The following is a 112,004-nucleotide window of genomic DNA, read 5'->3' as shown; positions in this document are numbered from 1 at the left end:
CAGCGATATGCGATCCTGCTCGTCGCGCTGCTGTTGGCGGTCGCGGTCGGTTGGGGGACGGGCACCGCGGTCGAACAAAGCGCACGTGCGCGGCTGGCGACGTCGGTCGCGGCCGATGCGCGCTTGCGCGCGGCGCTGCTGGCGAGCGAGATCGCCCGGTTCCGGCTCCTTCCGCTGGCACTGGCCGATGACCGCGACGTGGTCGCCGCGCTGGCCGGGGGGGCGGGGGCGACCGATGCGCTGAATCGCAAGCTCGAACGGCTGGCGGCGCTCACCGGGGCGGCCGCCATGTATGTCATCGCCCCCGATGGCCACGCGATCGCCGCCAGCAATTTCCGCAGCAGCCACAGCTTCGTCGCCAGCGACTATCGCTTCCGCCCGTATTTCCAGGATGCTCGACGCCGGGGGGAAGGCCGACAGTTCGCGCTGGGGACGGTCAGCAACCGCCCGGGGCTGTACCTCGCGCGGCGCACCGCGGCGGGCGGGGTGGTGGTGGTCAAGCTCGATTTCGCCGCGATCGAGCGACAATGGGCGGCCGCCGGGGGCGTGACCTATGTCACCGATCCCGCCGGATTGATCCTGATCGCGAGCCGCCCGGCGTGGCGGTTCGCGACGACCCGGCCGCTGTCCCCAGCATTGCGACAGCGTGCGCTGCGCGAGAGCGGTGCGGCGGCGCTGCGGGGCGTGCCGTTCCAGCGTGACGGCGCCGGGCTGATCCGCATCGCCGGCATCCCCGGCGCGTTGCTGGTCGAGCAGACCGCACCCGATTTCGCGGGCTGGCGGGTGACGCTGGCGCAATCGACGCGTCTCGCGGTCGATGACGTCGCGCGCGCGGTGGCGGCCGCGGCGGGCGTGCTGGCACTGGCGCTGATCGGTCTGGCCTATGGCGCCTGGTCGCGCGCGCGCCGCCGCGCCGAGCGCACCAGCCTGCTCGAAAGCGCGGTCGCCGACCGGACCGCCGCGCTCAGCCGCGAGATCGAGGAGCGCGCCGCGCTCGAAACGCGGGCGGGCGCGCTGCGCGAGGCGTTGCGCCAGGCCAACCGGCTCGCGACGCTCGGACAGGTCACCGCCAGCGTTGCGCACGAGACCGCGCAACCGGTCGCCGCGATCCGCACCTATGCCGCGACCGGCGAGACCCTGCTAGACCGCGGTGCGACCGAGCAGGTCCGCGGCAACCTCCGGGCGATCGCCCGGCTGACCGAGCGGATCGGCGCAGTGACCGCCCAATTGCGCGGATTCGCGCGCAAGGCGAGCGGCGAGATCGGTCCGGTCGCGCTCACCGACGTCATCGAGGGGGCGCAACTGATCCTGCGCGACCGCCTGTCGCGCGTGGCGGTGGACTGGCCGACGTTTCCGGCGGGCCTCGATGTCGTCGCAGGACGGATCCGGCTCGAGCAGGTCCTGGTCAACGTGCTGCAAAACGCGACCGAAGCGGTCGCGACGGTGGACGCGCCGCGGATCGTGGTGACGCTCGACCGACGCGCGGACACGGTCGTGCTCCAGATCCGCGACAACGGGCCTGGCATCGCGCCTGACATCGCGGATCGGCTCTTCACGCCGTTCGCCACCAGTCGGGCGGCGGGACTCGGGCTCGGGCTGGTGATCGCCAAGGACATCATGGAGGATCTCGGCGGGCATCTCCGCCTGGTGCCGGGGGGCGGGGGCGCCTGTTTCGAGATCCTGCTGCGGCGCGCGCCATGACAAGCACGCCGCCCCGCGTCGCGCTGATCGAGGATGACGAGGACCTGCGCGTCTCGACCACGCAGTTGCTGGCGCTCGCCGGGTTCGCGGTCGATGCCTATCCCGCCGCCGCGCCCGCGCTCGCGGCGATCACGCCGGATTTTGCGGGCGTGGTCGTCACCGACGTCCGGTTGCCGCTGCTGTCGGGGACCGAGCTGTTCCATCTGCTGCGCACGCGCGACCCGACGTTGCCGGTGATCCTGATCACCGCGCACGGCGATGTCGCGATGGCGGTCGACTCGCTGAAGGCGGGGGCATGGGATTTCCTGACCAAGCCGTTCGACCCCGACGTGCTGGTCGCCGCCGTCACCCGCGCGGCAACGGCGCGGGCGCTCGAACTCGAGAACCGGACGCTGCGTGCCGCCGCACTCGCGGAGGCCGACGATGGGCTGATCGGTCAGTCGCCCGCGATCGAACGGCTGCGCGCGATGATCCCGACGCTCGCGGACGCCGACATCGACCTGCTGATCGAGGGCGAGACGGGGACCGGCAAGGCGCTGCTCGCGCGAAGGATCCACGCGGCGGGCAAGCGGCGGCGGCATCGCCTGCTCGGGGTGGCGTGCGCGGCCTATCCCGATGCGCTGCTCGACGGCGACCTGTTCGCGCGGGTCGGCAGCGGCAGCGTCGTCGCGGCGAGCCGGGGGACGCTGCTGCTCGACGATCTCGACCAGGCGTCGCGCGCGTTGCAGGCGCGGCTGACCGCGCTGGTCGAGGCACGCGCGCTGGTTACGCCCGGCGCGCGCGACACGATCCCGATCGACCTGCGCGTGATCGCGACCGCGGCGGAGGAAGGCGCCCGTCGCGAGGATGCGATCGCCCCCGCGCTGCTCTACCGGATCGCGGCGGTGCGGCTGCGGATCCCGCCGCTGCGCGAACGGCGCGAGGATATCGTGCCGCTGTTCGCGCATTTCGTCGGCGAATCCGCCGCACGGCTGGGCCAGCCGGTGCCGGCGATGAGCGGCGCGGCGCAACATCATCTCGCGACGCACGACTGGCCCGGCAATGTCCGCGAACTCGCGCATTTCGCGGAACGCTTCGTGCTTGGGCTCGATGCGGCGGTGGCCGCGCCGGACGACCGGCCGCAGAGCCTGCCCACGCGGCTCGATGCGTTCGAACGCGCCGCGATCATTGCGGCCATGGGGGCTGCGAACGGCGAGGTCGGCGCCGCGATCGAACAGCTCGGTATCCCGCGCAAGACCTTCTATTACCGCGTGAAACGGCTGGGAATCGCGCTCGGTCCGTTGAAGCGGGCGGGGTAACGGGACGGGCGTGCGTCAGCCGACGCTGCGTTCGCCATGTTCGAGCATCGCCGGGATCACCAGATCCTCTTCATCCGCCAGATGCCGCGCGAGCAACGCCATCAGCCGGTTGGTGGAGTCGGCATAGTCGTCGCTCGCGCTCCGCACCGAATCCGCGCCGCGGGGTAGCGCCGCGACGACCAGCCGGGCATGCTCGAGCGCGGAGAGCAGCGCCCCGTGGATCAGCTGATGGTCGTTCTCCAGCAAGTCGAAACCGGTCTGCATTCGCGGATCGAGCGCCCGGAACTTGGGGAAATAGGCCGAGTCCTCGATCTGGTGATGCCCTTCGAGATGCCGCAGGAAATGGTTGAAGCGCGGGACGAACGTCCGCTGGAACGTGGTCGCGTCGAGGGTGCCCTCGCGAAACGCCTCGGTGATCTTCTGCAACTGCCCGCCCTGTTCGCGCAGACTTGCGTGGACCCGCAGCCAGAAGTCGGCAAGCTCCCCGAAATTATGATGCTCCCGCCACGTCGGCGCGGGGTAGGTTTCGCGCAGATACGCGATCGTGTCGGGGATTCCGAGCCTGTTGGCGAGCAACCAGGCGTCTAGATCTTCTGCCATGCCCGGAGCCTTGGCGACGCGGTATGCACAACGCAACACCTGATCGCCCTTTCCATTGCTGCAGGTGGCTGCTCTACTTGCGCAATGACCCTGCTCCGCACCCTCGCCGCGCTCACCGTTTCCTCCGCGATCGCGCTCACGCCGCTCGCCGCGCAATCGACCTATGACTCGGTCGACCCGATGATCGGCACGGGCGGCGAGGGACATACCTTCCCCGGCGCGGTCGCGCCGTTCGGGATGGTGCAGCTCAGCCCGGATACCGACACCGGTCACGTCATCCGCGATGCGTACAAATGGGCGGCGGGCTATCGCTATTCGGACCCGACGATCGAAGGCTTCTCGCACACGCACTTTTCGGGCGCGGGACATTCCGACCTTGGCGATTTCCTCGTCATGCCGGTCGCCGGCGACACGGTCCCGCTCGAACCGGGCGATGCGGCGAAACCGGGGTCGGGCTATCGTTCGCGCTTCGACCATCGCAGCGAAGTGGCGTCCCCCGGCTATTATGCGGTAACGCTGACCGATCCCGGCGTCCGCGCGGAAATGACCGCGGGGACTCGCGTCGGGGTGCACCGCTACGCTTTCCCGGCGGGCAGGGCGGCGCATCTGGTGATCGACCTGCGTTCGTCGCTGTACAATTATCCGGGCAAGATCCTGTGGTCGTCGCTCCGCCTGCTGCCCGACGGAACGCTCGTCGGTGCGCGGCAGACCCGCGGCTGGGCGCCCGACCGGCAGCTGTTCTTCGCGATGCGCTTCTCGGCGCCGCTGACCGGCCACGGCTTCGTCAGTACCGAGCAGAACGTGCCGTACAAGGGCTTCCAGGGCCCCGGCCGCGACAGCGACGCGGTGGCCGAGCGGCTCGGCCGCGCGCTGGTCGCCAGGCTGGATTTCGGCCGGCTCGCGCGCCCGCTGGAGGTGCGCGTGGCCATCTCCTCGGTCGATGAAGCGGGCGCGATCGCCAATCTCGCCAGCGAGACGGGTGGTTTCGACGCGATCCGCGCGAAGACGGTCGCGGCGTGGCACAAGGCGCTCGACGTGCTGACACTGGAAGCACCCGCGCCGATGCGCCGCAACGTCGCGACCGCGCTGTACCACAGCCTGCTGGCGCCGTCGGTCGCAGGGGATGTCGACGGGCGCTATCGCGGGCCCGACAATCAGGTGCATCTCGCGAAAGGCTACACCTTCCGCTCGACCTTCTCGCTGTGGGATACGTTCCGCGCCGAGCATCCGCTGCTGACGCTGGTCCAGCCGCCCGCGACGACGAGCGAGATCGTCCGCTCGCTGATCGCGAGCCGCGAGGACAGCCCGTACGGCATCCTGCCTGTCTGGCAGTTCCAGGGGCGCGAGACCTGGACGATGATCGGTTATCACGCCGCCCCGGTGATCGCCGACGCCTATCTCAAGGGGATCCGCGGGTTCGACCCCAAGGCCGCGCTCGACGCGATGGTCGCGAGCGCGACCTATGCGCCGTACGGCGGGCTCGGCGATTACATGAAGCTCGGCTACGTCCCGATCGATCGCGAGCCAGAGGCCGCCTCCAAAACGGTCGAATATGCGTATGACGACTGGACCGTCGCGCGCATGGCGGCGGCGATGGGGCGGTCGGACGTCGCCGTAACGTTCGGCAAGCGCGCCACCAATTGGCGCAACAGCTTCGACCCCAGGACCGGCTTCGTCCGCGCGCGCAAGAGCGACGGCGCGTTCCGCGTGCCCTTCGACCCGACCGCGATCAATTACGGGTCGGACTATACCGAGGGCAATGCGTGGCAATACAGCTGGTTCGTGCCGCAGGACCAGGCAGCGCTGACGGTCGCGCTGGGGGGCGACCAGGCGACCGTCGCCAAGCTCGACGCAATGTTCGATTACGACAATTCCAAGCTCGACTATAGCCATGCCGAGGATATCGCCGGGCTGATCGGCCAGTACATCCATGGCAACGAGCCGAGCCATCACGTCGCCTATCTCTACAGCTATGCCGGCGCGCCGTGGCGGACGCAGGCGCGGCTGAAGCAGATCGTGGAAAGCCAGTATCATCCCACGCCCGACGGCCTCGCGGGGAATGACGACCTCGGGCAGATGTCGGCGTGGCTCGTCTTTACCGCGCTGGGCTTCTACCCGGTGACGCCGGGGAGCCTCGAATATGTCATCGGCCGCCCGTTCGTCGATCGCGCGGTGCTCGCGCTTCCCAATGGCCAGCGGTTGACGATCAGCACCGAAGGGCTGGATGCGGCGCATCCGTACGTCGGTGGCGTCACGCTGAACGGCGTAGCGGTGACCAAGGCGTATTTGCGCCACGACCAGATCGTGGCGGGCGGCACGCTGCATTTCCGGATGCAGGCCACGCCCGACAAGGCCTGGGCCACCGGCGCGGCGGACCGACCGTTCTCGACGAGCACGCCGCGCTAACCGATACTCCCGAGCGCCCTGACCCTTGCGCGTGCGTGAATCTCGTTCTGGGAGAGGACGACGGTTGCCGGTCGCACGCGCTCGATCACCGATCGGACGAACGGGCGGATCGACGGATTGGTCAGCAGGCAGGGGATCTCGCCTTCGCCCGCCAGCCGGTCGAACGTCTCGCGCACCGCCGCGATGAACCCCTGCAGCGCCGAAGGCGCCATCGCCAGCTGGCGGTCGTCCCCCTGGCCGACGATGCTTTCGGCAAAGGCGGTGTCCCAATCGGCCGACAGGGTGACGATCGGGATCGCACCGTCCAGCGCCTGTTGCGCGGAGATTTGCCGGGCGAGCCGGGCGCGGACGTGTTCGGTCATCTGCGTCAGGTTGGCGGTGATCGGCGCGGCCTCGGCAATGCCTTCGAGGATGGTCGGGATGTCGCGGATCGACACGCCTTCCGACAGCAGGTTCTGCAGGATCCGCTGGACGCCTGATACGGAGATTCGCGCGGGGACGATCTCGGCGACCAGCTTGGCCGAATCCGGATGGATTTCGCCGAGCAGCTTCTGCACTTCGGTATAGCTCAGCAGGTCGGCGATGCTGCCCTTGACCAGTTCGGTCAGATGCGTGGTGATGATCGTCCCCGCATCCACCACGGTCAGCCCGCGGAACCCCGCCTCCTCGCGCAGGTCGCGGTCGATCCACAGGGCGGGGAGATTGAAGACCGGTTCGCGCGTCGCTTCGCCGGGAATCCCGACCTGCCCCCCGCCCGGGTTGATGACCAGCAAGCGGTCGAGCCGGATTTCACCGCGCGCCGCCTCGGTTTCCTTGATGGTGACGAGATATTCGTCGGGCTTGAGCGCGAGATTGTCGATGATCCGGACCGCCGGGAGGACGAAGCCGAATTCGGTCGCCATCTGCCGCCGCAGCGCCCGGACCTGGTCGTCCAGCCGTGGTTCGCGCGTCGCATCGTTGATGATCGGGAGCAGGCCATAGCCGATCTCGATCCGAACCGCGTCGATCGCCAGGGTGCGCGAGATCGGCTCCTCCGCGCTCGCGGCGGCGTCGGCTTCGGCCGCGGCATGCGCGGCAGCGGCGCGGGCGGCCTTGGTGGCGGCGCTGCGCGACAGGGCCCAGGCGGCGTACCCCGAGGCCGCGGCGAACAGCGCAAACGGCAGGAACGGCAGGCCGGGCAGCAGCGCCAGCGCGCCCATCAGCGCCGAAACCATCCCGAATGCCTTGGGATAACGCCCGAGCTGCTCGCCCAGGGCGGCGCCGGTCTTTCCCGCCACTCCCCCTTTCGAGACGAGCAACCCCGCCGCCATCGACACGATCAGCGCCGGGATCTGGCTGACCAGCCCATCGCCTATCGTCAGCAGCGTATAAGTGTGGAACGCCTCGCTGAAGGGCACGCCGTGGATCGCGACCCCCATCACCAGCCCGACCAGCACGTTGATCGCAGTGATCAGCAACGCGGCCATCGCATCGCCCTTCACGAACTTCGACGCACCGTCCATCGCGCCATAGAAGCCGCTCTCGGCCTCGACCTCGGCACGGCGTTCGCGCGCCTGTTGCTCGGTGATCATGCCCGCCGACAGGTCGGCGTCGATCGCCATCTGCTTGCCGGGCATCGCATCCAGGCTGAACCGCGCGGCGACTTCGGCGATCCGCCCGGCACCCTTGGTGATGACGACGAAGTTGATGACGACGAGGATCGCGAAGATCGTCAGCCCGATCACGGTCTCCCCGCCGATCAGGAATTCACCGAACGCGCCGATCACGCCACCCGCGGCTTGCGCGCCCTCATGCCCGTGCGCGAGGATCAGCCGGGTCGAGGCGAGATTGAGCCCCAGCCGCAGCATCGTCGCGATCAGCAGGATCGTCGGGAAGGCGGACAGCTGGAGCGGTTTCTCGATGAACAAGGCGGTCATCAGGATCATCACCGACAGTGTGATCGACAGGGCCAGGCCCAGGTCGAGCATCCACGCGGGCATCGGCAGGATGAGCATCGCGATGATCGCGACCACGCCGATCGCGAGTGCCATGTCGCGATTGGCCCCGATCTGGCCGAGCAGGCGGTTGAGCAAGGGCATCGCCTATAGCGCCGGGGTCACGGCGATCCCCGCCTCGACGAACGCCTTCAACTTGTTGCGCATCGTCCGTACCGAGATCCCGAGGATCTGCGACGCCGAGGTGCGATTGCCGCGACACCGCTCGAGCGTCAGGAGGATCAGGTCGCGCTCGACATCCTCGACCGTGCGACCGACCAGCGCATCCATCTCGGCTGGCCCGGTCGAAAGGCTGCAGGTCGCGGCGATGCACGCTCCGTCCGCCAGCACCAGCATGTTCGGCGCGATATCGGGACCTGCGCTGAGCAGCACGGCGCGGTGCATCACCTCCTGCAGTTCGGCGACGTTGCCCGGCCAATCGTAGCCCGCAAGCAGGCGGCAGGTTTCGTCGGTCAGGCGTGGCGCAACACGACCTTCGGTGGCGGCGAAGCTCGTCGCGAAATTGCGCGCAAGATGCACGATATCGGTGCCCCGCGCACGCAGCGGGGGCAACACGATCGTCGCCAGCGCGAAACGCGCGAGCAGATCCGAGCGGAACCGCCCGGCATCGACCAGCGGATCGAGGGCACGGCGCGCGCTGGCGATCAGGCGGGGCGCGCCCGGGTCGTCGAGCACGGTCAGCAGGCGTGTCTGCAACGGAGCGGGCAGCACCTCGATATCGCGCAGGAAAACCATTCCGCCGCGGGCGGTGGTCATCGCGCCGCGCCGCTGCGCGCGCGCTTCGGGGAAGGCAGTGCCGTCATGGCCGAACAGTTCGTATTCGAGGATATCGGGCGCTACGCCCGCGCATTCGATCGTGACGAAGCTGCCCGCGCCGCGCCCGCCTTGATGGATCGCCTGCGCAACCCGTTCCTTGCCGGTGCCGCGCTCCCCGGTCAGCAGGATCGGCGCGTGACTCGCGCCCATCGCGCGGGCGAACTCGGGCGCGCGCGTGAAGGCAGGATGCTCGCCGATCAGCGGTCCGGCCGGCAACGCAGCGATCTCGCGGATCGCAGCGGCAATCAGGTCGCGATCGGGCGGCAGCGGGACGTAATCGCGCGCGCCAGCCCGGATCGCGGCAACGGCGCGGGCTGCCGACGCATCGATCCCGCACGCAATCACCGGGACGGCGAAGCGCTCCGCGGCGAGGTCCGCGAGAAACCCGCAAACATCCGCCGCCACGTCGATCATGACCAGCGCGGCACCCTGTTCGCGCAAACAGGCGAGCGCCGCGCCGACGGTCCCCGCCGTCGCGACTTCTGCGCCCGCATCGCGTGCCATGCCCGCGGCGACATGAAACGCGCCGTCGGGCGGACCGACGAGCAGCATCCGGACGATCGATCCCGCCACCGGCTCAGCGCCCCGCCCGGACGATTTCGGTCAGCGTCACGCCGAGCGAATGATCGACCAGCACGACTTCGCCGCGCGCGACGAGACGGTCGTTGACGAACACGTCGACCGGCTCGCCGACGCGCCGGTCGAGCTCGAACACCATCCCGGTGCACAGGCCGAGCAGGTCACCGACCGGCATCTGCGCCCGGCCGAGGACGGCCTGCACCTTGACCGGCACCTCATGGACCGCTTCCAGCCCGGTTGGGGTGGCCTGTGCCCGCGCGGGGGGAAGGTCGTCGAACGGCTGATAGACGGGGCTCGCCGCGTCTTCGGGGGTATCCGCCAGCATCGGCAGATCGTGCGCGTCCACGCCTGCTGCGGGGAAAGGGGTGTCAGTCATGGTCTGCTCCATCACGCGTTCATCCACTGGCGCAACACCGCCGCTGCCTCGGGCGGGCTCGACGCCACGCTGTCCCCGATCTTCTTGAGGACCGAGGCCTTCACCCGGCCGTCGACCTGCGCGACGGTGATTTCATGGTCGAGCAACGGCTGGTCGCTCTGCGCCGCCTGCAACGCCTCGAGCCGGCGCAGCGCGTCGGGGTCGCCGCCCGCTGCCTGTTCCGCGATCGCGAGCATCTCGGCCTGCTGATCGGCGAGCGCGGCCTGGGAATCCTCGACCTCCGGCGCTGGCAGCGGCTCCCGTCGGGCCCGGATCATGCGCAGCGCGATCAATCCGACCCCGGCAATCACCAGCAGCTTGACCAGCCCGACCAGCTGATCGGAGGTCAGGACCGCCCACCATGCCGATTTGGCGTCCGCGGCCGCCTGGTCGGCGGCAAAGGCCATGCTTTCGACCACGACGCTGTCGCCGCGTTGCGCGTCCAGACCGACCGTGTTTTCGACCAGGCGGGTCAAGCGCTGGATTTGTGCCGCCGGCAGTCCCTTCGTGCCGCCGTCCACCATCACGGCGACGGTCAGTCGGTTGACCTTGCCGGGGGCGCGGACGACGACGCTGTGCGTCGCGCTATTGGCATAGGTGGTGTCCTCGGACGCCTCCTTGCGCGCGGTCTGGCGCGTATCGTTGCCGCCGTTCGCCGCTGGCTGACCTTGCGCTTCGGGCAATTGCGTCGCGACGCTCGCTGCACCGGTACCCTGGAGCTCGCGGTTCTGGTCGTCATTGTCGACGGTCGTCTGGTGCGCGATGACCTGCTTGTCGGGATCGAAGACGGTCGAATCCTCGCGCGTCTGGTCGCGGTCGATCTGCGCGGACACTTCGGCGCGCACCTTGCCCTGGCCGACGATCGGCTCGAGCAATGCCTCGATCTGGTCGCGCAGCTTGGCTTCGACCTGGGTCTGGCGCGCGTCGGCGTCCGCGGCACCGGCGGCATCCGCCTGGCCCGCCCGCGCCAACAGGGCTCCGGTCTGATCGACGATCGACACCGCCTCGGGCGACAGGTCGGGCACGGCAGAGGCCACGAGGTAGCGGATCGCCTGGATCGTCTCGGCGGGTAACCGTCCGCGCGTCTTGACCGTGACGGCGGCGGAGGCCCGGCGCGCTTCGGCGGCGAACATCTGGCGCTCGGGCATCACCAGATGGACGCGGGCATGCGTCACTGCCTCGATGCTCTGGATCGAACGGGCGAGTTCGCCTTCGATGGCGCGCGTCTCGTCGAGCTTTGCGCGCGCGGCCGACACGCCGAACGGCTGTTCGGCGTCGAGCACGTCATAGCCGATCTTGCCGCCGAGCCGGTCGCCCGCCAGCGTCATGCGCAGGGCGGCGACCTTGTCCTGCGGCGCCATGACCGCGCTGCCATCGGCCGAAAGCTGGAACGGAATGTTCTGCGCGCGCAGCTTCTCGCCGATCGCCGCGGCCGCGGTCGGGTCGAGATCGGTAAAGAGGAACGCCATGGTGCGATCCTCGCCGCGCAGCGCGACCAGGCCGAGCACGGCGAGCAACGCCGCGGCGACGAGCCCCATGATGATCAGGCGCTTGGGCCCCAATTGGGCGATCAGATTGCGGAACTGCTCCAAGCGCGACCCCGTGGCGTTGCGGGGCGGCGTGGCCCCTTTGCCGAATTATAGGGAGGGGGCGGGGCGGCAGGTGTTGCCGGGCGGAAAAAGTTGCCGGGTCGGCGGGCGGGGTCAGGACGCGAGCAGCGCCGCCGCCTGGCTGGCGAGCGCCGGACGGCCGAAGTGATACCCCTGTCCGAGTTCGCAGCCCAAGTCGATCAGCAGCTGCGCCTGGGCAGGAGTCTCGATCCCTTCCGCGACGATCGTCATGCCGATGGTGTGCGCCAGCGCGACGATCGCCCGGACAATGCCGTCGCCCTTGCCATGCCCGTCCATCGCCGTGATGAAGCTGCGATCGATCTTGAGCACGTCGAACGGCAGCCGATGCAGCGATGACAAAGACGAGAAGCCGGTCCCGAAGTCGTCGAGACTAGTCTGCACGCCCCATTTGCGGATTTCCTGGATCACCTGACACGTATGATCGATGTCGACGATCGCGGTGCTTTCGGTCAGTTCCAGGCGAATCCGTGTCGGATCCACGCCTGTTTCCAGCACGATCTGGCGGACGCGAGCGGCGAAACCGGGCTGGGCGAACTGGCGCGCCGAGATGTTGATGCTGATGAACGGAGGGCGGTTCCCGACACTGGGCCAGGTTGCCGCGGTGGCGCACGCCTGCCGCAAGACCCAATCGCCCAGGAAGAGGATCAGGCCGCTGTTTTCCGCGACGTCGATGAACTCGGCGGGCAGCAGGCGACCACGGATCGGGTGGTTCCAGCGGACCAGCGCCTCGAACCCGCACACCGCCTTGGCCGAATCGAGCGTCACGATCGGTTGGTAGTCGAGTTCGAATTCCTCTCGCTCGATCGCGTCGCGCAGCTCGTTGGTCAGCCGGGCACGATCATGCAGCGCTTCGCTGAGCGCCTCGCTGAACCCGACGGTCCGGCCGCGCCCGCCCGCCTTGGCTTCGTACATCGCCAGATCGGCATCGCGCAGCAGCTGATCGACCGTGGCGTGAGCGACATGTCCGGTGGCGTAGCCGATCGAGGCGCCGACGTGACCGGACTCGTTCGATAGCGCCAGGTTCTCGTGCAGCCTCGTCGCGATCCGTTCGATCGTGGCGTCTCCCGCCAGATCCTCCCCCGCGAGATGCTCGATCAGAACCGTGAACTCGTCACCCCCCATGCGCGCGGCCGAGGTGCGGTAGGCGCAGCCTTCGGCGTCGCGCTGCGCCTCCAGTTCCGCAAGCGTGTCGCGCAATACGTCCGCAACGCGGATCAGGACGCGGTCGCCGGCGTGATGGCCAAGCGTGTCGTTGACGAGCTTGAACCCGTCGAGATCGAGAACCATCACGGCAAGCGCATGCCGCCGGATCGGCGCCAGCCGATCGAAGCTGGCCTGTAGCCGGTCGTTGAACAACGCGCGGTTGGGCAGCCCCGTCAGCGGGTCGTGCAGCGCATCGTGGATCAGCGCGCGCTGGGCACGGTCGCGTTCGAAGACACGGCCCAGCTGGACTCCGGCCTGTTCGAGGATCCCGATCATCTCGGGATCCGACGGGATCGCCTGGCGCATGTAGAATTCGAGCACGGCAACGACCTCGTCCCCCGCCAGCACCGGAAAGGCACAACCTGTTCCGAGACCACAGCGTTCGGCGATCGCCGCGCGCACGAAGAGCGAGGAATGTCCGAGATCGGCGATCCATTCCGATCGCGCGCTGTCGAACACCCGACCGGGAAGGCCCTCGTCACGCTGGAAGCGCGTTCGGCGGGAGGCTTCGACAAACGCCATCGCACCGGTCGCATCGGTCGCTCGCCAGATATCGCAGCCCTCGACGTGCGTACGGTCGTCCGACACCATGAGGACATTGCCGATGGTCCAGTTCATGCGCTGGCAAATGGCCTCGAGCGCCGCCCCCAGCGCCTCGGGAATGCTGCGCGCCCGATTGGCGAGATCGGTGATGTGCTGCAGCAATTGCAGTCGCTGCTGACTTTCGTACAGCGTGCGCAAGCCATGCTCGGCGATACGTTCCGCCTCGAGCCGTGCCTTGCGCTCGCGTTGCGCCATACGCTCGGCGCGGGCAAGGCGTTGCTCTGCCGTGGGAGGTGCCGCCACTAGGGCATGTTTCATCCGTCCCACCGCACGCGGATGCGACACAGCGGGCTATCCTCCAGCATGCAGGCGAGATGCGAGATCGTCACCCGTTCGCCGTAAAACGACGCTGCGCCGCGGATGAAACCCTCCGCCAGCGCGCACAGGCGACGGGGTGACTGATAGCCTATGATCAGGTCGCCATCGGTGGCGGTGCTGAACTGGAAATGCGGGCAGCCGGCCCCTGAATAGAGTTTTCGGACTTCGGGATGGATGATCTCGTTGACGCTGAGGATAAAGCTCCGTGCGCCGCGATGGCCCTCGAAGAACACGCCATAGCGCTCGGCCAGCAACGGCATCGCCGCTTCGCCGAACCACCGCAGCACGTTCGCGGGTGTCTCGCCGGTCGCGGCGGCGGCGGTGTCGACCAGCGCCAGCATGGTTTCGTCGGGATAGCTTCCGAGCGAGGTGAACGCGCCATCGATATTCGCGGCGTCGATCAGGTCGGTCCATGTGTCGGGTCCGTGCTCGATCGAGACGGCCTCTTCCAGGAGGTTGAAGATAACACCTTTCATTGGACCGAGCACTCTCCTGGAACAGCGTGATGGTGCGCCAATAAGGTTTCGAATTCGTTGCCGACCACTGCCTCGCGCGCGGCGCGGTCGAGGTACAGGCCGCCCTCGTCCCAGTCGATCCGTGCGTCGCCCGGGGCCAAGGAGGCGTCGGCCTCGACATGCAGATTCAGCCGCCGCCGGTCCTGCGCCTGGCGCAGCGTGATGCGGTCGGTGACATCCGACAACAGGTCGGGATGGACGCGGACCACGAGCTCGGTGCCGCGCGACACCTGGGCCAGCGCGCGGCCGATGGCTGCATCGATCGGCGCGGTCGGCGCCAGCGCGAGGGTGTGCGCCGCAAGCTGCGTCGCCGCGACCCGCGCGAGCTCCGCGGCGTCGCGCGCCAGATGCGCGCGCGTCTCGCCGAGATCGTCGGTCATCGCTTCGACCCCGGCATTCAGCGCATCGATCGCCGCGAGCAAGGCGGTTTCGCGATCCGCGCGAGCGTGGACGAGCCCCGCTTCGAACCCGTCGCAGCGCGCACGCGCCAATTCGGCGCGATGCGCGTCGTCGCGGCGCGCCATGTCGGCTTGCAACAGCTCCAACTCGATCGCCAGCGAGGTCGCGTCGCGATCGGGATTGGTATCGTGCGTCGGCACGGTCTTGAACACCCGGTCGAAGGCGAACGGGCGCGCTTGAAACGACAGGTCCATGAAGTGCGTCTCCGATTACAGGATCATCGTATCGTCGCTCTTCGGGTCGACCAGCACGATCTCCCCGCGTTCGACGAGTGACTTGGCGAGCCGCACCAGCGTATTCTGCGCTTCCTCGCAATCGCGGGCGCGGATCGGCCCCATGCCCGCCATGTCCTCGCGCAGCAGCTTGGCCGAGCGTTCGGTCATGGTCGAGAAGAACAGCTGGCGAATGACCTCCGGCGCACCCTTCAGCGCCAGCGCCATCTGACGCTTGTCGGCCTGCCGGACGATGACCGCGATCGCGGCGGGCAGGAGATTGGCCAGATCCTCGAACGTGAACATCAGCGCGCGGATCCGCTCGGCCGAGTCCGGTGCCTTGGCGTCGAGCGCCTCGAGCATCGCTTCCTCGGTCGCGCGGTCCATCGCGTTGAACAGCTCCGCCATCGCCTCATGCGGATCGCGCCTTTGCGAGCGGGCGAAGTTGGCCATGAATTCGTTCTTGAGCGTCGCCTCGACCTGCGCGAGCACCTCCTTCTGCACGGTATCCATCCGCAGCATCCGCTGGACGACGTCTACCGCAAGATCGCGCGGCAGGGTGGCGAGCACGCGCGCCGCATGGTCCGACTTGAGCTTCGACAGGATCACCGCAATCGTCTGCGGGTATTCGTTCTTCAGATACCCCGCGAGCACGCCCTCGCTGACGTTCGACAACTTGTCCCACATCGTCCGGCCCGAAGGACCGCGGATGTCTTCCATGATGTCCTTTACCCGCTCGGGCGTCATGATGCCGTTGAGCAGTCGCTCGGTGGACTCGAACGACCCGTGGCAGGAGGCGAGGGTGGAGATCTCCGTCGTAAACTGCAGGAGGAGATGTTCGACGACCTGCGCCGGAACGCGGCCGAGCTGCGCCATCGCCGCCGACAGTTCCTTCATTTCCTCGACCGACAATTGCTCCCAGATCGGCGCGCCATAATCCTGCCCCAGGGCAAGCATCAGGGCGGCGGCGCGTTCGCGCTGCGAGAACCGTTTGAGCTCGGGGGGTTCGGCGACGGGGGCCATCAGCATGGCGGGACTGCTCCAGCAACATCGTTAACGCGGCCGGACGGCGCGCGGCATGTCTATTATAGAGCGACGCCGCAGCCGTCCGGGCTCCGTGGTCAGCAATACACTTTTGATGGAATGCCATGATCATGACGGACCTGATCGCCGGTGCCGCCCGCCAGATGCATTATCTGGCCGACCGCCAGCGCGTCGTCGCGCAGAACATCGCTAATAGCGAGACACCGGGGTTCAAGGCGCAGGACGTTGCCGCGCCGGATTTCACCGATCTGGTCAGCGCTGCCGGGGGGGCGCGTATCGCGTCCCCCCGGGTCGCGCCGACCGCAGCGATGATCGCCCTGGGCGCGCGGCCCGGGGCGGGGGCCGGTATCGTGGCCGATCCCGACACGTTCGAGACCAAGGCCGATGGCAACAACGTGACGCTCGAGGACCAGTTGCTCAAGATGGGCCAGATCCAGGCGGACTTCGCCGCGGTCACGAACATCTATCGCAAGCAGCAGGCGTTGCTGCAGACGGCGCTCGGGAAGCGCGGGGGTTAGAACGCGCCGGAACGCCGATCTGCGCTCGACCGTCGAATTTCCCAACCCGTCCCCATGGGGTGAACGTCGGCGGTCGCTGCTGCGACGCCGCCAGCGGCGTTCCGAACCCGGCCGCTACAGGCTGGTATTGATCGCGATCGGCGCGGCCTGTTCGGTGCTCCACAACAGCCCGCCCGCGCCATAAGCGGTCGCGGTGGCGCCCGTCCGCCGCTGCGCTTCCTGCGCGATCGCGGCGAGCAGCTCGTCGGACAGGGCGATCTGCCGCGCGAGCACGGCGCCATTGGCCCGCGCGGCATGCATCAGCGTCTCGGACGCGTCGGCCAGCCCGGCGCGGACAGCGGGCTCGAGCGTTTCCACCCAATCCGGTGTCTCGCGCGCGAGCTGCGCCAGGCGCGTCTCGATCAGGGCGACGACCCGTGCCTTGGCGGTCGCCAGGGCGCCGATGCGGCGGTAGCCGCCGGGTTGCCCAAGCAACGCGGTTTCTTCCCCGATCAATTGGGTAAGCGACTGTACGAGATCGAGCAGGTCAGCTGGCATCGGGAGTTCCTTGCTTGAGGCGCATGATCTGGTCGAGCACCGCCGGCGCGAGCCCCAAGCCACCGCGCGCGGCCATCGCCGTGCCGAGCTTTTCCGCCAGCACGCCGCGAAACACCTCCTCGCCATGCCCGCCCGAAAAACTGCCGGTGTCGACGCTGTCCATCATCAATTGCGTCATCTGGCCAAGGAACACCGCCTCGAACGATTGCGCGGTGGCGCGATCCTTCGGCGTGGGCACGGCAGGTGCGACGGCGGCGGCGATGGAGGGACGGATCGGGGTCATCACTGGACCTGGATGTCGGCCTGGAGCGCGCCTGCGCTTTTCACGGCCTGCAGAATGGTGATCAGGTCGCGCGGGCTGACCCCGAGCGTGTTGAGCCCGGACACCAGCGCAGCCAGCGTGGGTTCGCCACCCACCAGACCGAGCGACGCCTTGCTGCCATCGTCCACGGAAATCGCGGTGCGCGGGACGGTCGTGGTCTGCCCGTTCGACAGCGGCGCTGGCTGGGACACGACCGGGCTCTCGGTAACGCTGATCGTCAGCCCTCCTTGCGCGATCGCCACCGGGCTGATCCGCACGTCGGCACCCATGACGACGGTCCCCGACGCCTCGTTGATGACGACGCGCGCGGGCTGGTCGACCTTGACCGGAAGGTTCTCGATCGCGCCGACCAGGTCGACCACCGAGCCGGGGAACCCGCTGCTGGACCGAAGCTCGACCGTCGCCGGATCGAGCACCGTCGCCGTTCCCGCGAACCGCCCGTTGACCGCCGCGGCGATGGTATTGGCGGTGGTGAAATCGGGGTTCTTAAGCGCAAGCTTGAGCGTCGTGGCCGACCGCAATGCGTATGGCACTTCGCGTTCGATGATCGCCCCATCGGCGATCCGCGCGGACGTGGCGACGCCGCGGCTGACGCTGGCACCAGCCCCTTGCGCCTTGAACCCCGAAACCGCGAGCGGTCCCTGGGCGACTGCATAGATTTCGCCATCGAGCGCGCGGAGCGAGGAGACGATCAGCGTGCCACCCTGCAGACTGGTCGCATCGCCGATCGCCGAGACGGTGACGTCGATCCGTGACCCGGCGCGCGCGAACGGGGGCATGGTCGCAGTGATCGATACCGCCGCGACGTTCTGCGTCTTGAGCGGGGAACCGCGGACGTTGACGCCCATCCGTTCGAGCATCGCCTGGAGCGATTCCTCGGTAAAGGGCGCGTTGCGGGTACGGTCGCCCGTGCCTGCCAGCCCGACGACGATGCCATAGCCGACCAGTTGGTTGGGCCGGACGTTCTCGACATCGACGACGTCCTTGATCCGGCCATTGGCGATTGCCGGGCCGGGCAGCAGCAGCGCGAGCGCTCCGATCAATGGCAAAAGAAGCCTAATGGGGTTTCTCGCGGCGCTGCGCATATTTCGCTTCCCTCCGGCCACCGAACGCCGTTCGCTTCTCTTATAGAAAGACAAGGCGATGTCGGTTCGTCGTGGAGAAGAGGTTTTGCGGGTCGAAGGGGTTTCGTTGCCGGTACAGGCATTGCTCGGGGCGCTCTCGCGCGTCAGCGGTGCATTCCGCGCGACCGATGCCGTGGCGCCCGCGATCGATCTTCCCCCGCCGCCGCGCCCCTTGCAGGCCGCCACCTCGGTCCAGATGCTGGTCGCGCTCGCCGCGACCGAACCCCCGCGCGAGCGCCGCGGTCGAGCGGTCGTCGCGGTCGACCGCGGGGTTAGCCTGCTCGAACGGCTGCATGCAGCGACGCTGGCGGGTCCGGTTCCGTCCGCGCTCTTGGCCGATCTGGCCGAATGGGCCGACCACTTCGTTCCCCCGGACGATCCCCAGGCGGCAGCGATCGCCCGCGATGTCGAGGTGCGCGTTCGGGTCGAACTCGCCCGGCACGAACGGATCGCTTGAGACGCCGCCAACCGTATGGCCGCCATGCCGGCGTGACGAACGATCGGCCTGGCGCAATCCCCGAGATCGTTGCCAACCCGTCGCGCACCCGGCGCGGTCCCGGCGCATACGCGCTGCGGATCGCCTGGCTATCGGCCAGGCAGGGCCGGGAACCCCGTCTTACCCTTTGAGGCGCGCGCGCAAGCTCGGGACTTGCTGCAACGCTGTCCGATTCATGTGAACTTGGCCGGCGCATCCGTCCTGCGGCGGATGGGGTGCGGATCGCTACCCTCCATGCGACACAACACCCCGCCGTGGCCGGCGGGGTGTTGCTGATTTGCGCTGTGCGCGACTTTAGAACTCGTCCCAATCGTCGTGGTCGCGGACCAAGGCCGGGATCGCGGCAACAGGGAGGGGCTTGGGCGTTGCCAGATAGGCCGGCGGTGCCGATGCGGCCTTGCGCGGTTTTGTGGGCGCGCGGGGGGGCGCCGCGGCGATCCGCTTCGGCGATGGCGCGCCACTATTGCCGCCAAGCGTGAAGACCACCGCCTTCTCGCTGAGCACGGCGACCTCGCCGTTGAGGTTGCGCGCCGCGGCCGAGGCTTCCTCGACCATCGCCGCATTCTGCTGCGTGCCTTCATCCAGGCTCTGGATCGCGCTGGCGATCTGCTGGATGGCGGATGCCTGGGCGGCATTGTCGATCGACATGGCCGCGAGCAGTTCGTGGACCACGCCGACGTCGTCCGAAATCGCGACCAGCGCATGGTCGACCTTATGGACTGCATCGACCGCGAGCACGACGTCGTTCTGGGTCGTCGTCAGCTGTTCGCGGGCGCGCTTGGCCTCTTCCTCGGACCGCATCGCAAGCTGACCGACGAGATCGGCGACGACGGCGAAGCCGCGTCCGGATTCCCCGGCCCGACCCGCTTCGACCGCGGCGTTCATTGCCAGGACGCGGGTCTGGAAGGCGATCTTGTCGAGCCCCTCGATGACGCTGTCGATGCCCTTTGCGCTGTCCGACACCCGGTGCATCGCCTGGACGGCTTCGCCCGCGGTGCCGCGACCGGTGCCGACCGTGGCGATTGCCTGGTCGGCGCGTTCGACCGTGCGATGCGCGTTCTCCGCGCCGGTGCGTAGCCGATCGTTGATCTGGGTCACCGCCGCCGACGTTTCCTCGAGCGAGGCTGCGTTCGCTTCGGTCCGACGGGCGAGGTCGTCCGACGCCTGCTCGATCTCGCTCGAGCCGTTGCGGATCGTCCGCGAGCTTTCCGACACCGCTCCGATCAGGTCGCGCAGGCTGGTGAGCGCCGCATTGTAATGAGTTTTGAGCGCAATGTAGCTCGCTGGAAAATCCTGCGTGATCGGGCGTCCGAGATCGCCCCTGGCGAGCAGTTCCAGCTGCCCCGAAACGGTCTCGATCACCATGCTCTGGTCTGCGTCCGCTTGGCGCTTCAGCTCTGCGGCGCGCGCCTGTTCTACCGCGTTATCGCGGAATACCAGTAGCGCGCGCGCCATCGCACCGACCTCGTCCCGCCGCTCAGTGCCGGGAACGTCGATGGTGTTAGTGCCGTCGGCAAGGGCGCGCATGCCCTTTTCGAGCGTGCCGAGCGGCCCGGTGATCGCACGCTGCGTCACTAGGACGCTCGCGCCGATCGCGCCAACGACGCCAATCAGCCCGATCATGAGGAGGTTGCGCTGCGTTGCCGCGGCCTTAGCTGCAAGACCGTTCGATTGCGTGTCGGAGGCCGTCTGTCGCGCAGTGATCAACCCGCTCAACTGCGTCTGGAAGCGCATAATCCGCTGATCGGCGTCAGCCAACGCACGCCGCGCAGCGTCGTTGTCGTTGCGCAGGCCCATCGCGACCGCTCGTGCGATGACGCCATCGATCTCCACAAGCTGGCGATCGAGCATCTGGATCGCTGCGGCGGCTGCGGGCTCGACCCGAGCGGCCTTCCGCAGCAGGGCATGCGCGTCGCCCGAGGCGCGCTGCTCGTGCACAGCGGCGGCGCGAGCCTCGGCACTGGAACCGTCATAGCCCATTGTCTTATAGCCGTCGTACACCATCGCCCCGACCCGGTCGCCGGCGGCAGTCAGGCGATTGTTGTTGGGCAAGGTTATGTTTGCCAACGCGCCATAGCCTTGGCTGACCGCCGCGAGCTGGCTGGAACCGTTGAAAACGACGAACAGCGTGACAAGGCCAAGCGCAATCATCAGCGCGGCAATCTTGATCGCTATTTTGAGGTTGGTGAAGAAAGTCATCGACGCTCCTTTGCGTAAATGGTCCACCTCGCAAGATGCGCACGGATGGAACGATCCCGGATATTATAGAAGGGCAACCACAGCTTCGTTCGCAGCGGGCAGCAATGATGTCAGCGCAGATAGCTGACCAGGCTGAGGCTGCTCAACTGACTGAAGACCGAGTAACTCGCCTGGAGCATCGTCTTCTGTTGCGACAGGTCCATCGCAATCTGTCCGAGATCGGCATCCTCGTTGGTGCTGATCATGCCCTCGAACAGGGTTGCGCGGTCGTCGGCGCGGGTTGCCAGCGTCGCGGCCTGGGCCTGGCGCTGGCCGTTCTGCGCGTTGATGGCGCGCACGCCGGTCAGCGCGCCGTCGAGCGCGGTCCCCGCCGCCTGCAGCGCATCGTGCTGCGCGCTCGTCAACGGTCCCGTGAACGGGCCTGCGTCGGCAAGGGCACGGAACACCTTCGCCAGTTTCCCGCCGAGGTCGCTCGCGGTGACGCCATAGACCATGTCGAGATTGTCGCCGACCCGTGCGCTGGCGTGGACGGTGCCATTGCTGAAGTCCGTGCCGGGATCCGCCGCCAGGTCTTTGAGCGTCGCCGGTGCGAACGGCGCGCCGCTCTGGCCGCCGCCGAACAGCGGCACGCCCCCTTCGTCGGTGTTCATCAAGGCGGAGAATTGCGAGAAGGCGCTTTCGATCGAATTCTGAAGTCCGGCGGTCTCGCCGGTACCGGTGGCGGTCAGCAGCGTCTGTTGCAGGGTCGTGCCGAGCGTATCGACCCCGCTGATCGCCGTGTCGTAGAGCGACAGGGTGGTGCCGAGCTGTTTGGCGACGGTCGATTGCGCCCGCGCGCGTGCCAGCAGCGAATGCGTGGTCAACGTCTGCACCGCGTCGCTGCCGAGCGCGGAGAGGTCGTTTGCTTTCTTCCCCGACGCCAGTTGTGCCTGCGTCGCGACGAGCCGCTCCTGATTGCGCTGGATCGCGTCGGCGGTGATCCGTTGCTGGGGAATGGTGGCGATCCGGGTCATGCGGTGTCCTTTCAGCGGACCATGGTCAGCAGCGTGTCGTACATCGTGTTCACCGTGGTGATCACCCGCGCGGCGGCCGAATAGCTGTTCTGCAACACCACCATCTGCGACAGTTCCTCGTCGATATTGACGCCGGAAAAGCTGTCGCGACGGTTGACGGCATCGTCGCGGCGCGCGGTCGCATCGGCGAGGCGGGTCTTGGCCAGCGCGCTGCTGCTGCCCGCGCCACCCAGCACCCGGGCGGCAAGGGTCCGCGTCGACAGCGTGCCGGCGACGCCGAGATCGAGCGTCTTGGTCTGCGCATCGGCATAGCCCGCCGCGCCGCTGGTGTCGGTGCTGTTCAGCGCGATGCCACCGGGGATGGCAAGCGTATCGAGCCGCGCCAGCGGCAGCCGCCCGCCATTGCCCTGGATGTCGGGACGGATCTCTGCCGTGGCGAGGCCGCTCGCGCCGCCCGTCAACCCGGCGATCATCGTGAACGAACAGCCGGTGCCGGCACGGTCGGTCGAGTCCCCCGGGATCGACAGGGTCGCTCCCCCTACCGTCGCGCCCGCCGTGAACCGGACCCGCCCGCTGGGGTCGATCGCGAAGCTGCCGAAATGGCCGAGCGGACTGGCGTTGAGGTCGCTGATGATTTCCCCGAACGTGCCCCCCGCCCTGGGCGTCAGCGTATATTGGCCAAGCAGCCGCCCCGAGCCATCGCGCAGCGCCAGCTGCGCGGTCCCGCCCGGTGCGAAACCGTGCGGGTCGCTCGCGCAAAAGCCGCTGGGGATGGTGGCGCCGTTGGACCGGATCAGGTCGTTCATCCCGAACACCTGCGACAGGCCGCTTCCGGCGCGGAGCGCCGGGGTGGTCGGGTCCTGGCCGATCGCAACGCCATTGCCCGCGGCCGTGGCCGACAGCGTCAGCCGCCCATCGGAAAAGCTTGCGGTCGCCGCGCCCGCCAGCCCCGTGTTGATCGCCGCAACCATGTCGCCGACCGTCGCCTGCGGACCCATCGCGGTGAAGTCGAGCGTGGTGCTCGCAACCAGTTTGCCAGCGGCGCTCGTCACGGCGATGGTTGCCTTGCCGGTAAAGCCGAGCCGATCGCTCGCGGCGAGTGGCGTGTTCGCGCCGACCAGTTGTGCCGGTGGCGGCACCGCGGTCGCGGCGTTGGACGCTGCATTGAGCGATTGGCTCAGGCCTCCGAACAGACTGCCGAGCTGGTCCCGGAAGCCGGGGATCGTGCGATCGCGCAGGTCGAGCAGTGCGCCGAGCTTGCCGCCGACGCCAGCATTGTCGATCCGGTCGCCGGTCGCCACGCCGGGCAGCCCGGCGGAATCGGCGAAGCGGATATCGATCCCGGGATAGCTGGGTTGCGCCGCGCCGGCGGCCCCGCCGCCATTGGGATAGGACAGCAGCCGCAGCCGTTGATCGAGCAGCGGCGCACCACCCGCCGTCTCGATCGTGACCCGGCCGTCGGGCTGGTCCCGCACCGTGACGCCGATCAGCCCGCTGAGGTCCTGGATGGCCAGCATGCGCTGGTCGGCGACCCCCGCCGAGCTTCGCCCGAGTCCGTCGAGCCGCGATACGGCGTCGTTGAGGACGCTGATCTGCGACAGCAGGGCATTCGCGCGCGAGACGGTGTCGCCGATCGCGGCGTCCGCGTCCGCCGAAAGTGCGGCGGCGTCGCGGTCGACCTGCTGGAGCGAACCGATCGCATCCGCGGTCTTGGCGATGAACGCATCGGCATTTTGCGGCGTGGCGAGCGACCCGGTCAACGTCACGCCCGCAGAGGAAATGGCGTCGAGCTGCGTGGTCAGGCTCGATTCTGCACCGGGCGCGCCAAGCAACGCCTGCAGCCGGTCGAGATACGTCGATGTCGTCGTCGCGGAGCCGACATCCCCGGCGCGGCTGTAGCTCGCAGCTTCGAGAAAACGATCGGCGACGCGCGTCGACTCCCCGACCAGCACGCCGGCGACCCTGCCCCCCACGACATTGGTCGAGATGTTGAGCTGTTCGCGCGCATAGCCGGTGGTGCCGACGTTGGCGATGTTGGTCGAGACCACGCGCAACCCCGCCTGCGCGGCGTTGAGCCCCGACATCGCCGATCCAAGAATATCGCTCAGCGCCATGCCCTGTCCTTTCCGCCGCCGCGTGCCCCGCCCGGGATCAGCGCTTCAGGTTGCTGACTTCCTGCAGCATGTCGTCGACCGTGGTGATGATCTTGGACGACGCGCTATAGGCCCGCTGGAAGCGGATCATGTTGCTGAACTCCTGTGCCAAATCGACCGTGGAGGCCTCCAGCATGCTCGAGCGGATCGACCCCGCGCCCAGCGTGCCGGGCGTGTTGATCGCGTAATTTCCCGAGGAGTTGGACATCAGGAAACCGTTGCCGGACATGCGGGTCAGGCCGTCGGGGTTGGGAAAGGTCGCCACCGGCAGCTGGAACACCTTGCGGGCGATACCATTTTCGAAAACCGCGCTGACCGTGCCGGTATCGGAGACCTGCACCGATGCGATATTGCCGAGCATCCCGCCATTGACGCTCGAGGTGATCAGCGCGGAATCGGAGCCGAACTGGGTCAGTCCGCTGAGGCTGCCGTTGGTGCCGATCCCGAGCGTGATCGGGTCCGATCCGGCGCCGTTGGTCCAGCTGATCTTCAGCGGGCTGAACATTTCGGACGTGTACACCGACGGGTCGTTGACGATGCTGCCGTCCGCGTTGAAGCGGATCTCGCCGCTCGCCAGCACGCCGTTCGGCGCGGTGACTTCGGACGGATTCGCGTAGATCTCGCCGTGCCACGTATTGGCGGCGGTCTTGACGAAGCCCATCGTGACCTGGTGCGATCCACCCTGCGCGTCATAGACGGTCAGCGCGCGCGTGAATTGCGGCGTGACGGTTCCATTGGCGAGGTCGCCGCGATTGACCGGGCCGGTCACGGCCGCCGCACTGGATTGCAGATTGGCGCGCAGGTCGATGCTGTTGGTGGCCATCGCGGTGCCGGTCAGGTCACTCACGCGCACGGGTTCGAGCGCCGCGACGTTGCCGGTGTTGTTGAATTTGCCGCTGCTGTCGAGCCGCCAGCCCTGGAGATAGAAGCCCGCCGTGTTGCGCAGGAAAGCGGCGGCATCGGGCGTGAAGGACCCGGCGCGGGTGAAGGCGACCGCACCACCGCTGCCAAGTCCGGTGCGCGTCACGAAGAAGCCGCCGCCCTCGATCCCGAGGTCGGTCGCGCTGCTCGAGGCCTGCAACAGCCCCTGCTTCGAAATCAGCGCCTGTGGCATCGCCGATACGCCGCCGGCGGAGTAGGTCGTGGTCGCCCTTCCGTCGGTGACTAGCGTGCTGAACTGCGTATCCGTGCCCTTATACCCCACCGTGTTGATGTTGGTGATGTTGTCGGCAACGGCGGCCATGGCGGCGGACTCGGCGCTGAGGCCCGAAACACCAGCGTACAGGGCAGAATAAAGGCTCAACCGGGGTCTCCCACGTCTAACGCGCCGGACCGTGTCCGGGCATATCGCAAGCATCATAGAGGATCGCCGCGCGCGCGGACGCCGCTGCACCAAAAGGGGGATGGCACCGGCAAATCTTGCCGCATGCGCCCGGCAGCCCGCGCGCACGCCTATAAGATCGGGACCTCTCAGGAAGGATCGCGCGATGCGCTGCTTTGCCTTGCACGACGGCGAGACGATGATCGTCAATGGCGCGATCCTGCGCGTGCCGGTGGCCGCCCAGGTCATCGTCGACAACGAGGCCACGATCCTGCGGGGTGCGGCGATCATGCCTGCCGAGCTGGCAGTCACCCCCGCCCGGCGCCTGTATTACGCGTGCCTGCAGGCCTATGTCGGCCAGGACGTCGAGGGCAATCGGGCGCAGATCCTTGTGGATCTCGGCGCGTTGCTCGCCAGCCGGCCGCACGATGCCGCGCGTGCCGCCGGCGTCCGCTTCGCCAACGCCGTCGCGGTGTGCGACTATGTCGGTGCCCTTGCCGAATGCCGCGGGCTGATCCGGCAGGAAGGCGTGCCCGTCCGCGCGGATGCCGCGATGCTCGCGGCCTGACGGGACATGCATTCGCTTGCCTCTTCCGCCCGCACGCTGGCTGCGGTGTCGCCCTATCGGCGCTACGGCCGCGTCGTGTCGGTGCAGGGCGCATTGATCGAGATCGACGGCCTTTCGGGAGCAGCGCAGATCGGATCGCGGATCGCGATCGAGACGACGAGCGGTCCGGTCGCTGCGGAAGTCACCGGGATCAATGCGGGACGGGCGCAATGTCTGCCGTTCAGCGATCCGCACGGGTTGATGTCCGGGACGCCGGCGTGGCTCGAGGACGGGGCGTTCGCGGTCCGTCCGTCGCTGCGCTGGCTCGGGCGAATGGTGGACGGGCTCGGCCGGCCGATCGATGCGCTCGGCACCTTGCCCAACGGTCCCGACCCGCAGGCGATCAAGACGCCGCCGCCGCCCGCGGCGGCACGGGCGCGGGTCGGCGCACGGATCGATACCGGGGTCCGCGCGCTCGATCTGTTCGTACCGCTCTGCAGCGGGCAGCGGCTCGGGCTGTTCGCGGGATCGGGGGTCGGCAAGTCGGTGCTGCTGTCGATGCTCGCGCGCTGGACCGCGTGCGATGTCGCGGTCATCGGGCTGATCGGCGAACGCGGCCGCGAGGTCCAGGAATTCGTGACAGACGATCTCGGTGCCGAGGGCCTGGCGCGCAGCGTGGTGGTCGTCGCGACGTCCGACGAACCGGCGCTGATCCGGCGGCAGGCGGCGTGGACGACGCTCGCGATCGCCGAGCATTTCCGGGACCGCGGGCTGAACGTCCTGTGCCTGATGGATTCGGTGACGCGCTTTGCCATGGCGCAGCGCGAGATCGGCCTGGCCAATGGCGAGCCGCCCGCCACGCGCGGCTATACCCCGACCGTCTTCGCCGAATTGCCAAGGTTGCTGGAGCGCGCCGGGCCGGGGCTGCCGGGGCAGGGGACCATTACCGGGGTGTTCACCGTGCTGGTCGATGGCGACGATCACAACGAGCCGGTTGCCGATGCCGTCCGGGGAATCCTCGACGGACACGTGGTGATCACGCGAAAGATCGCCGAACGGGGCCGCTATCCGGCGATCGACCTGCTCAAGTCGGTATCGCGCATGCTGCCGCAGTGCCTTTCGGACGACCATAATCGGATCCGGATCGCCGCGCGCCAACTGTTGGCGACGCACGGCGACATGGAAGAGATCGTGCGGCTGGGCGCCTATGCCACGGGCGCCAATCCCGAGGTGGATCGCGCGATCCGCATCGCGCCGCAGATCGAGGCCCTGCTGACCCAGACGAAGCAGGATCGCGGGGACGCGGCGGAGGCGTTCGCGGCCATCGCGCAGTTGTTGGAGGGATGAGATGCAAACGCCGTATGATGCCGCGCTGCGCGCGCTCGACCGGGAAATGGACGCGCTGACGCAAGTGATTGCGGCGTCTTCGTCGCGGTTGGCGGAGGCGCGCCTGCTCCATCTCGCGCTGAGCAAGAAGATCGCCGTGGAAGCGCGGCTTGCGGCTGGCGACTGCCTGCTGCTGTCCGATTCCTATCTGGCGCGCGCGCGCGACGAGCGGGAACGGCGCGCGGCGGAGGCTGACGCAGCCGAAGTCGAGCTCGACCTGCTCCGCCACCGGGCTGCGCGCCAATATGCCACGATCCGGGCGGTGGAGTCGGCGGCCGATGTGTTTCGCAGCGAAGTGCGGCTGGCCGAGGACCGGGAGCAGCAGGCGCTGGTCGACGACATATCGGCCGCGCGTTTTGTCCGATTGCACAGCGCGAAGCGCCCGCAAGAGCGATGACGCCCGTCAGCGATGCGGCGCGCCTGACGCCGACCCAGCGTGCCAACTTGATCGAAGCGGCAGCCCATGCGCAGGTGTCCGACCAATTGTGGCGCGCGGCGCTCGGTACCGGCGGTTCCCCGTCCCCCTCCACCGCCGATACGCTGTCGGGTCCGGCGGCGCCGACTGCGGTCGATCCGATGTCCGGCTATGCGGACCGGATCGACCTGACGCATCTGATCGCGCTGTTCGATGCGCGGCACGGCAACACGCCACAGGCATCGCTCGACGATCTGGCCGTCGGTGATGGCGCGGTCTGCCCGCCGGGATCGGTGGATGGCGCGATGCATAATCTCGGCCCCAATGTCGTTCATGCGACAACGCTGCGCGCCGCGGCGGCGCGTTCCGGTATCCCTGACACGGCGCTCGCGGCGATCGTTCAGGCCGAGGCGGCGAAGGATTCGAGTGGGCGGTGGAATTGCTTCTCGCGCAATCCGCGGTCGAGCGCGGCCGGACTGGGGCAATTTCTCGGTCGTACCTGGCAATCGATCGCCGAAAAGCCCGGGTCATGGCTCAACGGCGTCGCGCGCGCGCGTGGCTGGCTCGATGAACGGGGGCGGGTTCGCCAGGAGTCGCGCGCGCCATTGCTCGCGCTGCGATACGACGCTCCGGCGGCGATCCAGACGATCGCGGATTACGCGCGCAGCAACCTCGACACGCTGCATCGCGCCGGTGTGCCCGTCGGGAATGATTCCGCAGCCATCGCGCGATCGGCCTATCTCGGGCATCACCTGGGACCGGGGGATCTCGTGCGTTTCCTGAAGGGCGGCCTGGCCGAGTCCCACGCACATGCGCTGCTAACGGCACAGATCGGCAGCAGCAGTGCCAACCGCGCGATCGCGGCGAGCGGGGACGCCAGCGCGGCGCACCGCGCCTGGCTGACCGCGTATGTGACCCGCAACGTGCAGCCGCAGCGCTTCGCCTGAGGGGCGAAGCTGCATTCATCCTATAGAATGGTTAACGACCCGGTACCCATTGTAAACCGCTTAACTACATGAGTTTAGCGGTCGACGGACAGTTCGACCTCGGGGTTTTACGTATAGGATAGTTATAATCCCATTTAACCCCGGCGGGCATGGTTGGCGCAACGGGAACAGCAACGGTGCTGCTCCCGACAGCCCCTGGGGGAGCTCATGTCGAAGACCACCATTGCCCTGGAAGCCGCCGTCGCCGACGTCATCGCCAACCGCCCGGCGCCTGGCGCGACGCCGACGACGCGGCAGCGGATCCTCGCCGATCGCGCCTTCGCCGCGGTCCTCAAGATCATCGCGCCGCGGATCCGGCATTTCATTCGCCAATATGGCCTGACCGCCCATTGGGACGATGCCGAACAATGCTGTGCGATCGGCGTGCACCGCGCCATCGAGGCGTATGACCCGACCCGCGCGCAATTCACCACTTTCGTCAACTGGCAGCTGCGCGGCGAACTGCAGAGCTTGCGCTTCCGGCTGATGACGGACCAGCGTCAGTCCGCGCGCCGGGTCGAGGCGACCACGGTGTCGCTGCACGCCGCCACGATCGGGCCCGATGGCGAACCCACTTCGCTCGAGGCGATGATCGAGGACGAAGCCGCGCTCGACCGTACCGAAGCGGGGGTCGATGGCATGATGGCGGACGACCTGCGGACCGCGCTGCTCGACGCTTATGTCGCGCAATTGCGCCAGGTTGGCGTCGACCAGCTGAAGCGCAAGGCGCGCAGCGTCCGTTCGGTCCAGTCCGAGACGACGTCACTGCCGCGGTTCCGCGCGAAGCCGGTAACGCCGGATGCGAGCGACCTTGCCGAACTGGAGTCGCGGATCGCAACCCAGCGCGCGTTGGTCGAGCGCCGCCTGCGCGACGATCCGATGCCGGCCGAGGATGTCGACACATGCCCGATCGAGCGCGAACGCGCCCGCCAGGTGGCCAAGCGCGCCGCTCGCGTGGTTGCCGAGATCGCGACGTCGGACCCGCGCTTCGCGGGCTTTGCCGACCGTCGCAAACCGCACCCGCGCCGGCGCAAGACCGACCACGGTGCGGCCGACACCACGATCCTGCCCGATACGCATGCGCCCCATAATGCATTGGCACGCGTGATCGTGCTCGACCCGGCAGCGGTCGAGGCGATCGACGGAACCGATGCGATCGACCGGACCCTGGATGGCCTGCGTGGCGAACCCCTGCGGTACGGTTTTGGCGCGATCAGCAGCGATCGGCTGCAGTGATGCGCGCTGCGTCGCTCTCCAGCCCTACCGCGCGTGCCGACGAGCCGCTCGATCCCTTGGCCGCCACGCTCGTCCCGTTCAGCGATACGCTGTTGGATACCGTCGCCACCAACTTCTGCTGCGCGATCGGGTCGCTGCTGGAGCGCGACGATCCGGCGCACGGCACGGTGTTGATCGCTTCGGCCGCGGAATTCGGCAGCGCCGGGATCCACCTGCGGTGTTGGGACCGGAAGTTATGCGCGACGGACGTCGTGCTCGATACCAACCGTCGCCGGGATCGCCAGATCGTACGGACGTCGAAGCTCTTGTTCGATCTGCTGCGCGCGCGCTGGCCGGAACGCGCCCGGCCAGCGCGGATCGGGATCCTGAGCGATGGTACGGGGATTGCGATCACGCCGGAGGACCTGTGGCCGATGGAGCCGGGCTGGATCGACCGACGCCTGGCCGACCCGCGGGGCCTGATTGCGCTGAAACGGTTCTCGCCGGACGGTGGGCTCGCCCTGCTGCGAGCGCCACGCCGAGCGCCCCAACGATGCCATTGACCCCCGGAATGGAGGATTTACCCTCCCCCGGTGCCAGCCTATGCTCTGGATGGGGTATGTCCGGTCGACAGGCCCGGGAACAAGGTAGATGAGCTTGGTCGACGCCGACGATATTCCGCCTTTGCCTAATGCTCTGACCGTCGACCCGTTCCGCGCCGTGGTATTCCCGAACCGAGTACGCGAAGCGCGACAGCGCGCCGGTTTTTCCCGGCTGCTGCCCTTCTCGAGCCGTATCCCGGACATCCCTTACATCCGGCTATCGAAGATCGAGCGCGGCGAGGTCGTCCCGCGCGCGCATGAGCTGGGCAGAATTGCCGACACGCTTGGAATTCAGGCGGAAGACCTGCTGCTGGACCTCGATGCGCCGCAGTTCTCGATCGATCGCTGGGCCGCTCCCTTTGCCGATCGGCGGGCGGTGGATGTTCCCGAAGAAGTCTTCGCGCTGTCGCTGGCGGCGGCGATCCGGTTGCGGCGCCAGGCCGATCGCACGCTGACGATCGCCGCGATCGAGCGGACTTACGGCATCGCCCCGGTTACGCTGTCACGCATCGAGAATGCGCAGCGACCGTTCGCCCGCTGGAACGCAACGACTCAGGCCGCAATCTGCCAGATGCTCGAGGTGCCGGACGAAGCTGCACTGCGCCAAAAGCTTTCGATACAGGCCGCGGACGGCACGCTGCACGCGATGGTGGTGGCGATGCAGAACCCGGCGTTGCGGGGCCAGCGCATGCGCGAGCGGATGGTGGCGCTGCGCGCCGAGATCGCCAACCTGCGTAGCGGAACGGTCAGTGCGGTGGCGCCGGACGGGCAGGGCGGACGGCGTCTCCCGGTCTTCGGCACGCCGCTCGGCAACGGGCTGATCGCGCGAACCCCTACCGGGATCATGATCCTGGAAATCGGCGACGCGGGATCGCGGGCGTTCGGGTTGCGCGCCTGTCGCCCGACGCTGGGCGGCGGATTGCCCGGCAATGCGATCGTTATCGTCGACCCCGATCGGTACCCGGTCGCGGGAGGGCTCGCGGTCGTGGACGAAACCGCCACGCTCGGGCAGGACGATGCTGCGGAGGAAACGCAAGTGACGGCGCTCCGGATCGTTGCGGTGACGGTCGATCGCGACGGACGCATGTTCGGCTACAGTACGTCCCCGCCGGTCGAGATCGCGTTCGACCAGCGACCGTCGGATCACCTCGGCGCCATCGTCGCCGCGACCTTCATGTAGCACAGTCTTAACCATCGGCGGATACGGTGGGTGTGGCGGCTCTTGCGTTTCGCGGTCCGTCGTCGCTTATTGTCGCAAATGGTAACTCTGTTGTTGCAGGAGGAAAGTGCCGAAGTCAGCGGAAGTGCGCCCTGCAACAGACCCGGTCCGCCGAACGAGCCGTATCGCCTGCTTGGTGGTCTGCATCGCCAGTACTGTTACCGTTCTTCTGGGTTGGGCGCTTCGCATCCCTGACTTGCTCGATTTTGGCCATGGCGGGATGGTGGCCCGGCCGGCCGACGCCGTTGGTCTTTTGCTCGTCTGCGCCGCATTGACCGCAACCCATCGGCCCGCGCCGGTCTGGATCATCGCCAGTCTGCTGACGGGTCCCGCGCTGATTGTCACCGTGACTCTCGTGCGCGGTCCCGCGCATCCCGGTATTCTCGATAGCGCCGGGGGGATGCCGGTGATCCTGGGCCTGCTCTTGGTCAGCGTGGCGTTGCTGCGGGTTCGCCGCGTCGACTTTACGCGGATCGCGGCGTTGACGGCCGCGCTGGCAACCAGCCTGGTCATGATCGCGCTCGACGTGACCTTGCGCGCGAGCCCTTCGCCCGCCTCGTTGCAGAATACGGCCGTCGCGGTGCCTGTCGCGATCCCGGCGATGGTGCTCGCGATCGCCGTGCTGATCGAAGCGTGCGATGCCGCCCTGGTGGCGCTCGCGCAGCAGGAGATCAGGGGCTGGCGCAACCTGCATCTGGTCCTTCCGGCCATTCTCGTCACCCCGGCGCTGATCGAGGTGCTGCAGGGACTGATCCTTCCCGCGCCGCCCGATCCGACCCAGTTCATGGCGGTCGTGCCGCTGGAGACGATTGTCCTGGGCGCGGTCATCTGGTGGCTGATCACGGGGTTGGTCGCCGAACGCATGGCGACACGCAATTTCGCGAACGCGCTCGACTGCGCACCGATCGTGATGATCGATTCCTCGGGAACGATCGCACACTGGTCGCGCGGTTGCGAGGATCTCTACGGCTGGCCGGCGGCGCATGCGGTCGGCAAAAACAAATATGCGTTGCTGCAGTCTCGAACGCTGGAGGGGGGGCCGCCGCCGCTCTCGCGATCGAACGACCAGCGCGAGGGGATCGAATTGATCGAACGGCATCGCGACGGCCACGCGCTCCGCCTGCTCGAGGTCGCGCGCAGCGCCGGCAGCGCCAGCCGACTTTCCATATTGTCGATGAGCGACATCACCGCGCGCGCCGCCGCCGAACGCGCGCTGGGCGATAGCGAGGCGCGCTTGCTGCTCGCGGCGCAGGCCCATTCGATCGGTGTGTTCGAGTGGAACGTGGAGAGCAATGCGATCCATTGGGTTGCGAATACAGAGACGTTGCTGGGCATTCCGGCGGGCTCCGTCCGCGATTATGCGAGCTGGGCAGCGGATGTCTTTCCCGAGGACCGGGTGATCATCGAAAAGCGGATGGCCGCCGCCGTCTGGGCGAAGGCGGACCGCTTCTCCTTTCGCTATCGCATGCGGCGCGCCGACGGCGAGGTCCGCACGATCGAAGGTTCCTCGCGGTGTTTCTACGACGGCACGGGCCAGCTCACGCGCGCGATCGGGGTCAACATCGACGTAACCGACCGGGTAGCGAACGAAATACAGCTCGCCGCGCGCGAGGCACAGCTGCGCTCCGTGCTCGAGACCGTGCCGGATGCGATGATTGTCATCGACGAAACGGGCATCATCCTCACCTTCAGCCCGGCCGCCGAACGGTTGTTCGGCTATGCCGCGCGACAAGTGGTGGGGGCGAACGTGTCGATGCTGATGCCCGACGACCATCGCGTCCGGCACGATGGCTACCTGCTGCATTATCTCCGAACGGGTACGAAACGCGTGATCGATCGAACGCGCTTCCTGACCGCGCGTCGGATCGACGGGCGCGAAGTGCCGATCGAACTGCGGGTGGGTGAAGCGCGCTATGCCGGTGTCCGGGTCTTCACCGGGTTCGTTCGCGATATTTCCGAACGGATCGAGACCGAGGAACGGCTCGGTTCGCTGCGCAGCGAGTTGACCCATGTCGGAAGGTTGAACGCGATGGGTGAACTGGCCGCTGGCCTGGCGCATGAGATCAACCAGCCGCTGACCGCCATTTCCAATTATCTTGCGGCGGCCCGGCGCGGGCTCGCGCAGGCGGATCGCAACGAGGACGCCCTGCGCGACCAGATCATCGCCGCGGGCGACCAATCCCTGCGCGCGGGCGAAATCATCCGGCGGATGCGCGACTTCGCCTCGCGGCATGAGACCGAGACGCGCATCGAGCCGGTCGAGGCGGCGATCCGCGCCGCGAGTGCGCTGGTCCTCGTCGGCTACGAACGGCTCGACGTGACCATCTGCTACGAGCTGGCACCCGACGCCGACTTCATGTTCGCGGATCGCATCCAGGTGCAGCAGGTGCTCGTCAATCTCCTGCGCAACAGCCTGGATGCTCTGTACACCGTTGCCAAGGAACGGCGGCGGATCCGGATCGCATCGCGCGTGGTCGACGCGGAATGGATCGAGATCGCCGTATCCGACACCGGACCGGGCATCGCGGCGGCGATCCTGGCGCAACTGTACATGCCGTTTACCTCGACCAAGGGGAAAGCGGGAATGGGCATCGGCCTGTCGATCTGCCGTCGTATCGTGGAAGCGCACGGGGGCAGCCTGCAGGCGGAAAACCTCGCCTCGGGCGGTGCCGAATTCCGGTTCACCGTACCGCGCGTCGTCAAGGAATCAGGGGGCACACAGCGATGATGCGCAGCGTCTATGTGGTCGACGACGACGATCCGGTCCGGCTTTCGTTGCAGACCCTGCTCCAGCAGGTGTCCGGGCTGATCGTCCGCGGCTTCCCGTCCGGGGATGCGTTCCTCGACGCGATCGATGCGATGGACCGTGGCGTGCTGCTCCTCGATTTCCACATGCCCGGCGCGACCGGGTTGGATGTGCTGCGCGCGCTGCAACCCCGGCGCGATCATTTCGCGGCGGTGATGCTGACGGGACGCGGCGAAGTCGGCATTGCCGTCCAGGCGATGAAGGCAGGCGCCTTCGATTTTCTCGAAAAGCCGTATGATCCCGATCGATTGCTGGATGTGATCGACGCCGCCTTTGACCGGTTCGAGGACATGACCGCGCGCAACGCCCGGACGGACGACGCCCGCGCCCGTCTTGCCAGCTTGTCGCCGCGCGAGCGTGAGGTCCTGCTCGGATTGATCGAGGGGCGCGCGAACAAGGTGATCGCGCATGATCTCGACCTCTCGCCCCGCACGGTCGAGATCTATCGCGCCAACATGATGCAGAAGCTCGACGTCAGCAGCCTGTCCGAAGCGTTGCGGCTCGCTTTCGCCGCGGGCCTGTTGACGGACTGAGCGGCGCTCAGGCCGCGAGCGGCTCGGTCGCGAGGCCGTCGAGGATCGACCGGTTCACCCCGATCAGCGGGTCGATCGATGCGCGCCCGGCGATCACGTCACTGGTAAAGCGATCGACCCACAGCCCGATCGAGATGATGCCGGCCCGCAAGCTGTCGGGCAGCGCATTGCCGGGTGCGCCACAGGCGGCGGCGAAGGTAGTCCACATCTCGCGATTGCGGTGCAGCACCGGCATCAGCTCGATGCCCTGCAGCCCCTCGTCGCGCGCCGCGATCATGGTCCCGATCATCTGTCCGATCAGCCGACGCTCGGTCGCCCGGGGGCTTTCGACGATCGTCCGCGCGCGACAATAGGCCTCAACCGACATGAGTGCTCCTGCAAAGGGGGTTTGCGTCTATTCTAGGCGTTCGGCGACGGTCCCGGTCGCGGGCGCCGTCCCCGACGTGGACCGAGCGCGCTCGTCCCGTGAAAACGATCGACCGGCAACCGCCCATCCCGCCAGCACTCTATAATCTGCCAGACCGCATGGTGGCGGATCGGAGGGGTAGGCATCGCATATGCTCAACGGCGTTGGTCTCGTGATCATCCTGGCCTGCGTCTTCGGGAGTTTCCTGATGAGCGGCGGCAAGCTGGAGATCATTCTCGAGGCGCTCCCGCACGAGTTGATGGCGATCGCCGGCGCCGCGATCGGTGCGTTCATCGTGTCGAACCCGATGGGCGTGGTGAAGAAGGCCGGGGCCGGGCTGCTGCGTGCCTTCAAGGGCAGTCGGTGGAAGGACCAGGATTACCGCGACCTGCTGACGATGCTGTTCGGGCTGCTGGTCACGTTCAAGAAAGGTGGCGCGACGGCGATCGAGCCGCATCTCGACAATCCCAAGGAAAGCCGCCTGTTCAACCGCTTCCCGCGCTTGCTCGGCGACCATCATCTGATCGAGTTCATCTGCGATTACCTGCGGATGATGACGGTCAATTTCGAGGATCCGCATCAGCTGGCCGAGGCGATGGAAAACGACATCGAGGCTCATCATCATCACGAACTCGCCCCGCAACATGCGCTGCAGGCGATGGCCGACGGCCTCCCTGCGATCGGGATCGTCGCGGCCGTGCTGGGGGTCATCAAGACGATGGGATCGATCGACAAACCCGTCGAAGTCCTGGGCGCGATGATTGGCGGCGCGCTGGTCGGGACCTTCCTCGGCGTGCTGCTGGCCTATTGTCTGGTCGGACCGCTCGCCGCGAAACTGCTCCAGATCGTCGAGGCGGACGGAAAGCCGTTCGTCATCGCCAAGACCGCGATCGTCGCGCACGCGCAGGGCATGCCCACGCAGGTCGCGATCGAGATCGCGCGCCGTGCCACGCCGTCGGACCACGCGCCGACATTCCAGCAACTCGAGACCGCACTCGACGAGGCCAAAAATGACCTTAATTCCCAACCAGCCTGATCCGGGGATCATGGTGGACCAGATCTGCCTGCCCGCCCATGGCACCACCGTGACCGCCGAGGACCTCAAGGTCCGGCTCGTTCTCGCCGCCAATTTCGGCGAGCGCGTGACGATCGACGCCAGCAGCGTCGAAAGCGTCGGGCAGGCGGTCCTCCAACTGTTGATCGCCGCGAGGATCGACTCGCAGGCCGCGGGCCGCGCCTTTGCGATCGTCAATCCCAGCCCAGCCTTCGCCGCGCGCATTTCGGCGCTCGGCCTCAATCATACCCTGGCGATTGGTGCCGAGGAGGACGTTGAACCGTGAGCAAACTGATTCTGACCGTCGATGACTCCGCCAGCATGCGGATGTTGCTGAAAGCTTCGCTGACCGCGCAGGGTTTCACCATCGAATCCGCCAATGATGGCGTGCACGGGCTTGCGCGGATGCACGAGGTGCAGCCCGACCTGCTCATCACCGACATCAACATGCCCGAGATGGACGGCTTCGAACTGATCGAGGCGGTCCGGGCGCTGCCGCAATTTCGCGGTACGCCGATCCTCGTCCTGTCGACCGAATTCTCGGACGAGAAAAAGGGGCGGGCGCGGGTCGCGGGCGCGACGGGCTGGATCACCAAGCCGTTCGAGGCGGCCAAACTGGGAGCGGCGATCCGCCGGGTGTGCCCATGAGCAACGAACTCGACGAGATCCAGGGCATCTTCTTCGAGGAGTGCGCCGAGGGATTGCTAGCGGCCGAACAGGGGCTTGCCGCGATGCAGGCCGGGGATACGGCACCCAAGACGATCGCCAGCGTGTTTCGCGCGGTGCATTCGATCAAGGGCGGCGCGGGCGCCTTCGGCCATGCGGCCCTCACCGCGTTTGCACATCGTTTCGAAAACGTCCTCGAGGAAATACGCGCCGGGCGGATCGCGCCGGCGCCGGGCGTGGTCGCGGTGATGCTGGGCGCGTTCGACAAGCTGTCCGATCATGTCGCCGCCGCGCAGGGAACGATGAGGCGCCCCGACGACGCCGCGTCGCTGGCGGCGCTGGAGGCGATCCTGGCCGGCCAGGGTGCGGAGGCCGTCGCCGCTCCCGCTCCCGCGCCTGTGCCGGAGCCGAGCGTGCAACCCGTCGTCGCGCCGGGCGCGGAGAGCGACGTCGACCCGTTCGGTTTCGAGCCGGTGGCGGTGGGGATCGAGGAATTTCCGGAGGAAACCGAGGCTGCCCCGCCGTGCGATCCGGAATGGACGATCGTCTTTGCGCCCTCGCGGAGTGCCATGGCGAATGGTGCCGAGCCGATCCTCGTGATCCGCGAGCTGGAAGACCTGGGCGGGCGGGTCAGCGATATGGACACCAGCGCGCTGCCACCGCTCCGCGACCTGGACCCGGAACAGGCGTATCTGCGCTGGACGCTCAAGGTGCCCGGCTACGTCAGCGAAGACCAGATCGGCGACTGTTTCGACTTCGTCGCGCCGGATTCGGCCATCGACATCACGCGCGAGCGCGACAGCAAGCTCGTGGAGCAGCCTTCGGTCGCCCCGCTGAGCGAGCCCGGCGCCATCCATGATCTGTTGCACCGCGTCGAAATCGCCGCGCCGGCGATCATCGCGGCGGCGGCACCGCCGGCGAGCACGCCGATGCAGGATACGCGCACCGGCGACGCCGGTTCGCAGACGATCCGCGTCGACCTGCACAAGCTCGACATGTTGTTGAACCTGGTCGGCGAATTGGTCATCCGCGGGTCGATCCTGTCGGATCGCCTGTCGCCTGCCGACCAGCAGCGCGTCGAACTTCCCGAACAGGCACGACTGACCCGCGAGATCCAGGACACGGTGATGTCGCTGCGTGCGCAGCCGATCCGCCAGGCGTTCAACCGCGTCCCGCGGATGCTGCGCGACCTCACCGCCGAGACGGGCAAGCAGGTCACCCTGGAAACGCACGGCGAGACGACCGAAGTCGACAAGGGGGTGATCGAGAAGATCGGTGATCCGCTCACCCATCTGATCCGCAATGCCGTCGACCATGGGATCGAATTGCCCGAGGAACGGCTGCGCGCCGGCAAGCCGGCAGAAGGCGTCATTCGCCTGTCGGCGGCGCAAAAGGGCGCACGTATCGTCGTGACGGTCGCCGACGACGGCCGCGGGATCGACCGCGCGCGCGTGCGCGCCAAGGCGATCGAAAAGGGCATGATCGGCGCCGACGCGGTGCTGTCGGACGAAGAGATCGATCAGTTGATCTGTGCGCCGGGCTTCTCCACCGCGAACACGGTTTCGAACATTTCCGGGCGCGGCGTCGGCATGGATGTCGTGCGCTCCAATGTCGAGGCGCTGGGCGGGCGAGTCGACATCAGCTCGGTTCCCGGGCGGGGTACGACGTTCACGCTGGTCCTGCCGCTCACCCTGGCGATTCTCGACGGGATGGTCATCCGACTGGCCGGCCAGCGCTTCGTGCTGCCGCTCGCGCATGTGGTCGAGGCGATCCGGCCCGAACCGGGCCAGGTCCGCGCCACCACACCCGGGAGCGAGGTGATCGAAGTCCGCGGGACCTATCTGCCGGTTCGGCGGCTCGCGCACACCTTCGGCCTGCACGACGCCAGCCCGCTGGCGCCCGAGGACTCGCTGGTCATCATCGTGGAAAGCGAGACTGCGGGCAATGTCGGTCTGATGGTCGATACGATCGATGATCGCCGCGAGGTGGTCATCAAGAGCCTCGAGCAAAATCTCCATCCGATCCGAGGACTTGGCGGTGCGACCATCCTTGGCGACGGTTCGATCGCGCTGATCCTCGATGTCGAGGCGCTCGTCGCGCCCGTCGCTGCCCTCTCCCGAACCCTGACAAAAGGACTTGCCGCATGAGCATGACGGAAAATGCCGGCGAACTGAAAATGGTGACGTTCGCGCTTGGTCAACAAACCTTCGGTATCGATATGCGATCGCTGATCGAAATTCGCGAATGGGCGGCCCCCACGCCGCTGCCGAGCGTGCCCAGCTATATCCTTGGCGTGACCAACCTGCGCGGCACCGTGGTGCCGATCGTCGGCCTGGCGGAACGGCTCGGCTGGACGCCGAGCGAGATCCACAGCCGTTCGTGCGTCCTGGTGGTCAGCATCGCGGGCAAGCAGGCGGGCTTTCTGGTGGACGAGGTCAATGACATCGTCGGCATCCAGGAATCCCAGATCCAGCCGGCCCCCGATGTCGAGATCCAGGATACCAACGTGATCGCCGGCCTCGTCCAGATCAACACGCGTGGCACGGACGGAAGCAACGCCACGTCGATGATGGTGTTGCTGCTCGATCTCGACTCGCTGACGGTGACGAGCACCGCGACCGCTTTGTTGCCGACCGCAGCCGTCGCTGGCGCGGCGGCATCCGCGCCGGCCGCTATCCCCGCGGCTGCCTCGGGCGCGCTGGATATCGCGGCATGAGCGCTTTCGGCCTTGCCTCCGCGCCGGTCGATTCGATGAGTGTCGACGCGCTGCCGGTACTGGGCGATGCCGAGTTCGCCGGGGTCGCGCGGATCATGCAGAGCGCGGCCCGGATCCATCTGTCGTCGACCAAGCGGACGCTGGTCCAGTCACGCCTGGTGCGGCGGTTGCGCGAGCATCGGCTCGATACGTTCCAGGCGTATCTCGCACTGGTCGATCGTGACGCCGAGGAACGGCGGTTGATGGTGACTGCGCTGACCACCAATCACACGCACTTCTTCCGCGAAAGTCATCATTTCGAGCATTTCCGGTCGGCACTGCTGCCGCGGTTGCAGGCACGGCCGGCAGACCGGCCGATCCGCATCTGGTCCGCCGGATGCTCGAGCGGCGAGGAGGTCTATTCGATTGCCATGTCGCTTCTGGGCGAAACGCCGGCGGAAGCGCGGTGGATACAGGGGCGCGACGTCAAGTTGCTCGCCACCGACCTGTCCCAGCCGGTGGTCGAGGCGACCCGGCGCGCCTGTTATCCCGCCGAAACGGTGGAGCCGATTCCGGCTGCCTATCGCAAGGCCTGGCTCGCGCCGCATGACGGCGGCTATCGTGTCGGCGAGGCGGTGCGGCGGCTCGTCACCGCGCGCGTGCTCAACCTGTTCGAGCCCTGGCCGATGAAGCAGCGCTATGACGCGATCTTCTGCCGGAACGTGATGATCTATTTCGACGATGTCGCGAAGGCCGAGCTGGAGGCGCGGCTGATCGACCAGCTCGCACCAGACGGATTTCTCTACATTGGTCATTCAGAGCGGCTGATCGGCGAGGCGGCCGAACGCATGCGCGGCTGCGGCCAGACGATCTATGCCCGGCGGGAGCAGGCATAATGCGGCGCACGCGCGTCCTGATCGTCGATGACAGCGGCGCTATGCGCGCGGCGCTGACGCGGATCCTGTCGTCGGATCCGCAGATCGAAGTGGTGGGTGCCGCGCCGGAGCCCCATGCGGCGCGCGAGATGATCCGCGCGCTGAACCCCGATGTCATCACGCTCGATGTGGAAATGCCCGGGATGGATGGCCTTTCCTTTCTCGAACGGATCATGCGGTTGCGCCCGATGCCGGTCGTGATGGTGTCCTCGTTGACCGCGGCCGGCGCGTCGACGACCGTCGAGGCGCTGCGACTGGGCGCTGTGGATTGCATCGCCAAACCCACGGGCGGCCCGGCCGGATGGCAACAGGATGCCGCCCTGTTGTGCCAGACGGTGCGCGACGCCGCGGAATCCCGCGCGCGCCGGACGCATGTGCAGCGGCGCAGCGCGCCCACCGTGGGGGCGACCGCGTTTCGTCCGCGCCTGATCGTGATCGGCGCGTCGACCGGCGGCGTCGAGGCGCTGTTTCGCATTCTGCCGCAATTTCCGGGTGATTGCCCGCCGGTGCTGGTCGTCCAGCACATGCCTGCCGCGTTCACGGCGAGCTTCGCCGACCGGCTCGACCGCGACTGTACGGTGAATGTGCGGGAAGCACAGGATGGCGCCCCGCTTCGGTCCGGAACCGTCTATATTGCACCAGGGGGTACGCACCACATGGCGCTCGACGGTGGCCTGACCGGGAAAGTCCGGTTGATCGCCGACGGCCCCGTCAACGGCCATCGCCCGTCGGTCGACCAGCTGTTCCACTCCGTTGCACCGCTCGGCAAGAAGGCGGTCGGTGCGATCCTGACCGGGATGGGGGAAGACGGCGCGCGCGGCCTGCTCGCGATGCGGCAAGCCGGGGCGCGTACGTTCGGACAGACCCGCGGCTGTTGCGTGGTCTGGGGAATGCCACGGGTCGCGCTCGAGATGGGGGCGATCGAAAAGGAAGTCAGTCTGTCGAACATGGCCGGCGCGATCCTCGCCGCCTGTCGCGACGGACAAGAAAGGGAGCCATAAATGCCTGCTGCGTCAGCAATCAAAGTCATGGTGGTCGACGATCAGGCGAGTATGCGCGCGATGATTCGGCGCGCGCTCCAGGACATCGGCTTCAAGGACATTCGCGACAAGGGCGCGGCGAGCGAGGCGCTTGCCGCCATCCGCTCGGACCGCGTCCATCTCGTCATCTCGGATTACAACATGCCCGAGATGGATGGGATCGACCTGTTGCGCGCGATCCGCACCGATGCCGTGCTCGGCAAAACCGTGTTCATCATGCTCACGGGATCCTCGGACCGCGAGATCGTGCAGCAGGCTGCGGCGCTCGGCGTCAACAACTATCTGGTCAAGCCGTTCGCCCCGGCCGCGCTCAAGGAAAAGATCGAACGCGTTTTCGGCGCACTGACATGACCGCATCGGTCCGCCGTATCCCGATCATCCAGGGCGAGCATGTCGTGGTGGGGGAACCAGGCAGCGTCATCTCGACCGTGTTGGGTTCGTGCATCGCGGTGTGCCTGCACGATGCGGAAGTCCATGTCGGCGGCATGAACCACTTTCTGCTCGGCGAGCCGCAGCATGACCAGCACCTGCGCGACGGCGACTTGCAACGCTACGGGGTGCACGCGATGGAACTGCTGATCAACGCGATGATGAAGGCCGGCGCGGCGCGCAACCGCTTGCGCGCGAATCTGTACGGGGGCGCGAACATCATCGCCGGGCTCGGCGGGATCGGATCCGCCAATGCGGCCTTCGCCAAGCGGTTCCTGACGACCGAGGCGATCGTGATCGGGCAGGTCGACACGGGGGGGACGCTCGCGCGCAAGCTCGAATTCCGGCCCTTTGACGGCAAGGTCCGTTGCACGACCGTCACCGATCGGCCGTTGCCGCCGCCCGTTGCCCCCCGCATCCCGATGGGTGGTGGCGAGATCGAACTCTTCTGATGGTTAGGCCGATGACATTTCCCGCTGCCGTTGACGTCCGCACCGCTGCCGCATCCCCGCTGGTCCCGCATGCACCGCTGCATGCCGCGATCGCCAACGAATTGCGCCGCGTGCGCGAGCGGGTCGAGGCGCTTGCCGAGACGCTCGTGGAGGATGCCTATTTCGTCGAACGCTATGTCGAACATCTGCAGGCGTTCGACATGATCGTCCAGTCGACCGAGGAGAATGCCGCGGTCCTCGAGCGGTTGGCGCAGGGCGCCGACCTGCACGCGGCGATTGCGCCGGTCCGGCTCGGCTGCGTTCAGGAACGGCTGTGGGTCGCGGTCGCCGGCGTCAGTCCCGCTCCGGTCGTTGCCGCAGCCGGTGGAGGAGCAGCCTGATGGCGAGCCATGCCCCGAATGCCCGCCCGATCGTCATCCGCAAGATCAAGAAGTCGGCAGCCGGGCATCATGGCGGTGCGTGGAAGGTCGCCTATGCCGACTTCGTGACAGCGATGATGGCGTTCTTCATGCTGCTGTGGCTGATCAGCAATCCGGACAAGCAACGCCTGAAGGGGCTTGCCGAATATTTCTCGCCCTCGCCACCCAGCACGTCGGCCTCGGGCTTTGGCGAAAGCCCGGGCGAGCGGCCCGGCAACGGCGGCTATTCGCGCAAGATGGATGCGGACGCCACCAAGGCGCACGGGGTGCCGGCGATGGACGCGCAAACCAGGGGCGTGTCGCGCGGTGGCACCGCCAACGTGCCCGACGCCTCGCTGCGGGTGCTCGCGCAGGAGCTGCGCGTCGCGCTGGATAGCGGACCACCGAGCGCAGCCACGGTCGCGAGCAAGGTCGACGCGGAGGGGGAAACCCTGCGCATTACCCTGATGGATACCGCCAACCGGCCGATGTTCCAGGCCGGTACGGCGCGGCTCAACGCCTTTGCGCGCGACCGGATGGCAACCATCGCGGCCAGGCTTGCGAAGTCCGATGCGCGGCTGACGATCGAGGGGCATACCGACGGCGCGGGCGGCGAGGACGAGGCGAACTGGCGCCTGTCGGGCGAACGCGCGCTGGCGGCACGCGCCGTGCTGCTAGCAGGCGGGCTGACTCCGGATCGGATCGCGGGCGTCATCGCGAAGGCGGCGAGCGAGCCGGTCTATCCCGACCAGCCCGACCGCGCCGAGAATCGTCGCATCACGATCATCGTCAAGGGGGAGAAGCCGACCCTGCCGACCGATGCCAGCTTCAAGTTCTGACGATGGCCAAGCGTCTTCTTCCGGTCGTCGTCCTGCTGCTGGGCGCAATCGTCGGTGCGGCCAGTGGCCTGGGCGCGCGCTACGCGTTCGGTCCGCCCGCGGCATCGGCCAGGGCGACCGTCGCCAAGGAGGTCGAGACGACGCTCGTCCCGCTGCCGCGGATGACCGCGCCGCTCGTCCTGCCCGACGGGCGCCTGTCGGGTTATGCGGCGTTCGAGGAGCAGCTCGAGGTACCGACTTCAGAGGCCGCGCGGGTGACGACGCGGCTGCCCTATCTGCAACACGCCATCAACATGCGGACCTATCGTATTCCGCTTGCCGCCGGCCGCGATGGCGCGCTACCGAACATAGATATGTTTCGTCGCGTGACGCTGGATGCCGCGACCGAAGCATTCGGCCGTGGCGTTGTACGGCGAGTAGCGGTGACGCAGGCCGTTCCTGCATGATAGCCACGAGGATATTTGGATGAGCGACCCACAAACGCTGCCGGGCGATCGTCGCAAGGCGCGGGATGACCGGCTGGTCACCACGTTGCTGCTGGGTCGTATCGTCGCACCGCTGGGGGACACGGTGTGCCGCATCCGCAATCTGTCGCAGGGGGGCGCGAAGATCGAAATCCGCGCGCCGTTGGCGGTCGGGGATCCGGTATCGGTGGAATTGCGGGGGACGACGCTGGTACCGGGTACGGTCGCCTGGGTGTCGGGCAATACCGCTGGTGTCGCCTTTTCCGAACCGGTCGAGCGCGACACGCTGCTCGGCCATTCGGGACAGGGTCGCTTCAAGCAGCGCAGCCCCCGCCTCGAAGCGGATTGCCAGGCGATCCTGCGCGTCGCGGGGCATCCGCATGCGGCACGCCTGCTCGATATCGGCCAACGCGGTGCGTGTGTCGGCGGCGCGGGAGATCTGGCGCGCGACACCAGCGTTCGGCTCGAAGCGGCCGGGCTGGGTCATGTCGCGGCAGTGGTGCGATGGTCCAGACCCGATGCGGTCGGGTTGTTCTTCCCCGAGCCGATCCCGTTCGTGACGTTGTCCGCCTGGTCGCAGGACGGCGCGACACGGTTCTCCGCCCGCGGGTGACTTGCGGCCGGGCGATGCCCGGGCGGGGAATGCTGTGTGCGCGTAAGGAGGACGGGACGTCTGTCGGGACCGGCAGTCACCGCGTCGCGAAGCTGCGAACCAGCGAGCCCGCCACGAGTGCCCAGCCGTCGACCAGCACGAAGAAGATGATCTTGCACGGCAGCGCGACGGTTGCCGGCGGCAGCATCATCATCCCCATCGCCATCAGCACGGCCGAAACCGCCAGGTCGATGACGAGGAAGGGCAACAGCAACAGGAACCCGATCTCGAACGCGCGACGCAGTTCGGAAATCATGAAGGCGGGGACGAGCGTCGTCAGCGGCACGTCGGCGCGGCGTGCCGCGGGCGCGCGGGACAGGCCATTGAACAAGGCGACGTCGTCGTCGCGGACCTGCGCCAGCATGAAGACCCGGAACGGCTGGGCGGTTCGCTCGAACGCGACCGTCTCGCTCATCTTACCCTCGGTATAGGGTTTTACCCCCGCTTGCCACGCGGCTTCGAAGGTCGGCGTCATCACGAACAGCGACAGGAACAGCGCGAGGCTGATGATCACCGGATTGGGCGGGACGCCCTGCGCGCCAAGCCCGCTGCGCAGCAGCGACAGCGCGACGACGATCCGGGTGAAGGAGGTGATCGTCATCAGGATGCCGGGCGCAAGGCTCAGCACGGTCAGCATCGCGACCAGGCCGATCGTCTTGCCGCTCGTCGCGCCGCCGCCGCCCAGCGTCAGCGTTGCCTGCGCGAAGGCGTGCGTGGGAACCAGGATCAGCCCGGTCGCAGCGGCCAGCAAGAGACGCTTATGCATCGGCCGTCTCCGCCGGGGCCGCGGCGACATGCCGGTCGACCATGCCGGAAAAGGTCGCTGCGTCGAACGCGTCGATCACGACATGCCCCTCGGGCGCGATCAGCAGCAGATGCTCGCGTCCATCGCGACGCACCAGCACCAGGCTACGACGGGGATCGACGGTCAGTCGCTCGACCAGGGCGAGGCGACGTTCCGGCCGGGACGCCGTGCCGATCCGTCCGGGCAAGGTGAGATCGAAACGCCGCACCGCCCACAAGGCGCCCGCGAGCCCGCCGAGTACCAGCGCCAGCGCGCCGAGCATGCGCATCAGCGCGAGGATCGTCATGCCGCAACCCCGCGCGGTACGACTTCGGTGACTTCGATCGCCATGCGCTCCCCGGTGACCTGGATCCGGCCCTTCGCGACGAGTGTGCCATTGGCATAGATGCACGAGGGATCTTCATGCCCGCAATCGAACGCGATCGTCGCGCCGCGGCTCATTTTCAACACCTGGCGGATCGGCAGGCGCACCGCGCCGAGCACGATCGACACCTCGACGGGTACGGTTTCCAGAACGGACATGCAGCAGCCCCTTTCGTCCAGACTTATAGGAGCGAATTTCAGCCGACCCGGACCCGACCCGGAAAATCTTGCCTATAAGAGGGTCGGGGGCGGCAATCCTTGCCTGCCTCGCGTCGGGATACGGTCGGCATGGGCCAGGACAGTACGGTATCGGTATCGGCATCCGGTCTGCGCGCGCAATCGCTGCGGATGCGGATCATCGCCGAAAACCTTGCGAACCAGAGCTCGGTCGCGACGACCCCGGGGGGTGCCCCCTACCGACGCCGCATCCCGACGTTCAAGGCGGAGGTCGACCGTGCGAGCGGCGCCACGACCGTAAAGGTGGGTGGCGTCGCCACCGACCGATCGGATTTCCAGCGCGTCTACCAGCCGGGCAACCCCGCCGCCGACGCACGCGGATATGTGCTGACGCCCAACGTCAACGGTCTGGTCGAAATGGCCGACATGAAGGCGGCGCAGCGGTCCTACGAAGCCAATCTCAACGCGATCGAGGCGAGCCGCACCATGACGCTGCGCACGATCGACCTGCTCAAATAAGGAACATGCTGATGTCCATCGGGGCCCTTGACGCGGCCAACGCCTATGGCCGCGCTGCCGGCGTTACATCGTTCGGCGGCGCTTCCGCCGGCCCGCTGGCGGGAACCGAGCAGCCGGATGCCACCGGCGGGTTCGGGGCGATGGTGTCGCAGCTGGTCGGCGACGCGGGCAATGGCTTGCGCGCGGCCGAGACGGCATCGGCCAAGCAAATCGCGGGCAAGGGCGACCTGATCGATGTGGTGACCGCGATCGGTGCCGCCGAATCCGCGCTCGATACGATGGTGGCGGTGCGGGACCGGGTCGTCGGTGCCTATTCCGACATCATGCGCATGCAGATCTGATGGACGCCGCCGCCGCCATGGAGATCACGCGCGCCGCGCTGGTCCTGATCCTCACCGTAGCCGGGCCGCTGCTGGGCGCCGCGCTCGTCACCGGGCTCGCGATCGGGTTGCTGCAGGCGTTGACCCAGATCCAGGAACAGACGCTTACCTTCGTGCCCAAGCTGATCGCCATGGGGGCGATGCTGCTATTGTCCCTGCCGATGATCGGGACCGCGCTCAACGATTTCATGCGCGTCATCGCCGACCACGTCGCGCACGGCTGAACGCGGATGTTCGACCGGCTGCCGCTGGATGCGACCGCATTCCTGATCCTCTTTGCCCGGGTCGGGGCGGTGTTGATGCTGCTCCCGGTTTTTTCGGAAGATGCGATACCGCCGCGGATCCGGCTGCTGGCGGCGGGGGGGATGACGCTGGGACTGTGGGGGCTGTTGTCGCCGACGGTCCTTCCGCTTGCCACGCGCAGCGATGCCACGCTTGCCGGCGTGATCGCCGCCGAACTTGGAACGGGGCTCGCGCTCGGGCTGGTGATCCGGATGATGTTTCTTGCGATCTCGATCGCCGGGTCGATCATCAGCCTGCAGGTGGGCCTGTCCTCCGCGGTGTTGTTCGATCCTGCGCAAAGCAGCACGGCACCCGAGCTGTCGCGCTTCTTCGCCATCGCCGCCGCGGTCGTCTGCATGGCTTCGGGCGTGCACCACCTGTGGATCGACGGACTGGTGCGGTCCTATGCCGCGTTTCCGGTCGGGTCGGTCCTGCCCGCCGCCGATTTCGCGACGCTGGCAGTACGGGTCGCAGGGGAGACGATGACGCTTGGGGTGTCGCTGGCGGCGCCGCTGATCGTCTACGGGATCGTCTTCAACATGGCGCTGGGGCTCGCCGCGCGGGTCGCGCCGACGATCCAGCTGTTCTTCATTGCCCAACCGCTCAACCTGCTGCTCGGTCTCGGGATTGCCGCCAGCACCAGCGGGGCGATGCTGACCGCTTTTGCCGCTGCGATGGCGCAGTGGATGCAAAGCGGCTGGAGCTGATCCGTGGCGGGGGACAAGGACCAGAAGACTCACGGCCCGACCGACAAACGCCTCGACGATGCGCGCGCCAAAGGGGACGTCGCGCAATCGCCCGAGGTGCGGCACGCCTTCGGCTTCGTCGGCATGTTGATCGCCACCGGCAGCGTCGGGACGATCGCCTTCGCCCGGCTCGGCACCGCGCTGGCGCGGCTGTGGGGGAATGCCGAGGCGGTTCCGCTCGGGCCGGTCGGCACGCATGCGCTGATCCGCAGCCTGTGCGGCGTGATCGGGGCGACGCTGCTGCCGCTGTTTGCCAGTTTGATCGGATGCGCGCTGCTTGGCGGCGTCTTGCAGGCCCGTCCGATGGTGATCTGGTCAAGGATCGCACCGAGATGGTCGAAACTGTCCCCGATCGCCGGGGCCAAGCGGCTGTTCGGCATGCGGGCGCTGGTCGAGTTCGCCAAGACGCTGGCGAAGCTGATCGGCGTGGGTACGATTGCCGGGCTGGCGCTGCGACCGTTCGTCGGGGGCTTCGAGACGCTGGTCGGCCTCGCCCCGATCGCGATCGGCACGGTTGCCGGCGGTGTGGTCGCGCAGTTGGTGCGATCGGTCGCGATCCTGGTCGGCGCGATCGCGCTGTTCGACTTCGTCTATCAGCGCCGTACCTGGCTCGCCAAGATGCGCATGTCGTTGCAGGAGATAAAGGACGAGCACAAGCAGCAGGAGGGCGACCCCAAGATCAAGGCGAAGATCCGCCAGATCGGGATGCAGCGCGCCCGCCGCCGGATGATGGCGGCGGTGCCCGATGCCAGCGTCGTCATTACCAATCCCACGCATTTTGCGGTTGCGCTGAAATATGATCACAACCGGGGATCCGCCCCGATCGTGGTGGCGAAGGGCACCGATGCCATTGCGCTCAAGATCCGGGAAGTCGCGACCGCCGCGGGAGTCCCGCTGGTCGAGAACCGGCCGCTGGCGCGCGCGCTTTACGCGAGTGCCGAGATCGATCGCCCGATCCCGGTCGAACATTATGCCGCCGTGGCGGAGGTGATCGGCTATGTCCTGCGGCTGGCGCGCGCGCGCCGCTGAGGCGGTACGCTAGTTGCGCGCGGCGCGTGCCGGGCCGGTTGCAAGCCCGGCAAGCGGCATCGGCGCATCCAGCAGTGCAAGCTTGGCGAAGGCCTTGTCGGCCTTGGCGGGATCGAGCGTGGCTGCGGGCGCAGTCAGGAAGTCGAACGCGTCGCGCGTGGTCAGTACCGCGAAGCTGCGCGCATAGCGCCTGCGCAACCCGGCCAGCGCGGTGCGATTGCCGGTCCGCGAGAGCGCGACGGCCTGGCGCAGGACACGCGCCTGGTTTGCGTCGGTCAGCGCGCCCGGGCCGGGCAGGTCGGCCGCATTGCCTGTCGCAAAACCGGTCCAGTCGTGTCTTTGCCACAGGATTTCGCTGCGCAGATCCCTGTCGCCGGGGCTGCCATCGAGCAGTGCCAGCGCTTCGTCCGTCTTGCCGAGACGATACAGCGCCGCGGCTTCGATCGTGCGACGCCGGATCTGAATGTCGGCGGGAAAGGGGATCGCACTGCCGGCGCGCAGCGTCTGAATCGCGCGATCCGGCGCATCGGCCAGGAGATCCAGTTCGGCGACGCGGACCGACAATGGACCGGTCGCGGCGTCGGCCGGGCGGCGTTCCAGGAGAAACCGCAGCAGGTCCGCCGCCCGGCCATAGAGGCCGGCCGCCGCCAGGCGATCGGCCAGCCGGGCTGCAATCGTTTCGCCCTCGCCGCCGCCAGGCAGCAGATCGCGATAGTCCCAGAACAGCCCGGCCGCCGCGCCGATCGGGGCTCCATTGGCGTCGACCAGCGTGCGCAAATGCCCCTGCAGGCGAAGCAAGGTCGATGCGGTCTGGTCCCCCAGGTTGAAGTAGCGGAACAACGTCGCGCCCGCGGCCAGCGCGGCGCGTGGATCATGCTTCGCCTCGGCGATCCGCCACCGCAGCGCAAGGGCGCGGCGTTCGACCATGCCGCCGCGCCAGAACGACAGGCCGTCCAGCGCATGCACGGCTGCGTCCGGCGTCATTTCGCCCGCCGCGAAACGGTCGTCCAGCAAGGCGACCGCCGCCTCCGCGCGCAGTTCCGGCGTCCCGCTGATCCCGACGCGTTGCAGCAGCAGCCGGGCGCCAGCATGGTCGCCCTGCGTCAACAGCATGCGAGCCCGGCGCATATTGGCGGCGGGATCGTGCTCGCCGAGCGGGGCAAGCATCGTCCGCACGTCGACGGGATGCCCGGTTGCAAGCGCGACATCGGCGAAGCTCAACAGGAAGGCGCGCCGACTGCTCCCGCTGCGCCCGGAAATGGCGGGCAGGGCGCAGCGCATGGAACGCGCGGCAGCGACGGTATCCCCGATCGCGGCGGCTGCGCGTTCCCGCCAGGCACAGGCTTCCGGATGATCGGCCAGGGCCGGCATGCCGAGCGCCTGCAGGGCCTCATGCGGATGGTTCAGCGCTGCCAGCACGACCCCGTAGGCAAGCTGCCAGGCCGCCGTCAGAGCGAGGGCGGGATCATCGCCCACCATCGTGTCGAGCACGCCCGACGCATCGGCCATCCGCTCCTGCGCGATCAGGCTTTGCGCCAGGGTCCAGCGCGCAGCCTGGCGGGTGTCGGGGGTCGATCGGGCGATCGCGGTCCATGCGATGGCGTCCGGGATCCGCGGCCAGCGGCCATCGCGCGCAGGCAGCGCTTGCTCGGCGAGGACGGCGGCAAGGGGGGCGGTGCGCGGCACAACGGGCGGGGACGGGTCGGTTGGCCCGGTCCCTGGCGCCGGTGCCGTACCGATCAGCGCGACCGAGAGGGCGAGCAAGCCGTGGCGCGACCGGATCACGGCAGCATCACCGCGGCAAGTGCGCCGCCGAGGCCCGCCGCAGCGACGAACAGGATGCACAGCATCAGCGATATTCCCGCCGCGCCGCGCGGCCTGGCCACGCTTGCGGATCCGGTTCCAGCAGCGTCCTGCCGAGCCTCGGTCGCCGCTGTGGCGGCTGCCCCGTTTCCTCCCTTGGTGGTCGGCCGGGACGCCGCGGTGACGACGCGGACCCGCGCCGGTTTCTGATCGTGGCTCATCGCGCAATCCGCCTGCTGTCCGTCGCCTCTATTATAGAGGCGGTGTCGCGCCGCGGTTGGGGCGGACCGATGGAGATCTGCGATGGTGCATCCCTGGCGCCCGGTCATGGTGGCGCTGACCCTGCTCGTGACCGCATCGATTCCCGCCTGGGCCGCCGGGGGGGCTGCCGGCGTCACGGCGGGCGGGGAAGCCGCTGCGGGGCTCGCCGTTCCGGTCGCGCCCTTGCGCGTCCCGATCCTCGATGGCGGGCGGTTCGCTGGAACCCTGCGGGTCCAGGCCGCGCTCGACTATGCCGATCCGGCCCAGGGGGCGGGGGCAGCGGGGCGGGTGCCGGTGTTGCGCGCCGCCGCTTTGTCGGCCGGGCTGGAGTTTGCCCGGCTTCACGCCTCCGCGCGCGCGCCGGTCGATGCGGCATTGCTGTCCCGCATGTTGACCGACGCGGCGCGGACGGCCGACCCCAAGGTCCGCCAGGTGCTGATCCTCGACGTCAGCGCGCAGCAATCGTAGCGCGGGGTTCGCGCGCCAGCGCCATCGTGAGGCGGGCCGCGCCCTTTGGCGACATACCCGCGAGGATCATGCCGGTCGACCGCTCGCGCATCTTGCGCGCAACCTTGACCTGTACGTCGAGGTCGAGCTGTTCGAACACCACCGCCGCCTTGGCCGGCTTCATCGCCTGATAGATGCTGGCGAGATCGGAAAAGGTATCGTGCGTCGTGTCCGCGGATCCGCCCTGCGGCCCCGCCGGCGGCGCGGCGCGGCTCGCCTCCAGCTCCGCCTTGATCCGTGCAGCGCTGGCGCGAACCGCCTGTTCCCGCAGGTCCATCGCCTGCTGGCGGCTGGCGGACTGCCGGTCCCGGACCGCCATGTCCTGCTGAACCGACAGCCCCAGTCGACTGTCAGGGGTCGGTTCGGCCGGTGAGGCGACCGCGACCGCATTGCCGACCGCGGCGATGCCCGCCATGCCGGTGGTCAGCGTCAGCAACGAAATCCGCATCTTCACAGCGCTGCCTCCTCGACCAGATCGGCCAGGTCGCCCTGGCGCCCCGCGGCGGCTGCGGTAACGAGGCGTTCCGCCGTGGCATCGGCGATGTCGATCATCATCCGCAATTCGTCGAGCACGGCCTTGCCCTCGACCGCGGCGGCCGCCTGCCCGCTGCCGTAGGACAGGGTGCCCTTCAGTTCCGACAGCACGATCCGCGCCTGAAGCGTCGACTGGTCGAGCGCGGCGACGACCTGGCCGAGCTCGCCGTGCCGGATCGTATCCAGCGCGCGCTTGACCCGCTGGCTCTGCACCAGCACCGCGACGCACAGGATCGTCGTCAGGAGGTTGGCGATGGTGGCGAAAGTCATGGCTTGGGTCCCCTGGCTATGTCGGTCATCATGCGGACGGCGATGTTGTTGGAGCGCTGCCCGATCTGCGCGCGGCCAAGCGTGACGCCGCCGCATTGCAGGTCGAGCGGATCGTCCGGTCCGCGGTGGAGCGGAATGGTCTGCCCGACCGCGAAGTCGCGCACGGTCTCGAGCGCAAGCAGGCGCTCGCCCAGCACGACGTCCAGGCTGACGGTGGTCTTGCGCACCTCCGCGGTCATGTGCGGTTCCCAGATGCCGTCCCGCCCCAGCTTTTCGCCCATGAACCGTTGGCCCAGCAAATGCTTGACCGGTTCGATCGTGGCATAGGGGAGAAGGATGCTGAACCGTCCACCGCGGTCGTCCATATCGACCCGGAACGTCGCGACCGCGCAGATATTGGTCGACCCGGCGATTGTCGCGAAGCGCGTGCTCGTCTCGATCCGCTCCAGTGCCATCGTATTGGGCGTGATCGGCGCAAGCGCGCTGCTCATGTCGGCCAGGACCGTGCGGAGCATGCGTCCGACCAGGTCGCTTTCGATCGTGGTGAACCCGCGTCCGTCGATCAGCACGGTCGCCCCGCCCCGCCGCCCGCCGAGCAACGCGTCGACCACCGAATAGATCAGCCCGGAATCCACCGTCACCAGGCCGTAATTCTCCCATTCCTCGATCCGGAACACGCCGATCATCGCGGGAAGGGCCACGCGGCTCAGGAAGTCGCCGAAGCGGACCGAATTGACCTCCTCGAGACTGACGTCGATCGCGTCCGAGGTCAGGTTGCGCATCGACGTCGCGAAGATCCGCACCATTCGATCGAACACCACCTCCAGCATCGGCAGCCGCTCATGGCTGATGACGTCGGACTCGATGACTGCGCGCAGGCCCTGCTTGGGGTCGACCGGCGCGCCGATGTCACCGAACAGCGCATCGATATCGGCCTGGCCAAGCGTCGCATCGCCGTTGAACAGCGCGACCGGCGGTTCGGGCAGGTCGAAATCCTCGAGTTCGATACTCATTGCTGAATCAGGTCCTGGATGAGCACGTCCTTCACCGCGCCGTCGCCGAGCGTCTGGTGCGCCCGCACCAGCATCTCTTCCTTGACGCGATAGACGGCCGCGGAGCCGGCAAGGTCGTCGGGCCGGAGCTCCCGCAGGAACGGCTGATAGGCATCGAGCAACAGCGGCAGTTTGGCGGTGATCTGCTCGGGCGTCATCTTCGTGCCGGGCACCAGCATCAGATGCACCTTGAGGAAGCGCGCGGCGCCGTCCGCGCTGCGCAGGTTGACGACCATCGCGGGCACGTCGACGAAATGCTCGCCTTCCTTGCCGGCTTCTCCGCCGCCCTTGTCATCCTTGGGCGCATCGGCGGCCGCCTCTTGCGGCGCCGGGGCCTTGCCACTTCCGCCCAGCAGCATCCAGGCGCCGCCACCGGTGCCAAGCAGCAGCACCGCCCCGATCCCGCCGAGCAGGATCAGTTTCTTGCTCTTCTTGGCAGGGACGGGGGCCGCGTCGCCATCGGAAGGGGTGGTGCCTCCGCTGGCGTCGGTGTCCGTCTGCTGTTCGCTCATCCTTGCGTCCCCTGCGGCGCCGTGCGTGCGACCGCACCGGCAATTCCCGCCTATTATAGGAGAGCAGCCGGGCAGATTTTGCCTAGCGGCCACAAAAAGCGATTTTCGTGAGGACCGACCGGGTGGACATATCCTCCTATGTATTGCTGAGCCACGAGCAGGCGCTGCGGCGCAGGCTCGACGTTGCCGCGAACAATCTCGCGAACGTTTCGACCGCCGGGTTCAAGCGCGAAGACCCCGTGTTTCGCGAATATGTCGAGAAGACGGGTGACCCGCAAAGTCCGGTGCCGACCACGTCGCTGGTGCTCGACCAGGGCGCGACGCACGATTCCGCGGCGGGCGGGTTCCAGCCGACCGGCAATCCGATCGACGTGATGATCGACGGCCCGGGATATCTGGCGGTCGACGCGCCGGATGGCAGCGTCGCCTATACGCGCGCCGGCTATTTGAAGGTCGCGGACGACGGGACCCTGGTGACGGCCGGCGGCCTGGCGGTACACGGGGAGGGTGGCCAGCCGATCGCGGTGCCACCCGAGGACATCGGCAAGCTCAGCATCCGTGCGGATGGCACCGTCACGGGAACGACCGGCGCGCTCGGCCGGATCGAGGTCACTGTCTTCGGCGACGAAGCAGGGGTCGATCCGCGCGGCGACGGGCTGTTCACCGCGACCGGCGGGCGCGGCTCGAGCGCGGCAGAAACGAAACTGCGCAGCGGTGGGGTCGAGGGCTCCAACGTCCAGCCGATCGTCGAGACGACCAACATGGTCGAGATCCTGCGCGCCTATCAGACCAGCATGAAGATGACCGAGGCGCTGGGCGACATGCGCAAGACCGCGATCGACAAGCTCGGCCACTTTGGCTGATCCCTTTTTCCAGGAGACCCAAGATGCGTTCCTTATCGATTGCGGGCACCGGCATGCTGGCGCAGCAGACCAACGTCGACGTCATTTCGAACAATATCGCCAACATGAACACGACCGCGTTCAAGCGGCAGCGCGCCGAGTTTCAGGACCTGCTGTACGAGCAGGTCTCGCGTCCCGGGGCCGCGGCGGGCGGCGACAATCGCGTGCCGACCGGGATCCAGATCGGCGCGGGCGTCAAGACCGGCGGGGTCTATCGCATCGCGACGCAGGGCGCGCTGACACAGACCGACAATCGCTATGACGTTGCGATCCAGGGGCGCGGCTATTTTGCGGTGACACTGCCGTCGGGCGAGACCGGCTACACGCGCGACGGATCCTTGCAGCTTTCGGATCAGGGCCAGCTCGTCACGGCCGACGGCCTGGCGGTCGAACCGGGAATCACGATCCCGCCCGAAGCGGTCGACGTCAGCATTTCCAAGACCGGGCTGGTACAGGTCAAGCTCGCCGGACAGGCGGATCTGCAGACGGTCGGACAATTGCAGTTGGCCACCTTTGTCAACGAAGGCGGGCTGGAGGCACAGGGCGGCAACCTGTTCCTCGCGACCGGCGCCTCGGGCCAGCCCACCTTGGCCAATCCCGGCGAGCCGGGGTTCGGTACGCTGTCGCAAGGGTTCATCGAGGCGTCCAACGTGAATCCAGTGTCCGAGATCACCGCGCTGATCACCGCGCAGCGCGCCTATGAGATGAACAGCCGCGTGGTGAAGACCGCCGATGAAATGCTCGCGACGACGAGCCAGCTGCGATGAGTGCGCGGATCGCGGTTCTCCTGCTCGGCGCGGTCGCAAGCCCGCTGGCGGCGCAGGGCGTGGTTCCGGCGGTGCGGCCGGCGATGGTGTCGGTCGCGGTGCTCGCGCATCCGGTCGCGCAGGGGGCTATCCTGTCCGCCGGGGACTTTACCTACGAAGACCGTGCGCTTGGCCAAGCCCGAGGCGCGCTTCAGCCCGTCGACGCGAACGGCAAGGAAGCGAGCCGCGGGCTCGCACCGGGAAGCGTCGTGCGGATCACCGACGTGGTGACGCCCCGGCTGGTCCGGCGCGGCGAGCCCGTGCTGATCGCCTATCGCAGTCGCGGGCTGCTGATCACCACCAGCGGCCGCGCGCTCGCGAGCGCAGGCTCGGGCGAGCCGGTCCGCGTCGTAGCCGCCTCGACCGCCCGCACGCTGGACGGCGTCGCGGCGGCGAGCGGACTGGTGCTGGTCGGGCCGTAAAGCGCGTGCGAGCAGGGGCGTTCCATACAGACCACCACCCCGGCGAAGGCCGGGGCCCAAGAGAAGTACGGTTGAAGGCTGAGACCCGCGCTTCGCTACCACAACCAGCGCGATGGAGCCCCGGCCTTCGCCGGGGTGGCGGGATTAACGCCGCGTTTCGGGCATTCTGACAGGGGACATATGCAATGAAGACCATTTTTGTACTGGCGAGCGGCGCGCTGCTGCTGTCGGGGTGCGGCGCGGTCGGTCGATTACAGACGATCGGCAAGGCCCCGAAGATGTCGCCGGCGGAGACCACCGCCAACGTCGCGGTCGAGCCTTCGCTTGGCCAGGCTGGTGCCACGCTACGCCGCGAGGCCCGCACTCCGGGGATGTTCGGATCCGGCCCCGGCACCGCACCGGGGCCCGTCACCGCATCGCTGTTCCGCGCCGGTGCCGCAGCTTTTCTCGCGGATCAGCGCGCCACCCGGATCGGCGACATCCTGACGATTCGCATCAATATCGCCGACAAGGCCGAGGTCGGGAACAACACCACGCGGGACCGTACCGGCTCCGAAAACGCCAGTGTCGGCAGTCTGCTTGGGCTGCAGAAGCTGCTCCCCAAGAGCATCGATCCGACCAACCTCGCCAGCACCAGTTCCAAGTCGCAATCGGCGGGGGGCGGCAAGATCAGCCGGTCGGAAACGGTCAACATGACGATGTCCGCGATCGTCACCGACGTTCTGCCCAACGGTAATCTCACCGTGCGCGGGCGACAGGAAGTGCGCGTCAACAACGAACTGCGCGAACTGATCGTGACCGGCATCGTCCGGCCGCAGGACATCGCGCGCGACAATTCGGTCCTCCACTCGCAGATTGCGGAGGCGCGCATCAGCTATGGCGGGCGCGGGCAATTGTCGGATGCGCAACAGGCGCGCTGGGGGCAACAGATCTACGACGCGCTTTTCCCGTTCTGACCCGCCGAACCGCGTCGGGCGCGTGGGCGCGCGATCAGGATTCCCGGGGCATTGCCATTTTACCGGTGTGGCGCGTCCGATTACGGCGGTGGTGGCTTAAGATAGTCCTATGCAACACGATGGTCTTCCCAGGGTCCGCGAGATCATCGATGCGCTGGGCCTGCGCTTGCGCCTGCGAGCGGAGCGGCATCCCGCCGGTACGCGCGTCGTCATGCAGCGCCCGGACGCCCCGGGCCAACCGCACGCCACGCTGGACCTGTACGGCGCCGAAGTGTTGTGGGGGTTTCTCCTTTCGGCGCGGCTCGCCGTGCCGGACGTGCTGCCCGACGAGCAGATCTTCGGCATGTGGAGTGCAACCCTGCGCCTCGCGGTCGATCCGGTCAGCCGGATCGAGATCGATACCAGCCAGTCGCGGCAACCGCTGTCGATTCCGTGCACCCTGTGGGACCGCCTGTTCGCCGAACTGTGCCTGATCCTGGCGCATGGGCGCGCGGATCCGGGGGCGCTGCGGGATTACGCGTTGCAATAGTCAAACGAACCATGGTGTTTATGCTATATTCGCAAGTATAACAGATAAGATTATGTTGCCACTGTCGTTCAACGGCCAGTTACGGTGGGATGTCCGATGTATTCCTTTGACGCCAAAACGTTCACCGGCATGCGGAACGGTACTGACTTCGGCGTCGGTCCCCAGCCCCAGTTCCGCGTCACGCTAACGTTCGTACTGGAAGACGGCATGGCCCTGTGGTCGGCGGCGCGGGCACGCCTGCTTGCCGATGCCGAAACGACCGACGAGATGGTCCACGAGACGATTGGTCCCCCCAATGCTCCATCGCTCGCGGACTGTCTCGCCGTTCTCTGCGATCCGGCCGAGGTGTTGCGCGCCAACCCGGTCCCCGGATGCCAGGCCGACGATTTCTGGGTCGACGCCATCCCGGGGTTGCCCGGCGCCCCCGTACCGGCAGCGGTGGGACTGGCCGCGCGCGGTTTCGACGGCTGAATGCGGGCATCGGCGCCGACCCGGCGTGCGGGCGACAATGCATTGTAACTGGCGATCGAACAGGCGATGGCTCTGACGCGATTCAGCGTCAGGGAACCACCGACTATGCGTCTTCTGATCGTCGAGGATGATGCCCGCGCAGCACGGTCGCTGGTCAGCGATCTGGCCGATCTCGGGCACGACTGCGTCGTCGCGGAAGATGGGCGGGTCGCATTGCTGCGCGCGACGGACGACAGATTCGACGCGATCCTGCTCGACGTGATGTTGCCGCATGTCGACGGGTTCACGGTGGCAAAGGTCCTGCGCGAGCGCGGGGTGAGCGTGCCGATCGTCATGCTGACCGCGCTTGGCGATCTGGATCAGCGCGTGGCCGGGCTCGACGCGGGCGCGGACGATTATCTGGTCAAGCCCGCCGCACCGGTGGAGATCGAGGCACGGATCAAGGCGATCCTGCGACGGACCACGCGCGCGAGCGAAAGCGGGCTGATGCGGGCCGGCGATATCGAGGTGAACGAGGTCAAGCATCGTGCGGTCCGCGGCACCCGCGTGCTCAGCCTGCCCAAGCTCGAATTCCAGATGCTGTGCGAATTGATCCGCAACAAGAACGGCGTCGTTACCCGGCAGATGTTCTACAGGACGGTGTGGAACTATGATGTCGAGCCCGCCACCAACATCGTCGAATCCTATATCCGACGGGTCCGCGCGCAGGTGTGCGCGGCGGGCGAGCGCGATCCGATCGTCACGATTCGCGGGGTCGGCTACATGCTCGTCGATCAGGGATGAGCGCCGCGCGCGCGATCGATTGACGGCCCGCGATGGCCGCACGCTGGTCGATGCGATCGCGCGGCTGCGCGGCGGCAGATTGCGGTGCGGGGATGCCGTGCGCTGACTGCGCGCAATGGCGATGCTTCGAGGGGGCACGTGAAAAACCCGGCCCGAGCGGGATGCTCGGGCCGGGTCCGTCAGGATCACCGTCTGATCTGGAAGATCAGAACTTTGCCGAAAGCTCCAGGCCCCACGTGCGCGGCGGGTTGAAGTTGGCATAGTCGCCAAGGATGCCGCCGTAGTTGGTCGAGACCAGCTGGCCGTTGGCACCGATGTTCTGGACCGGCGTCGAGTTCGCTGCCGAGCGACGGTAGATGTACGTCGTGTCGAGCAGGTTGCGAGCCCAGACCGAGACGGTGACCTTGTTATGGTCATTCACCGAGATGTCGGCGAGCGCGAGGCGGCCGTTCATTACGAAGCTCGCATCGGTCTTGGTCGGCTCGAGCTGGAAGCTGTACTGGCTGCTCGCATAGTTGCCGTCGAGATGCAGGCGGACGCTTGCATCGGCGATGTGGATCGGGGTGACATAGTCGATCGCGCCCGATGCCGCATTGTTAGGCGTGTAGACGATGTACAGCTGCTGCAGGCCACCACCCAGCGGGCTGATCGCCGACGGCGCCTTCCAGTAGGTGTAGGCATAGGAACCGGTCAGCGTCAGTTCCGGGAACGGCTTCACCGTCAGATCGGCTTCGATACCGCGGATCTTGCTGTTGCCGGCATTGACGGTCTGCTCGATGTGGCTGCCGTTGGTGACGCTCGAACCATTCGTATCGAAATAGTCGAAGTCGAACTGCGTGTTCTTGCGGTCCATGATGTAGCCGGCGAGGTTCAGGCGCGCGCGGTGCTGGAGGAAGTCCATCTTCGCGCCGATTTCGTAGGACTTGACCGCTTCAGGACCGAAGGCGTTGAACTGGAGCGAACGATCGTTCGCACCACCGGCACGGAAGCCCGTTGCATACTTTGCGTAGAGGTGGACGTCCGGGGTCGCATCGAACGCGATGTTGATCATCGGATCGAACCGGCTGATGTTGTTCTTGAACGTGAACGGCGTCGCGGTGCTGTTGGCGACCGTGGTGACCGGGTTCAGATCGGTCCGGTTGTTGACGACATAGAGCAGGCCGTGACGATCATCCTTCGTCCAGCGACCGCCGGCCGTGATGTGCACCACGTTGCCAAGCGCTTCCGGGGTGAAGGTCAGGTTGCCGAATACCGAATAGTTGTGGTCCGTCGCCGCGCTGGCGCGGGTGATGAACTGGCAGCTGTTCCGGAATTGCGGAGCGGTCGCCGCCAGCCCGTTGTTGCACGACGGATCATACTGCTGATAGCCCGAGTTCGCGCCGCTGATCGCGGTCGAATTGCCCGGGATCGGCGAACGCACGGTGTAGGCGGTGCCATCGCCGTTCCACTGGTTGCTCAGCGGCGTCGCGGCATATTCGGACGCCTGCTCGGTGTAGTAATAGCCGCCGACGACATAATCGAACTGCGGGATGCTGCCGACCGCCTGGACTTCCTGGCTGAACTGATGCTGGCGCAGGAACGACAGGCTGTAGCGGCTGAACGTACCGGTCGTGTTGATCGCGGTCGGGTTGGCGGTGTTGGGCACGAACGGCGCGAAGGTGCTGCGCTCCGGTCCGCCGGAGTTGTCCCACTGATCGGTGCTGACGCTGCGCCATGCGGTGATCGAGCGCAGCTCGATCCAGGGGGCGAGCTTGTACTTCAGGTTGGCCGAGAAACCGTGCGTGATGTCGACGCTGGGCTGCTGCGGGACGCCGACGTCGGCGACGGTCTGGCGGTCGGGATGAACGCCGACGAGCGGTGCTTTCGGAGCGATGCAGATCGGACGTCCTGCTGCAGCCTGCACCGGGGTGATGGTGCCGCCACAGGCGACGCCGTTGAGCTGGAGCGCACCCGCCGAATTGAACGTACCGACCGGCAGGTTGCCCGGGTTGTAGTTGACCAGCTGGCTGTACTGCGGGGTGTTCTCGTCCTTCGCATAGTCATAGGCGAAGTCTGCCGTGAAGCCGTCGATCGGCTGCCAGCGCGCGGCGGCGCGGCCGCCCTTGCGGTCGTAATAGTTCCAGCCGGTCGACCCCGTGAGCGGGTCCTTCACGGTCGGATCCTGGTGCTGGTAGACGCCGTCGAACTTGAGTGAGATGTTGTAGAAGCTCGGCAGGTCGAGATGCAGGTCGGCGTTGTGGCTGCCATAGTTGCCGACGCCCGCGGTAACGCGACCGCCGAGGATGCCGGTCGGCGCCTTCGAGACGAGCGACAGCGCGCCGCCTTCGGTGTTGCGACCGAACAGCGTGCCCTGCGGGCCCTTGAGGACTTCGATGCGCTCGATGTCGAACAACGCGGCGTTGAGGCCCTGGGTCTTCCCGAGCGCGACGCCGTCGATGTAGACGCCGACGCCGCCATCACGCGCAGTCTGGTTCTGATCGTAGGGGACGATGCCGCGGATACCGATCGTCAGCGCCGACTGGCGCGCCTCGAAGGTCGCGACGCGGAGCGACGGGATCGAGCCGTCGGCGAGGTTGAACAGGCTCTGGACGTGACGATCCGTGATGCCCTGGCTGCTCAGCACGCTGATCGAGATCGGCGTCTTCTGCAGGTTGGTTTCGCGGCGAGTCGCGGTAACGACGATATCGCCCAGACCTTGCTGGTCAGACGGCGCGGTCGCCGCGTCTGCAGTCGGCGCGACGTCGCCGGCGGCCGTCGTCTGCGCGGAGTCGCCGGTCGGCGCGGTCTGTGCCACGGCGGGCGCGGCAGTGATAGCCAGCAATGCGCCGCCCATGAGCAGCTGCAGGCGGAGGCCCGATCGAACAGTCATTGTGATTTCCCCTGAACCTCGAGAATTTTCTCATTCCGGTCCAGCGGCCGCTACAACCCAATTTGGTCAGCAATGTTACAGCCAATGTCACTGAAAAAATACAGCTGCGTCATATTGGCGTCATTTTATAATGTCGGGTTGATGTTGGAACGCCAATCCAGGTATCGACGCGTGTAAGGTTAAGTAGGGCAAGGCATAGAAGGGGTTATGGCCCCACATGATGAGCAGTGTATTGTTACCTAGTCTCCAGATCTGCCTACTGTTCATTCGTTGGCGACTAATCTTAGGTTGGCAAGGGTGGCGTCAAGAGCAGACGTACTGCCCGCCTGCACAGAAAGCAGCGTCGTATGAATCCGCGTTCATGTACGAAGATACGCGCGCGTTGCCCAAGTGTCACAGTCCGCTACGCTAGGGTCGGGCAGCCCGGATACCGCTTCGCACGGCGAAGTGGTCAGGATGGGTCAGGCCGCAAGGCCGCGGTGGAATCGCGGACCAGCAGGCTGTTGCTGTGATGCGTGTGCCGTTCGCCCGCGCGACTTTCCAGATCCGCGATCAGCATGTCCGTCGCGGCGACCGCCATTTCGAAAACGGGCTGTCGCACCGTCGTGAGGCGCGGCCACGCAATGCGGGAAACCTCGGCATCGTCGAACCCCGCGATCGACAGATCCTCCGGGATCGATAGTCCGAGTTCCCGGGCGGCGAGCATGATGCCCACCGCCATCTCATCATTTTGTGCGAGGATCGCCGTCGGTCGATCGCTCCGCTCGAGCAAGCGACGGGCGGCCGCATAGCCGCCATCGAAGGTGAACAGTCCCGTCTCGATCCGGTCGAGCTGCAACTGGCAGCCGGCATCGCGGAAGGCTTGGCCGTACCCGATCAGCCGTGCATCGGTCGCGGCATGGGTTGGATCGCCTTTGACGATGCCGATGTCGCGGTGGCCGAGCGACAGCACGTGCGCCGCGACGGCCTGCGCGCCGGCGACGTCATCCAGCAGGGTCGACGACCCGAGCTCGAGCTGGCGCGACGGCGCGATTCGCGCGTACCGGATCCCCGCCGCCTCGAGCTGCGCGAGGATCAGCGGATGATCCGATGCCGGTGGCGCCAACACGACTCCGTCGAGCGCGGCGGCGCGCAGCAACCCGACGATCTCGGATGCATTGTCCTGCGCCGACTGGATCGGGATGACGATCAGGCGATAGCGTTCGCCTTGCAGGCGGTCGAGCACGCCCATCTGCAGTTCCACGACATAGCTCGCGCTAGGCTTTTCATAGACCAGCCCGATCAGGTGCGACCGACGTCGCACCAGCGACTGGGCGAAGACGTTGGGATGATAGTTGAGCGCGGCGGCGGCGGCGCGGACGCGGTCTTTGATCGCCTCGCTGACATGGGGTTCATCGTTGAAGACGCGCGACACGGTTTTCGTCGAGACGCCCGCCTGGCGGCCGACATCGACGATCGTGGTGCGTTTGATTTCACGAGACAGGAAACGGTCCTCCAAGGCGGCTTGCTCGATATCACAGACGCGGTCGGGGCTGACAACGGTAGCATTCCGTATCGCCTTGCTTCGCAGCGCGTCACCATCAACGCGCGGCCCGGCCGACGGTTTGCGATCCTGCATTGATGCGACACAAATCGTAATTGACAACGTAAGACAAGATGCTATCGCTACCAACAGGGTAAGCTGACCAAGACGGTCGGCAACCAGCCGTGGCTCAGGGGGGTCGCGGAACAGGAGGGGACGTCATGAAGGGTTTCTGCCCGGCGAGCATGCTCGCGCGCACCACATCAACCATCGCACTTGCAGTCGGCCTTGCTGTGCCGGGCTATGGTTTTGCGCAAACCGCGCCCGTGATCGCACCCGCACCCGCGGCCGGCGCGGAAGTCACCAATGCACAGCCGGTGTCACAGGATCCCGTGAACACGCCGCCGCCGATTTCTGACGACATCGTCGTTACCGGCATTCGCGCCTCGCTTGAACGGTCGATCGACATCAAGCGCAATTCCTCCGGGATCGTCGACGCGATCTCGTCGCAGGATATCGGCAAGTTCCCTGACACCAACCTCGCCGAATCGCTTCAGCGTATCCCGGGCGTGTCGATCAATCGCCGCAATGGCGAAGGCGCGCAGGTCACCGTTCGCGGCTTTGGTCCCGACTATAACATGGTGACGCTGAACGGTCGCCAGCTGGCAGCGTCCGACCAGACCTCGGTCGGCGGCGAGAACGACTTCACGCGCAGCACCGGTCGATCGTTCGACTTCTCCAACCTTGCATCCGAAGGCGTGAAGACGCTCGAGGTCTACAAGACCGGCCGCGCCGCGATCCCCTCGGGCGGCATCGGCGCTTCGATCAACGTCGTGACCCGCCGCCCGCTCGATGCCCGCGAGAGCGGTTTCAACGGGTCGTTTGGGGTGAAGGCGGATTACGACACGAGCGCGGATGCCTGCATTAGCTGCGGCAGCCACGTCACGCCGCAGGCCTCGGGCTTGCTGAGCTGGTCGAATTCGGACCACACGTTCGGTGCGTCGTTGTTCGGCAGCTATCAGAAGCGCAATTTCTCCGCCGTGAGCGCGTCGGTCAACGGCTGGAACATCAGCACGCTGGCGGCCCTGCTCGATCCCAGTGGCAGCCACGTCAACGCCGCCACCAAGATCAACAACGCGCCGTCCGACCCCAACACCCTGGTCGCCCGCCCCGACGACGCGCGCTACCACTTTGCCGAAGACACCAATGAGCGGATGAACTTCCAGGGTTCGTTGCAATTCAAGCCGACCGATCGGCTGTTGCTGACAGCCGATGGACTGTTTGCCCAGAACCGGGCTTCCGAACGGCGTTCGGACGAGGCGAACTGGTTCGCCGGCTTGTTCGACGAGATCACCTTCGACAAGGGTCATGAAGTCAGCACCGCAACCTACCTGCACGAGACGAACAACGGCGCGCAGAAGGATTCGGGCGCAGAACAGCAATATCGCGCGCAGAAGAACCAGCTGCAGGACTTCGGGCTGAACGCCCGGTGGGAGCTGACCGACAATTTCACCGTCACCGCCGATGGCCATGTCGGCTTGTCGAAGAGCACGCCGGATAACCCCAACGGGATGAGCTCGACGCTGATTTCGCTGTCGATCCCGCTGCTGGCGCAGCATTCGTGGGATTATTCGAACAACGGCTTCCCGGTCCAGACCGTCCAGTTCAGCGATCCGGCGACGCCGGCTCCCGGTAACGCGATCATCAAGGGCAACGGGAACGGCAAGCTCGACGTCGGCGATCTCGGCAGCCAGGTCGGTCGGCAGATCTCGACCAGCCTGCGGCAGACGATCAAGGAAGGCCGGATCGACGCCGGCTGGGATCTGGGCGGGGGGAGCCGTTTCGACTTTGGCGGCGACTATCGCAAGACCGACACGCTCTCGACCCAGACGACCTATTACCAGACGCTGGGCGACTGGGGTAACAACTTCCCGGGCGACGTCCAGAAGATCGCACCGGGGCAAGTCTCGCAATTCTGCCTCGTCTGCAAGTTCACCCATTTCGATCCAAAAGCGAGCGGCGACGGCCTGGTCGCCTTCCGTACCGAAGACGCGACCGCGCTCTACAACGCGCTCAGCGGGGCATACGCCAATACGCCTGGCCATGCGAACGGCGTGAACGGCTATGGCAACGACCGGGTCCAGGAAGACATTTGGGCGGTGTACGGCCAGGTGACCTGGAAGGGGCAGCTCGCTGGGCATGACGCGGCGCTGGTCGCCGGTGCGCGCTACGAGCAGACGAAGGTCAAGGCGAGCGGCGTGCTCTATGCACCCGCCGATATCCGGTGGCAGTCCGACAACGACTTCACGCAGGACCTGATCTTCGACAGCAAATACCTGCAGAACACGTCGGGTCGGGGGAAGTACAACAATCTTCTGCCGTCGATGGATTTTCAGTTCAACATCAAGCAAAATCTGATCGGTCGCTTCTCGGCAAGCCGTACGATCGCACGGCCGACCTACAACAACCTGTTCACGTCGGCGAGCGTGGGGAATCCGAACGACGCGACCGCCGTTGGTGGTCAGACGGGCGGGAACTCCGGCAATCCAAACCTGAAGCCGCTGGTCTCCGACAACTTCGACGTGGCGCTGGAGTGGTATTTCAAGCCCGGCAGCTATCTGTCGGTCGGTTTCTTCGACAAGCGCGTCCACAACTTCATCGGCACCTCGGTCGTCCCGCAATCTCTTTATGGTCTGCGTGATCCGTCCTCGGGCGTGTCGGGCCGATCGGGCACCGCAAAGGCGCAGCTGCAGACGATCGGGGCGGACGTCACCGACGTCAACCTGTTCACCTACACCGCGTTGCTAGTCCAGAACAACGGCAACACCGCTGCCGCGACCAATACCTTCCTTGCGAACTACAACACGGTCAATCGCTCGCTGACGCAATCCTTCGTCGACTCGACGCTGAATGCGGTCGACATCATTGCCGATGCCAACGACCCACTGTTCACGTTCAACGTCAGTACGCCAATCAACAACAAGGATGCCGAAATCTACGGCATCGAGTTGGCGGGCCAGTACTTCTTCGGGCAGACGGGAATCGGGGTCGCGGCGCAATACACCCATGTGAAGGGGGACGTCGGCATCAATGTTGCCGCGCCGATCAACCAGGATCAGTTCGCGCTCCTCGGCCTGTCCGACACCGCGAACGCCACGCTGATCTACGACAAATACGGCATCTCTGCCCGCTTGTCGTACAACTGGCGTGACAAGTTCCTGTCCGGGGTCAATGCCGACAGCTATCACAGCCCCCGCTTCACGGCGGCGCATAGCCAGGTCGATTTCAACGTCAGCTACGATGTCACCCCGCACATCGCCGTGTCGATCGAAGGGATCAACATCTTCGAAGATGGTCTGAAGATCTACGGGCGTTCGCCGAACGAGATCTTCTTCATGCAGGAAGGCTCGGCGCGCTACCTGGCAGGGGCGCGGTTCAAGTTCTGACGGAGCGCATCGGCGATCGAAGCGGGAAGGGCGGCGGTTGAGCTCACCTTCCCGCTTCGTCTCGTCGATCAGTCGGTGAAGCTACAGCCATGCCCGCGCACGCCATCGATCGACGACGTTTCTTGACAACGTTGTCAATGGTTGCGAACGTGCCAACGGGTTGTACGGGAAATGAATTATGGATCGGCGGGATTTCATCAAAGCCAGCATGCTGGGGGCCGCCGTCGCCGGAAGCTCGGGCCGTGCGCTTGCCACTATGACTCCGAAGGCGCCGGCCGGGTCGCTGTCCTTTCCCGATGATTTCCTGTGGGGCTGTGCCACCGCATCCTATCAGATCGAAGGCGCGGTGGCCGAGGACGGGCGCGGCCGGACCAATTGGGATGTCTTCGCGCATACCCAGGGTCGGGTCGCCAATGGCGATACCGGCGACGTGGCGTGCGACAGCTACCACCGCTACCCCGAGGATATCGCGCTGCTGAAAGGCCTTGGCGTGAAGGCGTATCGCCTTTCGCTGGCCTGGTCGCGGATTTTCCCGGAGGGGCGCGGGACGCCGAACCAGAAGGGCGTCGATTACTATAACAAGCTGATCGATGCGCTGCTCGCCGCCGGAATTACGCCCTACGTCACGCTGTTCCATTGGGATCTGCCGGAAGCGTTGCCGGGCGGCTGGCAATCGCGGGATACGGCGTCCGCCTTTGCCGACTATGCCGGCTACATGGCAGGCAAACTGTCCGATCGCGTTCACCATTTCATGACCGTCAACGAGCTGCGGTGCTTCACCGATATCGGGCATATCGAGGGGCGGCACGCGCCCGGCCTGCGCCTGCCGCCGGCGGCCGGCAATCAGGTGCGTCACCACGGCGTGCTCGCCCACGGGCTTGGCGTCCAGGCGATCCGCGCGCATGCGCGCCCGGGAACGCAGGTCGGCCTGGCGGACAATTCCAATTTCTACGTGCCCGTGATCGAGACGCCCGAGCATATCGCGGCCGCAAAGACCGCGGTGCGCGAGGAAAATGCGATGTTCCTGACCGCGATCATGGAGGGGCGCTACACCGATGGCTATCTCGCCCGCGAAGGGGCGAATGCACCGCGCGTCGCGGCCGGGGACATGGCGGCGATCGGCAGCCCGCTCGATTTCGTCGCGCTCAACATCTACGCCCCCAATTACGTCCGGGCGGATGCGGGGCCGAGCGGCTACAAGATCCTGCCGCATCTCCCGTCATCGCCGCGCATGGCCTCGCCCTGGCTCTACGTCGGCCCCGAGGTCGCCTATTGGGGGGTGCGGACGGTCAGCGAATTGTGGAAGCCAAAGGCGATCTACATCTCCGAAAACGGGACCTCGGCGGATGATCCGGTGGTCGACGGCCGGATCGACGATAGCGACCGGATCATGTATTTGCGCAACTATCTCGCCGAGTTCCACCGGGCGACGGCAGAGGGCTATCCGCTCAAGGGCTATTTCCTGTGGAGCCTGATGGACAATTTCGAATGGGCGGATGGCTATACCAAGCGGTTCGGGATCCACCACGTCGACTTCGCTACGCAGGTGCGCACGCCCAAGCTGAGCGCTGCCTGGTATCGCGAACTGGTCCGGCGCAACACGCTGGTGTGAACGACTGGGGCAATGGTCGCGACGAGGGGCGTCGCGACCAGGGGGTCAGCGCTTCTTGACGAATTCGGCGCGGAGCACGAGGCCCTTGATCCCGTCGAACCGGCAGTCGATCTCCTGGGCGTCGCCCGTCAGGCGGATCGCCTTGATCAGCGTGCCGCGCTTGAGCGTCTGGCCAGCACCCTTGACGGTCAGGTCCTTGATCAGCGTAACCTGGTCGCCGTCGGCAAGGACGTTGCCGACCGCGTCGCGAACGACCACGGCGTCGCCAGCGGGGTCGCCCTTGGCGGCGGCATCGACCGCACTGATCCATTCGCCCGAGGCTTCGTCATAGACGAAGGCGTCGCCCTCGCCGCGGTCGTCGTCCACCATGCTCATCCCTTGATGTTGACCATCGCGACGGGCTGACCCTTGGTGGTCGGGTTGGACGCATTCGCCTTCGGCGCCTTTTCGGCCTTGGGCTTGCGTGTTTCCTTGTTCGACTTCTTCTGGCTTTTCGCCATCGGACATACCTCAGGGGCGGAAGGCCCGCAGCCTTCTAGCGCGAAGACGCCCATATGGCGGCATCAATTCGGTTCGTCGCGCCGATCCCGCAGGTTGACCGATGTTAGCATCATTTCAGGACCCGCCACGCAACCACCCCGTGGTCCGCCCGTTTGACGAACAAGCCGGACGTGCCACCCCTCGCGTCCGGCTACCCCCCCATCAATCGGCGCCAGGTCCGGCACTGTTTTCGAGGAGACACGACATGGGCTTGTTCACCAAGGATATCGTTACCTTCGAGGATCTTTTCCTGCATCAGCTGCAGGACGTCTATTATGCCGAGAACCAGATCACCAAGGCGCTGCCGAAGATGATCGACAAGGCGACGGACGCCGGTCTCAAGAGCGGTTTCCAAACGCATCTGCTCGAGACCGAAGGTCAGATTCGCCGCCTCGAACAGGTTTTCGACCTGCTCGGCGAACAGCCGAAGGGCGCGACCTGCCCCGCGATCGAGGGGATCATCAAGGAAGCCAACGAGGTCGCTGGCGAAATCGCCGACAAGGCCGTGCTCGACGCGGCCCTGATCGCCTCTGCGCAGGCGGTCGAGCATTATGAGATTACGCGCTACGGTACGCTGATCGCCTGGTCGAAGCAGCTCGGTCGCGACCAGATCGCGGCGATCCTCCAGGAAACGCTCGACGAGGAATATGCGACCGACGACAAGCTGACGAAGATGGCGACCAGCAAGACCAACCCGAAGGCCGAGGCGGCGACCGCCTGACCCAACGGTTTGACTAGAACGCCCCCGGCACCTCGCGTTGCGTCGTGTCGGGGCGTTCGGGCGTTAGCAATTCTCGCGTGGTCGCGCTTGCCCGCAACGCCAGGGTGCCTTGCGTGCCAGCGGCAATGGCCGGGCAACTCTTTCCGGCAAGATAGTTGAGCGCCGCGCGGGTCGATGCCTCTTGTGAGTCCCCGAGCGGATGAGTGAGATCGTCGCTGGCCTGGCAACTCGCCTCGACGATGTTCGCCAGCCCGTCATAATATGCGCCTTGCCGGGCTGCGTTCTGAAGAGCGAAGGCGATGACGCGGAGCCGATCGTCGCATTGCGCGCGATCCAGCGCGATCTGTCCGACCGGCTTTCCGTAGGTATTGGTGCCGATCAGTGCAGCGTTGGCATGAAAGTACGGAATGGCCTGCGCGATCACGAGTTCGCTGGCCGATGCGGTCCCGCCGGTCCCGATGAACGCGATCCGGGTGGGGGCGATCGATTGTGGCTGGGGGGCAAAGAAGGCGGTGACATTGCTGGCGGACTTTTCCGGCCGGAAGGTCGTATAGTCGATCACGTCGCTACCGGAGCGAGCGCCGCCGAGCAGGTTCGCCATCAGCTCCGCGATCGAAACCAGGCCCCCGCCATTGTAGCGCACGTCCACGATGACATTGCTGATCCCGGCCGTCTTGAACCGTGCAAAGGCGGCACGCAGGGCGGGGTCGGCGGTCGAAATGAAGCTCCGCAGGTTGATGTAGCCGATCTGTTGGCCGCCATCGGTAATGATCTGCGCGCCGTAGCGGCTGGACACCGGTGTGAGCGCATAATCGGTCTTGGCGAGCGTCACGTCCCGCGTGCCGCTCGAATCGGTGATTCGCAACAGGCGCGCGATGCCGGTCGTATTCGGGCCGAGCGCGGTAGTGACGCCCGCGGTGCCTTGCGCGGCGATGATCGCATCGACCGTCCGCAGGTCACCAGCGGACGTGCCGATCGCGACGATCTCCGCCCCGCGATCGATACCCGCTGCGGACGCCGCCGTGCCCTCGAAGGTTTCGGCAATGAAAACCCGCCGCGCGGTGCTGTCGTAGGAGAGGCGGAAGCCGAAACCGGCGCTCGCACCGGACGCGTAAAAGGCATCTTCCGACGCGATCGACGTCAGATAGGTGAAATAGCGGTCCTTGCGCTGAGACCGCGCGGTCGCAGTGAGCGCGTCGACATAGTCGCCGACGGTTGAATAGGGTGTCGGATCCAATGCCGCGGGCAGGGTGTCCGGGAACAGATACCATTCGCGCAATTGCGCCGCGGCCCAGTCCTGCCGGTCGCGCAGCGAACACCCCGCCGTTGTCGCTGCCGGGGTGGGCGTCGGCGTGACCGTCGCGCTTGTCGTCGACCCCCCGCCGCCGCCGCTGCAGGCGGACAGCAGCGCGGCAAGGGTCAGTGTCGTGACGGGCGTGCGGTTTCGGGCCATGTGCAACCTCTCGCCCGAGGCTAGCGTGCGGCGAAACGCTTGTCAGTGCAAAAGTCGCGGTAATCCAAGCATGTTGGCAATGCCCGCCGGATCAGGCGAGTGGCGCGACCGACACGGCCGTCGACGCGAGCACGGTGGTGAGCACGAGCGCGGCGACGAGCGAGAAAGCAACGCGCTGGAGGGCTTCGAAACGGATCGACATGACAAATCTCCCTTTGGATTGGCAATGCGGACCATCCGATCGCCGATATCCCTTCGTTTGCAGGGAGCGTGCCACTTTCATAATTCGTTGTTTTAGAGGTGTTTAGGCACTTTTCAGCCTACAGTGCCCTGGGTGGTGTGGTTCAAAGCACCAACGATCGGCGTAGAATCCTAAAGGCGACGGATCTGGTTCCGGCCATTGTCTTTTGCGGTGTACAACAGCTTGTCGGCGCGGCCGAAGACGGAGCCGAGGAACTCGCCTGGCTTGGCCTCGGTAATGCCCGCCGAGAACGTCACCGCACCCAGCGGCTCGTCCGATTCGCGCAGACGATACCGTTTGTCCGCCACCACGTCGCGCGCGCGTTCCAGCGTGGCATAGGCGTCGTCGAGCGTCGTGCCGACGAACAGGACGGTGAATTCCTCGCCACCGTAGCGCGCCACCATGTGGCCCGGGCAAGCGGTCGTCAGCGCCTCGGCAATCGCCTTCAGGACGCGGTCGCCGACGGAGTGGCCGAAGCGATCGTTGACGCGCTTGAACCGGTCGACGTCGCACACCGCCAGGCACACGGCGTCGCCCGCCTGCATGTGCTTGGCGAAGCTTTCCTCGAAGGCGCGTCGGTTGGGCAGGTCGGTCAGGGGATCGCAGCGGGCGTTGCTGCGCGCCTCTTCCAGCTTCAACCGCAGCTCCTCCGCCTCGTGCGTAGCCGCGGCGAGGCGGGTTTCGGCGGATTGCACCCGGTCCAGCATGACGCCGGTCAGGCGAACGATGTCGCCGGCACTGTCGCTCGCGCGCATCGCATTGGCACTGGCCGCGAGATCCCGGCCAAAATCCTGCGTTTCGGTCCGGATCGCGTGCATCATGTCGGTAAAGCCCTCGACGTGCATCTGCGTCTGCGCGACGAGCCCTTCGACCGCATCCGTGGCATCCGGAATGTCCGGGGTCGCACCGGTCGCGACTTGACCGCCGAGCTTCTCGATATCGCGCGCGGTCAGCCGGATGCCGCCTTCGGTCAACGCGGCCACCGATTGCGCCAACACGCCAGCGGGCTGGCTGATCACCCGATACGCAAAAGCGTAATGGAGCGGGTCCGGACTCAACCGGTGCTGCGCCAGGAACCGACCGATGCGGTCGAACACCTGGTCGGCGCGGTACTCGACCGTTGCCAGTCGTGCCTCCCTTGCCGTAGCCATCGCTCGAACTGCCCCTTGCCCTTTGCGCCGACGGATCGCGGCGCTGCCTGTCGTCGAAGGCCTAGGCCCCAAACTGCTAAAATAGAGTGACCGACGGCGTAACGATGCCGGTATTCGAGGCATTTACCGCGTTACCGCAATCCCGAAGCGCGCGTGGTTGACGATCCGGTCATAGGCGATCAGCGTTTCGCCATATCCCGCGAAAAAATCGCCGAACAGATAGATATGCGGCAGCTTCTGGCTGATCCGCGCGAGCGGATAAGACACGAAGCTTTCGGTGCTGCCCTTGCCGGTCACCGGATTCCTGCGGCCGGTCACGGCGATCTTGATCCCGTCGCGCTGGCCGATCGAGACTGCGAGGGCGCCATAGCCCCAGTACCGATCGAGATCGGGGGCCAGTCCCTGGTCGCCGAAATAGCCCCAAACCATCGGGGCAATGCCGACGGTCCAGCGGTGACCGAGCGGAATGACCTTGTTTGCCCGCAGGTAGAATCGATTCACGTCGACCGAATTGGTGACGCCGCCACCGTTCGAATCATGACGATACCCGCCGCCGATGGTCAGGCTGGGATCGATGGGGAGGTCGAGGAACACTTCGGGGGCGAACCCCTGCGCAGTGAGCGGGGCGGACGGCCGGTCCGTGGCCAGGAAGAAGGTGTGTGTGTAGGCGAAGTCCAGATGGGGTCCGTCGTCGCGGCCGAGCAGGCGAAAATCGAAGCTGGCCGATATCTTCGTTCCCGAATTGCCCGCGCCCATGACCGCATAGGTCGGCGCATAGGGGCGCAGTCGGTCGACAAACGCCCCCGACCCGCCGCGCGACGTGGCAATGACGCTTTCGCCGGTCGCGGGGACGGTGCGGGACGGCGTGGCGGCCGCAAGCGCCGTCGGCGCATGGTCCGGGTCCCGTGGCGCCGTGGCGACCGGATAGGATGTCGCCAGACGATATTGCAGCCGCGCGAACCCGCCAGGCGCGACGGTGGCGGCGGCGTCCGGCGCAGCGACCAGGCGCAACCGCGTACCGTCCTGCGCGATCGTCTCGATCTCGGCGGGACCCTGCGCGGGCTGCGCGGTCTGGCTTTCGTTGAGGACATAGACTTCGACCCCGGCGCGTGCCGCTTCGGCCGAGGCGGGAGGATCGAGCAGCGGGCGCAACTGCGCCGTGGCCGGCGCAGCAGCGAGCCCCCCGAGCAGGCTCCCCCCCAGCAGGCTCCCGGCGAGCGCAAGATCCCGTGTCCGCATCGTCGTCCCCCTTGCGGTCCCAATCCACGGATACTTTGGCAAGACTGGCGGATTCCCGCCAGCGGGATTACGCAGGCCGCATGCGTATTACCGAATCCGATCTCGCCCTTGCCGCCGCGCTCGCCGATGCCGCGGGCGCCGCGATCCGCCCATATTGGCGAAACGAGCAGGGGCTCGAAATGAAAGGCGACGCCTCGCCCGTGACGCTCGCCGACCGCGCCGCCGAGGCGGCGATGCGCGCGCTGATCGAGTGGACGTTCCCCGACGACGCGATCATCGGCGAGGAATATGGCGTGCGCGAGGGGACATCGGGCCGCGCCTGGGTGCTCGACCCGATCGACGGGACGCGCGCGTTCATCTCCGGTCGGCCGATCTTCGGGACGCTGATCGCGCTGGTGGTCGAGGGGTGGCCGATGCTCGGCGTACTCGACCAGCCGATCATCGGCGAACGCTGGGTCGGGACGACCGGCAAGCCGACGCTGTTCAATGGGAAGCCCGCCGTCACGCGGCGCTGTTCCGCGCTCAGCGAGGCGTTGCTCGCCACGACCTCGCCCGCGCTGTTCCAAGACGATCAGTTGCACGCGTTCGAACATCTCGACGCGGGGGTGCGCAGCACGGTGCTGGGCGGGGACTGCTACAATTACGGTTGTGTCGCGAGCGGATGGCTCGACGTGGTGGTCGAAGCCGAACTGAAGCTGCACGACTTCGCCGCGCTGGTGCCGATCGTCGAGGGTGCGGGCGGGCGCATGTGCGACTGGGCGGGCGACCCGCTAACCGCGGACAGCGTCGGCGAAGTCGTGGCGGCGGGGGATCCGGCGCGGATCGAGGATATCCTCGAGGCGCTGGCCTGCCGCGGCGGGCATTGAGAGACGGTTCCCGTCACCCCGGCGAAGGCCGGGGCCGTGTGGTTATCCGGGCGCGGCGAGACGGCTGGGTGCGGTATCGCCGGTTTTGCCCCCTTTACGTGGCGGCCGCGGCCTTCGCCGGGGTGACGATCGGTCGGCGTCACGCGCGCGTCAGAAAATCCCCAGAAACTTCTTCCGCGGCGCCTTGCCCGACTTGTCCTTCTCCGCCGTCGCCGTGGTGCCATGCCCGACGTCGTCGCGCGGCTGGCCCTTGGTCGTGCGCTGCGCGCTGGCGGGAGCAGCGGCAAGGATCGGGCCGCATTGCGCGGCCTTCGCATCGCCCACATCGACGAATGCCAGCAGCCCCGCCACCGGCGTCGCCACCAGGCTGAGCCCCGCCGCAGCGCCCGCACGTTCCAGCAACTGCGGCGTTACGACGTTGATCCCGGGCTTGGCGAACGACCCCACCAGACCCACGGGTGATTGGGCCGAGAACAGGCTGATCCGCTTGCCATCCGCCCGGAACACCAGGTCGAGATGCTCGTCACGGAAGCTGAAGCCGCCACGGCCGGCGATCACGTTCTTTTCGGTGTCGATCAGGATCGGATCCGCCGCCGCCACCCCGCCGCGCACGCTGAACCCGATCAGCCCGCAATTGATCTTGACCGGCTCCTTGAGCTTCCCCTGGAACAGCTTTTGCGCGAAGGTGCCGATATCGAGCTCGGACAGCTGGACGTTGCGGGCCGAGAAGGTGCCGCCGGGCATCACGAAGGCAATCCGCCCGTGCGAACTCGCCAGTGAATCGTGGAGCGTGTCGCCGTCGCCAGTGAGTGCGATGCGGCCTTTCACCACGCCCGTCGTCCCCGATTCGATCACGCCATAGCCTGCCAGCAGCCGGCCCATCGGGGTCGGCGACAAACGAATGTCATATGTATCGTGCGCCGGACGACGACGGGCATCGAAGGTGATGTCAGCGGCGACATTGCCGCGCGCCATCACGAACGTCAGCGGCGACAGCTTGAGCAGGCTGTCCTTCAGCGAGAGCGTCAGGTCGATGTTGGAGACGGGGACATTCTTCGAGCGCACGACCCCGATCTTGTAATGGAGATCGGCGTTGAAATTCTTGAACGTCTCGACCGGGATGGCAGCGTTGGGGAGGATGCGCTCGGGTGCCGCCCCGGTGCTGGCGGCGGCGGCGACGGCGCCCTGGGTCGCGACGATGTCCGGATTGTAGCCGATGAACGGCGCCGCATCGATGATGTCGAGCTTGCGCGTCGTCAGCGTCGCGCCGATGTGGAGGCGCGGCTCGATATTCTCCACCGTGAACGCGCCCGCCAGATCGCTGTCGCCGAACCGGCCGGTCAGCTTGGTGAAGGCATAGGTCGTACCGCTCTGCGTCAGGATCGCGTTGACGTGGTAGGTGCGGCTGCGCGGGACGGCCACGCCGATGATGTCGAGCAGCTCGGCGAGGTTGCGCCCGCGTGATGAGACGGTCAGCGGGACATTCTCGATATCGGCGAGGCTCGGCAGCGTCCCCGCAACCGTAATGTGGTTGTGCGCGGCGTCGGCGGTCATCGTTAGCTTGTTCTGGCCGCGCGCGACCGTGGCGTCTGGCGACAGCAGCGCGCCCGCCAGCGTGAACGGCGTGTTGCGGACTTGGCCGGACCCGGTGAAGCGGACCGACTTGCCGATCTGCGCATTGGTCGAGGTGATCGTCTGGAACGCGAGATCGGTGCGCAGCCGCATCCGCGGATCGATATAGCGAAGCGTCGTGCCAGCCACGGTCGCAACGTCGATCCGGGGGAAGGCGAGCGGCTTGCCGCCCTTCTTTTCGCTGAACGTCCAGCTGTTGTGCGTATGCGCGGCATTCCATTCGAGGTCGACCGCGCTGTCCGTCAGGTCGAGCGTGTAGAAATGGCGTTTCCCGAACAGCAGCGACAGCGGTGCGATTCGCGAATCGAGCCGCTTGGCCTCGAACAGGTTCGGCCTGGAGGTGTAGGCAGGGTTGGAGATCGTCATCCCGTCGGCGCGGAAATGGATCGTGATCGGGTCGAAATAGAGCTGGAAGTCGCCCGCCACCTTCACCTGCCGCGACGTCGCCGAAGAGACGATTCGCTCGAACGGACCCTTCAGGAACCGACCCTTGGTAATGTAGAGCACCAGCCACGCCAGAAACAGCGCGACGACGAGGCCGATCAGCGTGTTGCGGACGATCCGCCACCATCGCCGTCGGCGCGGCGGGGACGCTGCTGGTGCCGGGGTCGCTTGAGCGGGCGGATAAGGGGCGGCGTCCATCGCTGCCAAACCGTTCGCCTAGCGTAATCGTTCCTCCGCGCATCCGAGGTTGCGTTTTCACAAGGGTGCGGGTATGCGCCCGCTTTCCTGCGAGTAAGAGGAACTGCCCGGCCGGTATGGGCTGCCGTGGCCGTTCATAGATCGTCGCAAAACTGAAAGGACGAAAATGCCCAAACTCAAGACGAAGAGCGGCGTCAAGAAGCGCTTCAAGCTCACCGCATCCGGCCTGTTGAAGCATGGCGTCGCTGGCAAGCGTCACCGTCTGATGAGCCACAACGCCAAGTACATCCGCCAGAACCGCCGCACCAAGGTGCTGTCCAAGGCAGATACCGCCGCCGTCAAGGCGTGGGCGCCCTACGGTCTCGGCTGAGCGGAAGGAATTAGAGAATGGCACGCGTAAAACGGGGTGTAACCACCCACGCAAAGCACAAGCGGATCCTCAATCTGGCGAAGGGCTATTATGGCCGTCGCAAGAACACGATTCGTATCGCCCGTCAGGCCGTCGAGAAGGCCGGCCAGTATGCGTATCGCGACCGCAAGGTTAAGAAGCGCAACTTCCGGGCTCTGTGGATCCAGCGTATCAACGCAGCGGTCCGCGTCGAGGGTCTGACCTACGGCGTCTTCATGCATGGCCTGAAGCTCGCTGGCGTCGAACTTGACCGCAAGGTCCTTGCGGATCTCGCGATGCACGAGGGTGCCGCATTCAGCGCCATCATCGCGCAGGCGAAGGCGGCTCTGCCCCAGGCCGCCTGAGGGCGACCTGTTTGCGAGACGACAGGATTGGGGGCGTCGGTGGCAACACCGGCGCCCTTTTTCTGTTTTGGGGTGTCCCTCCGGCGGCCATCCTCGCGGCCCAAAAGCTGCCGTCATGCTGAACTTGTTTCAGCATCCACCGCGCAACGGGCATAGTCCGGACTCACGGAGGGGTGGATCCTGAAACAAGTTCAGGATGACGGGCGGTTTTGGAGAACAGCTGTAGATCGGCGTTACCTTGAGTCCTCTCGGCCGGCTGCATCAGCACCGCAGGGTTGATCAAGGGCTTCACCTCCCGCTACGGCGGCACCCATGATGGCTTCCCGCCTGCGTGGGAATGACGGAGATGAACGTGGCTGACCTTGCCGAGATTGAATCGCAGTTGCCGTCGATCGGCCAGGCCGAGGCGGCGGAGCTCGAGACGCTGCGTGTCGCGCTGCTCGGCAAGCAGGGGAGCGTCACCGCGCTGCTCAAGACGCTCGGCAAAATGTCCCCCGACGAACGGCTAGTCGAGGGCCCGCGGATTCAGGGCGTGCGCGAGGCGGTGACCACTGCGATCGCCGCGCGCAAGGTAGCACTCGACCGCGCCGAACTCGACGCGCGGCTGGCGCGCGAGACGATCGACATGACGCTCCCCGCCGACGCAGCACCACAGGGGTCGGTCCATCCGGTCAGCCAGGTGCTCGACGAGATGGCGGAGATCTTCGCCGATCTGGGGTTCGCAGTCGCGACCGGGCCCGAGATCGAGGACCAGTGGCATAACTTCACCGCGCTCAACATGCCCGAGAGCCATCCCGCGCGCGCGATGCACGACACCTTCTACCTGAAGGCGGGCGAGGGCGAGGAGGCCAAGGTCCTGCGCACCCACACTTCCCCCGTGCAGATCCGCACGATGATGGGGCAGGAACCGCCGATCCGCATCATCGCGCCGGGCCGGGTCTATCGTTCGGACTGGGACGCGACGCACACGCCGATGTTCCACCAGATCGAGGGGCTGGTGATCGACAAGGGGATCACGCTCGGCCATCTCAAATGGACGCTCGAGACCTTCCTCAAGGCGTTCTTCGAGCGCGACGACATCGTGCTCCGCCTGCGCCCGAGCTATTTCCCGTTCACCGAGCCGTCGGCCGAGGTAGATGTCGGCTGGACGATGGAAAAGGGCCGTCGCGTGCTCGGCGGGTCCGAGGGCTGGATGGAGTTGCTCGGCAGCGGGATGGTGCATCCCAAGGTGATCGCCGCGTGCGGGCTCGATCCGAACGAGTGGCAGGGCTTCGCTTTCGGGGTCGGGGTCGATCGGCTCGCGATGCTCAAATACGGCATGGATGATTTGCGCCCGTTCTTCGAAGGCGATGCCCGCTGGATCAAGCATTACGGTTTCTCGGCACTCGACGTGCCCACGCTGAGCCAGGGAGTCGGCGCATGAAGGTTACGCTCGACTGGCTGAAGCAGCATATCGACACCGACGCCTCGCTCGACACGATCGTCGAGACGCTGACGCGGATCGGCCTCGAGGTCGAGGGCGTCGAGAACCCCGGCGCGACGCTCGCCGCGTTCCGCGTTGCCAAGGTGCTGAGCGCCGCGCCGCATCCGCAGGCGGACAAGCTGCAAGTGCTCTCGGTCGATGCTGGCGATGGCCCGCTGCAGGTCGTCTGCGGTGCGCCCAATGCGCGCGCGGGGCTGGTCGGCGTGTTCGGTGCGCCCGGCGCGACGGTGCCGTCGAACGGGATGGTGCTCAAGGTCGCGGCGATCCGCGGGGTCGAATCGAACGGCATGATGTGCTCGACGCGCGAGCTTGAGCTTGGCGAAGAGCATGACGGAATCATCGAGCTGCCCGCCGATGCGCCGATCGGCATGGCCTATCCGGATTATGCCGGACTCAACGACCCGGTGATCGAGGTCAACGTCCTTCCCAACCGCCCGGATTGCATGGGCGTGCGCGGGATCGCGCTCGATCTCGTCGCCGCCGGGCTCGGTACCGCGAAGCCGCTCGCCTATGCGCCGGTCGCGGGCGCGGGCGCAGGCCCCAACGTCCGGACCGACGATGCCGATGGTTGCCCAGCCTTCTACGCGCAGGGCGTCACCGGCCTCGTCAACGGCACCGCGCCCGAATGGATGCGCCGCCGCCTGACCGCGATCGGCCAGCGGTCGATCTCGACGCTGGTCGACATCACCAATTACGTGATGTTCGATCTCGGGCGACCCTTGCACGTCTATGATCGCGCCAAACTGTCGGGCGGGCTCGTCGCGCGTAAGGCGACCGCAGGCGAGCAGGTCCTCGCGCTCAACGGCAAGACCTATACGCTTGGCCAGACGATGACGGTGATCGCCGACGACGCGCATGTCCACGACATCGGCGGGATCATGGGCGGCGAAGATTCGGGCGTCACGCCCGAGACGACCGACGTCGTGATCGAATGTGCCTATTTCGACCCGGATTCGATCGCGCGCACCGGCCAGGCGCTGATGCTGACCTCGGACGCGCGGTCGCGGTTCGAGCGGGGCGTCGACCCGGCGTTCCTCGAGGAAGGGCTGGCGATTGCCACCCGGCTGGTGCTCGACCTGTGCGGTGGCAGCGCGAGCGAGCCGACCCATTCCGGCACCCCGCCGACGACGCGCAAGCGGATCGCTTATGATCCCGCGCGCGCGGAAACGCTCGGTGGTCTCGCCGTGGCGCCGGAATGCCAGCGCGAAATCCTGACCGCGCTTGGCTTCACGGTCGAGGACGACTGGACCGTCCTGCCGCCGCCTGCACGGCGCGACGTGGATGGCCCGGCCGATCTGGTCGAGGAAGTGATCCGCATCGTCGGGATCGACTCGGTCCCCGCGACCCCGCTGCCGCGCGCAGCGGGCGTGGCGAAGCCGACCGCGACGCCGGCGCAGAAGATCGAAAGCCGGGTTCGCCGGGCGGCGGCGGCGCGCGGGCTCAACGAGACGATCACCTGGAGCTTCCTGTCGGACGCGCAGGCGACCGCGATCGGCGGCGCGTCCTGGACGCTCGCCAACCCGATCAGCGAGGAGCTGAAGGTGATGCGCCCGTCGCTTCTCCCCGGGCTGCTCGCGGCGGCGGAGCGCAACATGAAGCGCGGCGCGGGCGGCGTCCGGCTGTTCGAGCTCGGGCGGCGCTATCTTGCCGATGGCGAGCGTCCGACGTTGGGCGTGGTGCTCGCGGGCGAGGCGCGTGCGCGCGGTTGGCAGGACGGCAAGGCGACGCAGTTCACCGCCTATGACGCCAAGGCCGAGGCACTCGCGCTGCTCGCGGCGGCGGGGGCTCCGGTCGACAATCTGCAGGTGATGGGGGAGGCGGGCGACGCCTGGCATCCCGGCCAGTCGGGGACGCTGCGATTGGGTCCAAAGACGGTGCTCGCGGCGTTCGGCATGGTCCACCCGCTGACGACGCGCGCGTTCGACGTGGATGGCCCGGTCGCGGCGGTCGAGCTGTATCTCGATGCGATCCCCGCCAAGCGCGCGTCGAGCTTCGCGCGCGCGGCCTATGCGCCGCCTGCGTTGCAGGCGGTGCGGCGCGACTTCGCGTTTCTCGTGCCCGACGGCGTCTCGGGCGAGGCGCTGGTGCGCGCGGCACGCGGCGCGGACAAGGCGGCGATCGTCGGCGCGCGCGTGTTCGACGTGTTCACCGGGACAGGGGTCGAGCCGGGGCACAAGAGCATCGCGGTCGAGGTGACGCTCCAGCCGGGGGACAAGAGCTTCACCGAGGCGGAGCTGAAGGCGGTCGCGGACAAGGTGGTTGCTGCGGCGGCGAAGCTGGGGGCGAGCCTGCGAGGGTGACAGCTGCCCCTCCTTTTCCGACTTCCCCGGCGGAGGCCGGGGCCCAGCAGGACGGGTTTTGGTGACGATGCGCAGCGTCCCCCGCTTCCCGCTCCCGCTTGGGCCCCGGCCTTCGCCGGGGTGGTATGCTAGTGAGAGGGTGCCAGTGGGAGTGTGCCAGCAGCAGGGTGCCAGGGGGCGGGTGCCACCCCGGCGCAGGCCGGGGCCCAAGAGGACAGGCTTTGGTAACGAAGCGCAGTGTGCGCCACTCCCCGCGCGCTCCTGGGCCCCGGCCTTCGCCAGGGAAGGGCCAGGGAAGGGCACCGCACTGACATCAATCGAAGGACGGACCGACATGCCCGACGCGCTCATCACTATCGCCACGCCGCAGCTTTCCGCCGCGATCAACCCGCTCGGCGCGGAGCTGACGCACCTCCACGATGCGGAGGGCCGCGAGCTGATGACCAACGCCGATCCGGCATTCTGGGCCGGCCATGCGCCGCTGTTATTCCCGATCGTCGGGCGGCTCAACGGCGACGTGCTCCACATCGACGGCAAAGACTATCCGATGCAGCAGCACGGCTTCGCGCGCCGCAGCCGCTTCACGCTGGTCGAGCACCGCGACGCGCAAGCGGTCTTCCTGCTCGAGGATAGCGCCGAGAGCCGCGTGATCTATCCCTTCGCGTTCGCGCTGCGCGTGACCTACACGATCACCGACGCGACGCTCGACGTCGCGGTGGTCATCGAGAATTGCGGCGGCGACGTGCTCCCGGCGAGCTTCGGCTTTCACCCCGCCTTTGCGTGGCCGTTGCCATACGGCCTGCCGCGCGCCGACCACCGCATCGTCTTCGCCGCAGACGAACCGGAGCCACTGCGCGAACTGATCGGCGGCGGGATCGCCGAGCAGCGTCGCCCGTCGCCGCTCGAAGGCAGTACGCTCGTGCTCGACGACGCCTTGTTCGACTGCGACGCGCTGATCTGGGACCAGCCCAAATCGCGCAGCGTCCGCTATGGCGCGCCGACCGGCCCACAATTGCGCGTCGATTTCCCGCTGATGCCGATGCTCGGGATCTGGACCAAGCCGGGTGCCGCGTTCGTCTGCATCGAGCCGTGGCACGGCATCGCCGATCCGCAGGGGTTTACCGGCGATATTCGCGACAAACCGGGCATCATCGCGATCGCGCCCGGCGCGACGCTCGCCTGTGGGTTGCAGGTGACGTTGGAGGGCTGAGGCGCTACAGCGCGCAGATGAATCACACGTCCGACCGCCGCACCTTCGCGATCATCTCCCACCCAGACGCCGGCAAGACCACGCTGACCGAAAAGCTGTTGCTGTTCGGCGGTGCGATCCATCTTGCCGGCGAAGTGAAAGCACGCGGGCAGAACCGTCGCGCACGCTCGGACTGGATGAAGATCGAGCAGCAACGCGGCATCTCGGTGACGTCGTCGGTGATGACGTTCGAGCGCAACGGGCTGACCTTCAACCTGCTCGACACGCCGGGCCACGAGGACTTTTCCGAAGACACCTATCGCACGCTGACCGCGGTCGATTCGGCCGTCATGGTGATCGACGCTGCGCGCGGGATCGAGGCGCAGACCCGCAAGCTGTTCGAGGTCTGCCGGTTGCGCTCGGTGCCGATCATCACCTTCGTCAACAAGGTCGACCGCGAGGGCCGCCCGCCGTTCGAGCTGCTCGACGAGATTGCCGAGATGCTCCAGCTCGACGTCACGCCGATGAGCTGGCCCGTCGGGATGGGGAGCGATTTCGAGGGGGTGTACGATCTCCACGCCAACAGCCTCAGCCAGCCGGAGGGGCCGAGCCGCGAGTTCCTAGGCAAGGCGCTGAGCTTCACCGGGCTCGACGACCCCGCGCTTGCCGCCACGCTGAGCCCGGCGGGGCTGCAGTTGCTCCAGGACGAGTCCGAGCTCGCGCTTGGCGGCTATGGCGCGTTCGACGTCGAGGCGTATCGCGGGGGTGACCAGACCCCGGTCTATTTCGGATCGGCGTTGAAGGAGTTCGGGGTCGCCGAGCTGATCGACGCGCTCGGCCGCCATGCTCCGGGTCCGCGCCCGCAGCCCGCCGAGCCCGAGCAGGTGCTCCCCGAGCGTGCCGACGTCACCGGCTTCGTGTTCAAGGTCCAGGCGAACATGGATCCCAACCACCGCGATCGCATCGCGTTCATGCGGCTGTGTTCGGGGACCTTCAAGCGGGGCATGAAGTTGACCCCGACCGGGCACGGCAAGCCGATCGCGATCCACTCGCCGATCCTGTTCTTCGCGCGCGAACGCGAGCTGGCGGACGAGGCGTTTCCGGGCGACATCATCGGCATCCCCAACCACGGGACGCTGCGGGTGGGGGATACCTTGTCCGAGCGCGCGGACGTGCGCTTCACCGGGCTGCCCAATTTCGCGCCCGAAATCCTGCGCCGCGTCGCGCTCAAGGATCCGACCAAGACCAAGCAGTTGCGGAAAGCCCTCGACGACATGGCCGAGGAGGGCGTGACGCAGGTGTTCTACCCCGAGATCGGGTCGAACTGGATCATCGGCGTGGTCGGGCAGCTTCAGCTCGAGGTGCTGCTGTCGCGGCTCGAGGCGGAGTATAAGGTCGATGCGGGGCTCGAGATGGCACCGTACGACACCGCGCGCTGGGTGTCGGCGGCGGATCCGGCGGATCTCAAGGCGTTCATGGACCTGAACCGCACGTCGATGGCGAAGGATCGCGACAACAACCCGGTCTATATGGCGAAGACCGCGTGGGACGTGGGCTATGTCGCGGATCGCTACCCCAAGGTCACCTTCGCGGCGACGCGCGAGCGCTGACGAAGGCTCAAGGCTGATCCGGGCGCGTTCGTCACGACCTTTGGCGACGCCTCCGATACATAGTGCCGGTCGCGCTGGCGGAGGCAGCGTTCACGCGAGCAGCCGCCTCCTTGGGTGGCACCATGTTGCGCCAAGATATTTTGCAGCGAACGGAATTACATAGGGACAGAACGGCAAAGCGTGCCCGACTCTGCGGCTGCACCTGAGCCACTGTGCCGTAGTCTCGTATCTTCCTCAGCCCAGATCTTGCTCCAGCGCCCGCGCGAGCGAATCGCGCACGCTGAGGATCGCATCGATGCTCGACGCCGGCAGCGGCCCGGAGGGGCGTTTGCGTTCGGCCATCAGCGCCTGCTGGACGCCACGGATCGTATAGCCGTCCTCGTTGAGCATGGTCGCGATGCGCTGCACCAGCGCGACATCCTCGGGCCGATAATATCGCCGGTTTCCCGCGCGTTGCAGCGGCTTCAGCTGGGGAAACCGCGTTTCCCAATAGCGTAGGATATGCTGGGGCAGGCCAGTCTCGCGCGACAGTTCCCCGATCGTGCGATAGGCGCCATCCGCCTTCGCGGGCAGCAAGGGTTGCATCACCATGTCGGGTCTCAGTCAGCTTCGACGATGCGGTCGCGCATCATCTGGCTCGCCCGGAACGTCAGAACGCGGCGAGGGGCAATCGGCACTTCGATTCCCGTCTTGGGATTGCGGCCGATCCGCTCTCCCTTGTCGCGCAGGACGAACGTTCCGAAGCCCGAGATCTTGACGTTGTCCCCCTTCGCCAAGGCCCCGCACATGTGTCCGAGAATCTGTTCGACCAGACGCGACGAGTCTGCGCGCGACAGACCCACCTGATGATGTAGCGCTTCGGCCAGATCGGCCCTCGTCAACGTTCCTGCAGGCGCCATCCCGGTATCCCTCCCTAGCGGCAAGACGTTGGTCTAACACAAGGAAGGCAGGAACGGAAAGAGCTAGTTACAGAACCGTAACAAGGTTAAGACTAAAAGCGCACGACCGCGGCGCCCCAAGTAAAGCCGCCGCCCATTGCTTCGAGGACGATCAGGTCGCCCTGCTTGATCCGGCCGTCCTTGACTGCCGTATCCAGCGCGAGCGGGACCGATGCGGCCGACGTGTTCGCGTGCTGATCGACGGTGACGATCACCTTGTCTGGGGCCAGTCCAAGCTTGCGCGCGGTCGCATCCAGTATGCGCGCGTTGGCCTGATGCGGCACGACCCAGTCGACATCGGCGGCCGACAAGCCGCTGACCGCGAGCGTCTCGGTCATCACGCTGGCGAGGTTGACGACGGCGTGCCGGAACACTTCGCGTCCCTTCATGCGGACCTTGCCGACGGTTCCGGTCGTGGACGGACCGCCATCGACGTACAACAGCTCGTTATGCCGTCCATCGGCATGGAGGCGGGTCGCCAGAATCCCGCGACCCTCCGCGCCCGTATCATTATTGTCCTGACCTTCGAGCACGATAGCCCCGGCGCCATCACCGAAAAGGACGCAGGTAGTGCGATCTTCCCAATCGAGGATGCGGCTGAACGTCTCCGATCCGATCACGAGGGCGCGGCGCGCCGATCCCGCGCGGATCATGCTGTCCGCGACCTGCAGCGCGTACAGGAACCCGGAGCACACCGCTGCCACGTCGAAGGCGACGCAGTCGTTGATGCCAAGGCTCGCCTGCACCTTGGTCGCGCTGGACGGGAAGGTCTGGTCGGGGGTGGCGGTCGCCAGCACGATCAGATCGATGTCCTGCGCCGACAAGCCGGCCGAACCGAGCGCCGCGCGGCATGCATCGGCCGCCAGCGTGGCAGTCGTCTCGTCCGGCGCGGCGATATGGCGGAAGCGGATGCCGGTCCGCTCGACGATCCATTCATCCGAAGTATCGACGGTCTCGGCGAGTTCGGCATTCGATACGCGTCGCGCCGGGAGCGCGGATCCGGTTCCGACGATAACCGATCGAATCATGCTGCCTTCGCCTCGAATTCACGCAGGTCCTCGGCGATTCGCCGAGTCAGGTCGTCCCGTACCATCTTTGCCGCCGCTGCAATTGCGGTTGCCACGCCGATCTCGTTCGCGCCGCCATGGCTCTTCACAACGAGCCCATTCAGCCCGAGAAAGACGGCACCATTATGATTGTTCGGGTCGAGATGATGGCGCAGCAGGTCGGTCGCGGGCTTGGAGATCAGGAATCCGATCTTCGAGCGCACCGAGGACCGGAACGCGCGCTTGAGCAGATCCGCCACGAACCGCGCGGTGCCCTCGGCGGTCTTGAGCGCGATGTTGCCCGAAAACCCGTCGCAGACGATGACGTCGACGTCGCCGCGCGACAGTTTGTCGCCTTCGATGAAGCCGGTGAACTCGAGCGGGAGGTGCGATGCGTGGCGCAGCGCCCGGGCGGCGTCGCGAATCACGTCGGTGCCCTTCTGGTCCTCGCTGCCGATGTTGAGCAGCGCGACGCGGGGACGCGCGAGGTCGAGCGTGGTGCGCGCATAGGCCGCGCCCATCACGGCGAACTGGATGAGGTTGCGCGCATCGCATTCGGTATTGGCGCCCAGGTCGAGCACCACCGTATCATTGTCGCCAAGCGTCGGCATCAGTCCGGCGAGCGCAGGGCGGTCGATCCCGGGGATCATCCGCAGCGACAGCTTCGCCATCGCCATCATCGCGCCGGTGTTGCCGGACGAGACACAGGCGGCCGCGCGGCCTTGCTTCACCATGTCGATCGCAATGCCCATCGACGTCTTCTTCGACCGGCGAATCGCCTGGGTAGGCTTTTCGCTCGATCCGACGACCTCGGGCGCGTGGACGATCTCGGCATGCGCCGAAAGGTTGGGATGCTGCTTCAGCCCAGCAACAATCGCATTCTCGTCACCCACGAGAATGAACTGCATGTCGTCGTAGCGGCGGCGTGCCCGCGCGACTCCAGCCAGCATCACTGCCAGCCCTTCGTCGCCACCCATCGCGTCGACCGCGATCCGGGAGCTGTTCGTCACGCTGGCCGCTCCCTGAAAACGCGCAATGGGTACACGCCCGATAGCACGAGCCGCGCCGATCCCGTCGGGATCAGCCTTCGACCGACAGGATCTCGCGGCCGTTATAGTGGCCGCACGACGCACAGAGATTGTGCGGACGCTTCAGTTCGCCACAATTGGGGCATTCCTGGAACGACGCGACGGTCAGCGAATCATGGGCACGGCGCATGCCGCGCTTGGAAGGCGTGGTTTTTCTTTTGGGGACGGCCATTTCGGCGAAACCTTATACTTGTCTGAACCGGTGCGATAAGCCCGAACCAGGTACGACGCAATCGACGTCATGGTCGACCGCGCAAGCGGCACCGGCGGCCTGACATCTCGCGAAGATCGCGGCCTATAGCGATTCTATACGGCGTTGCAAGCTTTGCGCGCCCGTGCGACGGGTTTCTCCCGTTGTGAGGGGATATTTGCGATGATGAGCGGCTCGGACATGACCATTACGCTGGTGACCGCGGGGGCCGCGGCGATCATCAACCTGTGGCTGGCGATTCGGGTCGGTTCGGTCCGGACCAAGGCGAAGATCCTGTTGGGCGACGGCGGCAATGAAGTGCTGATTCGCCGCATGCGCGCGCACGCCAATTTCGTCGAATATGCGCCGTTCATCGTGATCCTGATCGGCTTGATCGAACTGACGTCCGGCAGTTCGTGGTGGCTGTGGGGCGCAAGCGCAGCGTTCCTGGTGGCACGGGTGGCGCATGCGCTGGGGATGGACGGCCTGCCAGTGGGCCGCATGGTCGGGACGATTCTGACCTTCCTGCTGCTGCTGGGCCTCGGTGGTTACGCGATTGCGGTGCCGCTCCTGGGGCACCACGCCAGAACGACGCTCGCCCCGAGCGCCGTTCCGGCGGGCTGAGCGGCATCCCCGAGGATGCCGCCGACGGTCAGGCAGCGAGCGCTGCGTCGCTGACGAACATGTTGGTCTGGCGCTCGTGCGCGAAGGTGCTGGCAGGGCCGTGGCCCGGCAGGAACGTCGTGTCGTCGCCGAGCGGCCAGAGTTTGGTCACGATCGAGTCGATCAGGTGCTGGTGATTGCCGCGGGGGAAATCGGTACGACCGACCGAACCGGCGAACAGCACGTCGCCGACGATCGCGAGCTTCGACGGGGCGTGATGGAAGATCACGTGGCCGGGCGTGTGCCCGGGCGTTTCATAGACGTCGAGCACGAGATCGCCGACGGTCACCGTGTCCCCCTCGACCAGCCATCGGTCGGATTCGAAGTTGACGCCGGGGATGCCATATTGTGCCCCGCTTTCCGACAGGGTCGAGGTCAGGAAGCGATCCTCCTCATGCGGTCCCTCGATCTGTACGCCGAGCGCGTCCGCGAGCGGCTTGGCCTCTCCGCAATGGTCGATATGGCCATGGGTCAGGATGATCTTCTCGATCGTCACGCCGTGCTGCGCCGCGGCTGCGTGCAGCCGCGGGAGGTCGCCGCCGGGATCGACAAACGCGCCGCGCATCGTCGCGGTGCACCACAGCAAGGTGCAATTCTGCTGGAGCGGGGTAACCGGAAGGATCGCGGCGCGAAGGGGTGGGGTGCTCATGGCCCGTGAATACGGTGGCGCGGGATAGGGAGCAAGACGCGGGTGGCGTTGGTGACGCCGGGGCTTGCCCCCGGGGCGCCTGACGGGGCATCTGATCCGCAGACATGCTGAGCCACCAGACCAAGCCCTTCGTCCTGCTCGACGATGCCCGCCCGGACGGCGCTCCGGCGCGGCTGTATGTCGATCCGCTCCGGATCGTCGAGGCGCATACGGTCGCGGAGGTGGACGGGGTGCTGGCGGCGATACGGGCGGCACGGCATGCCGGGCTGCACGCGGTCGGCTTCCTGGCCTATGAGGCGGCAGGCGCCTTCGAGCCCGCGGTGCCGCGACCGATCGCGACGGACCAGCCTTTGGCCTGGTTCGGGATCTTTGCCGATTATGCTGAGATCGCCCCCGATGCGGTCGCCGCGTTGCTGCCCGATCCGGCCGGGGCATGGAATTCCGAGCCTGTGCCGGCGATCGATCCCCTGGCCTACGATGCGCAGTTTGCGGCAGTCCAGGCGGAGATCGTCGCGGGGGGATTGTACCAGGCGAACCTGACCTATCGCGCCACGATGCAGGTCCGCGGCGACCCGCTGTCGCTGTACGCGCGGCTGCGGCGCAGCGCGGCCGCCGGGTTCGGCGCGCTCATCGACACGGGCGCGGCGACGATCCTCTCGCTGTCGCCCGAGCTGTTCTTTGCGCTGGAGAGGGAGCGGCTGACCTGCCGTCCGATGAAAGGCACGGCGCGGCGCCAGGCTGCGCACGACGCGGACAGGTCGGCCGCGACGGCGCTCGCGCAGGATACCAAGCAGCGCGCCGAAAATCTGATGATCGTGGACCTGATGCGCAACGATCTCGCCCGCGTCGCGCGCGCGGGATCGGTCGCGGTGCCGACGCTGTTCGCGGTCGAGACCTATCCGACGGTGCACCAGATGGTATCGACCATCACCGCGGACATCGCGCCGGGGAACGATGCGGTGGACGTGCTGGCGGCGCTGTTCCCGTGCGGGTCGATCACCGGCGCACCGAAGATTGCGGCGATGCAGGCGATCGGGCGGATCGAGCCGTCGCCGCGCGGCCTCTACACCGGCACGATCGCCCGCTTCGACGCGACCGGCGACGCGATGGCGAACGTCGCGATTCGCACGCTGACCTGGCCGAAGGGCGAGGACACGGCGACGCTCGGGGCGGGCGGGGGCATCGTCGCCGATTCGGATCCCGCTGCCGAGTGGGACGAAGCGCGGGCAAAGCTCGCCTTCCTCACGCATCGCGCGGGGCGGTTCGATCTGATCGAAACCATGGGGTTCGACCCGGAACAGGGCTTGCTGTTGCTCGACCGGCATCTCGAACGGCTCGCCGCGAGCGCGCGTGCGTTCGACTTCGTGTTCGATCGCCACACCGCCCGTAACGAACTTCAGGCCGCGACCTTCCGCCTGCGCGTGGCGTCGCGAGTCCGCTTGCTGCTGGCGCCGAGTGGCATGGTTGCGATCGAGGTCAGCGCGATGCCGGTTGCCTCCGATCAGCCGGTCGCCGTTGCCGTCATGCCCTTACCGGTTGCGGTCGCCGATATCAGGCTGCGCCACAAGACGAGCGACCGTCGCTTCTACGATCAGGCGCGGGCGGCATCCGGGGCATTCGAAGTCGTGTTCGAGCGTCCGGATGGGCGGCTGACCGAAGGCAGCTTCACGTCGCTGTTCGTCCCCCGCGGCGATGTGCTGGTGACACCGCCGCTGGCCGACGGCCTGCTGCCCGGGGTGCTGCGCGCGGACCTGCTGGCGAGCGGGCGCGCGGTCGAGGGGATGGTCACCGCGGCCGAACTGGCGCACGAATTTTTCATCGGCAATGCAGTGCGCGGTCTGATTCGTGCGCGACGAACGGTTGCGACGGCGCCAGCGGCGCGATAAGCGCACGCCCGACCCTTCGTGATTTAGGCCTTTGCTATGCACCCCTCCGCCGCGCTCAACCGGATCAAGCCATCGCCGACGCTGGCAATCACGTCGCGCGTGCAGGAATTGAAGCGCGCAGGGGTCGACGTGATCGGCCTCGGCGCCGGCGAGCCCGATTTCGACACGCCCGATTTCGTCAAGGAAGCCGCGATCAAGGCGATCCGCGACGGCCAGACCAAATATACCAACGTCGACGGCACGCCCGAGTTGAAGGCCGCGATCGCCGCCAAGTTCGCGCGCGACAACGGCCTGCGCTACACGCCCGACCAGATCAGCGTGAACGTCGGCGGCAAGCACACGCTGTTCAACGCGATCGTCGCGACGGTCGAGGCGGGTGATGAAGTGATCGTCCCCGCGCCTTATTGGGTCAGCTACCCCGACGTCGTGCTGTTCGCAGGCGGCACGCCGGTGTTCGTCGCCGCCGGCCCCGAGCAGGGTTACAAGCTGCTCCCCGAGCAGCTCGAGGCGGCGATCACGCCGAAGACCAAGTGGGTGATCCTCAACTCGCCGTCCAACCCGACGGGAGCCGCCTATACCGCAGCCGAGCTCAAGGCATTGGGCGACGTGCTCGAACGGCACCCGCACGTGTGGATTTTCTCGGACGATATGTACGAGCACATCCTGTACGACGGCTTCGAATTCGCGACGATCGCGCAGGTCTGCCCGTCGCTCTACGAGCGCACGCTAACCGTCAACGGCTGTTCCAAGGCCTATGCGATGACCGGCTGGCGGATCGGCTTTGCGGGCGGCGCATCGTGGCTGATCAAGGCGATGGCCAAGCTCCAGTCGCAGTCGACCAGCAACCCCTGCTCGATCGCCCAGGCGGCGGCGGTGGCGGCGCTCAACGGCGACCAGTCGTTCCTGAAGGAGCGGGCGGCGGCGTTCCAGGTGCGGCGCGACCTCGTCGTCGGCATGCTCAACGATGCCGAGGGGATCACTTGCCCGAAGCCGGACGGGGCGTTCTACGTCTATCCCGAATTCTCGGTCCTGATCGGAAAGTCGACGCCGTCGGGCAAGCTGATCGACAGCGACGAGGCGATGGTCGCCTATCTGCTCGACGATGCGAAGGTCGCGGCGGTGCAGGGCGCGGCGTTCGGTCTGTCGCCGGCGATGCGGATCTCCTATGCGACGTCGGATGCGCTGCTGAAATCCGCCTGCGAGCGGATCCAGGCGGCGTGCGCCGCGTTGAGGTGAACCGCACCCGAAACGATCGTTCAGCTTTTGGCAACGCTGCGTTTGCAATTTGGCTCTTGTCGCGGTGCAGCATGAGGACGATCTGACCGCTACGTTTTCTGGCGTTTCTGCCGGCGACGAAGAGGTAAGACGATGCGCAGCATCCTGAAGTCCGATTTCATCTGGCAGTTCGTTGGCGGCTTCGCGCTGGGCGCGGTCGCGCTCGTCACGTTGCACCCGGTCGAGGGCGCGCACGCCGCTACGCGGACCGAGGTTGCGGCGACGCGTTAACGACGAACTGCTTCCCCGGCGAAGGCCGGGGCCCAGTCGTGATGGCAGCAGTAACAGCGCGCAGCGGCTTCCACGATCCGGCGCGCTACTGGGCCCCGGCCTTCGCCGGGGAAGCAATTACCGGCCAGTGATCTCCCTTACCCCGCCAGACTCTTCGACGCCTGCTCGAACATGTCCTTCGACAGCCCCGGCGTCGCGACGATCCGCTCGAGCTCGGCGCGCATCAACCCCGCCCGCGCCGGATCGAACCGCCGCCAGCGCCCGAGCGGCGGGATCAGCTTGGCCGCGGTCTGTGGGTTGAGCTTGTCGAGCGCGATCAACTGGTCCGCCAGGAAGCGATACCCCGCCCCCGACGCCGCATTGAACGCACGCTGGTTCACCCCGAACGCCCCGATCAGCGCGCGCGCGCGGTTCGGGTTGGACAAAGTGAAGTCGCGATGCCGCGACAGCGCCTCGACCGCTGCGCCAGTATCGTCGCGCGGCGCCATCGCCTGCACCGAAAACCACTTGTCGAGCACCAGCGCATTGTCGCTGTAGCGATTGTAGAAGATGTCGAGCGCTGGCTCGCGCTGCGGGGCCTCGCCCCCGACCAATGTGGTCAGCGCGCTCTGCCGGTCGGTCATGTTGTCCGCCGCCTCGAACTGCGCGAACGCGAGGTCGCCCGCGTCCGACGCGCCCGATACCGCGATATAACCCAGCGCGACCGCCTTGAGCCGGCGCTGGCCCTTGGCGTCGGGTGAGTAGACATAGCCGCCGGTCGTGTTCGCCCGGGCGCGGTCATAGGCCGACCGCCATTCGCTCTCGAGCGCCCGCCCGATGTCGCGCCGGAGCGACTCACGCGCGCGGAAGATCGCCTCGGGGTCGACGATCGCGAGCTGGTCGCCGATGAAACTCTCCGAAGGGAGCAGCACGGCTTCTGCGATGAACGCCGAGTCGAGCGTGGCATCGGCAAGCGTACCCCTGATCGCGGCCACCACCGCCGCATGATCGGCGCGGCCCTGCGACGCACCTTGGACGAGCGTGTCGAGCATCAGCTGCTGCAACGCCTCGTAGCGCGCGAACGGATCGTCGTCCCGCGCGCCGAGGAAGGCGAGATCCTCCGCGGTCCGGTCGGTCGCGATGATCGCAGGCGCAGAGAAGCCGCGGTTGATCGACAGTACCGGGCGTTCGGTGACGGTCTCGAACACGATCGTCTGCTCGGCGTTGGTCAGCAGGATTGTCTGCTCGTCGGTCAGCGCATGGCCGGTCTCCGCCCCGAACAGCTTGATCTTGAGCGGCAGGACGACCGGGAGCTTGTCCGGCTGCCCCGGCGTCGGCGGAGTGCGCTGCGTCAGCACCAGTTCCGCGCGCGCCGACCCCAGATGGTGCGTCAGCGACGCGGTGACGCGTGGCGTGCCCGCCTGGCCGTACCAGCGCCGAAATTGCTTGAGGTCGACGCCGCTCGCTTCCTCGAGGCTTGCGACGAAATCCTCGCACGTCGCCGCGGTCCCATCGAACCGGTCGAAATACAGGTCGGTGCCGGCGCGGAAGCGGTCCGGGCCGAGGATCGTGGCCAGCATCCGGATGATCTCGGCACCCTTGTTGTAGATGGTGGCCGTGTAGAAGTTCGAGATTTCCTGATAGGCGTCGGGCCGGATCGGATGGGCGAGTGGCCCGGCATCCTCGGGGAATTGCGCGGCGCGCAGGCCCCGCACGTCCTCGATCCGCTTGACCGCGGCGGAACCCTGGTCGGCGGAGAAGGTCTGGTCGCGGTAGACCGTGAACCCTTCCTTCAGCGACAGCTGGAACCAGTCGCGGCAGGTGACGCGGTTGCCCGACCAGTTGTGGAAATATTCGTGCGCGACGACGGCGGCGATCGCGTCGTAATCGTAATCGGTCGCAGTGTCGGGGTCCGCCAGGATGTAGCGGCTGTTGAAGATGTTGAGCCCCTTGTTCTCCATTGCGCCGAAGTTGAAATCGTCGACCGCGACGATGTTGAACACGTCGAGGTCATATTCGCGGCCATAGACCCGCTCGTCCCACGCCATCGAGGTCTTGAGCGCGTCGAGCGCGTGGTGCGTGCGCTCCAGATCGCCCGCGCGGACCCAGATGCCGAGCTCGACCGTCCGGCCCGAGCTGGTGACGAAGCTGCCGCGATTGACCGCCAGGTCGCCCGCCACGAGCGCGAACAGGTAGCAAGGCTTGGGGAAGGGGTCGTTCCACGCCGCCCAATGCCGCCCGTCGCCCGCATCGCCCTGCGCGACCGGGTCGCCATTCGCCAGCAGCACCGGATAGCGCGCCTTGTCCGCCGTCATCCGCACGCTGTAGCGGCTCAGCACGTCGGGGCGATCGGGGAAGAAGGTGATGCGGCGGAAGCCCTCGGCCTCGCACTGGGTGCAGAGATTACCGCCCGAGGCGTAGAGTCCCATCAGCTGGGTGTTGCGATCGGGCGCGATCTCGACTTCGGTCTCGACGGTATGCGCGGAGCCGGGCAGCGTCAGCACCAGGGTGCCGTCCTCGATCACCCAGTCGTTGACCGGGACGTCGTCGACCTTGACCGAAAGGAGGGTCAGCCCGTCGCCATCGAGACGGAGCGGGCGGTGATGCGCGTCGCTGCGCAGCACGTGCAGCGTCGCGCGGACGCGGGTCCGCGCCGGATCGAGATCGAAATCCAGCGCGATTTCCGGGACCTGCCAGTCAGGCGCGGCATAATCCGCGCGACGGGTGACATGGGGCTGGGCGAGGCTGGTCTGGATGTCGAGCATTGTCCGAGATGTAAGGGGCACGTGGCGGACGTGCCACCGAAATCGCGTGGCGTGCGCAACCGGCTTGCCTCGCCTCGCGCGACTGCTACCCCCGGCGGGATGATGCGTAGCTTCCTCCTTATCGTGCTCGCGACACTGGCGCCTGCCGTTCGCGCCGAGACGCCGCGCGTACCGCTGGCCGCCGCCCTGCCCGACGATCAGGCGCAGATGAAGGCGCATGTCCTGTTCCTCGCCTCGGACGCGCTGCGCGGGCGGGACGCGGCGAGTCCCGAATATGCGATTGCCGCGCAATATGTCGCGGCGCAGTTCTTCGCGGCGGGGCTCGCGCCTGCGGGTGACGACGGTGGCTATCTGCAGACCGTGCCGCTCGTCAGTTATCGTCCCGCCGACCACGGCGATGTCGTGCTGACGCGCCCGGGGGCGGGGCCGCAACCGCTGATGTTCGGGGACGACTTTACCCCGGGCGCGATCGCCGGGGCGGCGCGCACCACGCTGGATGCGCGGGTCGTGTTCGTCGGGCAGGGAATCGTCGCACCGCGCTACAAGCGCGACGATTATGCGGGCGTCGACGTGCGCGGCAAGATCGTCGCTTTCTTTGGCGGCGCGCCCGAAAGCTTCCAGAGCGAGGAACGCGCGCATTTCCAGAGCCCCGCGACCAAGGCGGTGATCGCCGCGGCGCACGGGGCAGTCGGCACGATCCTGCTGACGCGCGGCGTCCTGCCCCCCGGCGGCGGCGGCTGGGACCGCGCGCGCACGACCTGGGCGCTTCGCGACGGAACCGGCGACATGCCGGGCGCGCCGCAACTCGCCACGCTGAGCGCGAGCGGCGCGGCCAAGCTGTTCACGGGCGCGCGGACGGCGTGGAAGACGATCCTTGACCGGTCCGCGAACGCCGAGGCGCGCTTCACCGCCGAACCGCTCGCCGCCAACCTCGCGGTGGCGATTCGTACCGCATTCGAACCGGCGAGCAGTGCCAACGTCGCGGGGATGATCCGTGGGCGCGATCCGGCGCTCGGCCAGGAGGTCGTGGTGCTGTCGGCGCATCTCGACCATCTGGGCGTCAAGGCGGAGGGGACGGGCGACCTGATCTACAATGGCGCGGAGGATAACGCCGTCGGGATCGCCGCGCTGATCGAGGAAGCGAAACGCTTCAAGGCGTCGGGCAAGCCGCCGCGCCGTTCGATCCTGTTCCTGGCGGTCACCGCGGAGGAAAAAGGGCTGGTCGGCTCGGATTATTTCGCGCGCCACCCGACCGTGCCGATCCGCAGCATAGTCGCGGACGTCAATCTCGACATGCCGATCCTGTCCTATCCGTTCGAGGACATGACCGTGTTCGGCGCGGATCGTTCGACACTCGGGCCGATCGTGGCGAAGGCGGTCGGGACGCTGGGGGTGACGATGTCGCCCGATCCCGATCCCGCGCAGGGCATCTTCGTGCGGTCCGACCATTATCGGTTCGTCCAGCAGGGGGTGCCGTCGGTGTTCCTGTGGCCGGGGCAGAAGGGCCCGGGCAAGGCCGCGACCGCCGACTTCTTCGCGCACCGCTATCACCAGGTCTCGGACGATCTCACGCAGCCGATCGACTGGGCGCAGGGGATCCGCTTCGTCAACGCCAACTACGCGATCGCGCGCGAGATCGCCGATGGCGACGCGCGGCCGCGATGGAACAAGGGCGATTTCTTCGGGCTGCTCTATGGGGGATATGGCGCGAAATGAGGGGACACATCTTCTTCACTTCCCCGGCGAAGGCCGGGGCCCAGTAGCGCTGGTTTCTGTAACTGGAAACTTCGCGCGATGACGAAACGTTTCGCTCCTGGGCCCCGGCCTGCGCCGGGGAAGGGTGAGGTTAGAATAAGGGCAAGGATATAATGCGCCTGTTGATCTTCGGCCTCGGCTACACCGCCCAGCATCTCGCGGACCGGTTGCGCCAGGACGGCTGGCGCGTCGTCGGCACCAGCCGTGACGGGCGCGCGGGGACGATCAGCTTCGACGACATGGACGCGGTGCGGCGCGAGATCGCAGTGGCCACGCACGTCCTGTCCTCGGTCCCCCCGGCGAACGAAACCGACCCCGTCCTCGCGGCCTATGGCGCCGACCTTGCCCGGCTCGGCGGATGGCGCGGCTATCTATCCTCGACCGGCGTCTATGGCGACGCGAACGGCGCGTGGGTCGATGAAACCACTCCGACCGGTACCGGCCGTCGTAGTGCTCGCGCGGAGGCGGATTCAGCGTGGCTCGCGGCGGGCGCGCATGTCTTTCGGCTGCCGGGCATCTACGGCCCCGGCCGTTCCCCGCTCGACCGGGTCGCGAGCGGTGCGGCGCACCGGATCGAGGCTCCGGGGCAGGTGTTCAGCCGCTGCCATGTCGACGACATCGTCTCGGGCGTAATCGCGGGGATGAACGGCCCGCCGGGCGCGTACAACCTCGCCGACGACCTGCCCGCGAGCCAGAACGACGTGGTCGACTTCGCCGCGCGGCTGCTCGGGATGGCCCCGCCGCCGTTCGTCGCGCTCGAGACGCTATCGGCGATGGCGCAGGGCTTCTACGCCGAGAACCGCCGGGTCGCGAACGGCAAGGCCAGGCGCGTGCTGTACTGGACCCCGCGCTACCCGGACTATCGCGCGGGTCTGCGCGCCTTGAGCGCGATGACCAGCCCGCCGACGACCAGCGCCGCGCCCGCCGCTGCCAGCGCCGACCAGCGATAACCCTCGAACAGCGTCGACAGGCACATCGCGATCACCGGCACCATAACGCCCGAATAGGCCGCCTTCGCCGGGCCGATCACGCGGAGCACGCCGAAATAGAGCGGAAAGGCGATCGCGGAGGCAAATACGCCGAGGTAGAGCGTCGCCGCGACATAGGCGAGCGTCGGCTCGAACACCGGCGGCCCGGTCGTGATCCAGGCGAACGCCCCGTCGAATAGCGCGCCCAGGAACATCGCCACAGCGAGCATCGGGATCATCGGATACCCCCGCGCGGTCTGCGTGCCTTGCATCACGTTGGCGGTGGAGGCGGAGAAGATCGCGAGGACGGTAAAGCCGATCCCGATCAGCACTTGCGTAGGCCCGTGCGGATCGACCCGCATCTCGCGCAGGAACAGAAGGGCCACGCCCGCCATCGCGACGCCCATCCCGACGACCAGTTGCCGCCCCAGTTTCTGCCCGAGGAAGATTCGCCCGAACACCGCATTGGGGAGCAGCATCAGCGCGAACACCACTGCCACCAGGCCTGACGTGATGTGCATCTCCGCGCGGTAGACGAAGTTGAAGTTGAGGCAGAATTGTGCGAGGCCGAGCAGGATCGCAAACCGCCACCCCCGCGCATCGAGCCGCAGTCGCTCCCGCCGTGCAAGCGCATAGCCCGCCATCACGACGCCGGCGATCAGGAAGCGGTAGGTCACCGACCAGCTCGCGGGAACGACACCGAGCTGGCCGCGGATGACGAGCCAGGTCGATCCCCAGATCAGCGTCACGATCCCGAACGGGATCAGGATCGCGAGCTGGCTCGATCGCGGTGGCCAGGCGCCGGGGGGCGCGGAACTCAAAGCGCGGCGATCGCGTCGGCGAGCGGCTGGATGTCCTTGGGGTCCTGATCCCAGGAGATCACGAGCCGCGCTTCGCCCGGGCCCCAGTCGTAGAAATCGAAGCCGAGGCCGCGCAGCTTCGCGGCTTCCTCCATGGTCACGCGGATGAACACCTCGTTCGCCTCGGTCGGGTGGATCAGTCGGTTGCCCGCAGCTTGGGCGAGCAGCGCCGCGCCCGCATTGGCGTTGCGCGCGAGGTCGAGCCACAGATTGCCCTCGAGCATCGCGAGCAACTGCGCGGCGAGATAGCGGCCCTTGCACAGCAACATGCCCGCGCGCTTGCGGCGGTACAGCGTCGCGTCGGCGAGATCGGTGTCGAAGAACACTAAGGCCTCGGCGTTCATCCCGCCGTTCTTGATGAACCCGAAGCTCAACGCGGTAACGCCCGCGCGCCAGGTCATGTCGGCGAGCGAGCAGTTCGACGAAGCGATCGCATTGGCGAAGCGCGCGCCGTCCATGTGGAGCCCGAGCTTGCGCGACTTGGCGAGGTCGCCGATCGCGGCGACGTCGGCAGGCGAATAGACGCGGCCATATTCGGTCGCGTTGGTGATCGAGATCGCGTGCGGCTGGGTCTGGTGGACGTCGTAGCGCGTCGCGTCGAGGACGGCGGAGATCGTCTCGGAGGTGAGCTTCGCGCCGTCACCCTCGGCGAGGAACAGCTTCGCGCCATGGGTGTAGAATTCGGGCGCGCCGCATTCGTCGTTCTGGATATGCGCGTCGCGGTGGCAGATGATGCTCCCGTGCGGCGGGCACATCGCGGCGAGCGCGAGGCAATTGGCGGCGGTGCCCGAGGGCACCCACAACGCGCGGACCTGCGTCTCGAACACTTCGGAGAAGCGCGCGTCGAGCTGCTTGCTCCAGCGGTCGCCGTCATAAGCGGTGTCGAGGGTGTTCGCGTCGGCCATGGCGGCAAACAGGGCGGGGTGCACCGGAGCGGCGTTATCGGAGAAGAAGCGCATGAGGTGTGCCTACGCGCGCGGTCGCGGGGGCGTCAACCGAAGGGAGGAGGGGTGGGGGCGCTTCCTTCCTCGCATCCGCTTCCCCGGCGGAGGCCGGGGCCCAGGAGTGATGGCCGAGGTAACGGCGCGCGGTCGCCAGCAATCCTCTGTTCCTCGACTGGGCCCCGGCCTTCGCCGGAGAAGCGCGACTGTGTCGACTGATGGAATTAGCGCAGCTTCGCCAATAGCATCTGTGATTACGTCGTAGCGTGCTCCGCTGCTCTAAACGCGCCTCCCGGCGAAGGCTGGGGCCCAGGAGGGATGGTCGACGTCACTGCGCGCAGTCGCCAGCAATCCTCTGTTCCTCGACTGGGCCCCGGCCTTCGCCGGGGAAGGGCAACTGTGTCGATTGATGGAATTAGCGCAGCTTCGCCAATAGCATCTGTGCTTACGTCGTAGCGTGCTCCACTGACCTCAATGCGCCTCCCCGGCGAAGGCCGGGGCCCAGGAGGGACGGTCGAGGTAACTGCGCGCAGTCGCCAGCAATCTTCTGGACCTCGATTGGGCCCCGGCCTTCGCCGGGGGGGATAGAGTATGGAATTAGCGCAGCTTCTCCAGCAGCGCGGTCGCTGCCGCGGTCTCCGCTTCCTGCTTCGAACTGCCCTCCGCCTCCGCCTCGGCAAACCCGCCGAGCGCGACCTTCACGCGGAAGCGTGGCGCGTGATGCGGGCCCGACCGCTCCATCACTTCATAGATCGGCGCCTTGCGGTTGTTCGCCGCGGCCCATTCCTGGAGCCCCGATTTCGGATGCTGCGGTGCGGCCAGCTGCCGGCTCGCGCGGTCGTCCCAGCAGGTGCGGACCGCGTGGCGTGCGCCCTCGAGCCCGGCCTCGAGATAGACCGCGCCGATCAGCGCCTCCATTACGTCGCCAAGGACATTGTCGCTGTCCGACGCGCCGTCGTCGCGCGCCTGCTTGCCGAGCTTGAGATACGGCACCACGCCGATCGAGCGCGCGACGTCGGCGCAGATCGCGCCCGTCACCAGCGCGTTCAACCGCTTCGACAAAGCACCTTCGGGCTCTTTCGGGAACAGCTCGAACAGCCATTCGGCCATCACCAGCCCGAGCACGCGGTCGCCCAGGAACTCGAGCCGCTCGTAATTCGCCGCCGCCTGGCTGCCGTGCGTCAGCGCGCGTTCGAACGGTGCGAGGTCGAGCGGACGATGCCCGAACGCGGCGGCGACCCAGTCCTGTAGTGCTACGCTCAAAAACCTGCCCCGATCCGTGACCAGCGCGCCGCGCTGAACCAGGTCCATGGCAGCAGCCAGCTCGCCGAGCCATCGGTCGAGAAGAACGACACGACCGCCTTGCCCTCAATCCGTTCCATCGGCACGAACCCCATGCCCTGTGGCGGGTCGAATCGGCTGTCGCCGCTGTCGTCGCGATTGTCGCCCATCACGAAGACGTTGCCTGCGGGCACCTTGTACACGGCGGTATCGTCCGCGCTCGGCATCTCGCCGCGATCGAGCACGGCATAGGTCTTGCCGTTGGGAAGCGTCTCCTGGAACTGGTGATAGCGGCAGATCGGCGTGCCCGATGCGTCCGCATCCTCGAACTCGGCAGGGCATTCGGTCCCGCCGGGATAATTGGGCGACAGCGGTATGGTGAAATCGGGCATCCGCACCTTGGGGATGGCCTTGTCGTTGAGGAACACCTGGCCGCCGCGCATCTGGACGGTGTCGCCGGGCAGGCCGATGACGCGCTTGATCACGTCATGGTCCTCGCCCGGAGGCCCACGGAACACGACGACGTCCCCGCGCGCTGGATCACGCCCGAGGATCCGGCCGGGGATCAGCGGCACGCCCCACGGCAGCGACCAGCGCGAATAGCCGTAATTCCACTTCGACACGAACAGGTAATCGCCGACGTAAAGCCGGGGCAGCATCGACTGCGACGGGATGCTGAACGGCGCGAAGATGAAGCTGCGGAACACGAACACGACGATCGCCAGCTTCAGGAAGAAGCTCAGCGTCTCGCGCGTCTCGGACTTCGCCGGTCTGGCTGCGCGGACGCGCGCTTTGCCGATCGGGGCGGGGGAGGGTTCGGTGTCGGCCATGCGGCGCGGTTTGCGGGGGACGGAGCGTGTCGTCAAGCTGGCGGTTGTAACTGGGTGACGCTAGGGCGATCTACACCGGGATTCGACCACCCAAACGCAACGAGGTACTCATGGCAGCCGACTGGACCGCGATCGAGGGGCTTCCCAGCCCCCGGCTTGAAACCCTGTTCGCGGAGGACGCCGACCGGCTGGCGCGGTTCAGCGTCGACGTCGCCGGGCTGCACTTCGATTTCTCCAAGACACACCTCACCGAACAGGCGGTTGCCGCGTTCGAGGCACTCGCCAAGGCGCAGGATCTCAGCGGCAAGCGCGAGGCGCTGTTCGCGGGCGAGATCGTCAACACCACCGAGGGCCGTGCCGCGACGCATGTCGCCGAGCGTGGCGAAGGCGCGGAAGACGATGTCGCCGCAGCCCGTGTGCTCCACGCCCGGATGCGTGCACTGATCGATGCGATCGAGGGCGGCGCGCTCGGCGACATCCGCCATGTGCTCCACGTCGGCATCGGGGGCTCGGCGCTCGGGCCGAACCTGCTGGTCGATGCCCTGGGACGCGAATCGGGGCGCTACGACGTCGCGATCGTCTCCAACGTCGATGGCTGCGCGCTCGAGGAAGCGTTTGCGAAGTTCGATCCGACCGCGACGCTGCTGGTCGTCGCGTCGAAGACTTTCACCACCAAGGAAACCATGCTCAACGCCGAGTCGGTGTTGCAGTGGATGGGCGAGGGCGGCGTCGACGACGTCTATGGCAAGGTCATCGCGCTGACCGCGGACCCCGACAAGGCGGTCGAATGGGGCGTCGACGAAACCCGCGTGCTGCCGTTCGCGGAGAGTGTCGGCGGGCGCTATTCCCTGTGGTCGTCGATCGGCTTCCCCGCCGCGCTCGCGCTCGGCTGGGACTGTTTTGCCGAGATGCTCGACGGTGCCGGCGAGATGGACCGGCATTTCCGCCAGACCTCGCTCGCGCACAATGCGCCGGTGCTCGCGGCGTTCGCCGACCTTTATTACACCCACAACCGCCACGCCGAGACGCGCGCGACCTTCGCTTATGACGAGCGGTTGCGGCTGCTCCCGTCCTATCTCCAGCAGCTCGAGATGGAATCGAACGGCAAGGGCGTGACGATCGACGGCGAGAAGCTCAACGGCCCGTCCGCGCCGATCACCTGGGGCGGGGTCGGCACCGATGCGCAACATGCGGTGTTCCAGCTGCTCCACCAGGGCACGCATCTGGTCCCGGTCGAGTTCGTCGCGGTGATCGAGCCGGGCGACACGCTCGCCGAGGATCACCATCGCCAGCTGCTGCTCAATGCGTTCGCGCAAGGCGCCGCGCTGATGAAGGGCCGCCCGAACGACGATGCCGCGCGCAGCTATTCGGGCGACCGTCCGTCGTCGACGATCCTGCTCGACGATCTCGACGCGCGCACGCTCGGTGCGCTGATCGCCTTCTACGAACAGCGCGTGTTCGTGAATGCGACGCTGATCGGGATCAACCCGTTCGACCAGTTCGGCGTCGAGCTCGGCAAGGAAATGGCCAAGGCGGCGGATGCGGGCGGGCAGGAATTCGACGTGTCGACCACCGACCTGATCAAGCGCGCGTTCGGATGATCGTGCTCGCGGCGATGATGGCTTCGATGACGGTGGCGGACATGCGCCAAAAACGACGGGTGCTGATCATCGCCGCGCCCGGTGCGGCGGATGCGCGCAGGGTCGCGCAGCAGGCCGCGCTCGGGGGGAGGTCCAGGGAACTCGACGACCGCGACGTCACGGTCGTCGAGCTTGCCGGGGATACGGTCAAAGGCGCGGCGGACTCCGCCACGTCGCTGCGCGCGCGGTGGCGGTTGCCCCGGGCCGCGTTCGGCGTGGTGCTGGTCGGCAAGGACGGCCACGCCGCGCTGCGCCGTTCGGAGCCGATCGACGCCGCGACGCTGGTCGCGACGATCGACGCGATGCCGATGCGGCGCGCGGGGCAACGCTAGCGATACGCGATACTGCCCAATCCGCTGGAAACGAACGGTGGGGGCGGTGACTGACAGAGATTTACAGGCCGCGTGTTTGCCGGCCCCGGAAGGACAAGACATGGCTGAGTATGACTACGACCTTTTCGTCATCGGTGCAGGCTCCGGCGGCACCCGCGCGTCGCGTGTCGCGGCAGCGCATGGCGCGAAGGTTGCGGTGGCCGAGGAATATCGCGTTGGAGGCACCTGCGTCATCCGTGGCTGCGTGCCCAAGAAGCTGCTCGTCTATGGCGCGCATTTCGCCGAGGATCTGAAGGACGCGCGCCGCTTCGGCTGGGACGTGCCCGAGAACCTGGGGTTCGACTGGGTCCGGCTGCGGGACAATGTGCTGGAGGAAGTCGACCGGATCAATTCGGCCTATACCGACACGCTGACCAACAACGGCGTCGAGATCATCCTCGACCGCGCGACCGTCACCGGCCCGCATTCGGTCAAGCTCGGCGACGGGCGCGAAGTCACCGCGGGCAAGATCCTGATCGCGGTCGGGGCGACGCCGATCGTGCCGGAGTGCCCCGGGCACGAACTCGGCATCACCTCGAACGAGGCGTTCCATCTCGACGCGGTGCCCAAGCGCATCCTGATCGCGGGCGCAGGTTATATTGCCAACGAATTCGCCGGCATCTTCAACGAATTCGGCGCGAAGGTGACGCTCATCAACCGCACCGACGTAATCCTGCGCGGCTATGATGAATCGATCCGCGATCGCCTGCTCCAGATCTCGATGATGAAGGGGCTCGATTTCCGCTTCAACGCCGAGTTCCGCGGGATCGAGAAGCAGCCGGACGGGTGCCTGCGCGTGTCGATGAGCGGGCACGAGCCGATCGACGTGGATTGCGTGATGTTCGCGACCGGCCGTTCGCCCAATACCGAAGGGCTCGGGCTGGACAGCGCCGGCGTCGAACTGGACGACAAGGGCGCCATCGTGGTCGACGAAGACAACAAGTCCACCTGCGACAGCATCTATGCGGTCGGCGACGTCACCAACCGCGTCCAGCTCACCCCCGTCGCGATCCGGGAAGGGCAGGCATTCGCCGACACGATGTACGGCAACAAGCCGCACCGGGTGGATTACGAGAACATCCCCTCGGCGGTGTTTAGCCATCCCCCGATGGCGGGCGTCGGGCTGACCGAGGCGCAGGCGAAGAACAAGTTCGGTTCGGTCAAGGTCTACATGTCCGACTTCCGCCCGATGAAGAACGTGCTCGCCGGCCGCAACGAGCGCGCGCTGTACAAGATGGTGTGCAACGCCGAGACCGGCCAGGTGCTCGGACTGCACATGATCGGGCCGGATTCGCCCGAGATCCTGCAGGCGGCGGCGGTCGCGGTGAAGGCGGGGCTGACCAAGGACGCGTTCGACCAGACGGTCGCGCTGCATCCGTCGATGGCAGAGGAACTGGTGCTGCTGCGGTAGCAACGGCGGCCGATCTCGGGGCATGGCGACGCTGGTCGCCGTGCCGTCGGCCACCTAGTCGCTTGAGTGGCTGGACGCTAAGCGCTAACGAGCCCGGGCATAGCCGAGCTGTCGAGAATAGTCGCACGGTCCATTTCCGGTCAATTACGGTTAGAGGTTTCATGTCAGCCAGCGACTTGCCTTCGGCAAAAGGTCCTTTAGCTACTCTTTATTGTCTCGGGACGTTGGTTGCGGCGTTGGCGGTATCCGGCTGTGCCTCGCTGCCGACCAGCGGACCAACCGCGCATGAAGTCCTGCGCGGCACGCAGGACAATCGCAACGCGATCGGCATGCGGATCGTCGACATCGATTCGACGATCGCCGCAAAGGCGGTGCAGTCGAGCGATATGACGACGGCCCGGCTCGCGACGCTGGCACCCTTGAGCCCGAACCAGTCCACCGGGATCGTAGGCGTCGGGGATCAGCTGGACATCGCGGTGTTCGAAATCGGAATTACGCTGTTCGGGGGCGCGCGCCCTGTCGGCAGCGATTTCGATCCCTCCTCGCAGGTTCAGCGTTTTCCGACGGTGACGGTGGACGAGGCGGGCAAGATCCGCCTCCCTTATGCCGGGACGATCGGCGTTGCGGGGCATACGCCCAGCGAAATCGCGGTTGCGATCGAGCGGGCCTATAAGGCGAAATCACAGAACCCGCAGGTTCTGGTGACGATCCACGGAAATGTCAGCGAGACGGTGTTCGTGTCCGGCGACGTGCGCCGATCGGGCCGGATCGAGGTCACCGGGCAACGCGAACGGCTGCTGGATATCATCGCCAATGCCGGCGGGACCGTTGCGCAGACGCAGGATATGGTGGTGCGCGTGACGCGCGGCGGCGAACAGGTGGAGGAGCGGCTCGATCGGGTCCGCGTCGGGGCGCCCGACGATCTCGTCCTGACCCCCGGGGATCGCGTGGAGCTCATTCGCCGGCCGCAGACGTTCATCGTGCTGGGTGCCACGAGCCGCGTCGCGCAGATCCCGTTCGATCAGAGCGACCTGACCCTCGCCGAAGCGGTTGCGCGCGCGGGCGGGCCGAATGACGCGATCGCGAATCCGCGTGCGGTTTTCCTGTTCCGGTACGAAGCGGCGCCGACGGCCGGCCAACCCGCCCAGCCCGTGATCTATCGCCTCGATATGATCAATCCGGCGAGCTATTTCATCGCCCAGCGTTTCCCGATGCATGACAAGGACGTCCTGTACGTCAGCACGGCGGCGGTTAACCGGACGGCGAAGTTCGTCGCGATCATCAACCAGTTGTTCTCGCCGTTCGTGGCCGCCCGCACGATCAGCGGGAACTGACGCGACGCTCCGGCGGCATCGGCGCAGCCGCGGGTCAGCCCGCGCTGCGCCAGTGCCACTGTGGTGCGCGGACATAGTCCAGCCCGATCGTGTCCCCGGGCTGCAGGATGACGCCCGTGCCTGGGGACAACGCGGCAGGCTCCGCTGAACCCATCCGGATCCCATCGATCAGAACGGAGTGGACCAGCCCGCCCCACATCAGCACCTGCACCGGCTGCCCCGAGCGATTGCGCACTATCGCCCCGGAAGGGGGCAGTGCTGGCGTCGCGATGCCGTGCCGATTGTGGATGCGAATGCCTTCGCATGCGTCCGGATCGACGATCGCGGCGGTCGGCATGGCAAAGTTGTTGGCGGTAAATTCAATCCACTGCGCGCGGTTGCAACCGATGCTCCGGATCGCCGCGGTCCGGATTTCGGAAAACTGGCAGCCGATCACCGCATGGGCGCCGGACGTCGCCACGTCATTGCCAAAAGCAACGTCGGTGTTCTCGAACGTGAACCCCTGAACGGTAATCCCGAAATTGACGCCGTCGCGGATCGCGAAGCCGGTCGCCGCATTCGACGCGGCCCCGCCGGCAAACGTCATGCACTCGACCTGCCGGCACTCGATCGCGGTCCCGTGATTGTGTCCCCGCCCGTCGGCATAGGCATTGGCCTTCAGCCCGATCGCCACGCTGCCCGGTGCCAGATAGTTGAGCCGCAGGGCCGTGACCGCGCCCTGGTTGAAGCTGTTGTCGACGGCGACGTCGCGGATTCGCAGCATGTTGACCGGATCCGCAAAATCATCACGACCGATCGAGACCAGCGGGCCGGCAAGCGCGCCGACGAAGCCAAGCCCCTCCAGGACGGGATCGAACCAGTCGGTGGCCGCGACGAAGCGCAATCCGCCCGATCGGCCCTCGACCTGCAGGATCGACTGGCCAGGCCCTGCCAGCCCGACGAATGCGACGGCATGCGGCGCGCCGCGCACCGGTCGGGTCAGGTCCAGGGTGATCGGTCGGCCATCGTCCGACAGCGGGAACACGCCGGCAGGTACCAACACGGGGGATCCATCGTCGCGGCAGGCGGCCACGCACGCGCGCAACGCGCGCAGGTTGACCGGGCCGGAGGCATCCGGCCGGGCGCCGAAGGCTTCGATCGAGCGGCCCGAACGAATGATCGCCGCGCTGCCGTCCGCTACCGTTGCGGACGCCCGCGCCGGCGCCGTGGCCAGCGTGGCGGACAGGATGGGCCCAGCACCCGCCGCCGCAAGCAGGGATCGCCGGTTCCACATCGCGCGCTACGCCGCCCTGTTCACGTCAGCGAACGATACCGCACGATCGCAGCCTCGACATCCTCGAACATCTCGATGCGCCCACCATGCAGCACCGCGCCCATGTCGGTGAACTGGCGGATCGTGTCGACGTTGTGCGACACCAGGATGATGTCGGCGTAAGCGGTCCGTTCGGCGAATGCGGCGAGCGCCTTTTCCCGGAAATTTCCATCGCCGACCTCGGTGATTTCGTCGATCAGGTAGATATCGAAATCGATGCCTAGGCAGGCACCGAAGGCGATCTTGGCCAACATGCCCGAGGAATAGGTCTTGGTCTGGTTGTCGAACTGCCGGCCCAGTTCGGAAAAGTCCTGGACCGCATCGGCCAGGAACCGGCGGTCGACGCCGTAGATGTCCGCAAGGAACGCGACATTGTCGCGCCCCGACAGGTCGGGATGGAAGATCGTGGCCAGGCCGAGCGGAAAGGATACCTGCCGATCGCGCCGCACTTCGCCGCTGTCGGGCATTTCCGTTCCCGAGATCAGCCGGATCAGGGTCGACTTGCCAGCCCCGTTCAGGCCCAGCACGCCGACGTTGCGTCCGGTCGGGAAGACGACGTTCGCCTTGTCGAGCACGACGTTGCGGCCCCCGCCGCGTGGATGGTAGATCTTGGTGACGCGGTCGAGTTCGATCATTCGACGTCCAGCATGCGCCGACGCATCACCCGTTCCAGGATCAGCGCGAGCGTGACGGCGCCAATCGCAAAGCCGGCCAGATAGCCGACGCTGAGCCATTCGGGCGCGGGTTCATGGAAATAGTGGAAGCGCACGAGTTCGATGCCCTGCAGGACCGGGTTCCAAACCAGGATGTCGCGGATCCAGATCGGCATCATGCGCGGGACGTAGAAGGTGCCGGACGAGAAGTAGATGATCGATGCCAGCGCCCCCCAGATCCGTTCCCACCCTGGAAAGACCGAAACGATCGCGGCGCTGATCATGCCGACCCCCAGCGCTGCGACCCACAGCAACAGCAGCGCGCCCACGACCGCGAGCGGCTCGAGCGGCATCGCGTCCATGCCGACGATGAGGAAAGCGCTCAGGAAGATCGTCGCGACGATCAGTTCGGTCAACGCCTCGAGGATCGCGCGTGCGGCGAAGATGTCGAGAATGCGGACTCGGGGAATCTGCAGCAGTGGCCGGTTTTCGGGGACCGAGCCGATCAGATGACCCGCGGTGTGCGTGAAGATGTGATACGGAATGATGCCGGTGAAATAGAACACCGCGAAGCTCTGCCCCATCGGGGGCAGGCCGCCATGGTTGAGCATGCCGATCAGGAAGATCATGATGCCGATATGCGCCAGCGGTTCGAACAGCACCCAGAGGTAGCCGGCGCGCGACCGTCCGAAACGCGTCTTCAGTTCGCGGCGGAAAAGCGCCGAGCAGCTTCGCAGGAAACTCGCCGGACGGATGCGACCCTGGGTCGGGGCGCGGGCCGGCCGGTCCGGCGCCGGTGCCCAGGTCGGCTTGCTGTTGATCAGGCGCGCGTAGAGATGCTTGCTGATCACCGTTTCGTAGACCGACAGGAAGTCGATATCGTCGGGCGCCATCTGGACGAGCCGGGCACCGACCGTGATCGCGCGATCATAGCGACCGGCGGCGGTATAGGTCGCAAAGACGCCGCGCAGCCAGGCTTCGTCATCGGGGGCGCCGTCGGGGTCGGAATCCGTCAACGTGTCGAGAAAGGCTGCCGCATCGCTGTGCCGGGCAAGCTGTCCGAGCACGGCGACGGCATGACGCAGATAGCCCCGCTCGGCTGGCGCAAGCGCGATCGCGCGTTCGATCGCCACGAACGACTCTTCGAAGCGTTTCCCTTGCGCCAGCGCAACGCTGCGCAGGAACCACAGTTCGGCATCGTCGTGGTCGGGGAGATCGGACAGCAGGTCGAACGCGGCCGCATCCTGCCCATTGGCGAGGAACGCGTGCGCCATGCCGAAGCGGATCGCAGGGTCGTCCGGATGAAGGCGCAGGACGCGCCGCTGGACCAGACCGACGAGGCGGGGGCGTTCGAGCTGCATCGTCGCGGCGAACACCGCGTGCAACAGCGGCCCGCTCACCGCGCCGTGGCGGAGCGCGGGCATCGCGGCGCCAACCGCCGCGCGTGCCTGGCCCAATTGCATCAGCGCCTGGACCAGCGCCGTCCTGTAGACGGCATTGTCCGGGGCGCCGCTTACCGCCGCCTGCAGGTGCACCTCGCCGAGCTCGGGTTCGTGCGCGCCGAGATACTCGAAGCCGAGGAACGCGTGCTGTTCCGCTTCCAGCGGCGCGATCGCGGACTGGCGGTGCAGGGTCGCAATCGCCGCCCGCTGGTCGCCAGCGGCTGCCTGCAGCAGCGCGAGTTGCGCCAGCAAGTCCTTCTGCTCGCCGATTTGCGCAAGCGCGGCCTCGAGGGTGGCGCGCGCCTGCTGGTGCTCGCCTGCCGCCATGTGACGCAGTGCCGCGGCCAGCGCCTCCTCGGCCGCGGCGCGGCGGGTGGCTTCGATCAGCTCCTGGCTCGGCATGTGTCGCGTTGCTCCCCGCCGGAGTGCTTCACAGGAAGTCCTCGAGCACCATTCGGCTGTCGGAAATCCGCTGCTGCCGGTCGACGTCGGCGCTCACCATGTCGGTGACGAGCTGCTCGAAATTGCGCTCGTGCTTCCAGCCCAATTTGGTTTGCGCCTTGGTGGGGTCGCCCAGCAGCAGATCGACTTCGGCCGGCCGGAAATATTCCGGATCGACCATCACCAGCATCTCGCCCGTGGTGGCGCACAGCCCGACTTCGTCGACGCCTTCGCCCTCCCAACGGATCGTCCGGTCGATATGCCCGAACGCGACCTCGACGAATTCGCGCACGCTGTGCATCTCGCCCGTCGCGAGCACATAGTCGTCGGGTTCCTCCTGCTGCAGGATCAGGTGCATTCCCCGGACGTAATCGCGCGCGTCCCCCCAGTCGCGTCGCGCCTCCAGATTGCCGAGCCGCAGCGTTTGCTTGTGACCGGCTTTGATCTGCGCGACGGTCTTGCTGATCTTGCGCGTGACGAACAATTCGCCGCGCAACTGGCCTTCGTGGTTGAACAGAATGCCGTTGGACGCGTGCATGCCGTAAGCTTCGCGGTAGTTCACGGTGATCCAATACCCGTACAACTTGGCGACGCCATAGGGGCTGCGCGGGTGGAAGGGCGTGGTTTCGGTCTGCGGCGTTTCCTGCACCTTGCCGTACAGTTCGGACGTCGATGCCTGATAGAAGCGCGCATGATCGTTCAGTCCGGCGGTGCGGATCGCTTCCAGCAGGCGCAGGACGCCGATGCCGTCGGCATTGGCGGTATATTCCGGCGTTTCGAAACTGACCGCGACATGGCTCTGCGCGGCGAGATTGTAGATTTCGGTCGGGCGAACCTGGGCGATGATCCTGACCATCGACGAAAAGTCCGTGATGTCGCCATAATGAAGCTTCAGCCGCCCGTTCGCCATGTTCCCGCCGAGGAGCTTGGACAGACGATGAACGTTCGGGGCGGAGGACCGCCGGATGATGCCATGGACGGCATATCCTTGGTCGATCAGCAGCCGCGCGAGATACGCGCCGTCCTGCCCCGTGACACCGGTGATGAGAGCAACCTTAGACATGCGGATTCTTCTCTGCAACGTGCTGGAAATGGTCGAGCTGTGCCTTGATGCTACCGGCGATGTTGTAGCGGGCATAGGCCTGGTCGCGGGCCTCGCGCATCGTCGAGCGTTCGGGCTGCGCCGCTGCGTGCTGGACCTTCTGCGCGAGTTCGACATAGTTGCCGATGTCGAAGCCCAGAAACGTATCGCCGAAATAGCGGCGTGTTTCGGCAAACGAATGGTTGTTGGCGCATACCAGCTTGGCACCGGCTTCCATGCCCAGCACGATGACGCCGGACATGCTCTGTCCGACCTCGATATACGGCAGGACGACGGCGTCCGACAGGCGCAACGCCTCGATGAATTCGGCATCGGGCAGGTTGCCGACGAAGCGGACCCTCGCCGAAAGGCGTGGGGGC

At 66.9% G+C, this 112,004-nt stretch carries 110 protein-coding genes (2 of these 110 cut by a window edge); 60 read left to right on the top strand and 50 right to left on the bottom strand.

Translation table 11 applies throughout. The annotated features are described in order from the left end of the window. Together L8K25_RS14840 and L8K25_RS14835 are read left to right on the top strand one after the other, a co-directional pair. Positions 1–1,701, top strand: partial view of an ATP-binding protein gene (locus L8K25_RS14840; RefSeq protein WP_242139763.1) — the 3' portion only. The gene continues 21 nt to the left of window position 1, outside the view; the window shows 1,701 of its 1,722 coding nt (coding positions 22–1,722); its start codon lies off the left edge, out of view; its stop codon occupies positions 1,699–1,701. Then, the gene (locus L8K25_RS14835; protein ID WP_242139762.1) at positions 1,698–2,999 is read left to right on the top strand and encodes a sigma-54 dependent transcriptional regulator; all 1,302 of its coding nucleotides are present in this window, start codon (positions 1,698–1,700) and stop codon (positions 2,997–2,999) included. Before L8K25_RS14840 ends, L8K25_RS14835 begins: the two co-directional genes overlap by 4 nt. Before the next feature lie 15 nt (positions 3,000–3,014). Here L8K25_RS14835 and L8K25_RS14830 read toward each other — a convergent pair whose 3' ends face one another. Beyond that, positions 3,015–3,599 carry a hemerythrin domain-containing protein gene (locus L8K25_RS14830; RefSeq protein ID WP_242139761.1) on the bottom strand — a complete coding sequence of 195 codons (585 nt, stop codon included), beginning with the start codon at positions 3,597–3,599 and terminating at the stop codon, positions 3,015–3,017. 84 nt (positions 3,600–3,683) lie between these two features. On the opposite strand from L8K25_RS14830, the gene L8K25_RS14825 reads away from it, so the two are divergent. Then, positions 3,684–6,005, top strand: coding sequence for a GH92 family glycosyl hydrolase (locus tag L8K25_RS14825; RefSeq protein WP_242139760.1), 2,322 nt, complete (start codon positions 3,684–3,686; stop codon positions 6,003–6,005). On the opposite strand, the gene flhA is transcribed toward L8K25_RS14825, so the two are convergent. The 8 genes from flhA to L8K25_RS14785 all read right to left on the bottom strand — a co-directional run bounded on the left by flhA (position 6,002) and on the right by L8K25_RS14785 (position 15,779). Next, positions 6,002–8,083 (bottom strand): flagellar biosynthesis protein FlhA, encoded by a 2,082-nt coding sequence (gene flhA, locus L8K25_RS14820; protein WP_242139759.1) that lies wholly within the window; start codon positions 8,081–8,083, stop codon positions 6,002–6,004. The two genes, L8K25_RS14825 and flhA, sit on opposite strands and share 4 nt — an antisense overlap. 3 nt (positions 8,084–8,086) lie before the next feature. Further along, a complete protein-coding gene (locus L8K25_RS14815; protein WP_242139758.1) occupies positions 8,087–9,388 on the bottom strand; it encodes a sigma 54-interacting transcriptional regulator in 1,302 nt (433 codons plus the stop codon). Positions 9,389–9,392: 4 nt separating this feature from the next. Then, positions 9,393–9,770 (bottom strand): flagellar motor switch protein FliN, encoded by a 378-nt coding sequence (gene fliN, locus L8K25_RS14810; protein ID WP_242139757.1) that lies wholly within the window; start codon positions 9,768–9,770, stop codon positions 9,393–9,395. Between the two features lie 11 nt (positions 9,771–9,781). Next, positions 9,782–11,401 (bottom strand): flagellar basal-body MS-ring/collar protein FliF, encoded by a 1,620-nt coding sequence (gene fliF / locus L8K25_RS14805; RefSeq protein WP_242139756.1) that lies wholly within the window; start codon positions 11,399–11,401, stop codon positions 9,782–9,784. A 111-nt stretch (positions 11,402–11,512) separates the two neighbouring features. Continuing rightward, the gene (locus L8K25_RS14800) at positions 11,513–13,489 is read right to left on the bottom strand and encodes a GGDEF domain-containing protein (RefSeq protein WP_242139755.1); all 1,977 of its coding nucleotides are present in this window, start codon (positions 13,487–13,489) and stop codon (positions 11,513–11,515) included. A gap of 11 nt (positions 13,490–13,500) precedes the next feature. After that, a complete protein-coding gene (locus tag L8K25_RS14795; protein WP_242139754.1) occupies positions 13,501–14,040 on the bottom strand; it encodes a heme NO-binding domain-containing protein in 540 nt (179 codons plus the stop codon). Beyond that, positions 14,037–14,732 carry a FliH/SctL family protein gene (locus L8K25_RS14790; protein ID WP_242139753.1) on the bottom strand — a complete coding sequence of 232 codons (696 nt, stop codon included), beginning with the start codon at positions 14,730–14,732 and terminating at the stop codon, positions 14,037–14,039. The genes L8K25_RS14795 and L8K25_RS14790 overlap by 4 nt, the downstream gene beginning before the upstream one ends. Positions 14,733–14,747: 15 nt before the next feature. Further along, a complete protein-coding gene (locus L8K25_RS14785; RefSeq protein ID WP_242139752.1) occupies positions 14,748–15,779 on the bottom strand; it encodes a flagellar motor switch protein FliG in 1,032 nt (343 codons plus the stop codon). Between the two features lie 125 nt (positions 15,780–15,904). Between L8K25_RS14785 and L8K25_RS14780 the strand changes: the two genes are divergently transcribed. Then, entirely contained in the window at positions 15,905–16,312 is a 408-nt protein-coding gene (locus L8K25_RS14780; RefSeq protein ID WP_242139751.1) for a flagellar basal body protein, read from the top strand. 114 nt (positions 16,313–16,426) lie between these two features. Here L8K25_RS14780 and L8K25_RS14775 read toward each other — a convergent pair whose 3' ends face one another. From L8K25_RS14775 to L8K25_RS14765, 3 genes are read right to left on the bottom strand one after another with little or no spacing between them, the layout of a single operon-like run. Continuing rightward, the gene (locus tag L8K25_RS14775; protein ID WP_242139750.1) at positions 16,427–16,849 is read right to left on the bottom strand and encodes a hypothetical protein; all 423 of its coding nucleotides are present in this window, start codon (positions 16,847–16,849) and stop codon (positions 16,427–16,429) included. Next, complete coding sequence (locus L8K25_RS14770; protein WP_242139749.1) at positions 16,839–17,132, bottom strand: rod-binding protein; 294 nt, start codon at positions 17,130–17,132, stop codon at positions 16,839–16,841. Before L8K25_RS14770 ends, L8K25_RS14775 begins: the two co-directional genes overlap by 11 nt. Continuing rightward, a complete protein-coding gene (locus L8K25_RS14765) occupies positions 17,132–18,256 on the bottom strand; it encodes a flagellar basal body P-ring protein FlgI (protein ID WP_242139748.1) in 1,125 nt (374 codons plus the stop codon). Before L8K25_RS14765 ends, L8K25_RS14770 begins: the two co-directional genes overlap by 1 nt. A 58-nt stretch (positions 18,257–18,314) precedes the next feature. Between L8K25_RS14765 and L8K25_RS14760 the strand changes: the two genes are divergently transcribed. Then, positions 18,315–18,752: a flagellar assembly protein FliX gene (locus L8K25_RS14760; protein ID WP_242139747.1), complete on the top strand. Its 438-nt coding sequence runs from the start codon at positions 18,315–18,317 to the stop codon at positions 18,750–18,752. A 333-nt stretch (positions 18,753–19,085) separates the two neighbouring features. On the opposite strand, the gene L8K25_RS14755 is transcribed toward L8K25_RS14760, so the two are convergent. The 4 genes from L8K25_RS14755 to L8K25_RS14740 form a co-directional block, all read right to left on the bottom strand. Continuing rightward, entirely contained in the window at positions 19,086–20,990 is a 1,905-nt protein-coding gene (locus tag L8K25_RS14755; RefSeq protein ID WP_242139746.1) for a methyl-accepting chemotaxis protein, read from the bottom strand. 110 nt (positions 20,991–21,100) lie between these two features. Then, positions 21,101–22,003 (bottom strand): flagellin, encoded by a 903-nt coding sequence (locus tag L8K25_RS14750; RefSeq protein WP_242139745.1) that lies wholly within the window; start codon positions 22,001–22,003, stop codon positions 21,101–21,103. An 11-nt stretch (positions 22,004–22,014) separates the two neighbouring features. Beyond that, complete coding sequence (locus L8K25_RS14745) at positions 22,015–24,117, bottom strand: flagellar basal body rod C-terminal domain-containing protein (protein ID WP_242139744.1); 2,103 nt, start codon at positions 24,115–24,117, stop codon at positions 22,015–22,017. A 37-nt stretch (positions 24,118–24,154) separates the two neighbouring features. Then, positions 24,155–25,459: a flagellar hook protein FlgE gene (locus tag L8K25_RS14740; protein ID WP_277923656.1), complete on the bottom strand. Its 1,305-nt coding sequence runs from the start codon at positions 25,457–25,459 to the stop codon at positions 24,155–24,157. A gap of 184 nt (positions 25,460–25,643) precedes the next feature. Between L8K25_RS14740 and L8K25_RS14735 the strand changes: the two genes are divergently transcribed. From L8K25_RS14735 to L8K25_RS14695, 9 genes are all read left to right on the top strand, one after another. Continuing rightward, positions 25,644–26,045 (top strand): flagellar biosynthesis repressor FlbT, encoded by a 402-nt coding sequence (locus L8K25_RS14735; protein ID WP_242139743.1) that lies wholly within the window; start codon positions 25,644–25,646, stop codon positions 26,043–26,045. Positions 26,046–26,051: 6 nt separating this feature from the next. Then, positions 26,052–27,371: a flagellar protein export ATPase FliI gene (gene fliI / locus L8K25_RS14730; RefSeq protein ID WP_242139742.1), complete on the top strand. Its 1,320-nt coding sequence runs from the start codon at positions 26,052–26,054 to the stop codon at positions 27,369–27,371. 1 nt (position 27,372) lies between these two features. Then, positions 27,373–27,807, top strand: a complete 435-nt coding sequence (locus tag L8K25_RS14725) for a hypothetical protein (RefSeq protein ID WP_242139741.1) — start codon at positions 27,373–27,375, stop codon at positions 27,805–27,807. After that, positions 27,804–28,772 carry a peptidoglycan-binding protein gene (locus tag L8K25_RS14720; RefSeq protein ID WP_242139740.1) on the top strand — a complete coding sequence of 323 codons (969 nt, stop codon included), beginning with the start codon at positions 27,804–27,806 and terminating at the stop codon, positions 28,770–28,772. The genes L8K25_RS14725 and L8K25_RS14720 overlap by 4 nt, the downstream gene beginning before the upstream one ends. Positions 28,773–28,979: 207 nt before the next feature. Continuing rightward, entirely contained in the window at positions 28,980–30,047 is a 1,068-nt protein-coding gene (locus L8K25_RS14715) for a sigma-70 family RNA polymerase sigma factor (RefSeq protein ID WP_242139739.1), read from the top strand. Continuing rightward, positions 30,047–30,589, top strand: a complete 543-nt coding sequence (locus L8K25_RS14710) for a hypothetical protein (protein WP_242139738.1) — start codon at positions 30,047–30,049, stop codon at positions 30,587–30,589. The genes L8K25_RS14715 and L8K25_RS14710 overlap by 1 nt, the downstream gene beginning before the upstream one ends. Positions 30,590–30,677: 88 nt before the next feature. Next, positions 30,678–31,808, top strand: a complete 1,131-nt coding sequence (locus L8K25_RS14705) for a helix-turn-helix transcriptional regulator (protein ID WP_242139737.1) — start codon at positions 30,678–30,680, stop codon at positions 31,806–31,808. Positions 31,809–32,118: 310 nt separating this feature from the next. Continuing rightward, positions 32,119–34,575: a PAS domain S-box protein gene (locus tag L8K25_RS14700; RefSeq protein WP_242139736.1), complete on the top strand. Its 2,457-nt coding sequence runs from the start codon at positions 32,119–32,121 to the stop codon at positions 34,573–34,575. Further along, the gene (locus L8K25_RS14695; protein ID WP_242139735.1) at positions 34,572–35,186 is read left to right on the top strand and encodes a response regulator; all 615 of its coding nucleotides are present in this window, start codon (positions 34,572–34,574) and stop codon (positions 35,184–35,186) included. The genes L8K25_RS14700 and L8K25_RS14695 overlap by 4 nt, the downstream gene beginning before the upstream one ends. Positions 35,187–35,193: 7 nt before the next feature. Here L8K25_RS14695 and L8K25_RS14690 read toward each other — a convergent pair whose 3' ends face one another. Next, the gene (locus L8K25_RS14690; protein ID WP_242139734.1) at positions 35,194–35,553 is read right to left on the bottom strand and encodes a flagellar biosynthesis regulator FlaF; all 360 of its coding nucleotides are present in this window, start codon (positions 35,551–35,553) and stop codon (positions 35,194–35,196) included. Positions 35,554–35,743: 190 nt separating this feature from the next. Between L8K25_RS14690 and motA the strand changes: the two genes are divergently transcribed. Genes motA through L8K25_RS14625 form a run of 13 tightly spaced genes read left to right on the top strand, consistent with a single transcriptional unit; the run spans position 35,744 to position 45,177 of the window. Then, positions 35,744–36,628, top strand: coding sequence for a flagellar motor stator protein MotA (motA, locus tag L8K25_RS14685; RefSeq protein ID WP_242139733.1), 885 nt, complete (start codon positions 35,744–35,746; stop codon positions 36,626–36,628). Further along, entirely contained in the window at positions 36,603–36,932 is a 330-nt protein-coding gene (locus L8K25_RS14680) for an STAS domain-containing protein (RefSeq protein ID WP_242139732.1), read from the top strand. Before motA ends, L8K25_RS14680 begins: the two co-directional genes overlap by 26 nt. Further along, positions 36,929–37,294: a response regulator gene (locus L8K25_RS14675; protein WP_242139731.1), complete on the top strand. Its 366-nt coding sequence runs from the start codon at positions 36,929–36,931 to the stop codon at positions 37,292–37,294. The genes L8K25_RS14680 and L8K25_RS14675 overlap by 4 nt, the downstream gene beginning before the upstream one ends. Further along, positions 37,291–39,459 carry a chemotaxis protein CheA gene (locus tag L8K25_RS14670; protein WP_242139730.1) on the top strand — a complete coding sequence of 723 codons (2,169 nt, stop codon included), beginning with the start codon at positions 37,291–37,293 and terminating at the stop codon, positions 39,457–39,459. The genes L8K25_RS14675 and L8K25_RS14670 overlap by 4 nt, the downstream gene beginning before the upstream one ends. Beyond that, the gene (locus L8K25_RS14665) at positions 39,456–40,028 is read left to right on the top strand and encodes a chemotaxis protein CheW (RefSeq protein ID WP_242139729.1); all 573 of its coding nucleotides are present in this window, start codon (positions 39,456–39,458) and stop codon (positions 40,026–40,028) included. The genes L8K25_RS14670 and L8K25_RS14665 overlap by 4 nt, the downstream gene beginning before the upstream one ends. Beyond that, complete coding sequence (locus L8K25_RS14660; RefSeq protein WP_242139728.1) at positions 40,025–40,903, top strand: protein-glutamate O-methyltransferase CheR; 879 nt, start codon at positions 40,025–40,027, stop codon at positions 40,901–40,903. Before L8K25_RS14665 ends, L8K25_RS14660 begins: the two co-directional genes overlap by 4 nt. Beyond that, positions 40,903–41,943 carry a chemotaxis response regulator protein-glutamate methylesterase gene (locus L8K25_RS14655; RefSeq protein ID WP_242139727.1) on the top strand — a complete coding sequence of 347 codons (1,041 nt, stop codon included), beginning with the start codon at positions 40,903–40,905 and terminating at the stop codon, positions 41,941–41,943. Before L8K25_RS14660 ends, L8K25_RS14655 begins: the two co-directional genes overlap by 1 nt. Continuing rightward, positions 41,944–42,333, top strand: coding sequence for a response regulator (locus L8K25_RS14650; RefSeq protein ID WP_242139726.1), 390 nt, complete (start codon positions 41,944–41,946; stop codon positions 42,331–42,333). It begins immediately after the preceding gene. Beyond that, positions 42,330–42,863, top strand: coding sequence for a chemotaxis protein CheD (locus L8K25_RS14645; protein ID WP_242139725.1), 534 nt, complete (start codon positions 42,330–42,332; stop codon positions 42,861–42,863). Before L8K25_RS14650 ends, L8K25_RS14645 begins: the two co-directional genes overlap by 4 nt. An 11-nt stretch (positions 42,864–42,874) precedes the next feature. Next, on the top strand, positions 42,875–43,243 hold the full coding sequence (locus L8K25_RS14640; protein ID WP_242139724.1) for a hypothetical protein: 369 nt from the start codon (positions 42,875–42,877) through the stop codon (positions 43,241–43,243). Continuing rightward, positions 43,243–44,100, top strand: coding sequence for a flagellar motor protein MotB (locus tag L8K25_RS14635; RefSeq protein ID WP_242139723.1), 858 nt, complete (start codon positions 43,243–43,245; stop codon positions 44,098–44,100). Before L8K25_RS14640 ends, L8K25_RS14635 begins: the two co-directional genes overlap by 1 nt. A 2-nt stretch (positions 44,101–44,102) precedes the next feature. Continuing rightward, the gene (locus L8K25_RS14630) at positions 44,103–44,546 is read left to right on the top strand and encodes a hypothetical protein (protein ID WP_242139722.1); all 444 of its coding nucleotides are present in this window, start codon (positions 44,103–44,105) and stop codon (positions 44,544–44,546) included. Positions 44,547–44,565: 19 nt separating this feature from the next. Then, entirely contained in the window at positions 44,566–45,177 is a 612-nt protein-coding gene (locus L8K25_RS14625; protein WP_242139721.1) for a PilZ domain-containing protein, read from the top strand. Between the two features lie 76 nt (positions 45,178–45,253). On the opposite strand, the gene fliP is transcribed toward L8K25_RS14625, so the two are convergent. The 3 genes from fliP to L8K25_RS14610 are packed head-to-tail and all read right to left on the bottom strand — an operon-like array spanning position 45,254 to position 46,543. Next, positions 45,254–45,982, bottom strand: coding sequence for a flagellar type III secretion system pore protein FliP (gene fliP, locus L8K25_RS14620; RefSeq protein WP_242139720.1), 729 nt, complete (start codon positions 45,980–45,982; stop codon positions 45,254–45,256). Further along, positions 45,975–46,307 (bottom strand): flagellar biosynthetic protein FliO, encoded by a 333-nt coding sequence (locus tag L8K25_RS14615; RefSeq protein WP_242139719.1) that lies wholly within the window; start codon positions 46,305–46,307, stop codon positions 45,975–45,977. Before L8K25_RS14615 ends, fliP begins: the two co-directional genes overlap by 8 nt. Continuing rightward, positions 46,304–46,543: a FliM/FliN family flagellar motor switch protein gene (locus L8K25_RS14610; RefSeq protein WP_242139718.1), complete on the bottom strand. Its 240-nt coding sequence runs from the start codon at positions 46,541–46,543 to the stop codon at positions 46,304–46,306. Before L8K25_RS14610 ends, L8K25_RS14615 begins: the two co-directional genes overlap by 4 nt. A gap of 129 nt (positions 46,544–46,672) precedes the next feature. On the opposite strand from L8K25_RS14610, the gene flgC reads away from it, so the two are divergent. Genes flgC through flhB form a run of 5 tightly spaced genes read left to right on the top strand, consistent with a single transcriptional unit; the run spans position 46,673 to position 49,517 of the window. Further along, positions 46,673–47,080, top strand: coding sequence for a flagellar basal body rod protein FlgC (gene flgC / locus L8K25_RS14605; RefSeq protein WP_242139717.1), 408 nt, complete (start codon positions 46,673–46,675; stop codon positions 47,078–47,080). A gap of 11 nt (positions 47,081–47,091) precedes the next feature. Next, complete coding sequence (locus L8K25_RS14600; RefSeq protein WP_242139716.1) at positions 47,092–47,421, top strand: flagellar hook-basal body complex protein FliE; 330 nt, start codon at positions 47,092–47,094, stop codon at positions 47,419–47,421. Then, a complete protein-coding gene (locus L8K25_RS14595; RefSeq protein ID WP_242139715.1) occupies positions 47,421–47,684 on the top strand; it encodes a flagellar biosynthetic protein FliQ in 264 nt (87 codons plus the stop codon). Before L8K25_RS14600 ends, L8K25_RS14595 begins: the two co-directional genes overlap by 1 nt. Positions 47,685–47,690: 6 nt before the next feature. Beyond that, positions 47,691–48,449: a flagellar biosynthetic protein FliR gene (locus L8K25_RS14590; RefSeq protein WP_242139714.1), complete on the top strand. Its 759-nt coding sequence runs from the start codon at positions 47,691–47,693 to the stop codon at positions 48,447–48,449. A 3-nt stretch (positions 48,450–48,452) separates the two neighbouring features. Beyond that, a complete protein-coding gene (gene flhB / locus L8K25_RS14585; RefSeq protein WP_242139713.1) occupies positions 48,453–49,517 on the top strand; it encodes a flagellar biosynthesis protein FlhB in 1,065 nt (354 codons plus the stop codon). Between the two features lie 9 nt (positions 49,518–49,526). On the opposite strand, the gene L8K25_RS14580 is transcribed toward flhB, so the two are convergent. Together L8K25_RS14580 and L8K25_RS14575 are read right to left on the bottom strand one after the other, a co-directional pair. Then, a complete protein-coding gene (locus L8K25_RS14580; RefSeq protein WP_242139712.1) occupies positions 49,527–51,302 on the bottom strand; it encodes an endoglucanase in 1,776 nt (591 codons plus the stop codon). Next, the gene (locus L8K25_RS14575; protein ID WP_242139711.1) at positions 51,299–51,541 is read right to left on the bottom strand and encodes a hypothetical protein; all 243 of its coding nucleotides are present in this window, start codon (positions 51,539–51,541) and stop codon (positions 51,299–51,301) included. Before L8K25_RS14575 ends, L8K25_RS14580 begins: the two co-directional genes overlap by 4 nt. 82 nt (positions 51,542–51,623) lie before the next feature. On the opposite strand from L8K25_RS14575, the gene L8K25_RS14570 reads away from it, so the two are divergent. Further along, positions 51,624–52,049: a hypothetical protein gene (locus L8K25_RS14570; protein WP_242139710.1), complete on the top strand. Its 426-nt coding sequence runs from the start codon at positions 51,624–51,626 to the stop codon at positions 52,047–52,049. Here the strand turns inward: L8K25_RS14570 and L8K25_RS14565 are convergent. The 4 genes from L8K25_RS14565 to L8K25_RS14550 are packed head-to-tail and all read right to left on the bottom strand — an operon-like array spanning position 52,030 to position 54,456. Further along, the gene (locus L8K25_RS14565; RefSeq protein WP_242139918.1) at positions 52,030–52,536 is read right to left on the bottom strand and encodes a hypothetical protein; all 507 of its coding nucleotides are present in this window, start codon (positions 52,534–52,536) and stop codon (positions 52,030–52,032) included. The two genes, L8K25_RS14570 and L8K25_RS14565, sit on opposite strands and share 20 nt — an antisense overlap. Positions 52,537–52,538: 2 nt before the next feature. Then, positions 52,539–52,892, bottom strand: a complete 354-nt coding sequence (locus L8K25_RS14560; RefSeq protein WP_242139709.1) for a hypothetical protein — start codon at positions 52,890–52,892, stop codon at positions 52,539–52,541. Beyond that, positions 52,889–53,905, bottom strand: a complete 1,017-nt coding sequence (gene fliM, locus L8K25_RS14555; RefSeq protein ID WP_242139708.1) for a flagellar motor switch protein FliM — start codon at positions 53,903–53,905, stop codon at positions 52,889–52,891. Before fliM ends, L8K25_RS14560 begins: the two co-directional genes overlap by 4 nt. Continuing rightward, positions 53,902–54,456 carry a flagellar basal body-associated FliL family protein gene (locus tag L8K25_RS14550; RefSeq protein ID WP_242139707.1) on the bottom strand — a complete coding sequence of 185 codons (555 nt, stop codon included), beginning with the start codon at positions 54,454–54,456 and terminating at the stop codon, positions 53,902–53,904. Before L8K25_RS14550 ends, fliM begins: the two co-directional genes overlap by 4 nt. A 122-nt stretch (positions 54,457–54,578) precedes the next feature. On the opposite strand from L8K25_RS14550, the gene L8K25_RS14545 reads away from it, so the two are divergent. From L8K25_RS14545 to L8K25_RS14515, 7 genes are all read left to right on the top strand, one after another. After that, entirely contained in the window at positions 54,579–55,319 is a 741-nt protein-coding gene (locus tag L8K25_RS14545; RefSeq protein WP_242139917.1) for a flagellar hook basal-body protein, read from the top strand. Between the two features lie 23 nt (positions 55,320–55,342). Beyond that, positions 55,343–56,125, top strand: coding sequence for a flagellar basal-body rod protein FlgG (gene flgG, locus L8K25_RS14540; RefSeq protein ID WP_242139706.1), 783 nt, complete (start codon positions 55,343–55,345; stop codon positions 56,123–56,125). Beyond that, on the top strand, positions 56,122–56,586 hold the full coding sequence (gene flgA / locus L8K25_RS14535; RefSeq protein WP_242139705.1) for a flagellar basal body P-ring formation chaperone FlgA: 465 nt from the start codon (positions 56,122–56,124) through the stop codon (positions 56,584–56,586). Before flgG ends, flgA begins: the two co-directional genes overlap by 4 nt. A gap of 185 nt (positions 56,587–56,771) precedes the next feature. Then, positions 56,772–57,542: a flagellar basal body L-ring protein FlgH gene (gene flgH, locus L8K25_RS14530; protein ID WP_242139704.1), complete on the top strand. Its 771-nt coding sequence runs from the start codon at positions 56,772–56,774 to the stop codon at positions 57,540–57,542. A gap of 109 nt (positions 57,543–57,651) precedes the next feature. Beyond that, the gene (locus L8K25_RS14525; protein ID WP_242139703.1) at positions 57,652–58,071 is read left to right on the top strand and encodes a hypothetical protein; all 420 of its coding nucleotides are present in this window, start codon (positions 57,652–57,654) and stop codon (positions 58,069–58,071) included. A 96-nt stretch (positions 58,072–58,167) separates the two neighbouring features. Continuing rightward, positions 58,168–58,542 carry a hypothetical protein gene (locus L8K25_RS14520; protein ID WP_242139702.1) on the top strand — a complete coding sequence of 125 codons (375 nt, stop codon included), beginning with the start codon at positions 58,168–58,170 and terminating at the stop codon, positions 58,540–58,542. Between the two features lie 105 nt (positions 58,543–58,647). Next, positions 58,648–59,325, top strand: coding sequence for a response regulator transcription factor (locus L8K25_RS14515; protein WP_242139701.1), 678 nt, complete (start codon positions 58,648–58,650; stop codon positions 59,323–59,325). Between the two features lie 205 nt (positions 59,326–59,530). Here the strand turns inward: L8K25_RS14515 and L8K25_RS14510 are convergent, their stop codons facing one another. Then, on the bottom strand, positions 59,531–62,194 hold the full coding sequence (locus L8K25_RS14510; protein ID WP_242139700.1) for a TonB-dependent receptor: 2,664 nt from the start codon (positions 62,192–62,194) through the stop codon (positions 59,531–59,533). A gap of 451 nt (positions 62,195–62,645) precedes the next feature. After that, the gene (locus L8K25_RS14505; RefSeq protein WP_242139699.1) at positions 62,646–63,692 is read right to left on the bottom strand and encodes a LacI family DNA-binding transcriptional regulator; all 1,047 of its coding nucleotides are present in this window, start codon (positions 63,690–63,692) and stop codon (positions 62,646–62,648) included. A gap of 245 nt (positions 63,693–63,937) precedes the next feature. Here L8K25_RS14505 and L8K25_RS14500 point away from each other — a divergent pair, with 245 nt between their 5' ends. Together L8K25_RS14500 and L8K25_RS14495 are read left to right on the top strand one after the other, a co-directional pair. Beyond that, complete coding sequence (locus tag L8K25_RS14500) at positions 63,938–67,162, top strand: TonB-dependent receptor (RefSeq protein ID WP_242139698.1); 3,225 nt, start codon at positions 63,938–63,940, stop codon at positions 67,160–67,162. Between the two features lie 178 nt (positions 67,163–67,340). Next, positions 67,341–68,774, top strand: coding sequence for a GH1 family beta-glucosidase (locus tag L8K25_RS14495; RefSeq protein WP_242139697.1), 1,434 nt, complete (start codon positions 67,341–67,343; stop codon positions 68,772–68,774). Between the two features lie 45 nt (positions 68,775–68,819). On the opposite strand, the gene L8K25_RS14490 is transcribed toward L8K25_RS14495, so the two are convergent. Together L8K25_RS14490 and L8K25_RS22720 are read right to left on the bottom strand one after the other, a co-directional pair. After that, positions 68,820–69,143, bottom strand: coding sequence for an alkylphosphonate utilization protein (locus L8K25_RS14490; protein ID WP_242139696.1), 324 nt, complete (start codon positions 69,141–69,143; stop codon positions 68,820–68,822). 2 nt (positions 69,144–69,145) lie between these two features. After that, positions 69,146–69,274: a hypothetical protein gene (locus L8K25_RS22720; RefSeq protein WP_269724634.1), complete on the bottom strand. Its 129-nt coding sequence runs from the start codon at positions 69,272–69,274 to the stop codon at positions 69,146–69,148. Between the two features lie 245 nt (positions 69,275–69,519). Here L8K25_RS22720 and L8K25_RS14485 point away from each other — a divergent pair, with 245 nt between their 5' ends. Continuing rightward, on the top strand, positions 69,520–70,035 hold the full coding sequence (locus L8K25_RS14485) for a ferritin-like domain-containing protein (RefSeq protein ID WP_242139695.1): 516 nt from the start codon (positions 69,520–69,522) through the stop codon (positions 70,033–70,035). Between the two features lie 13 nt (positions 70,036–70,048). On the opposite strand, the gene L8K25_RS14480 is transcribed toward L8K25_RS14485, so the two are convergent. The 3 genes from L8K25_RS14480 to L8K25_RS14470 form a co-directional block, all read right to left on the bottom strand. Then, positions 70,049–71,488 carry a S41 family peptidase gene (locus L8K25_RS14480; protein ID WP_242139694.1) on the bottom strand — a complete coding sequence of 480 codons (1,440 nt, stop codon included), beginning with the start codon at positions 71,486–71,488 and terminating at the stop codon, positions 70,049–70,051. Between the two features lie 372 nt (positions 71,489–71,860). Next, on the bottom strand, positions 71,861–72,880 hold the full coding sequence (locus L8K25_RS14475) for a sensor domain-containing diguanylate cyclase (RefSeq protein ID WP_242139693.1): 1,020 nt from the start codon (positions 72,878–72,880) through the stop codon (positions 71,861–71,863). 123 nt (positions 72,881–73,003) lie between these two features. Then, positions 73,004–74,119: a phospholipase A gene (locus L8K25_RS14470; protein ID WP_242139692.1), complete on the bottom strand. Its 1,116-nt coding sequence runs from the start codon at positions 74,117–74,119 to the stop codon at positions 73,004–73,006. 80 nt (positions 74,120–74,199) lie between these two features. Between L8K25_RS14470 and hisN the strand changes: the two genes are divergently transcribed. Then, on the top strand, positions 74,200–74,985 hold the full coding sequence (gene hisN, locus L8K25_RS14465; RefSeq protein ID WP_242139691.1) for a histidinol-phosphatase: 786 nt from the start codon (positions 74,200–74,202) through the stop codon (positions 74,983–74,985). A 150-nt stretch (positions 74,986–75,135) separates the two neighbouring features. Here hisN and L8K25_RS14460 read toward each other — a convergent pair whose 3' ends face one another. Then, positions 75,136–77,259 carry an AsmA family protein gene (locus L8K25_RS14460; protein ID WP_242139690.1) on the bottom strand — a complete coding sequence of 708 codons (2,124 nt, stop codon included), beginning with the start codon at positions 77,257–77,259 and terminating at the stop codon, positions 75,136–75,138. A gap of 166 nt (positions 77,260–77,425) precedes the next feature. On the opposite strand from L8K25_RS14460, the gene rpmI reads away from it, so the two are divergent. From rpmI to L8K25_RS14430, 6 genes are all read left to right on the top strand, one after another. Beyond that, positions 77,426–77,629, top strand: coding sequence for a 50S ribosomal protein L35 (gene rpmI, locus L8K25_RS14455; protein WP_131532218.1), 204 nt, complete (start codon positions 77,426–77,428; stop codon positions 77,627–77,629). A 17-nt stretch (positions 77,630–77,646) separates the two neighbouring features. Next, positions 77,647–78,012 carry a 50S ribosomal protein L20 gene (rplT, locus tag L8K25_RS14450; protein WP_010161044.1) on the top strand — a complete coding sequence of 122 codons (366 nt, stop codon included), beginning with the start codon at positions 77,647–77,649 and terminating at the stop codon, positions 78,010–78,012. Between the two features lie 337 nt (positions 78,013–78,349). Continuing rightward, a complete protein-coding gene (gene pheS, locus L8K25_RS14445; RefSeq protein ID WP_242139689.1) occupies positions 78,350–79,435 on the top strand; it encodes a phenylalanine--tRNA ligase subunit alpha in 1,086 nt (361 codons plus the stop codon). Then, positions 79,432–81,795 (top strand): phenylalanine--tRNA ligase subunit beta, encoded by a 2,364-nt coding sequence (pheT, locus tag L8K25_RS14440; protein ID WP_242139688.1) that lies wholly within the window; start codon positions 79,432–79,434, stop codon positions 81,793–81,795. Before pheS ends, pheT begins: the two co-directional genes overlap by 4 nt. Before the next feature lie 334 nt (positions 81,796–82,129). Further along, complete coding sequence (locus tag L8K25_RS14435) at positions 82,130–83,005, top strand: aldose 1-epimerase family protein (protein WP_242139687.1); 876 nt, start codon at positions 82,130–82,132, stop codon at positions 83,003–83,005. 17 nt (positions 83,006–83,022) lie between these two features. Beyond that, positions 83,023–84,594: a peptide chain release factor 3 gene (locus L8K25_RS14430; RefSeq protein WP_242139686.1), complete on the top strand. Its 1,572-nt coding sequence runs from the start codon at positions 83,023–83,025 to the stop codon at positions 84,592–84,594. A gap of 234 nt (positions 84,595–84,828) precedes the next feature. Here the strand turns inward: L8K25_RS14430 and L8K25_RS14425 are convergent, their stop codons facing one another. The 5 genes from L8K25_RS14425 to rpmF all read right to left on the bottom strand — a co-directional run bounded on the left by L8K25_RS14425 (position 84,829) and on the right by rpmF (position 87,838). Continuing rightward, entirely contained in the window at positions 84,829–85,185 is a 357-nt protein-coding gene (locus L8K25_RS14425) for a MerR family transcriptional regulator (protein WP_242139685.1), read from the bottom strand. Positions 85,186–85,193: 8 nt separating this feature from the next. After that, entirely contained in the window at positions 85,194–85,493 is a 300-nt protein-coding gene (locus L8K25_RS14420) for an integration host factor subunit alpha (protein WP_242139684.1), read from the bottom strand. Positions 85,494–85,585: 92 nt separating this feature from the next. Beyond that, the gene (locus L8K25_RS14415) at positions 85,586–86,560 is read right to left on the bottom strand and encodes a beta-ketoacyl-ACP synthase III (protein ID WP_242139683.1); all 975 of its coding nucleotides are present in this window, start codon (positions 86,558–86,560) and stop codon (positions 85,586–85,588) included. After that, positions 86,557–87,588, bottom strand: a complete 1,032-nt coding sequence (gene plsX, locus L8K25_RS14410; protein ID WP_242139682.1) for a phosphate acyltransferase PlsX — start codon at positions 87,586–87,588, stop codon at positions 86,557–86,559. Before plsX ends, L8K25_RS14415 begins: the two co-directional genes overlap by 4 nt. A gap of 70 nt (positions 87,589–87,658) precedes the next feature. Then, positions 87,659–87,838 carry a 50S ribosomal protein L32 gene (gene rpmF / locus L8K25_RS14405; RefSeq protein WP_242139681.1) on the bottom strand — a complete coding sequence of 60 codons (180 nt, stop codon included), beginning with the start codon at positions 87,836–87,838 and terminating at the stop codon, positions 87,659–87,661. 201 nt (positions 87,839–88,039) lie between these two features. Here rpmF and L8K25_RS14400 point away from each other — a divergent pair, with 201 nt between their 5' ends. Further along, complete coding sequence (locus L8K25_RS14400; RefSeq protein WP_347341158.1) at positions 88,040–88,480, top strand: MAPEG family protein; 441 nt, start codon at positions 88,040–88,042, stop codon at positions 88,478–88,480. Between the two features lie 28 nt (positions 88,481–88,508). Here L8K25_RS14400 and L8K25_RS14395 read toward each other — a convergent pair whose 3' ends face one another. Beyond that, positions 88,509–89,168: an MBL fold metallo-hydrolase gene (locus tag L8K25_RS14395; RefSeq protein ID WP_242139680.1), complete on the bottom strand. Its 660-nt coding sequence runs from the start codon at positions 89,166–89,168 to the stop codon at positions 88,509–88,511. Between the two features lie 104 nt (positions 89,169–89,272). Between L8K25_RS14395 and pabB the strand changes: the two genes are divergently transcribed. From pabB to L8K25_RS14380, 3 genes are all read left to right on the top strand, one after another. Next, on the top strand, positions 89,273–91,054 hold the full coding sequence (gene pabB, locus L8K25_RS14390; protein ID WP_242139679.1) for an aminodeoxychorismate synthase component I: 1,782 nt from the start codon (positions 89,273–89,275) through the stop codon (positions 91,052–91,054). A 36-nt stretch (positions 91,055–91,090) separates the two neighbouring features. Next, positions 91,091–92,290: a pyridoxal phosphate-dependent aminotransferase gene (locus tag L8K25_RS14385; protein ID WP_242139678.1), complete on the top strand. Its 1,200-nt coding sequence runs from the start codon at positions 91,091–91,093 to the stop codon at positions 92,288–92,290. 132 nt (positions 92,291–92,422) lie between these two features. Then, positions 92,423–92,560, top strand: a complete 138-nt coding sequence (locus tag L8K25_RS14380) for a hypothetical protein (RefSeq protein ID WP_242139677.1) — start codon at positions 92,423–92,425, stop codon at positions 92,558–92,560. Positions 92,561–92,697: 137 nt separating this feature from the next. Here L8K25_RS14380 and pepN read toward each other — a convergent pair whose 3' ends face one another. Continuing rightward, positions 92,698–95,304: an aminopeptidase N gene (pepN, locus tag L8K25_RS14375; protein ID WP_242139676.1), complete on the bottom strand. Its 2,607-nt coding sequence runs from the start codon at positions 95,302–95,304 to the stop codon at positions 92,698–92,700. A gap of 21 nt (positions 95,305–95,325) precedes the next feature. Here pepN and L8K25_RS14370 point away from each other — a divergent pair, with 21 nt between their 5' ends. Next, complete coding sequence (locus L8K25_RS14370; RefSeq protein WP_347341157.1) at positions 95,326–97,020, top strand: M28 family peptidase; 1,695 nt, start codon at positions 95,326–95,328, stop codon at positions 97,018–97,020. A gap of 152 nt (positions 97,021–97,172) precedes the next feature. Then, complete coding sequence (locus L8K25_RS14365; RefSeq protein ID WP_242139675.1) at positions 97,173–98,009, top strand: SDR family oxidoreductase; 837 nt, start codon at positions 97,173–97,175, stop codon at positions 98,007–98,009. Here L8K25_RS14365 and L8K25_RS14360 read toward each other — a convergent pair. From L8K25_RS14360 to lepB, 4 genes are all read right to left on the bottom strand, one after another. Continuing rightward, positions 97,919–98,848: an EamA family transporter gene (locus L8K25_RS14360; RefSeq protein WP_242139674.1), complete on the bottom strand. Its 930-nt coding sequence runs from the start codon at positions 98,846–98,848 to the stop codon at positions 97,919–97,921. The two genes, L8K25_RS14365 and L8K25_RS14360, sit on opposite strands and share 91 nt — an antisense overlap. Then, complete coding sequence (locus L8K25_RS14355) at positions 98,845–99,846, bottom strand: beta-eliminating lyase-related protein (protein WP_242139673.1); 1,002 nt, start codon at positions 99,844–99,846, stop codon at positions 98,845–98,847. The genes L8K25_RS14360 and L8K25_RS14355 overlap by 4 nt, the downstream gene beginning before the upstream one ends. A 579-nt stretch (positions 99,847–100,425) precedes the next feature. After that, positions 100,426–101,091, bottom strand: coding sequence for a ribonuclease III (rnc, locus tag L8K25_RS14350; RefSeq protein ID WP_242139672.1), 666 nt, complete (start codon positions 101,089–101,091; stop codon positions 100,426–100,428). After that, positions 101,088–101,939 carry a signal peptidase I gene (gene lepB / locus L8K25_RS14345; RefSeq protein ID WP_242139671.1) on the bottom strand — a complete coding sequence of 284 codons (852 nt, stop codon included), beginning with the start codon at positions 101,937–101,939 and terminating at the stop codon, positions 101,088–101,090. Before lepB ends, rnc begins: the two co-directional genes overlap by 4 nt. A 110-nt stretch (positions 101,940–102,049) precedes the next feature. Here lepB and pgi point away from each other — a divergent pair, with 110 nt between their 5' ends. The 4 genes from pgi to L8K25_RS14325 all read left to right on the top strand — a co-directional run bounded on the left by pgi (position 102,050) and on the right by L8K25_RS14325 (position 106,695). After that, on the top strand, positions 102,050–103,540 hold the full coding sequence (gene pgi, locus L8K25_RS14340) for a glucose-6-phosphate isomerase (protein WP_242139670.1): 1,491 nt from the start codon (positions 102,050–102,052) through the stop codon (positions 103,538–103,540). Continuing rightward, the gene (locus L8K25_RS14335; RefSeq protein WP_242139669.1) at positions 103,537–103,911 is read left to right on the top strand and encodes a DUF4174 domain-containing protein; all 375 of its coding nucleotides are present in this window, start codon (positions 103,537–103,539) and stop codon (positions 103,909–103,911) included. The genes pgi and L8K25_RS14335 overlap by 4 nt, the downstream gene beginning before the upstream one ends. A gap of 100 nt (positions 103,912–104,011) precedes the next feature. Then, positions 104,012–105,361, top strand: a complete 1,350-nt coding sequence (gene gorA / locus L8K25_RS14330) for a glutathione-disulfide reductase (RefSeq protein ID WP_242139668.1) — start codon at positions 104,012–104,014, stop codon at positions 105,359–105,361. A gap of 236 nt (positions 105,362–105,597) precedes the next feature. Further along, the gene (locus tag L8K25_RS14325; RefSeq protein ID WP_242139667.1) at positions 105,598–106,695 is read left to right on the top strand and encodes a polysaccharide biosynthesis/export family protein; all 1,098 of its coding nucleotides are present in this window, start codon (positions 105,598–105,600) and stop codon (positions 106,693–106,695) included. Between the two features lie 34 nt (positions 106,696–106,729). Here L8K25_RS14325 and L8K25_RS14320 read toward each other — a convergent pair whose 3' ends face one another. The 5 genes in view from L8K25_RS14320 to L8K25_RS14300 are tightly spaced (at most 28 nt apart) and all read right to left on the bottom strand, a layout consistent with a single transcriptional unit that may run on beyond the window. Then, positions 106,730–107,968 carry a hypothetical protein gene (locus L8K25_RS14320; RefSeq protein ID WP_242139666.1) on the bottom strand — a complete coding sequence of 413 codons (1,239 nt, stop codon included), beginning with the start codon at positions 107,966–107,968 and terminating at the stop codon, positions 106,730–106,732. 20 nt (positions 107,969–107,988) lie between these two features. Then, a complete protein-coding gene (locus L8K25_RS14315; protein WP_242139665.1) occupies positions 107,989–108,642 on the bottom strand; it encodes an ATP-binding cassette domain-containing protein in 654 nt (217 codons plus the stop codon). Further along, positions 108,639–110,504 carry an ABC transporter permease gene (locus tag L8K25_RS14310; RefSeq protein ID WP_242139664.1) on the bottom strand — a complete coding sequence of 622 codons (1,866 nt, stop codon included), beginning with the start codon at positions 110,502–110,504 and terminating at the stop codon, positions 108,639–108,641. The genes L8K25_RS14315 and L8K25_RS14310 overlap by 4 nt, the downstream gene beginning before the upstream one ends. Before the next feature lie 28 nt (positions 110,505–110,532). After that, positions 110,533–111,606, bottom strand: coding sequence for a GDP-mannose 4,6-dehydratase (gmd, locus tag L8K25_RS14305; RefSeq protein ID WP_242139663.1), 1,074 nt, complete (start codon positions 111,604–111,606; stop codon positions 110,533–110,535). Further along, positions 111,599–112,004 carry the final stretch of a hypothetical protein gene (locus L8K25_RS14300; protein ID WP_242139662.1) on the bottom strand. The gene runs 953 nt beyond the window's last position, so the window shows 406 of its 1,359 coding nt (coding positions 954–1,359); its start codon lies off the right edge, out of view — the gene reads right to left on this strand; the stop codon is at positions 111,599–111,601. Before L8K25_RS14300 ends, gmd begins: the two co-directional genes overlap by 8 nt.

Origin of the sequence: Sphingomonas sp. TREG-RG-20F-R18-01, from assembly GCF_022662475.1 — a bacterium.
Lineage (GTDB): Bacteria > Pseudomonadota > Alphaproteobacteria > Sphingomonadales > Sphingomonadaceae > Sphingomonas.
The sequence above is the reverse complement of the archived record's forward strand: the minus strand, read 5'-3'. Positions and strand labels throughout refer to the sequence as shown.

Excerpts from the sequence above, each read along its gene's own strand:
- L8K25_RS14715 (WP_242139739.1), top strand. The coding sequence starts at position 28,980 with ATGTCGAAGACCACCATTGCCCTGGAAGCCGCCGTCGCCGACGTCATC.
- L8K25_RS14355 (WP_242139673.1), bottom strand. The coding sequence starts at position 99,846 with ATGCGCTTCTTCTCCGATAACGCCGCTCCGGTGCACCCCGCCCTGTTT.
- L8K25_RS14760 (WP_242139747.1), top strand. The coding sequence starts at position 18,315 with ATGTCGGTTCGTCGTGGAGAAGAGGTTTTGCGGGTCGAAGGGGTTTCG.
- L8K25_RS14415 (WP_242139683.1), bottom strand. The coding sequence starts at position 86,560 with ATGATTCGATCGGTTATCGTCGGAACCGGATCCGCGCTCCCGGCGCGA.
- fliI (WP_242139742.1), top strand. The coding sequence starts at position 26,052 with ATGCATTCGCTTGCCTCTTCCGCCCGCACGCTGGCTGCGGTGTCGCCC.
- L8K25_RS14790 (WP_242139753.1), bottom strand. The coding sequence starts at position 14,732 with ATGGACCTGTCGTTTCAAGCGCGCCCGTTCGCCTTCGACCGGGTGTTC.
- L8K25_RS14695 (WP_242139735.1), top strand. The coding sequence starts at position 34,572 with ATGATGCGCAGCGTCTATGTGGTCGACGACGACGATCCGGTCCGGCTT.
- L8K25_RS14645 (WP_242139725.1), top strand. The coding sequence starts at position 42,330 with ATGACCGCATCGGTCCGCCGTATCCCGATCATCCAGGGCGAGCATGTC.
- L8K25_RS14435 (WP_242139687.1), top strand. The coding sequence starts at position 82,130 with ATGCCCGACGCGCTCATCACTATCGCCACGCCGCAGCTTTCCGCCGCG.
- L8K25_RS14705 (WP_242139737.1), top strand. The coding sequence starts at position 30,678 with ATGAGCTTGGTCGACGCCGACGATATTCCGCCTTTGCCTAATGCTCTG.
- L8K25_RS14725 (WP_242139741.1), top strand. The coding sequence starts at position 27,373 with ATGCAAACGCCGTATGATGCCGCGCTGCGCGCGCTCGACCGGGAAATG.
- flgG (WP_242139706.1), top strand. The coding sequence starts at position 55,343 with ATGCGTTCCTTATCGATTGCGGGCACCGGCATGCTGGCGCAGCAGACC.
- L8K25_RS14525 (WP_242139703.1), top strand. The coding sequence starts at position 57,652 with ATGCAACACGATGGTCTTCCCAGGGTCCGCGAGATCATCGATGCGCTG.
- pheS (WP_242139689.1), top strand. The coding sequence starts at position 78,350 with ATGACGGAGATGAACGTGGCTGACCTTGCCGAGATTGAATCGCAGTTG.
- L8K25_RS14745 (WP_242139744.1), bottom strand. The coding sequence starts at position 24,117 with ATGGCGCTGAGCGATATTCTTGGATCGGCGATGTCGGGGCTCAACGCC.
- L8K25_RS14565 (WP_242139918.1), bottom strand. The coding sequence starts at position 52,536 with ATGCGGATTTCGTTGCTGACGCTGACCACCGGCATGGCGGGCATCGCC.
- flhA (WP_242139759.1), bottom strand. The coding sequence starts at position 8,083 with ATGCCCTTGCTCAACCGCCTGCTCGGCCAGATCGGGGCCAATCGCGAC.
- L8K25_RS14365 (WP_242139675.1), top strand. The coding sequence starts at position 97,173 with ATGCGCCTGTTGATCTTCGGCCTCGGCTACACCGCCCAGCATCTCGCG.
- L8K25_RS14595 (WP_242139715.1), top strand. The coding sequence starts at position 47,421 with ATGGACGCCGCCGCCGCCATGGAGATCACGCGCGCCGCGCTGGTCCTG.
- L8K25_RS14335 (WP_242139669.1), top strand. The coding sequence starts at position 103,537 with ATGATCGTGCTCGCGGCGATGATGGCTTCGATGACGGTGGCGGACATG.
- L8K25_RS14640 (WP_242139724.1), top strand. The coding sequence starts at position 42,875 with ATGACATTTCCCGCTGCCGTTGACGTCCGCACCGCTGCCGCATCCCCG.
- L8K25_RS14780 (WP_242139751.1), top strand. The coding sequence starts at position 15,905 with ATGACGGACCTGATCGCCGGTGCCGCCCGCCAGATGCATTATCTGGCC.
- lepB (WP_242139671.1), bottom strand. The coding sequence starts at position 101,939 with ATGGCCGACACCGAACCCTCCCCCGCCCCGATCGGCAAAGCGCGCGTC.
- L8K25_RS14765 (WP_242139748.1), bottom strand. The coding sequence starts at position 18,256 with ATGCGCAGCGCCGCGAGAAACCCCATTAGGCTTCTTTTGCCATTGATC.
- L8K25_RS14770 (WP_242139749.1), bottom strand. The coding sequence starts at position 17,132 with ATGACCCCGATCCGTCCCTCCATCGCCGCCGCCGTCGCACCTGCCGTG.
- rplT (WP_010161044.1), top strand. The coding sequence starts at position 77,647 with ATGGCACGCGTAAAACGGGGTGTAACCACCCACGCAAAGCACAAGCGG.
- L8K25_RS14795 (WP_242139754.1), bottom strand. The coding sequence starts at position 14,040 with ATGAAAGGTGTTATCTTCAACCTCCTGGAAGAGGCCGTCTCGATCGAG.
- L8K25_RS14310 (WP_242139664.1), bottom strand. The coding sequence starts at position 110,504 with ATGCCGAGCCAGGAGCTGATCGAAGCCACCCGCCGCGCCGCGGCCGAG.
- pepN (WP_242139676.1), bottom strand. The coding sequence starts at position 95,304 with ATGCTCGACATCCAGACCAGCCTCGCCCAGCCCCATGTCACCCGTCGC.
- L8K25_RS14425 (WP_242139685.1), bottom strand. The coding sequence starts at position 85,185 with ATGGTGATGCAACCCTTGCTGCCCGCGAAGGCGGATGGCGCCTATCGC.
- L8K25_RS14550 (WP_242139707.1), bottom strand. The coding sequence starts at position 54,456 with ATGAGCGAACAGCAGACGGACACCGACGCCAGCGGAGGCACCACCCCT.
- fliP (WP_242139720.1), bottom strand. The coding sequence starts at position 45,982 with ATGCATAAGCGTCTCTTGCTGGCCGCTGCGACCGGGCTGATCCTGGTT.
- L8K25_RS14635 (WP_242139723.1), top strand. The coding sequence starts at position 43,243 with ATGGCGAGCCATGCCCCGAATGCCCGCCCGATCGTCATCCGCAAGATC.
- L8K25_RS14600 (WP_242139716.1), top strand. The coding sequence starts at position 47,092 with ATGTCCATCGGGGCCCTTGACGCGGCCAACGCCTATGGCCGCGCTGCC.
- L8K25_RS14570 (WP_242139710.1), top strand. The coding sequence starts at position 51,624 with ATGGTGCATCCCTGGCGCCCGGTCATGGTGGCGCTGACCCTGCTCGTG.
- L8K25_RS14380 (WP_242139677.1), top strand. The coding sequence starts at position 92,423 with ATGCGCAGCATCCTGAAGTCCGATTTCATCTGGCAGTTCGTTGGCGGC.
- L8K25_RS14835 (WP_242139762.1), top strand. The coding sequence starts at position 1,698 with ATGACAAGCACGCCGCCCCGCGTCGCGCTGATCGAGGATGACGAGGAC.
- L8K25_RS14720 (WP_242139740.1), top strand. The coding sequence starts at position 27,804 with ATGACGCCCGTCAGCGATGCGGCGCGCCTGACGCCGACCCAGCGTGCC.
- L8K25_RS14590 (WP_242139714.1), top strand. The coding sequence starts at position 47,691 with ATGTTCGACCGGCTGCCGCTGGATGCGACCGCATTCCTGATCCTCTTT.
- L8K25_RS14575 (WP_242139711.1), bottom strand. The coding sequence starts at position 51,541 with ATGAGCCACGATCAGAAACCGGCGCGGGTCCGCGTCGTCACCGCGGCG.
- L8K25_RS14610 (WP_242139718.1), bottom strand. The coding sequence starts at position 46,543 with ATGTCCGTTCTGGAAACCGTACCCGTCGAGGTGTCGATCGTGCTCGGC.
- L8K25_RS14630 (WP_242139722.1), top strand. The coding sequence starts at position 44,103 with ATGGCCAAGCGTCTTCTTCCGGTCGTCGTCCTGCTGCTGGGCGCAATC.
- fliM (WP_242139708.1), bottom strand. The coding sequence starts at position 53,905 with ATGAGTATCGAACTCGAGGATTTCGACCTGCCCGAACCGCCGGTCGCG.
- L8K25_RS14830 (WP_242139761.1), bottom strand. The coding sequence starts at position 3,599 with ATGGCAGAAGATCTAGACGCCTGGTTGCTCGCCAACAGGCTCGGAATC.
- L8K25_RS14500 (WP_242139698.1), top strand. The coding sequence starts at position 63,938 with ATGAAGGGTTTCTGCCCGGCGAGCATGCTCGCGCGCACCACATCAACC.
- L8K25_RS14470 (WP_242139692.1), bottom strand. The coding sequence starts at position 74,119 with ATGCGGACACGGGATCTTGCGCTCGCCGGGAGCCTGCTGGGGGGGAGC.
- L8K25_RS14755 (WP_242139746.1), bottom strand. The coding sequence starts at position 20,990 with ATGACTTTCTTCACCAACCTCAAAATAGCGATCAAGATTGCCGCGCTG.
- L8K25_RS14495 (WP_242139697.1), top strand. The coding sequence starts at position 67,341 with ATGGATCGGCGGGATTTCATCAAAGCCAGCATGCTGGGGGCCGCCGTC.
- L8K25_RS14460 (WP_242139690.1), bottom strand. The coding sequence starts at position 77,259 with ATGGACGCCGCCCCTTATCCGCCCGCTCAAGCGACCCCGGCACCAGCA.
- L8K25_RS14625 (WP_242139721.1), top strand. The coding sequence starts at position 44,566 with ATGAGCGACCCACAAACGCTGCCGGGCGATCGTCGCAAGGCGCGGGAT.
- L8K25_RS14560 (WP_242139709.1), bottom strand. The coding sequence starts at position 52,892 with ATGACTTTCGCCACCATCGCCAACCTCCTGACGACGATCCTGTGCGTC.
- L8K25_RS14750 (WP_242139745.1), bottom strand. The coding sequence starts at position 22,003 with ATGACCCGGATCGCCACCATTCCCCAGCAACGGATCACCGCCGACGCG.
- L8K25_RS14515 (WP_242139701.1), top strand. The coding sequence starts at position 58,648 with ATGCGTCTTCTGATCGTCGAGGATGATGCCCGCGCAGCACGGTCGCTG.
- pgi (WP_242139670.1), top strand. The coding sequence starts at position 102,050 with ATGGCAGCCGACTGGACCGCGATCGAGGGGCTTCCCAGCCCCCGGCTT.
- L8K25_RS14510 (WP_242139700.1), bottom strand. The coding sequence starts at position 62,194 with ATGACTGTTCGATCGGGCCTCCGCCTGCAGCTGCTCATGGGCGGCGCA.
- motA (WP_242139733.1), top strand. The coding sequence starts at position 35,744 with ATGCTCAACGGCGTTGGTCTCGTGATCATCCTGGCCTGCGTCTTCGGG.
- L8K25_RS14490 (WP_242139696.1), bottom strand. The coding sequence starts at position 69,143 with ATGGTGGACGACGACCGCGGCGAGGGCGACGCCTTCGTCTATGACGAA.
- flgC (WP_242139717.1), top strand. The coding sequence starts at position 46,673 with ATGGGCCAGGACAGTACGGTATCGGTATCGGCATCCGGTCTGCGCGCG.
- L8K25_RS14825 (WP_242139760.1), top strand. The coding sequence starts at position 3,684 with ATGACCCTGCTCCGCACCCTCGCCGCGCTCACCGTTTCCTCCGCGATC.
- L8K25_RS14775 (WP_242139750.1), bottom strand. The coding sequence starts at position 16,849 with ATGCCAGCTGACCTGCTCGATCTCGTACAGTCGCTTACCCAATTGATC.
- L8K25_RS14650 (WP_242139726.1), top strand. The coding sequence starts at position 41,944 with ATGCCTGCTGCGTCAGCAATCAAAGTCATGGTGGTCGACGATCAGGCG.
- L8K25_RS14485 (WP_242139695.1), top strand. The coding sequence starts at position 69,520 with ATGGGCTTGTTCACCAAGGATATCGTTACCTTCGAGGATCTTTTCCTG.
- L8K25_RS14480 (WP_242139694.1), bottom strand. The coding sequence starts at position 71,488 with ATGGCCCGAAACCGCACGCCCGTCACGACACTGACCCTTGCCGCGCTG.
- L8K25_RS14395 (WP_242139680.1), bottom strand. The coding sequence starts at position 89,168 with ATGAGCACCCCACCCCTTCGCGCCGCGATCCTTCCGGTTACCCCGCTC.
- gmd (WP_242139663.1), bottom strand. The coding sequence starts at position 111,606 with ATGTCTAAGGTTGCTCTCATCACCGGTGTCACGGGGCAGGACGGCGCG.
- rpmI (WP_131532218.1), top strand. The coding sequence starts at position 77,426 with ATGCCCAAACTCAAGACGAAGAGCGGCGTCAAGAAGCGCTTCAAGCTC.
- L8K25_RS14735 (WP_242139743.1), top strand. The coding sequence starts at position 25,644 with ATGCGCTGCTTTGCCTTGCACGACGGCGAGACGATGATCGTCAATGGC.
- L8K25_RS14785 (WP_242139752.1), bottom strand. The coding sequence starts at position 15,779 with ATGCTGATGGCCCCCGTCGCCGAACCCCCCGAGCTCAAACGGTTCTCG.
- L8K25_RS14320 (WP_242139666.1), bottom strand. The coding sequence starts at position 107,968 with ATGTGGAACCGGCGATCCCTGCTTGCGGCGGCGGGTGCTGGGCCCATC.
- L8K25_RS14665 (WP_242139729.1), top strand. The coding sequence starts at position 39,456 with ATGAGCATGACGGAAAATGCCGGCGAACTGAAAATGGTGACGTTCGCG.
- L8K25_RS14670 (WP_242139730.1), top strand. The coding sequence starts at position 37,291 with ATGAGCAACGAACTCGACGAGATCCAGGGCATCTTCTTCGAGGAGTGC.
- hisN (WP_242139691.1), top strand. The coding sequence starts at position 74,200 with ATGCGTATTACCGAATCCGATCTCGCCCTTGCCGCCGCGCTCGCCGAT.
- L8K25_RS14315 (WP_242139665.1), bottom strand. The coding sequence starts at position 108,642 with ATGATCGAACTCGACCGCGTCACCAAGATCTACCATCCACGCGGCGGG.
- L8K25_RS14400 (WP_347341158.1), top strand. The coding sequence starts at position 88,040 with ATGATGAGCGGCTCGGACATGACCATTACGCTGGTGACCGCGGGGGCC.
- gorA (WP_242139668.1), top strand. The coding sequence starts at position 104,012 with ATGGCTGAGTATGACTACGACCTTTTCGTCATCGGTGCAGGCTCCGGC.
- L8K25_RS14520 (WP_242139702.1), top strand. The coding sequence starts at position 58,168 with ATGTATTCCTTTGACGCCAAAACGTTCACCGGCATGCGGAACGGTACT.
- L8K25_RS14420 (WP_242139684.1), bottom strand. The coding sequence starts at position 85,493 with ATGGCGCCTGCAGGAACGTTGACGAGGGCCGATCTGGCCGAAGCGCTA.
- flgH (WP_242139704.1), top strand. The coding sequence starts at position 56,772 with ATGAAGACCATTTTTGTACTGGCGAGCGGCGCGCTGCTGCTGTCGGGG.
- L8K25_RS14385 (WP_242139678.1), top strand. The coding sequence starts at position 91,091 with ATGCACCCCTCCGCCGCGCTCAACCGGATCAAGCCATCGCCGACGCTG.
- L8K25_RS14430 (WP_242139686.1), top strand. The coding sequence starts at position 83,023 with ATGAATCACACGTCCGACCGCCGCACCTTCGCGATCATCTCCCACCCA.
- flgA (WP_242139705.1), top strand. The coding sequence starts at position 56,122 with ATGAGTGCGCGGATCGCGGTTCTCCTGCTCGGCGCGGTCGCAAGCCCG.
- L8K25_RS14690 (WP_242139734.1), bottom strand. The coding sequence starts at position 35,553 with ATGTCGGTTGAGGCCTATTGTCGCGCGCGGACGATCGTCGAAAGCCCC.
- L8K25_RS22720 (WP_269724634.1), bottom strand. The coding sequence starts at position 69,274 with ATGGCGAAAAGCCAGAAGAAGTCGAACAAGGAAACACGCAAGCCCAAG.
- L8K25_RS14655 (WP_242139727.1), top strand. The coding sequence starts at position 40,903 with ATGCGGCGCACGCGCGTCCTGATCGTCGATGACAGCGGCGCTATGCGC.
- rpmF (WP_242139681.1), bottom strand. The coding sequence starts at position 87,838 with ATGGCCGTCCCCAAAAGAAAAACCACGCCTTCCAAGCGCGGCATGCGC.
- L8K25_RS14710 (WP_242139738.1), top strand. The coding sequence starts at position 30,047 with ATGCGCGCTGCGTCGCTCTCCAGCCCTACCGCGCGTGCCGACGAGCCG.
- L8K25_RS14660 (WP_242139728.1), top strand. The coding sequence starts at position 40,025 with ATGAGCGCTTTCGGCCTTGCCTCCGCGCCGGTCGATTCGATGAGTGTC.
- L8K25_RS14615 (WP_242139719.1), bottom strand. The coding sequence starts at position 46,307 with ATGACGATCCTCGCGCTGATGCGCATGCTCGGCGCGCTGGCGCTGGTA.
- L8K25_RS14680 (WP_242139732.1), top strand. The coding sequence starts at position 36,603 with ATGACCTTAATTCCCAACCAGCCTGATCCGGGGATCATGGTGGACCAG.
- fliN (WP_242139757.1), bottom strand. The coding sequence starts at position 9,770 with ATGACTGACACCCCTTTCCCCGCAGCAGGCGTGGACGCGCACGATCTG.
- L8K25_RS14475 (WP_242139693.1), bottom strand. The coding sequence starts at position 72,880 with ATGGCTACGGCAAGGGAGGCACGACTGGCAACGGTCGAGTACCGCGCC.
- pheT (WP_242139688.1), top strand. The coding sequence starts at position 79,432 with ATGAAGGTTACGCTCGACTGGCTGAAGCAGCATATCGACACCGACGCC.
- pabB (WP_242139679.1), top strand. The coding sequence starts at position 89,273 with ATGCTGAGCCACCAGACCAAGCCCTTCGTCCTGCTCGACGATGCCCGC.